The organism is Acidovorax sp. Q11, assembly GCF_054950075.1.
This window is the reverse complement of the sequence record NZ_JBUDZG010000011.1, coordinates 1-112,928: the sequence shown is the minus strand read 5'-3', so window position 1 is coordinate 112,928 and position 112,928 is coordinate 1. Positions and strand designations below refer to the sequence as shown.

100 protein-coding genes (1 of these 100 running past the window's edge) are annotated in these 112,928 nt (G+C 66.6%); 49 read left to right on the top strand and 51 right to left on the bottom strand.

All coding sequences use genetic code 11. The features are described from left to right. The 5 genes in view from ACYZGB_RS11510 to ACYZGB_RS11490 are tightly spaced (at most 1 nt apart) and all read left to right on the top strand, a layout consistent with a single transcriptional unit that may run on beyond the window. Positions 1-95, top strand: partial view of an ATP-binding protein gene (locus ACYZGB_RS11510; protein ID WP_462388374.1) — the final stretch only. Its footprint begins 3,382 nt before the window's first position; the window shows 95 of its 3,477 coding nt (coding positions 3,383-3,477); the start codon falls outside the window, past its left edge; its stop codon occupies positions 93-95. Then, on the top strand, positions 95-1,693 hold the full coding sequence (locus ACYZGB_RS11505; RefSeq protein WP_462388372.1) for a hypothetical protein: 1,599 nt from the start codon (positions 95-97) through the stop codon (positions 1,691-1,693). Before ACYZGB_RS11510 ends, ACYZGB_RS11505 begins: the two co-directional genes overlap by 1 nt. Next, complete coding sequence (locus ACYZGB_RS11500) at positions 1,674-2,408, top strand: hypothetical protein (RefSeq protein WP_462388370.1); 735 nt, start codon at positions 1,674-1,676, stop codon at positions 2,406-2,408. Before ACYZGB_RS11505 ends, ACYZGB_RS11500 begins: the two co-directional genes overlap by 20 nt. A 1-nt stretch (position 2,409) precedes the next feature. Continuing rightward, complete coding sequence (locus ACYZGB_RS11495) at positions 2,410-6,810, top strand: coiled-coil domain-containing protein (protein ID WP_462388368.1); 4,401 nt, start codon at positions 2,410-2,412, stop codon at positions 6,808-6,810. After that, complete coding sequence (locus ACYZGB_RS11490) at positions 6,807-7,823, top strand: Wadjet anti-phage system protein JetD domain-containing protein (RefSeq protein WP_462388367.1); 1,017 nt, start codon at positions 6,807-6,809, stop codon at positions 7,821-7,823. The genes ACYZGB_RS11495 and ACYZGB_RS11490 overlap by 4 nt, the downstream gene beginning before the upstream one ends. 380 nt (positions 7,824-8,203) lie before the next feature. On the opposite strand, the gene ACYZGB_RS11485 is transcribed toward ACYZGB_RS11490, so the two are convergent. Together ACYZGB_RS11485 and ACYZGB_RS11480 are read right to left on the bottom strand one after the other, a co-directional pair. Next, positions 8,204-9,049, bottom strand: a complete 846-nt coding sequence (locus tag ACYZGB_RS11485) for a general secretion pathway protein GspB (RefSeq protein WP_462388365.1) — start codon at positions 9,047-9,049, stop codon at positions 8,204-8,206. Between the two features lie 5 nt (positions 9,050-9,054). After that, the gene (locus ACYZGB_RS11480; RefSeq protein WP_462388364.1) at positions 9,055-10,827 is read right to left on the bottom strand and encodes an ExeA family protein; all 1,773 of its coding nucleotides are present in this window, start codon (positions 10,825-10,827) and stop codon (positions 9,055-9,057) included. A 181-nt stretch (positions 10,828-11,008) separates the two neighbouring features. Here ACYZGB_RS11480 and ACYZGB_RS11475 point away from each other — a divergent pair, with 181 nt between their 5' ends. The 9 genes from ACYZGB_RS11475 to ACYZGB_RS11435 all read left to right on the top strand — a co-directional run bounded on the left by ACYZGB_RS11475 (position 11,009) and on the right by ACYZGB_RS11435 (position 22,566). After that, positions 11,009-12,955 (top strand): AMP-dependent synthetase/ligase, encoded by a 1,947-nt coding sequence (locus ACYZGB_RS11475; RefSeq protein WP_462388362.1) that lies wholly within the window; start codon positions 11,009-11,011, stop codon positions 12,953-12,955. A gap of 35 nt (positions 12,956-12,990) precedes the next feature. Then, entirely contained in the window at positions 12,991-13,776 is a 786-nt protein-coding gene (locus ACYZGB_RS11470) for an ABC transporter ATP-binding protein (protein ID WP_063459424.1), read from the top strand. 28 nt (positions 13,777-13,804) lie between these two features. Then, positions 13,805-14,734: a branched-chain amino acid ABC transporter permease gene (locus ACYZGB_RS11465; protein WP_462388360.1), complete on the top strand. Its 930-nt coding sequence runs from the start codon at positions 13,805-13,807 to the stop codon at positions 14,732-14,734. A gap of 29 nt (positions 14,735-14,763) precedes the next feature. Beyond that, positions 14,764-15,840, top strand: coding sequence for a branched-chain amino acid ABC transporter permease (locus ACYZGB_RS11460; RefSeq protein WP_462388358.1), 1,077 nt, complete (start codon positions 14,764-14,766; stop codon positions 15,838-15,840). 136 nt (positions 15,841-15,976) lie between these two features. Beyond that, positions 15,977-17,302 carry an ABC transporter substrate-binding protein gene (locus ACYZGB_RS11455; protein ID WP_063459350.1) on the top strand — a complete coding sequence of 442 codons (1,326 nt, stop codon included), beginning with the start codon at positions 15,977-15,979 and terminating at the stop codon, positions 17,300-17,302. Positions 17,303-17,541: 239 nt separating this feature from the next. Further along, positions 17,542-18,351 carry an ABC transporter ATP-binding protein gene (locus ACYZGB_RS11450; RefSeq protein WP_462388356.1) on the top strand — a complete coding sequence of 270 codons (810 nt, stop codon included), beginning with the start codon at positions 17,542-17,544 and terminating at the stop codon, positions 18,349-18,351. Positions 18,352-18,579: 228 nt separating this feature from the next. Continuing rightward, positions 18,580-19,827, top strand: coding sequence for a phenylacetate--CoA ligase family protein (locus ACYZGB_RS11445; protein WP_462388354.1), 1,248 nt, complete (start codon positions 18,580-18,582; stop codon positions 19,825-19,827). A 352-nt stretch (positions 19,828-20,179) separates the two neighbouring features. Then, entirely contained in the window at positions 20,180-21,166 is a 987-nt protein-coding gene (locus tag ACYZGB_RS11440; protein WP_462388353.1) for a tripartite tricarboxylate transporter substrate-binding protein, read from the top strand. 281 nt (positions 21,167-21,447) lie between these two features. After that, a complete protein-coding gene (locus ACYZGB_RS11435) occupies positions 21,448-22,566 on the top strand; it encodes a Bug family tripartite tricarboxylate transporter substrate binding protein (protein WP_462388352.1) in 1,119 nt (372 codons plus the stop codon). Positions 22,567-22,603: 37 nt separating this feature from the next. Here the strand turns inward: ACYZGB_RS11435 and ACYZGB_RS11430 are convergent, their stop codons facing one another. Both ACYZGB_RS11430 and ACYZGB_RS11425 read right to left on the bottom strand, forming a co-directional pair. Further along, complete coding sequence (locus tag ACYZGB_RS11430; RefSeq protein ID WP_462388351.1) at positions 22,604-22,990, bottom strand: nuclear transport factor 2 family protein; 387 nt, start codon at positions 22,988-22,990, stop codon at positions 22,604-22,606. A 2-nt stretch (positions 22,991-22,992) separates the two neighbouring features. Beyond that, the gene (locus tag ACYZGB_RS11425; protein ID WP_462388349.1) at positions 22,993-23,310 is read right to left on the bottom strand and encodes a DUF1840 domain-containing protein; all 318 of its coding nucleotides are present in this window, start codon (positions 23,308-23,310) and stop codon (positions 22,993-22,995) included. A gap of 155 nt (positions 23,311-23,465) precedes the next feature. Here ACYZGB_RS11425 and ACYZGB_RS11420 point away from each other — a divergent pair, with 155 nt between their 5' ends. The 6 genes from ACYZGB_RS11420 to ACYZGB_RS11395 are packed head-to-tail and all read left to right on the top strand — an operon-like array spanning position 23,466 to position 30,439. Beyond that, the gene (locus ACYZGB_RS11420) at positions 23,466-25,826 is read left to right on the top strand and encodes a bifunctional salicylyl-CoA 5-hydroxylase/oxidoreductase (RefSeq protein ID WP_462388347.1); all 2,361 of its coding nucleotides are present in this window, start codon (positions 23,466-23,468) and stop codon (positions 25,824-25,826) included. A 2-nt stretch (positions 25,827-25,828) separates the two neighbouring features. After that, positions 25,829-26,320: a MarR family winged helix-turn-helix transcriptional regulator gene (locus ACYZGB_RS11415; RefSeq protein WP_056059723.1), complete on the top strand. Its 492-nt coding sequence runs from the start codon at positions 25,829-25,831 to the stop codon at positions 26,318-26,320. Beyond that, complete coding sequence (locus tag ACYZGB_RS11410) at positions 26,317-27,171, top strand: enoyl-CoA hydratase family protein (RefSeq protein ID WP_462388345.1); 855 nt, start codon at positions 26,317-26,319, stop codon at positions 27,169-27,171. Before ACYZGB_RS11415 ends, ACYZGB_RS11410 begins: the two co-directional genes overlap by 4 nt. Before the next feature lie 4 nt (positions 27,172-27,175). Next, positions 27,176-28,381 (top strand): acyl-CoA dehydrogenase family protein, encoded by a 1,206-nt coding sequence (locus ACYZGB_RS11405; protein WP_462388343.1) that lies wholly within the window; start codon positions 27,176-27,178, stop codon positions 28,379-28,381. A gap of 4 nt (positions 28,382-28,385) precedes the next feature. Next, positions 28,386-30,041 (top strand): AMP-binding protein, encoded by a 1,656-nt coding sequence (locus tag ACYZGB_RS11400; protein ID WP_462388341.1) that lies wholly within the window; start codon positions 28,386-28,388, stop codon positions 30,039-30,041. Continuing rightward, on the top strand, positions 30,041-30,439 hold the full coding sequence (locus tag ACYZGB_RS11395; RefSeq protein WP_055400021.1) for a RidA family protein: 399 nt from the start codon (positions 30,041-30,043) through the stop codon (positions 30,437-30,439). Before ACYZGB_RS11400 ends, ACYZGB_RS11395 begins: the two co-directional genes overlap by 1 nt. On the opposite strand, the gene ACYZGB_RS11390 is transcribed toward ACYZGB_RS11395, so the two are convergent. Beyond that, positions 30,384-31,352, bottom strand: a complete 969-nt coding sequence (locus ACYZGB_RS11390; RefSeq protein ID WP_462388339.1) for an EamA family transporter — start codon at positions 31,350-31,352, stop codon at positions 30,384-30,386. The genes ACYZGB_RS11395 and ACYZGB_RS11390 overlap by 56 nt on opposite strands. Before the next feature lie 97 nt (positions 31,353-31,449). Here ACYZGB_RS11390 and ACYZGB_RS11385 point away from each other — a divergent pair, with 97 nt between their 5' ends. Next, positions 31,450-31,911: an Lrp/AsnC family transcriptional regulator gene (locus tag ACYZGB_RS11385; RefSeq protein WP_056647474.1), complete on the top strand. Its 462-nt coding sequence runs from the start codon at positions 31,450-31,452 to the stop codon at positions 31,909-31,911. A gap of 36 nt (positions 31,912-31,947) precedes the next feature. On the opposite strand, the gene ACYZGB_RS11380 is transcribed toward ACYZGB_RS11385, so the two are convergent. From ACYZGB_RS11380 to phnG, 12 genes are all read right to left on the bottom strand, one after another. Next, a complete protein-coding gene (locus ACYZGB_RS11380; RefSeq protein ID WP_462388336.1) occupies positions 31,948-32,532 on the bottom strand; it encodes a phosphonate degradation HD-domain oxygenase in 585 nt (194 codons plus the stop codon). A gap of 12 nt (positions 32,533-32,544) precedes the next feature. Further along, on the bottom strand, positions 32,545-33,351 hold the full coding sequence (gene phnE, locus ACYZGB_RS11375) for a phosphonate ABC transporter, permease protein PhnE (protein ID WP_462388334.1): 807 nt from the start codon (positions 33,349-33,351) through the stop codon (positions 32,545-32,547). A gap of 34 nt (positions 33,352-33,385) precedes the next feature. Continuing rightward, positions 33,386-34,330 (bottom strand): phosphonate ABC transporter substrate-binding protein, encoded by a 945-nt coding sequence (phnD, locus tag ACYZGB_RS11370; protein ID WP_462388333.1) that lies wholly within the window; start codon positions 34,328-34,330, stop codon positions 33,386-33,388. A 40-nt stretch (positions 34,331-34,370) separates the two neighbouring features. Beyond that, on the bottom strand, positions 34,371-35,231 hold the full coding sequence (phnC, locus tag ACYZGB_RS11365) for a phosphonate ABC transporter ATP-binding protein (RefSeq protein WP_462388331.1): 861 nt from the start codon (positions 35,229-35,231) through the stop codon (positions 34,371-34,373). A 112-nt stretch (positions 35,232-35,343) separates the two neighbouring features. Next, the gene (locus ACYZGB_RS11360; RefSeq protein ID WP_462388330.1) at positions 35,344-36,498 is read right to left on the bottom strand and encodes an alpha-D-ribose 1-methylphosphonate 5-triphosphate diphosphatase; all 1,155 of its coding nucleotides are present in this window, start codon (positions 36,496-36,498) and stop codon (positions 35,344-35,346) included. Next, positions 36,495-37,226, bottom strand: a complete 732-nt coding sequence (gene phnL / locus ACYZGB_RS11355; RefSeq protein ID WP_462388328.1) for a phosphonate C-P lyase system protein PhnL — start codon at positions 37,224-37,226, stop codon at positions 36,495-36,497. Before phnL ends, ACYZGB_RS11360 begins: the two co-directional genes overlap by 4 nt. Further along, positions 37,223-38,011 carry a phosphonate C-P lyase system protein PhnK gene (gene phnK, locus ACYZGB_RS11350; protein WP_462388327.1) on the bottom strand — a complete coding sequence of 263 codons (789 nt, stop codon included), beginning with the start codon at positions 38,009-38,011 and terminating at the stop codon, positions 37,223-37,225. Before phnK ends, phnL begins: the two co-directional genes overlap by 4 nt. Further along, the gene (locus ACYZGB_RS11345) at positions 38,008-38,469 is read right to left on the bottom strand and encodes an N-acetyltransferase family protein (RefSeq protein ID WP_462388326.1); all 462 of its coding nucleotides are present in this window, start codon (positions 38,467-38,469) and stop codon (positions 38,008-38,010) included. The genes phnK and ACYZGB_RS11345 overlap by 4 nt, the downstream gene beginning before the upstream one ends. Continuing rightward, complete coding sequence (locus tag ACYZGB_RS11340; RefSeq protein ID WP_462388324.1) at positions 38,466-39,386, bottom strand: alpha-D-ribose 1-methylphosphonate 5-phosphate C-P-lyase PhnJ; 921 nt, start codon at positions 39,384-39,386, stop codon at positions 38,466-38,468. The genes ACYZGB_RS11345 and ACYZGB_RS11340 overlap by 4 nt, the downstream gene beginning before the upstream one ends. After that, positions 39,383-40,486 (bottom strand): carbon-phosphorus lyase complex subunit, encoded by a 1,104-nt coding sequence (locus ACYZGB_RS11335; RefSeq protein ID WP_462388323.1) that lies wholly within the window; start codon positions 40,484-40,486, stop codon positions 39,383-39,385. Before ACYZGB_RS11335 ends, ACYZGB_RS11340 begins: the two co-directional genes overlap by 4 nt. A 2-nt stretch (positions 40,487-40,488) precedes the next feature. Further along, the gene (gene phnH / locus ACYZGB_RS11330; protein WP_462388321.1) at positions 40,489-41,130 is read right to left on the bottom strand and encodes a phosphonate C-P lyase system protein PhnH; all 642 of its coding nucleotides are present in this window, start codon (positions 41,128-41,130) and stop codon (positions 40,489-40,491) included. Further along, on the bottom strand, positions 41,127-41,639 hold the full coding sequence (phnG, locus tag ACYZGB_RS11325; protein WP_121422099.1) for a phosphonate C-P lyase system protein PhnG: 513 nt from the start codon (positions 41,637-41,639) through the stop codon (positions 41,127-41,129). The genes phnH and phnG overlap by 4 nt, the downstream gene beginning before the upstream one ends. 75 nt (positions 41,640-41,714) lie before the next feature. Between phnG and phnF the strand changes: the two genes are divergently transcribed. From phnF to ACYZGB_RS11300, 5 genes are read left to right on the top strand one after another with little or no spacing between them, the layout of a single operon-like run. After that, entirely contained in the window at positions 41,715-42,497 is a 783-nt protein-coding gene (phnF, locus tag ACYZGB_RS11320; protein WP_462388319.1) for a phosphonate metabolism transcriptional regulator PhnF, read from the top strand. Further along, positions 42,484-43,212 carry a DUF1045 domain-containing protein gene (locus ACYZGB_RS11315; RefSeq protein ID WP_462388318.1) on the top strand — a complete coding sequence of 243 codons (729 nt, stop codon included), beginning with the start codon at positions 42,484-42,486 and terminating at the stop codon, positions 43,210-43,212. The genes phnF and ACYZGB_RS11315 overlap by 14 nt, the downstream gene beginning before the upstream one ends. Further along, positions 43,209-43,823, top strand: coding sequence for a phosphonate metabolism protein/1,5-bisphosphokinase (PRPP-forming) PhnN (gene phnN, locus ACYZGB_RS11310; protein ID WP_462388317.1), 615 nt, complete (start codon positions 43,209-43,211; stop codon positions 43,821-43,823). Before ACYZGB_RS11315 ends, phnN begins: the two co-directional genes overlap by 4 nt. Further along, complete coding sequence (arsC, locus tag ACYZGB_RS11305) at positions 43,820-44,242, top strand: arsenate reductase (glutaredoxin) (RefSeq protein ID WP_462388316.1); 423 nt, start codon at positions 43,820-43,822, stop codon at positions 44,240-44,242. The genes phnN and arsC overlap by 4 nt, the downstream gene beginning before the upstream one ends. Before the next feature lie 39 nt (positions 44,243-44,281). After that, positions 44,282-45,481: an MFS transporter gene (locus ACYZGB_RS11300; protein ID WP_462388315.1), complete on the top strand. Its 1,200-nt coding sequence runs from the start codon at positions 44,282-44,284 to the stop codon at positions 45,479-45,481. A gap of 47 nt (positions 45,482-45,528) precedes the next feature. On the opposite strand, the gene ACYZGB_RS11295 is transcribed toward ACYZGB_RS11300, so the two are convergent. Beyond that, a complete protein-coding gene (locus ACYZGB_RS11295; RefSeq protein ID WP_462388314.1) occupies positions 45,529-45,888 on the bottom strand; it encodes a hypothetical protein in 360 nt (119 codons plus the stop codon). Between the two features lie 55 nt (positions 45,889-45,943). Next, positions 45,944-46,612, bottom strand: coding sequence for a DNA-3-methyladenine glycosylase I (locus ACYZGB_RS11290; protein ID WP_462388313.1), 669 nt, complete (start codon positions 46,610-46,612; stop codon positions 45,944-45,946). 82 nt (positions 46,613-46,694) lie between these two features. Here ACYZGB_RS11290 and ACYZGB_RS11285 point away from each other — a divergent pair, with 82 nt between their 5' ends. The 3 genes from ACYZGB_RS11285 to ACYZGB_RS11275 are packed head-to-tail and all read left to right on the top strand — an operon-like array spanning position 46,695 to position 48,993. After that, the gene (locus ACYZGB_RS11285; RefSeq protein ID WP_462388311.1) at positions 46,695-47,852 is read left to right on the top strand and encodes an aminopeptidase; all 1,158 of its coding nucleotides are present in this window, start codon (positions 46,695-46,697) and stop codon (positions 47,850-47,852) included. Positions 47,853-47,863: 11 nt separating this feature from the next. After that, a complete protein-coding gene (locus ACYZGB_RS11280) occupies positions 47,864-48,271 on the top strand; it encodes a polyhydroxyalkanoic acid system family protein (RefSeq protein ID WP_462388310.1) in 408 nt (135 codons plus the stop codon). A 17-nt stretch (positions 48,272-48,288) separates the two neighbouring features. Further along, the gene (locus tag ACYZGB_RS11275) at positions 48,289-48,993 is read left to right on the top strand and encodes a nitroreductase (RefSeq protein ID WP_462388309.1); all 705 of its coding nucleotides are present in this window, start codon (positions 48,289-48,291) and stop codon (positions 48,991-48,993) included. Positions 48,994-49,284: 291 nt separating this feature from the next. Here ACYZGB_RS11275 and ACYZGB_RS11270 read toward each other — a convergent pair whose 3' ends face one another. Next, positions 49,285-50,370: an ornithine cyclodeaminase gene (locus ACYZGB_RS11270; RefSeq protein WP_462388307.1), complete on the bottom strand. Its 1,086-nt coding sequence runs from the start codon at positions 50,368-50,370 to the stop codon at positions 49,285-49,287. Positions 50,371-50,568: 198 nt separating this feature from the next. Here ACYZGB_RS11270 and ACYZGB_RS11265 point away from each other — a divergent pair, with 198 nt between their 5' ends. Beyond that, positions 50,569-51,489 (top strand): hydroxymethylglutaryl-CoA lyase, encoded by a 921-nt coding sequence (locus tag ACYZGB_RS11265; protein ID WP_462388306.1) that lies wholly within the window; start codon positions 50,569-50,571, stop codon positions 51,487-51,489. Positions 51,490-51,551: 62 nt separating this feature from the next. Here the strand turns inward: ACYZGB_RS11265 and ACYZGB_RS11260 are convergent, their stop codons facing one another. Continuing rightward, entirely contained in the window at positions 51,552-51,806 is a 255-nt protein-coding gene (locus ACYZGB_RS11260) for an acyl-CoA-binding protein (RefSeq protein WP_462388305.1), read from the bottom strand. A 150-nt stretch (positions 51,807-51,956) separates the two neighbouring features. On the opposite strand from ACYZGB_RS11260, the gene ACYZGB_RS11255 reads away from it, so the two are divergent. Next, positions 51,957-53,594, top strand: coding sequence for a wax ester/triacylglycerol synthase family O-acyltransferase (locus ACYZGB_RS11255; RefSeq protein ID WP_462388304.1), 1,638 nt, complete (start codon positions 51,957-51,959; stop codon positions 53,592-53,594). 129 nt (positions 53,595-53,723) lie between these two features. On the opposite strand, the gene ACYZGB_RS11250 is transcribed toward ACYZGB_RS11255, so the two are convergent. Then, positions 53,724-54,581 (bottom strand): LysR family transcriptional regulator, encoded by an 858-nt coding sequence (locus ACYZGB_RS11250; RefSeq protein ID WP_462388303.1) that lies wholly within the window; start codon positions 54,579-54,581, stop codon positions 53,724-53,726. A gap of 98 nt (positions 54,582-54,679) precedes the next feature. Here ACYZGB_RS11250 and ACYZGB_RS11245 point away from each other — a divergent pair, with 98 nt between their 5' ends. After that, a complete protein-coding gene (locus ACYZGB_RS11245) occupies positions 54,680-55,069 on the top strand; it encodes a tautomerase family protein (RefSeq protein WP_462388301.1) in 390 nt (129 codons plus the stop codon). A gap of 21 nt (positions 55,070-55,090) precedes the next feature. On the opposite strand, the gene ACYZGB_RS11240 is transcribed toward ACYZGB_RS11245, so the two are convergent. Continuing rightward, complete coding sequence (locus ACYZGB_RS11240; RefSeq protein ID WP_462388299.1) at positions 55,091-56,041, bottom strand: LysR family transcriptional regulator; 951 nt, start codon at positions 56,039-56,041, stop codon at positions 55,091-55,093. A gap of 115 nt (positions 56,042-56,156) precedes the next feature. On the opposite strand from ACYZGB_RS11240, the gene ACYZGB_RS11235 reads away from it, so the two are divergent. From ACYZGB_RS11235 to ACYZGB_RS11220, 4 genes are all read left to right on the top strand, one after another. Continuing rightward, the gene (locus tag ACYZGB_RS11235; RefSeq protein ID WP_462388298.1) at positions 56,157-57,095 is read left to right on the top strand and encodes a dihydrodipicolinate synthase family protein; all 939 of its coding nucleotides are present in this window, start codon (positions 56,157-56,159) and stop codon (positions 57,093-57,095) included. A 76-nt stretch (positions 57,096-57,171) separates the two neighbouring features. Next, positions 57,172-58,146, top strand: a complete 975-nt coding sequence (locus ACYZGB_RS11230) for a Bug family tripartite tricarboxylate transporter substrate binding protein (RefSeq protein ID WP_462388297.1) — start codon at positions 57,172-57,174, stop codon at positions 58,144-58,146. Beyond that, positions 58,136-58,834 carry an SDR family NAD(P)-dependent oxidoreductase gene (locus tag ACYZGB_RS11225; RefSeq protein ID WP_462388296.1) on the top strand — a complete coding sequence of 233 codons (699 nt, stop codon included), beginning with the start codon at positions 58,136-58,138 and terminating at the stop codon, positions 58,832-58,834. The genes ACYZGB_RS11230 and ACYZGB_RS11225 overlap by 11 nt, the downstream gene beginning before the upstream one ends. A gap of 47 nt (positions 58,835-58,881) precedes the next feature. Continuing rightward, positions 58,882-60,048: a mandelate racemase/muconate lactonizing enzyme family protein gene (locus ACYZGB_RS11220; RefSeq protein ID WP_462388295.1), complete on the top strand. Its 1,167-nt coding sequence runs from the start codon at positions 58,882-58,884 to the stop codon at positions 60,046-60,048. Positions 60,049-60,103: 55 nt separating this feature from the next. Here ACYZGB_RS11220 and ACYZGB_RS11215 read toward each other — a convergent pair whose 3' ends face one another. The 4 genes from ACYZGB_RS11215 to ACYZGB_RS11200 form a co-directional block, all read right to left on the bottom strand. After that, a complete protein-coding gene (locus ACYZGB_RS11215) occupies positions 60,104-61,744 on the bottom strand; it encodes a tannase/feruloyl esterase family alpha/beta hydrolase (RefSeq protein WP_462388294.1) in 1,641 nt (546 codons plus the stop codon). Between the two features lie 172 nt (positions 61,745-61,916). Next, positions 61,917-62,948, bottom strand: coding sequence for a helix-turn-helix transcriptional regulator (locus ACYZGB_RS11210; protein WP_462388293.1), 1,032 nt, complete (start codon positions 62,946-62,948; stop codon positions 61,917-61,919). A gap of 229 nt (positions 62,949-63,177) precedes the next feature. Next, positions 63,178-64,275, bottom strand: a complete 1,098-nt coding sequence (locus ACYZGB_RS11205; protein ID WP_462388292.1) for a M14 family metallopeptidase — start codon at positions 64,273-64,275, stop codon at positions 63,178-63,180. Between the two features lie 99 nt (positions 64,276-64,374). Beyond that, on the bottom strand, positions 64,375-65,586 hold the full coding sequence (locus ACYZGB_RS11200; RefSeq protein ID WP_462388291.1) for a M20 aminoacylase family protein: 1,212 nt from the start codon (positions 65,584-65,586) through the stop codon (positions 64,375-64,377). Between the two features lie 77 nt (positions 65,587-65,663). On the opposite strand from ACYZGB_RS11200, the gene argE reads away from it, so the two are divergent. Next, on the top strand, positions 65,664-66,824 hold the full coding sequence (gene argE / locus ACYZGB_RS11195; protein ID WP_462388290.1) for an acetylornithine deacetylase: 1,161 nt from the start codon (positions 65,664-65,666) through the stop codon (positions 66,822-66,824). A gap of 142 nt (positions 66,825-66,966) precedes the next feature. Here the strand turns inward: argE and ACYZGB_RS11190 are convergent, their stop codons facing one another. Further along, positions 66,967-68,115 (bottom strand): ABC transporter substrate-binding protein, encoded by a 1,149-nt coding sequence (locus ACYZGB_RS11190; RefSeq protein WP_462388289.1) that lies wholly within the window; start codon positions 68,113-68,115, stop codon positions 66,967-66,969. A gap of 134 nt (positions 68,116-68,249) precedes the next feature. On the opposite strand from ACYZGB_RS11190, the gene ACYZGB_RS11185 reads away from it, so the two are divergent. Continuing rightward, entirely contained in the window at positions 68,250-70,343 is a 2,094-nt protein-coding gene (locus ACYZGB_RS11185) for a molybdopterin-containing oxidoreductase family protein (protein ID WP_462388288.1), read from the top strand. A 96-nt stretch (positions 70,344-70,439) separates the two neighbouring features. Here the strand turns inward: ACYZGB_RS11185 and ACYZGB_RS11180 are convergent, their stop codons facing one another. From ACYZGB_RS11180 to ACYZGB_RS11165, 4 genes are all read right to left on the bottom strand, one after another. Continuing rightward, positions 70,440-71,504 (bottom strand): alpha/beta hydrolase family protein, encoded by a 1,065-nt coding sequence (locus tag ACYZGB_RS11180; protein WP_462388287.1) that lies wholly within the window; start codon positions 71,502-71,504, stop codon positions 70,440-70,442. 158 nt (positions 71,505-71,662) lie between these two features. Further along, entirely contained in the window at positions 71,663-72,826 is a 1,164-nt protein-coding gene (locus tag ACYZGB_RS11175) for an iron-containing alcohol dehydrogenase (protein WP_462388286.1), read from the bottom strand. A 122-nt stretch (positions 72,827-72,948) separates the two neighbouring features. Beyond that, the gene (locus tag ACYZGB_RS11170; RefSeq protein ID WP_462388285.1) at positions 72,949-73,620 is read right to left on the bottom strand and encodes an alpha/beta fold hydrolase; all 672 of its coding nucleotides are present in this window, start codon (positions 73,618-73,620) and stop codon (positions 72,949-72,951) included. A gap of 251 nt (positions 73,621-73,871) precedes the next feature. Further along, complete coding sequence (locus ACYZGB_RS11165; protein ID WP_462388284.1) at positions 73,872-74,795, bottom strand: LysR family transcriptional regulator; 924 nt, start codon at positions 74,793-74,795, stop codon at positions 73,872-73,874. 132 nt (positions 74,796-74,927) lie between these two features. On the opposite strand from ACYZGB_RS11165, the gene ACYZGB_RS11160 reads away from it, so the two are divergent. From ACYZGB_RS11160 to ACYZGB_RS11150, 3 genes are all read left to right on the top strand, one after another. Further along, positions 74,928-76,067, top strand: a complete 1,140-nt coding sequence (locus ACYZGB_RS11160) for an alkene reductase (RefSeq protein ID WP_462388283.1) — start codon at positions 74,928-74,930, stop codon at positions 76,065-76,067. A 58-nt stretch (positions 76,068-76,125) separates the two neighbouring features. Next, the gene (locus ACYZGB_RS11155; protein WP_462388282.1) at positions 76,126-77,148 is read left to right on the top strand and encodes a zinc-binding alcohol dehydrogenase family protein; all 1,023 of its coding nucleotides are present in this window, start codon (positions 76,126-76,128) and stop codon (positions 77,146-77,148) included. 131 nt (positions 77,149-77,279) lie between these two features. Next, a complete protein-coding gene (locus ACYZGB_RS11150) occupies positions 77,280-77,693 on the top strand; it encodes a VOC family protein (RefSeq protein WP_462388281.1) in 414 nt (137 codons plus the stop codon). A 188-nt stretch (positions 77,694-77,881) separates the two neighbouring features. Here the strand turns inward: ACYZGB_RS11150 and ACYZGB_RS11145 are convergent, their stop codons facing one another. Both ACYZGB_RS11145 and ACYZGB_RS11140 read right to left on the bottom strand, forming a co-directional pair. Then, complete coding sequence (locus ACYZGB_RS11145; protein ID WP_462388280.1) at positions 77,882-78,862, bottom strand: Bug family tripartite tricarboxylate transporter substrate binding protein; 981 nt, start codon at positions 78,860-78,862, stop codon at positions 77,882-77,884. Positions 78,863-79,061: 199 nt separating this feature from the next. After that, on the bottom strand, positions 79,062-80,069 hold the full coding sequence (locus ACYZGB_RS11140) for a fumarylacetoacetate hydrolase family protein (RefSeq protein ID WP_462388279.1): 1,008 nt from the start codon (positions 80,067-80,069) through the stop codon (positions 79,062-79,064). Positions 80,070-80,172: 103 nt separating this feature from the next. On the opposite strand from ACYZGB_RS11140, the gene ACYZGB_RS11135 reads away from it, so the two are divergent. From ACYZGB_RS11135 to ACYZGB_RS11125, 3 genes are all read left to right on the top strand, one after another. Then, entirely contained in the window at positions 80,173-80,955 is a 783-nt protein-coding gene (locus ACYZGB_RS11135; protein ID WP_462388278.1) for an IclR family transcriptional regulator, read from the top strand. 20 nt (positions 80,956-80,975) lie between these two features. Beyond that, the gene (locus ACYZGB_RS11130) at positions 80,976-82,124 is read left to right on the top strand and encodes a DUF3108 domain-containing protein (protein ID WP_462388277.1); all 1,149 of its coding nucleotides are present in this window, start codon (positions 80,976-80,978) and stop codon (positions 82,122-82,124) included. A 264-nt stretch (positions 82,125-82,388) separates the two neighbouring features. Further along, entirely contained in the window at positions 82,389-82,688 is a 300-nt protein-coding gene (locus tag ACYZGB_RS11125) for a BTH_I0359 family protein (protein ID WP_063459254.1), read from the top strand. Positions 82,689-82,836: 148 nt separating this feature from the next. On the opposite strand, the gene ACYZGB_RS11120 is transcribed toward ACYZGB_RS11125, so the two are convergent. The 16 genes from ACYZGB_RS11120 to ACYZGB_RS11045 all read right to left on the bottom strand — a co-directional run bounded on the left by ACYZGB_RS11120 (position 82,837) and on the right by ACYZGB_RS11045 (position 105,473). Further along, on the bottom strand, positions 82,837-83,919 hold the full coding sequence (locus ACYZGB_RS11120) for an AbrB family transcriptional regulator (RefSeq protein ID WP_462388276.1): 1,083 nt from the start codon (positions 83,917-83,919) through the stop codon (positions 82,837-82,839). Between the two features lie 309 nt (positions 83,920-84,228). Next, positions 84,229-84,705 (bottom strand): hemerythrin domain-containing protein, encoded by a 477-nt coding sequence (locus ACYZGB_RS11115; RefSeq protein WP_462388394.1) that lies wholly within the window; start codon positions 84,703-84,705, stop codon positions 84,229-84,231. An 85-nt stretch (positions 84,706-84,790) separates the two neighbouring features. Continuing rightward, positions 84,791-85,204 carry a ribonucleotide reductase subunit alpha gene (locus ACYZGB_RS11110; protein ID WP_462388275.1) on the bottom strand — a complete coding sequence of 138 codons (414 nt, stop codon included), beginning with the start codon at positions 85,202-85,204 and terminating at the stop codon, positions 84,791-84,793. Between the two features lie 28 nt (positions 85,205-85,232). Next, a complete protein-coding gene (locus ACYZGB_RS11105; RefSeq protein ID WP_462388274.1) occupies positions 85,233-85,910 on the bottom strand; it encodes a nitroreductase family protein in 678 nt (225 codons plus the stop codon). Positions 85,911-85,948: 38 nt separating this feature from the next. After that, the gene (locus ACYZGB_RS11100) at positions 85,949-87,283 is read right to left on the bottom strand and encodes an NnrS family protein (protein WP_462388273.1); all 1,335 of its coding nucleotides are present in this window, start codon (positions 87,281-87,283) and stop codon (positions 85,949-85,951) included. Continuing rightward, positions 87,280-90,879 carry an LAGLIDADG family homing endonuclease gene (locus ACYZGB_RS11095; RefSeq protein ID WP_462388272.1) on the bottom strand — a complete coding sequence of 1,200 codons (3,600 nt, stop codon included), beginning with the start codon at positions 90,877-90,879 and terminating at the stop codon, positions 87,280-87,282. The genes ACYZGB_RS11100 and ACYZGB_RS11095 overlap by 4 nt, the downstream gene beginning before the upstream one ends. A 262-nt stretch (positions 90,880-91,141) precedes the next feature. Then, positions 91,142-91,819, bottom strand: a complete 678-nt coding sequence (locus ACYZGB_RS11090; RefSeq protein ID WP_462388271.1) for a carbonic anhydrase — start codon at positions 91,817-91,819, stop codon at positions 91,142-91,144. Between the two features lie 29 nt (positions 91,820-91,848). After that, complete coding sequence (locus tag ACYZGB_RS11085) at positions 91,849-92,682, bottom strand: peptidylprolyl isomerase (protein WP_462388392.1); 834 nt, start codon at positions 92,680-92,682, stop codon at positions 91,849-91,851. Positions 92,683-92,827: 145 nt separating this feature from the next. Then, positions 92,828-93,559 carry a respiratory nitrate reductase subunit gamma gene (narI, locus tag ACYZGB_RS11080; protein WP_462388270.1) on the bottom strand — a complete coding sequence of 244 codons (732 nt, stop codon included), beginning with the start codon at positions 93,557-93,559 and terminating at the stop codon, positions 92,828-92,830. Beyond that, entirely contained in the window at positions 93,556-94,257 is a 702-nt protein-coding gene (gene narJ, locus ACYZGB_RS11075) for a nitrate reductase molybdenum cofactor assembly chaperone (protein ID WP_462388269.1), read from the bottom strand. Before narJ ends, narI begins: the two co-directional genes overlap by 4 nt. A 22-nt stretch (positions 94,258-94,279) precedes the next feature. Next, positions 94,280-95,803, bottom strand: coding sequence for a nitrate reductase subunit beta (gene narH / locus ACYZGB_RS11070; protein WP_462388268.1), 1,524 nt, complete (start codon positions 95,801-95,803; stop codon positions 94,280-94,282). A gap of 17 nt (positions 95,804-95,820) precedes the next feature. Beyond that, on the bottom strand, positions 95,821-99,624 hold the full coding sequence (locus ACYZGB_RS11065; protein WP_462388267.1) for a nitrate reductase subunit alpha: 3,804 nt from the start codon (positions 99,622-99,624) through the stop codon (positions 95,821-95,823). Positions 99,625-99,670: 46 nt separating this feature from the next. Beyond that, the gene (locus tag ACYZGB_RS11060) at positions 99,671-101,080 is read right to left on the bottom strand and encodes a NarK family nitrate/nitrite MFS transporter (RefSeq protein WP_462388266.1); all 1,410 of its coding nucleotides are present in this window, start codon (positions 101,078-101,080) and stop codon (positions 99,671-99,673) included. 21 nt (positions 101,081-101,101) lie between these two features. Continuing rightward, positions 101,102-102,394, bottom strand: coding sequence for an MFS transporter (locus ACYZGB_RS11055; protein ID WP_462388265.1), 1,293 nt, complete (start codon positions 102,392-102,394; stop codon positions 101,102-101,104). Positions 102,395-102,727: 333 nt separating this feature from the next. Next, positions 102,728-103,474 (bottom strand): response regulator, encoded by a 747-nt coding sequence (locus tag ACYZGB_RS11050; protein WP_462388264.1) that lies wholly within the window; start codon positions 103,472-103,474, stop codon positions 102,728-102,730. A gap of 22 nt (positions 103,475-103,496) precedes the next feature. Beyond that, a complete protein-coding gene (locus ACYZGB_RS11045; protein WP_462388263.1) occupies positions 103,497-105,473 on the bottom strand; it encodes a type IV pili methyl-accepting chemotaxis transducer N-terminal domain-containing protein in 1,977 nt (658 codons plus the stop codon). Positions 105,474-105,545: 72 nt separating this feature from the next. Between ACYZGB_RS11045 and ACYZGB_RS11040 the strand changes: the two genes are divergently transcribed. Continuing rightward, positions 105,546-106,466: a ChaN family lipoprotein gene (locus ACYZGB_RS11040; RefSeq protein WP_462388262.1), complete on the top strand. Its 921-nt coding sequence runs from the start codon at positions 105,546-105,548 to the stop codon at positions 106,464-106,466. 15 nt (positions 106,467-106,481) lie between these two features. On the opposite strand, the gene ACYZGB_RS11035 is transcribed toward ACYZGB_RS11040, so the two are convergent. Beyond that, entirely contained in the window at positions 106,482-108,782 is a 2,301-nt protein-coding gene (locus tag ACYZGB_RS11035) for a putative bifunctional diguanylate cyclase/phosphodiesterase (RefSeq protein ID WP_462388261.1), read from the bottom strand. A gap of 112 nt (positions 108,783-108,894) precedes the next feature. Between ACYZGB_RS11035 and purU the strand changes: the two genes are divergently transcribed. From purU to ACYZGB_RS11015, 4 genes are all read left to right on the top strand, one after another. Beyond that, entirely contained in the window at positions 108,895-109,746 is an 852-nt protein-coding gene (gene purU, locus ACYZGB_RS11030) for a formyltetrahydrofolate deformylase (RefSeq protein ID WP_462388260.1), read from the top strand. A gap of 20 nt (positions 109,747-109,766) precedes the next feature. After that, positions 109,767-110,672: a LysR substrate-binding domain-containing protein gene (locus ACYZGB_RS11025; protein ID WP_462388259.1), complete on the top strand. Its 906-nt coding sequence runs from the start codon at positions 109,767-109,769 to the stop codon at positions 110,670-110,672. A 155-nt stretch (positions 110,673-110,827) separates the two neighbouring features. Beyond that, entirely contained in the window at positions 110,828-112,333 is a 1,506-nt protein-coding gene (locus ACYZGB_RS11020) for an FAD-linked oxidase C-terminal domain-containing protein (RefSeq protein ID WP_462388258.1), read from the top strand. Between the two features lie 214 nt (positions 112,334-112,547). Next, a partial coding sequence (locus tag ACYZGB_RS11015) for a winged helix-turn-helix transcriptional regulator (protein WP_462388257.1) occupies positions 112,548-112,928 on the top strand: 381 nt, incomplete at its 3' end.

Here is a 112,928-nt window from a genome sequence, read left to right as displayed (position 1 = left end):
CGCAGGTGGTGTTTCTTAGCCACCACGACCACCTTATGCCCCGCGTTCAAAAAGTCTTTGGTTCAGGGGTCAATGTTGTGCAGTTGCAGCGATGATGCAAAGCACGCCTGAGGCGGCCAAAGAGACGCTTAAACCTGGGAGTTCATCGGTGCAATGGGAGACTGGCCTGCCTTCGACTGCTGATGTCGGTTCTGTTGAGGTTGCCAGCCCCGGCGTGCAGCCGTTAATAACAGAGCCTATTGGCTTCACGCAGCTTCCGTCGTCGGGGCTGTTGGACCTGTCCCGCCAGCAGCGCAACCTCCTGCTTTTGCGTCCCGTCTTTCAGCTAGAGCGGGACAAGATGTTGGGGGGAGACGAGGCCTACCGTAACGCTGTGCAAGGCATCGATACCCACTACCTGGCGCTGTCAGCACTGGACCTGATGATGGAAGCTACTACGGTTGCAAGTGGCAGCACATCCAGCGAAATCCTTATGCACCTGGCCGAGGTTGCGCTCCGCATCAAGCCCGAGCTCACTACTCCGCACGCGCGCCGCATCGGTGAGGCGGTGCTGGACGCGCTAGACAACAAGGCCAACAACCACCGTGAGTTCAGCTTCGACTACTTCGACGCACCTTCGATGACCACGCGGGCCTTCCGCTTCAGGCTCGTGCGCTTCGAGCCGGATTTGGACGACGTCTATCGGTACCGGCCCACCGAAGAAGGCTATCTTGTTTACCTCGGCATGCTGGACCTGTCCCCCGAGGACGCACAGGAACTCATGGAGAAGATGCTCGAGCTGCTCGTGCAGCGCGGTAGCTTCAAGGCGGCGCTGGACATTGCTCAGAGGGCCCGTAAGCTATCACTCGAGTATCGGCAACTCATCCGCGACCGGCTCTACCAGGCTTATCGTGCGCCGGGCAGCGTGAACTGGTCGCGCGATATGACAGGACGGTTGGACTCGGCACGCGACCATGTCCGCAAGCGTCAGGCCGAAGATGCGCGCATGGAAGATGCCGTGCTGGGGGCTCTGCTCGAGGCCAGCGACCTCCAGACTCGCGAAAGCCTGGTCGCGCTGCGGGACACGCTTCGTGGAGCCGCGTTGATCCGGATGCAACTTGTCACCGACATCAACGTTGCACCAGAACTCTTCATCGAGGCTCAGCGGGCTGTCTTCCGGGCGCGCCGGCCCACCGGGCTGCCTGACCTGGAGTCGCAACTGCTACCTCAGCTGCTGAACCTTTCGGCAACGACCCTGGCGGACCAGGCCAACAACCTCATCAGCGCGCTGTACCCACCCAGCATGCCCCGGATTTACGACCTCAACTCGGTGTTCGCGTTGTTGCTCGAACAGCGCTCCGACGACGTCGTAGCCGAAGAAGACGATGGCGAACTGGAAAGGTTTGTACCGCTGCCGGACCAGTTTCCACAGGCGCTGATACAGCAGGCCAACGATTGGCTGGCCACCATGTTTGCGCGTGGAGCGAGCTGGCGACTCGACCAGTTGCTGGAGGCCGCAGAAGACGCAGGCATGAGCAAGACGCTGCGACGCTGCTTGGTCTTGATCCTGTACCGCACGTTCGCCCCCTCTGAATCCGAATACAAGACGGTCAGTGTTCGGCTGATGGGCGAAACCTTCCAACTCGACGTGGCGCAAGGATGCAACCTCGAGTTCACGCCCAAGGGAGAACCAGATGACGTCGCCCGAACCTAGTGTGCGCAACGCTGCGCGCTTGGCCTACAAGGCCCTGCACACGGCGCTGTCCCCGATAAATGACGCGGAGTATCGTGAGCTGCTTGCGCTGTACCGCGCCGACCCCGCCTTCCATCGGCAGGTCGAAGACGTCGTCACGGGCTTGGAGCTGCAAATCTTGGATGCCACAGAGAGCCGTGGGCTGGTGGTCGTTCCGGCCTCGCGTGAAAGTCGCTTCAGCGTGCGACTGGCAGACATCCGTGCCGGCATGTCACCCGACCAGAAAGCCGCACTCGTGCTCGCGCACGTGGCTATAGCTGCCGTCTTTTTCCCGACGACAGATGTGCTGGACGACGACAACTATTCGCCGCCGCCCTCGTCCTTGGCGTCCTGCCGCGACACCTTGTACGCCCTCGCCCGGCGTCTGAAGGAGACTACAGACCTGCCTGCGGACATTCCGCCTGAACTCGCTCCGGGATGGGATGCCATCGCGGCCCTGCCGATGGCGATCCCGGCTGGCCAGCGGGCGTCTGCAGCCTCCGTGGTAGGGGTGGTGAAGATTGCGCTCAATCACATGCTGCAGAACGGCCTGGTACGGTTGGACCGCGAGGCCGTCGACGACACAGCAGCGACGTACACGCCGACCCACCGACTGCGCGTGCAGCTGCGCGAACTCGCACTGCGTCGCCTGTACGAGATGGCCCAGCTCGTGACTCCCATGGCGAAGGTCGACTGATATGCAGAAAATCACCCGAGTCCACCTGGCGAACTGTGGCTATCGAACCGCCTGGTACGAAGGCCTGACCTTCGACCTCACCGCCCCAAACACTGGCGAGCCCACCGATACCGTCATCAACCTCGAGAACGGCGGCGGCAAGACGACCCTGCTCGGGCTCATCTTTTCGTGCTTCGAGACCTCTCAGGAGCGCTTCCTCAAGCACCTTCAAGCCAAGACCGCCAGCTTTTCGCAGTATTTCACCCACGACGGAGTTCCGGGCTTCATCGTTGTCGAGTGGCTTATGCCCTCGCGTACGGCCGGAGGCCAGCCATACAGGCTCATCACCGGTCAAGCGGTAGCGATACGCACGACCTCAGACCCGCCAGACGTCGACCGCATGTTCTTCAGCTTCGAGGAACGAGCGGACCTCTCTTTCAATGATGTCCCTGCGCCCGGGCTGACCGCGACCCCACCGAGTTCGATGGCGGACTTCTCGCGCTGGCTACACGCCCTTCAGAAGCAGTATCCTGGCAACGTCTACCTGAGCCACAACCGTCAGGCCGAGTGGCAGCGCCACCTCAAGGACGAGCGGCTCATAGACCTGGACATGCTGCGCATCCAATTGAACTTTTCTGCCCAGGAAGGCGGCTTTGACGCTGGCTTCCTTGACTTCAAGACTGAGCCCGAGTTCCTGCGCAAGTTCTTGCATCTCACCAGCGATTCGGAAAAGGCTGACAAGGCACGCGCCATGATCGTCGCCGTTTGTGAGAAGCATCGCCGCAAGCCCCAGCTCGAAAAGCGCCGTGATGAACTCACCAAGTTCAGAGCTTCTCTCAACGCGTTCGCCGACGCGGCGCGACAGTACATTGAGGCCTTCGTCAACCAACGCGGACTGACCATCCAGGGCGCGCAGCTTGTGCTGGCGCTGCAGGCACGGGCCTTGGTCCGACATGCCCAGCGCGAGACGGAGCTTGAATTCGAGCGCACCCAGACTAGTCTGGCAGGCGCCGCGGCCAAGGAGGCCGCGATGCACACCAATGAGCTAATGGCTGTCACCTGGGCCTGGCACCAGAAATCAGTAGCTGTCGCCAAGACACGCCGGGATATTGCCAACACGGCGGTCGAGACCCTAGGGCACCAAGAACACCACCTGAAGGCAGGTCGCCTTCAGAAGGAGATCCTGGGCATCGACCAGCAGATTCGGGAGCAGGAGGCGCTGGCCGAGGCTCATCGCGCCGACCTCAAGCCTGCGCGCGACCATGTGGACATCCAGGGCGCACTGTTGCGCCGTGCGCTTCGCACGGAAGAAACCAGGTTAGAGGGCGAGCTTCGGACTCTGGACGGGCGCGCATCGGCGCGCCAAGAGCGACGCACAACCTTGAAATCTCAGAAGAGCACGGCCGAGGGTACCGAGCTGCGGCTGACGCAGGAGCAGTCCAGACTGCAGACGGCGGAGGAGGCCTGCACTCGGCAACGAGGAGCCCTTGCGCAAGAAGGCTTGTTGCAGGATGCGCAGGAGCCCACCGACGAAGCAGTGGCACGCCACGACACCCAGGCTACTGAGCACGCTGCCGAGCGCGACGCGCTTCGCCTGTCCCGAAACAACCGCCGCACCCAGGCCAAGGAACAACGCGAAGCTGCTTCACGCGAGCGTGTCGCTGCCACTGCGGCCCGCGAACAGGCCAAGTCGCTCTCGGCCTACATCGCCTCTGGTGAGGTTGATTTCGAGCGTCTGTCCCAACTCCCCGCGTTACTCAGTGCTGTCGAATCCGACAGGGTCGACCCGCTTTCGCCAGTCCTAGAGCATCGACTCGCCGAGGTCGTAGCCGACTCGGCCCGGCAGATTTCGCACGCCGATGTGCGACTGGCCGGTCTGCATGCGACGCGCCAAGCCATCGAAACCACGGGCGTAGCGGGGCACGACCCCGACGTGGCCCTGGTGGTCCAGCATCTCCACCAGGCTGGCTTGCGCTCTGCTCGGGCGTTCAACGAGTACATCGCGCGCACCCTGCCGGACGCTGAGCGTGCCCGCGCCCTGGTGCTAAGCGACCCGGCACGTTACGCCGGCGTGTGCGTGGCGCAAGGTGAGCTCGAAAAGGCGCGAGGGGTCGTCTGGGGTGACCGTCGCCCAACTCAGCCAGTCACAATTTCGGTCGCCGCACTGGATGTCGTTGCAGGCAAGGATGACATGGTCGTCGTTCCCGCAGAGGACGACTCTGCATTCAACGTGGAAGCTGCCACCCGCCTCGGCGTATCACTCGGCGTTCGCCTCGAGGCCGAACAGCAGCGCCGTGCGGCCTATGAGGCCCGCTACGAGAGCACGCTCAAGGCTGGCCAGGAGTTGCAGACCTTCGGCAAGACCTACGGCAACGGGCAGCTCGCTGAGGCAGCAGCCAAGCGCGACGCCCTGCTAGAGGACGAGGCTGTAGCTAGCGCGCGGGCGGACAACCTTGAACTCGAGGCAGGTACGCTCGACGAACGGGCTGCAGAAGACGACCGGCTTGCCGGCCTGGCAGATGGTCGGTACAACCAGTCACGCCAAGCCGTGAAGGCTGTTCGCACCTTTCAGGCCGAGCACGAGGCGGGCCGACCAGACCGCCTTCGTCGACTTGTGCAGTTGGACGCGGACCTCGCACAGGCTCGAGCGAGCAAGGCTGAAGCCGAAGCGGGCCTCGACGCCGTTCAGGACGAACATGACGCTGACCACGCGCGCTCGGTTGCCGTTAATCACGAGCGCGGCGTTCTCGCAGACGAGCTTTCGAAAATCGCCTACTACGACAAGGAGTACCCGGCGCAGGAGCAACTCGCGCAGAACCCACGCCCCCTGCCGACCCTGCGCGACATGTACAAGGACGCACTCGATTTCTATCTGACGGAAGAGCAGAACAAGCTGGGGCTCCTGAGTGAACGCATGCAGAGCACGCAAGCCCTGCGCGCATCCAAGAATGCCGAGCTGGTGCGCGACTTCCCAACGGTCCAGGCTATCGACCTCGAGCCTTATATCAATGTCAACCACACAGCCGAGCTGGAGGGTGTGGCTCTGCAGCTGGTGGCCGCCAAAACCGAGCAACTGGACGCTGCTGCCCAGTTCAAGGTGACCAACGATGCCGCATCGAAATGGCAGTCAGCGAACAAAGCCCGCATCCCGCCACAGGTGCCAGGTCATGACGCCCTTGAGGTTTCAGCCCTGGCCGAGTTGATGGAGCAGGCCGAGCGCAACGTCGATGAGGCACACGACCGGATGCGTGCGGCCAACGAAGAAGCCACTCGAGCAGGCGGCCGAGCCTCCGTGAAGCTCACTGAGGCCAAGCAGGATGAGAGCACGGAGTCCATGCTCCGCGCTGGGCTGGACCTGCCTGAAAAGCCGGACCCGTTGCTCGTCGCGGCGCAGATTGGCGCACTCATCGGCACCACACCAGACGTGCCAGACCTGGAAACCCTGGTGCTTGAGCTCGACGCTTCCGCACAAGCTAAGGCCTTGCTGACCGATCACAGCACCCGCAACAAGGGAGTTACTCGGCTCCAAACAGCGGCTCGCAACAGCTTCGAAGCACTGAAGTCTGCCGCTGCGGAGCCCGCGTTCCGCGAAGTCGATGAGCCCGTCGCTCAGCAAATGCTGCAGAACGACTTCAACTCAGCCTGCACAGATGCCGAGCGCCTGCTCATGCATCTGGACGACCGCATCGCGACCACTCAGTCGACGCTGGACTCGATGAAGAAGGACTTCGACGCGTGCACCGAGGAACTTCTCGGGGTGGTGCGCAACGCCATCTCGACGCTCACCCGCGCCGTGAGCGCCGACAAGAGCGTGCCTGCAGCAGCTCCCTACGTCGGCGGCAAGCCGGTACTGAAGATGCGCGCCAACTTCGGCTCGGTCTCTGTGGACAGCCGGCGCCAGGCGTTGGACCACTACCTGAACGTGCTGACCGACACGAATGTCTTCCCGGCCCGCGGTACCGATCTTGTCGCCGATGCGGTGTTGAGGGTCTACGGTAAGCCATTGGGCCTGCAGGTGCTGAAGATGTCCGTCGAGGAGACTGAGCAGTATGTGTCGGTCGACCGCATCTCCAACTCCGGTGGCGAAGGCGTGGTCATGGCCATGTTCCTGTTCCTGCTCATCAACCAGTTGCGCGCGGAGAACCATGCGCATGTTCAGCGCATCGCCGGCGGCCCGCTCATCCTGGACAACCCATTCGCCAAGGCCACATCGCCAGCTATGTGGCGTGCGCAGCGACTGCTTGCCGCTGCCATGAATGTGCAACTGATCTTCGCGACCGCCGTTCAGGACTACAACGCCATCGGCGAGTTTCAGCGGTTCATCCGGCTTCGCAAGGCGGGGCAAAACACAAAGACGCGCCGCTGGCACCTGGAAATCGCGAGCTTCCTTCTTAACGAAACGCCCGACGAGGTAGAAGCTTGAGCGACTTTCTGGCTGCACTGCAGGCATACCCTAGAAAGCGGGTTCCTCTCGAGGACCTCCGACACCGATACTTCGCGCTCTACCCGGACGTGCAAAACAGTCCGGAGCGCGGCGCACTGCTTCTCGCCGAACTGCAGTCCTTAGCAACCCAAGGCATCCTGATCTTGCCCGCCGCCGACAGCTGGGAAAAGGTTGGCGTGCCGCCGTTGCCGAAGTGGGTCACGCTAATCCGAGAGCGGCTACCTCAAGACCTGCCTGACTTGGCCAATGTGGTCTGGGCCCCCGAGCTCGGTTTCTGGATCGAGCTCAAGACAACGCAACTTGCGGCGCTTCTGCCCATCAACCAGTTCCTGCTGAGTCGGCGCAGTTCGTTCATGCGGGTGCCAATCAAGGAGCGCTCTCTCGAAATCTACGGCGACGAGAAACGGCTGGACGCGATGTGTACCGGGGACACGCTGTTCTCGGGGCGGCTGCCGCTGGAGAGGATCGGCTGCTTTCGGGTGCCGCAGCCATTGCCCTACCGAGCTGCTGATGCGCCAGGGCGTCCCGTCCTGGTGGTCGAGAACCACAACACGTACTGGAGTTTCGGCGAGTGGAACCATACGGCGCGGCGATACGCTGCCGTCATATATGGGGGCGGGCAAAACTTCCGACTCACTGGCCGTGCACTCGACCAGGCAATTCGTGAGACGCAGGCTGTTGGAGCCGAATATTTCGGTGATCTGGACCCAAAGGGCGTCTCGATTCCGTTGGACTTCAATCGCAAGGTCGAGGCGGGTTTTACCGAGGTCACACCAGCCATTTCGCTTTACCGGTGGCTATTGACCAACGGCGTTCACCGGGAGAAGTCGGAGTGCCGTTCTTTCGCTACATGCCTGGCGCCGCAATGGCTAGATGCAGCGATGGCCATCGAACTGGAGTCGCTTTGGTCAGCGGGCCTTTGGCTCCCCCAAGAAGCGCTGGGCATCGAACAACTGCAGAGCTTCTACAGCCCCAACGAGGACCACGTCTGACTGGCGGTGGCCGAAACGCGAGCCGGAGTGGTGCGATTGGCTGGAATACGAATCCCACGTACTGCTACGCCTCAAAAAGTCCTCCCAATTCAACCCGTTTTGACACTATGTTTTGCCATGAGCCTTTTCCTGCAAACACAGTTTTGAAACTATGTTTTGAATTTTGAAACTTTGTTATCCGATACCCACGCCTCGCGTTTTGTGGAGCTGACGCTGGTGGGGCGCGACGGGCGTTTTATCCGCTGACCTGGCGGGCGCTGGCGCAGCGCCCCGCTGGGGTGGACAAAAATGCTATCAAATATATAGCTTAAAAGGCATATCCATCGCGCGCAGAGGCCGTTTTTTCCTCAAACTCCCGGCCCCGCCAGCGCCCCCCCGGGCTACTGCGACGCCAGCCCGTAGCGGTAGCCCCTGAACGACCAGATGGTGCGCCCGGGCTCGATCTTCTCCAGCAACAGCCCCGGGCCGGCCGGGTCGCCCTCGTGCAGCACCTGACCGTTGACGATGGCCATGCGGTACGCCGGGTTGGCCGAGTAGGTGACGCCCGAAATCTTGAGCGAGGGCAGCTGCGCGCGCACGGCCTCGGGCAGGTCGCCCTGGGCGAACACCGTGCCCGTGGCCGTGGTGGGCGCGGGTGCGGCGGCCACGGCGGCGGGCTCGGGCGCCCGGGGCGGAACCACCTCACGCGCAGGCTCTCGGGCCACGTCACGGGCAGGATCGCGGGTGGGCTCGGCACGGGAGCGGGCGGGCGCCGCAGGCGGCTCAGCGCCCCGGGGGGCGGGCGCAGGCGGCGCTGCTTTTTCGCGCGGCGGCGGCGCCGCACTGCGTTTTTCGGCGGGGCGTGGCTCGGGCGCAGGGGCCTCCACCGCAGGTGCGGGGGCCGGGGCCAGCACAGCGGCAGGCGCCACCTGTGCTGTTGGTGCCGCCGGTGCGGGGGCGATGGCCGCCGAGGCAGGCTGGGGCGCTGCAGGCACCACTGCGGGTGCCGGGGCCGCAGCCACCACCACCGACGCAGGGGCCGGGCGCTGCATCACCCACCAGGTGCCCGCCACGGCCACGGCCGCCACCGCCACACCAGCGCTGGCCATGAGCCAGGGCGAGGCGGCGGTCCGCTCGGGCACTGGCACTGCGCCGGGCACCGGCACCGCCTGCGAATGCAGCCCGGGCACGCCGCCCCGCCCCCGTTCGGCTTCTGCGCGCCGCAGCGCATCAAGGATGTAGGACATGGGGATCAGGCTCCTGTGCGCAGACGGGGTTCGCTCACGCCGTTGACGCGGTTGAGCAGCATGAGGGTCAGCGGGCCGGCGCGCCCATCGGGCGTGACCCCCTGGGCCAGCTGAAAACGCTGGATGCGCGCCTGGCGCGCGGCGGGGGTGGTGGCCCGCGCACGTGCACTGGCTCCGGCACCACCCGCAGCCGGCGTGGCCAGTTGTTTGTCGAGCCAGGCGGCACCGGCCGTGCTCTCGGCAATGTCGCCCTTGTCGGGCATGCCGATCGGGGCGCGCCACAGGGTGGCAATGTCGCCGCGCCACACCTGGGCCAGCTCGGCCACAGGCACCTGCAGTGTGCGGCCCGCACCTTCGAGCGTGGCGGTGTCGCCGTCCAGGCTGCGCAACACGGCGGACACGGCGCTGTCGCCATCGTCCGAGGGGAACAGCGTGAGCAACACCGGGCGGTCGATCTGGCGCACCAGGTTCAAGCCCGCGCGGCGGTTGCGGTAGCAGCGCAGCCCCTCGCGCGGCAGCGTGGCGCAGGCATCGGCGCCCTCGGGCACGCTGGCGCCCCAGCGGGTGGCCAGTGCCTGCCAGGCCGGGCCATCGCTGGCGGGCAGTGCCGCCAGAAACTGCTGCAGGTCAGACAAAGGCGCGGCCACCACCGGCGCCACAGACGGGGTGGATGCGGCCGTTGTTGCCGCTGCTGCAGCACCTGCCGCCGAGGCAGCACTGGCGGCTGCGGCCGGGGGCTGTGCACGGCCCCCCGCCACCATCGCCGCGCTGGCAGGCAATGCGGGCGCCGTGGCCGCCACCGGCGCGCCCGCACCGCGCGGGGCCAGCGCGGGCCAGGCACCCAGCGCCCAGCCACCCGCTGCCACCAAGGCTGCACCCGCCACAGCGCCCAGGCCCGCCACCGCCCAGCGGGGCAGCAGGGGCTGGCCCTGGCGCGCGGCGGCGGCCGAGGCGGGGGCATCGAACACCTCGCGCGCGGCCCGGTTGACGATGGAGGCATTCACCTCGCGCGCCCCGGCGGCATAGGCACCCAGCAGGGCCCGGTCGCACAGCAGGTTGATGCGCCTGGGCACACCGCGCGACAGTGCATGCACGCGCGCCATGGCGCGCTGGCTGAACGGCATGGGCCCCTGCAGGCCCGCCACGGCCAGGCGGTGGGCGATGTACTGCTGGGTCTCACGCGGGCTCAGCGCATCCAGGTGAAAACGCGCAATCACGCGCTGCGCGAGCTGCTCCAGCGCGGGGCTGGCCACCATGGTGCGCAGCTCGGGCTGGCCGATCAGGATGATCTGCAGCAGCTTGCGCTCGCTGGTCTCCAGGTTGGTGAGCAGGCGCAGCTGCTCCAGCACATTGGCCGAGAGGTTCTGCGCCTCGTCGATGATGAGCACGGTGTTGCGCCCGGCCCCGTGCGCGGCCAGCAGCGAGGCGTTGAGCGGGTCGATGTAGTCCTTCACCGTCTCCACACCACCCGGCACCATGGGCTTGTGCGGCACGCCGAACTCGTCACAGATGGAGCGCAGCAGCTCCCGCACGGTGAGCTTGGGGTTGAAGATGTAGGCCACGTTGCAGTGCGCGGGGATCTGCTCCAGAAAGCAGCGGCACACCGTGGTCTTGCCCGCCCCCACCTCGCCGGTCAGCAGCACAAAACCGCCGCCTGCATCCAGCCCATACAGCAGATGGGCCAGGGCCTCGCGGTGGCGCTCGCTCATGAACAGGTAGCGCGGGTCCGGGGCGATGGAAAACGGGGGATGCTGGAGACCGAAAAACGGGGCGTACATGGCTTGGAGGATACCGCCCACCCGCAGGCAGGGTTTTACCCACCAAGGAGTTACCCCTAAATTGTCGTCGGCAAGACAAGATGGCGTCAAAGTGGGTCCTAGCATTCCCCCATCGCGCAAACACAAGCCTGCGCTCCCGGCTGTCACCGGGCCGACACCTTCTCACTTTCAGGAACCTGCAATGTTGACCACGTTCCCGCAACTGCTGCTCAAGCATGCCACCGAGCGCCCCACGGCCCCGGCCCTGCGCGAAAAAGAATATGGCATCTGGCAAACCCACAGCTGGGCTGACCTGGTGCGCCTGGTGGAACAGGTGGCCGCAGGCCTGCACCTGGCAGGCCTGCAGCGCCACGAACACATGGTGGTGATTGGCGCCAACCGCCCGCGCCTGTACGCCACCATGCTGGCCGCACAGTCGCTGGGCGCCATCCCCGTGCCGCTGTACCAGGACGCGGTGGCCGCCGAGTGCATCTTCCCGCTCAACAATGCCGAGGTGCGCTTTTGCCTGGTGGAAGACCAGGAGCAGGTGGACAAGCTGCTCGAAATCCGCGAGCAATGCCCGCAGATTTCCAACATTTTCTTTGACGACCCGCGCGGCCTGCGCAACTACGCAGAGCCCGGCCTGGCCTCGCTGGATGCGCTGATCGAAGCCGGTGCCGCCCATGTCGCCAAGCACCCGCAGTGGTTCAAGAGCGAGATGGCCAAGGCCCAGCCGGGCGATGTGGCCGCCATGTTCTTCACCTCGGGCACCACGGGCAACCCCAAGGGCGTGGTGCACACGCACAGCACGCTGCTGGACCGCGCCAGCGCAGGGGCCGAATTCGACAAGCTCACCAGCAGCGAAGAGGTGCTGGCCTACCTGCCCCCGGCATGGATCGGGCAGAACATCTTCAGCTACGCCCAGTGGCTGGCCTGCGGCTACGTGGTCAACTGCCCCGAGTCGGCCAGCACCGTGACCATCGACCTCAAGGAAGTGGGCCCGACGTACTACTTTGCGCCGCCGCGCATTTTTGAAGGCCTGCTCACCAGCGTGATGATCCGCATGGAAGACGCGGGCGCCCTCAAGCGCAAGATGTTCCACGCCTGCATGGCCGTGGCCAAGCGCGTGGGCCCGGCGCTGATGGACGGCGAAGCCGTGGGCTTCATGGACCGCGTCAAGTACGCGCTGGGCAACCTGCTGGTCTACGGCCCGCTGCGCAACAACTTGGGGCTAAGCCGCGTGCGCGTGGCCTACACGGCGGGCGAGGCCATCGGGCCCGACCTGTTCACCTTCTACCGCTCCATCGGCATCAACCTCAAGCAGCTCTACGGCTCTACCGAAACCGCCGTGTTTGTCTGCCTGCAGCCCGACAACCAGGCGCGCGCCGACACGGTGGGCGTGCCCATCCGGGGCGTGCAGATCAAGGTGGCCGACAACGGCGAGATCATGGTCAAGTCGGCCGGGCTGCTGAAGGAGTACTACAAGAACCCCAAGGCCACGGCCGAGGTGCTCACGGCCGATGGCTGGTACCACACCAGCGATGCGGGCTTCCTCGACGCGCATGGCCACCTGAAGATCATCGACCGCGTCAAGGACGTGGGCCGCATCAAGGGCGGCGCCAACGACGGCGCGATGTTTGCCCCCAAGTACGTAGAGAACAAACTCAAGTTCTTCCCGCACATCAAGGAAGTGGTCGCGCTGGGCGACGGCCGCGAGAAGGTGTGCGTGATGGTCAACATCGACTTCGACGCCGTGGGCAACTGGGCCGAGCGCCGCAACCTGCCCTATGCGGGCTACACCGACCTGGCGCAAAAGCCTGATGTGTACGAGCTGATCCGTGAGTGCATCGAGAAGGTGAACGCCGACCTGGCCAGCGACACGCTGCTGGCGGGCAGCCAGGTGAGCCGCTTTCTGGTGCTGCACAAGGAGCTGGACGCCGACGACGGCGAACTCACGCGCACCAACAAGGTCCGCCGGGGCTTCATTGCCGAGAAATACGCGGTGCTGGTGGACGCGCTGTATGCGGGCCGCACCGAGCAATACATCGAAACCCAGGTCAAGTTCGAAGACGGCCGCACGGGCAGCGTGAGCGCCACCCTGAAGCTGTCGGACACCAAGACCTACGCGCCCGTGAAGGCTGCCGCATGAAGCCCGCGCTCTACCCGCTGGAGAAGCCCCCCACCATGACCACCAAGAAGATCGGCGACGTCATCCTCGACGTCAAGAACATCAGCCTCCGGTTTGGCGGGGTGAAGGCACTCACCGACATCTCGTTCAACGTGAAGGAGCACGAGATCCGCGCCATCATCGGCCCCAACGGCGCGGGCAAAAGCTCCATGCTCAACTGCATCAACGGCGTGTACACGCCGCAGGACGGCTCCATCACCTTCCGGGGCAAGACGTTCTCGCACATGAACTCGCGCCAGGTGGCCGAAATGGGCGTGGCGCGCACCTTCCAGAACCTGGCGCTGTTCAAGGGCATGAGCGTGATCGACAACATCATGACCGGCCGCAACCTCAAGATCAAAAGCAACCTGTTCCTGCAGGCGCTGCGCCTGGGCCCCGCCGAGCGCGAGGAGATGGCCCACCGCGAGAAGGTCGAGCACATCATCGACTTCCTGGAGATCCAGGCCTTCCGCAAGACGCCCGTGGGCCAGCTGCCCTATGGCCTGCAAAAGCGCGTGGACCTGGGCCGGGCTCTCGCCATGGAGCCGCAGGTGCTGCTGCTCGATGAACCCATGGCGGGCATGAACGTGGAAGAGAAGCAGGACATGTGCCGCTTCATCCTGGACGTGAACGACGAGTTCGGCACCACCATCGTGCTCATCGAGCACGACATGGGCGTGGTGATGGACATCAGCGACCGCGTGGTGGTGCTGGACTACGGCAAGAAGATCGGCGACGGCACGCCCGACGAGGTGCGCAACAACCAGGACGTGATCAGCGCCTACCTGGGCACATCGCACTGAAGCCCCCGAAAGCGCAGGAGACAACAACATGGGATTTTTTCTTGAAACACTGCTGGGCGGCCTCATGGCCGGCATGCTGTATTCGCTGGTGGCACTGGGCTTTGTGCTGATCTACAAGGCCTCGGGCGTGTTCAACTTTGCGCAGGGCGCGATGGTGCTGTTTGCAGCGCTGGCCATGGCACGCTTTGCCGAATGGGTTCCGAAGTGGACGGGCCTGGACAACCAGATCGCCGCCAACCTGATCGCCTTTGTGCTCGCAGGCGCCGTGATGTTTGTGGTGGCCTGGGTGATCGAGCGCCTGGTGCTGCGCCACCTGGTCAACCAGGAAGGCGCCACGCTGCTCATGGCCACGCTGGGCATTGCCTACTTCATGGAAGGCCTGGGCCAGACCATCTTTGGTGGCGACATCTACAAGATCGACATTGGCATGCCCAAGGACCCAATGTTTGCACTGGAGAAAATGTTCCAGGGCGGCATCCTGATCAACAAGGAAGACGTGATCGCCGCCGCCATTGCCGCCGCGCTGGTGGTGGCCCTGTCGCTGTTCTTCCAGAAGACCTCCACCGGCCGTGCGCTGCGCGCCGTGGCCGACGACCACCAGGCCGCCCAGTCCATCGGCATCCCGCTCAACCGCATCTGGGTGATCGTGTGGTGTGTGGCCGGTGTGGTGGCCCTGGTGGCCGGGATGATCTGGGGCAGCAAGCTGGGCGTGCAGTTCTCGCTGGCCACGGTGGCGCTGCGTGCGCTGCCGGTGGTGATCCTGGGCGGCCTCACCTCGGTGCCGGGCGCCATCATCGGCGGGCTGATCATCGGCGTGGGCGAGAAGCTGTCGGAGGTGTACCTGGGCCCCTACGTGGGCGGGGGCATCGAGATCTGGTTTGCGTATGCACTGGCGCTGGTGTTCCTGCTGTTCCGCCCTCAAGGGTTGTTCGGCGAAAAAATCATTGATCGCGTGTAACCCATCACAAGAACAACAGGAGACACACCATGCTCTACCGCGAAAACGGCCAGTTCAAGACCAGCTACCGCGCCGACCAGCAGATCTTCCCGATCGCACAGGACCGCATCGCCATCGCCCTGCTGCTGGCCGTCGCCTTTGTGGCGGTGCCCATGCTCGCCAGCGACTACTTCTTCCGCGCCATCCTGATCCCGTTCGTGATCATGTCGCTGGCAGCCCTGGGGGTGAACATCCTCGTGGGCTACTGCGGCCAGATCTCGCTGGGCTCGGGCGCCTTCATGGCCGTGGGTGCCTACGGTGCCTACAACTTCTTTGTGCGGCTGCCCGGCCTGCCACTGATCCCCGCACTGATCCTGGGCGGCCTGTGCGCAACGTTCTTCGGCATCCTGTTCGGGCTGCCCAGCCTGCGGGTGAAGGGGCTGTACCTGGCGGTGGCCACGCTGGCCGCGCAGTTCTTCAGCGACTGGATGTTCCTGCGCATTCGCTGGTTCACGCTCGACACCCCCTCGGGCTCGGTGTCGGTGTCCAACCTGCAGGTGTTCGGCATGCCGATCGAAAGCGCCACCTCCAAGTACCTGTTCTGCCTGGCGATCCTGGTGGTCATGGCACTGATGGCCAAGAACCTGGTGCGCGGCGCCATTGGCCGCGAGTGGATGGCCATCCGCGACATGGACGTGGCCGCCTCGGTGATCGGCATCCGCCCCATGTACGCCAAGCTCAGCGCATTTGCCGTCAGCTCCTTCATCATCGGCGTGGCCGGTGGCCTGTGGGCCTTTGTGTACCTGGGCGCCTGGGAGCCCGGCGCGTTCTCGGTGGACATGTCGTTCCGCCTGCTGTTCATGGTGATCATCGGCGGCATGGGCTCCATCATGGGCAGCTTCTTTGGCGCGGCCTTCATCGTGGTGCTGCCCATTGCGCTCAACCAGTTCCTGCCGCTGTTCCTGGGGCTGTTCGGCATCAGCATCTCCACCGCCGGTGTCTCGCACGCCGAGCTGATGATCTTTGGCGGCCTGATCGTGTGGTTCCTCATTGTGGAGCCGCATGGCCTGGCCAAGCTGTGGTCGATGGGCAAGCAGAAGCTGCGCCTGTGGCCCTTCCCCCACTGAGGGGTTGCCCCGACTTTTCCCATATCCACCAAGAGGCTTGCTCGATAACACCGATGCGTTCTGCAGCGATTGTTGTTTGACTGAAGGCCCATGTGATTTCGCAGTGCTTCAACCACTTTATTGACAGGAGACAACCATGAAGCTTCGTACCCTGGTTCTGGCCGTGGCCGCTGTGGCCGCCGGTGCATCGGTCGTATCGACCAGCGCCTTCGCGCAGGCCAAAGAACAGTTCATCCCGGTGCTGTCGTACCGCACGGGCCCCTACGGCCCGAACGGCGCACCCTGGGCCAATGGCTACGTGGATTACCTCAAGCTGGTGAATGCACGGGGCGGCATCAACGGCGTGAAGCTCTCGTTTGAAGAATGTGAGACCGGCTACGACACCGCCCGCAGCGTGGAGTGCTACGAACGCCTCAAGGGCAAGGGCGCGTCGTTCGTGCAACCGCTGTCCACGGGTGCTACGTTTGCCATCACCGAAAAGGCCCCTGCCGACAAGATCCCGGTGGTGACCATCGGCTATGGCCGCTCGGAGAGCGCGGACGGCAGCGTGTTCAAGTGGAATTTCCCGATCGCAGGCACCTACTGGGTGGCGGCCGATGCCATCCTGCAGGCCATCGGCAAGAAGGAAGGCGGCCTGGACAAGCTCAAGGGCAAGAAGATCGCCCTGGTCTACCACGACAGCCCCTATGGCAAGGAGCCCATCCCGCTGATGCAGGAGCGCGCCAAGATGCACGGCTTTGACCTGCAACTGCTGCCCGTGACGGCCCCTGGCGTGGAACAAAAGGCCACCTGGCTGCAGATCCGCCAGGCCCGCCCCGACTACGTGGCGCTGTGGGGCTGGGGCGTGATGAACTCCACCGCCATCAAGGAAGCCCAGGCCACCGGCTACCCGCGCGAGAAGATGTACGGCGTGTGGTGGGCCGGTGCCGAGCCCGACGTGAAGGACGTGGCCGACGGTGCCAAGGGCTACAACGCTGTGACTATGCAGCACGGCGCCGAACCCCAGTCCAAGCTGGTCAAGGACGTGCTGGCCCAGCTGCACGACAAGGGCCAGGGCACAGGCCCCAAGGACGAAGTGGGCCAGGTGCTGTACATGCGCGGCGCCATGAGCGCGATGCTGGGCGTGGAAGGCATCCGCGCCGCCCAGGACCGTTTTGGCAAGGGCAAGGTCATGAGCGGCGAACAAGTGCGCTGGGGCCTGGAGAACCTGAACCTCACTCAGCCGAAGCTGGATGCGCTGGGTTTTGCGGGCGTGATGCGCCCCATCAGCACCTCGTGCACCGACCACATGGGCGCCGCCTGGGCCCGCATCCACACCTGGGACGGCAAGGCCTGGAAGTTCACGTCCGACTGGCTGCAGGCTGACGAGCAGATCATCAAGCCGCTGGTGAAGGCGACGGCGGCGAAGTACGCAGCCGAGAAGAAGCTGACGCCGCGTACGCCGGAAGACTGCCAGTCTTGATTCGGTACATCCCCCTGAGGCGCTGACGCGCCTTCCCCCTTCTCTCGAATCGCTGCGCGATTCGGGAAGGGGGACGCCACCGGTGCGGCGGGGCGGCCCTTGCACGGTGGCCCTGGCATTGGGCGGCGACCGTATCAACGGCCGGTGACGAAGCGGTTGCTCCATTTTTGTGAGCAGCCGCCAATCCAAAGAGTTGCCTATGCAGCAACTTTTTGGATTGGCACAGCGAAGGCAACACCATGGACTCTAAAAACATTGTTCTCAACGTCAACGGCATCGAGGTCATCTACAACCACGTGATCCTGGTGCTCAAGGGCGTGTCACTGCAGGTGCCGCAGGGCGCCATCGTGGCCATCCTGGGGGGCAACGGCGCGGGCAAGACGACCACGCTGCGCGCCATCTCCAACCTGCTGCAGGGCGAGCGGGGCGCGGTCACCAAGGGCTCGATCGAGCTGCGTGGCGAGCGCATCGAAAACCTCTCGCCCGCCGACCTGGTGCAGCGCGGCGTGGTGCAGGTGATGGAGGGGCGGCACTGTTTTGCCCACCTGACCATTGAAGAAAACCTGATGACGGGCAGCTACACCCGCACCAGCAAGGCCGAGATCGCGGCCAACCTGGAGAAGGTCTACAACTACTTCCCGCGCCTGAAGACACGCCGCACCTCGCAGGCGGCGTACACGTCGGGCGGCGAGCAGCAGATGTGCGCCATTGGCCGCGCGCTGATGGCCAACCCCAGCATGGTGCTGCTCGACGAGCCCTCGATGGGCCTTGCGCCGCAGATCGTGGAGGAGGTGTTCAACATCGTGAAGGACCTGAACACCAAGGAGAAGGTCACCTTCCTGCTGGCCGAGCAGAACACCAACATGGCGCTGAAGTATTCGGACTACGGCTACATCATGGAAAGCGGCCGCGTGGTGATGGACGGCGCCGCGAGCGACCTGGCCAACAACGAGGACGTGAAGGAGTTCTACCTGGGCGTGGGCGGCGGCGAGCGCAAGAGCTTCAAGGATGTGAAGAGCTACAAGCGGCGCAAGCGCTGGCTTGCTTGAGAAGCCCCCCTGAGGCGCTGCGCGCCTTCCCCCCAGGGGGACGCACCCGGTGGCCTGGCAAAGCCAGTTCCACGGGTGCGCTGAGACGGGAGCTGTGGCGGTTTTGGCGATAGCGCTACCCAGGTACCTAGAAATACAAAGCAACTCCTATTTTGATAGCTACTCGCGCTTGATGGACAGGCGCACAAGGCTTATTTCATTCATAACCACCGCATAGGAACCCATGGCATGAGCACGTTTTACGACGCCCTGGAAACTCGCAATCCGTCCGAGCGCGAGGCCGCCTTGCTGGCCGCGCTGCCCGCCCAGGTGGCACATGCCCAGAAGGCATCCCCCGCGTTTGCCAGCATCCTGGCCGGGGTGGACGCGTCGGCCGTCACCAGCCGCGCGGCGCTGGCGCGGCTGCCCGTCACGCGCAAGTACGAGCTGCTGGAGCGCCAGCAGGCCGGCCGCGCCACCAATGTGTTTGGCGGCTTCAGCGCGCTGGACTTTGGCCCCGGCATGACGCGCGTATTTGCCAGCCCCGGCACCATCTACGAGCCCGAGGGCACGCGGCCCGACTACTGGCGCATGGCGCGGGCCATCCACGCCGCTGGCTTTCGCGGTGGCGAGTTGATCCACAACAGCTTCAGCTACCACTTCGTGCCTGCGGGCTCGATGATGGAAACCGGCGCGCATGCACTGGGCTGCACCGTGTTCCCGGGCGGCACGGGCCAGACCGAGCAGCAGGTGCAGGCCATGGCTGAGCTCAAGCCTGCGGGCTACATCGGCACGCCGAGCTTTCTGAAAATCATTGTCGAGAAGGCCGCCGAGCTGGGCGTGGTGCTGCCCAGCGTGACCAAGGCCATGGTGTCGGGCGAAGCCTTTCCGCCCAGCCTGCGCGACTGGTTTACCGAGCGGGGCATTGCGGGCTACCAGTGCTACGCCACCGCCGACCTGGGCCTGATTGCCTACGAAACCTCGGCCCGTGAGGGCCTGGTGCTGGACGAAGGCGTGATCGTGGAGATCGTGCGCCCCGGCACCGGCGACCCCGTGCCCGAGGGCGAGGTGGGCGAGCTGGTGGTATCCACGCTCAACCCCGACTACCCGCTGATTCGCTTCGGCACCGGCGACCTCTCGGCCGTGCTGCCTGGCCCTTGCCCCACCGGCCGCACCAACACCCGCATCAAGGGCTGGATGGGCCGGGCCGACCAGACCACCAAGGTGCGCGGCATGTTTGTGCACCCCGGGCAGATCGCCACGATTGCGCGGCGCTTTCCGCAGGTGCTGCGCGCGCGCCTGGTGGTCAGTGGCGAAATGGCCAACGACCAGATGGTGCTGCAGGTCGAAACCACCGAGACCGCCGAGGGCCTGGCCCACCAGCTGGGCGACGCCATCCGCGAAGTGACCAAGCTGCGCGGCGACGTGCAGATGGTGGCACCGGGCACGCTGCCCAACGACGGCAAGGTGATTGAGGACGCACGGAGTTATCGCTAACCCCCTGAGTCGCCTGCGGCGCCTTCCCCGGGGGGGGCGCCACCTGTGGCCTGGCAAAGCCAGTTCCACGGTGGCTCTGGCGTTGGCGGGTGCCGGTTTCAAGGGCCCGCTGCGGGTTTTGGCGCCCGGGGAAGCGGGTTTGCGGCAGCGCAAGACATGCCCATCCGGCGCGCCGGGGAACCGCAGTGTTTACCCTAACAATTGCTACCCTATTGATAGCACACAAGGCAATACAGACAGGCGCAACAGGCCTATTGCGCTTGAAAACCATGTCACCAACGTGCTACGTACTATCCGCAATGTTTCCGCAAATCCCCCTCGCTATCATGGCCCGTCATTTACAGGAGAGACCATGAAAAAGATGCTGAAACTCGCACTGATCGCTGCCGCTGCAGCCGCTGCCTTTGGCGCCAGTGCCCAAGAGTTCCCCGCCAAGGACAAGACCGTCACCATCGTGGTGCCCTTTGCCGCCGGTGGCCCCACCGACCGCGTGGCCCGTGACCTGGCCGAAGCACTGCGCAAGCCCCTGGGCGCCACCGTCGTGGTAGACAACACCGCCGGTGCTGGCAGTTCCATCGGCGCCGCCCGCGTGGCCCGCGCCACCCCCGATGGCTACACGCTGCTGCTCAACCACATTGGCATGTCCACCATGCCTGCGCTGTACCGCAAGCTCTCGTTCAGCGTGCCCAACGACTTTGAATACCTGGGCATGGTCAACGAAGTGCCCATGACGCTGATCGCGCGCCCCACCATGCCCGCGAACAACTTCAAGGAACTCACCGCCTGGATTCAGCAGAACAAGGGCAAGATCAACCTGGGCAATGCCGGCCTGGGCGCTGCGTCGCACCTGTGCGGCCTGATGCTCCAGAGCGCCATGCAGGTGGACATGACCGCCGTGCCCTACAAGGGCACCGCCCCCGCCATCACCGACCTGATCGGCGGCCAGATCGACCTGCTGTGCGACCAAACCACCAACACCACTTCGCAGATCGAAGGCAAGAAGGTCAAGGCCTACGCCGTGACCACCGCCAAGCGCCTGACCACGCCCGCCCTGAAGGACCTGCCCACGCTGGCTGAATCGGGTCTGAAGGACTTCAACGTGAGCATCTGGCACGGCCTGTACGCGCCCAAGGGCACGCCTGCCGATGTGCAGAAGAAGATCAACGAAGCCCTCAAGACCGCTCTGAAGGACCCCGAATTCATCAAGAAGCAGGAAGCCCTGGGCGCCGTGGTCGTGACCGACAAGCGCGTGGACGGCCCTGAGCACAAGAAGTTTGTGGCCGCCGAAATCGACAAGTGGGGCGCAGTGATCAAGGCCGCAGGCACCTACGCCGACTGACCCGGCCGCATCGCTGCCAACCCGGGCGGTGCGGCATCGCATCACCGCCCACACCCAGCCACCGCGCCACACGGCCCGGCGGCTTTCTTTTTTATGCACCGTTGCGCCACCTCGACAGGCCCACTCAGGGCAACAGGCGCGGCAACTTGCCAGGCCGCGCCACCCTCGGGTAATCCCACCTGCCCGGGCCGCACACACCCGCGTAGAACAGAGGGCAGACACGCCGAACAAGTACAGGCAGCGGCGCAGGCTTCCATTGGTTTCAACGAGGAATGGCTTCCATGGCACAAGCACACAACTTTCGCACCCCGGCGCGCTCCAGCGCCCAGATCCAGGCCCGCGCCCATGCACGCAGCCGCCGCAAGGCCGTGGCCCTGGCCTTCACCCTGAGCGCACTGGGCGCACTGGCCGTGGCCGCCGCCAGCGCGCTGCTGGCGCCAGGCACGGCCCATGCCCAACCTGCCACTTCCACAGGTGCGGGGTGGCCGACCAAGCCCGTGCGCATCGTGGTGCCATTCGCCCCTGGCGGCACCACCGACATCCTCGCGCGCGCCATGGCGCCGGAGCTGTCCAAGGCCTTCGGCCAGCAGTTCATCGTGGACAACCGCGCAGGCGCCGGTGGCAATGTGGGCGCCGAAGTGGTGGCCAAGTCACCCGGCGACGGCTACACCCTGCTCATGGGCACGGTGGGCACCCACGGCATCAACCGCGCGCTGTATGCCAAGCTGCCCTATGACCCCATCAAGGACTTTGTGCCCATCACCCTGGTGGCTGCCGTGCCCAATGTGATGGTGATGAACGCGGACAAGGCCAAGGCCCTGGGCGTGACCAATGTGCAGGACTTCATCCGCGTGGCCAAGGCCAGCCCCGGCAAGATGAACATGGCATCGAGCGGCAACGGTACCTCCATCCATCTGGCAGGCGAGCTGTTCAAGAGCATGACGGGCACCTTCATGCTGCACCTGCCCTACCGGGGCTCGGGCCCGGCGCTGCTGGACATGGTGGCGGGCAATGCCGATGTGATGTTCGACAACCTGCCCTCGTCCATGGCGCAGATCAAGGCGGGCAAGCTCACGGCGCTGGCGGTGACCAGCTCCGAGCGCTCCAGCGCCCTGCCCGATGTGCCCACGGTGGAGCAGGCGGGCGGCCCCACGCTCAAGGGCTACGAGGCCAGCTCGTGGTTCGGGCTGCTGGCCCCGGCGGGCACGCCCCCCGACATCGTGAACCGCATCCAGCAGGAGGTGGCCAAGTCACTGGCCACACCGGCCATGAAGGAGCGGCTGCTGGCCCAGGGCGCCATCCCCGGCGGCAACACCCCAGCCGACTTTGCCAAACACATCGACAGCGAACACAGGAAGTGGGCGCAGGTGGTGAAAAACTCGGGCGCCAAGGTGGACTGACACACACAGGGGGCACAGCCCCCGCCGCTGCACCCACTCAGCCTGCAGGCATCGCAGAGGGCCCCAGGCGCTTGGCCCCGGTGGCGAACGATGCCCGCTGGATGCGCCCATCCACCACCTCGTAGACACACAACATCTCCACCGTGCCCAGGCCCTCGGGGAAGTTGCGGGTGATCAGCTCGCAATCCACCACCATGGCACCCACCACGGTGCGCGACAGCAGGCGCGCATGCAGGTCGGGCTCGGCAAACCGGGCCAGAAACCGCTCGCGCATCTGCGCATGGCCTTGCGCCAGGCGTTCGCCGTGCAGCACGTACTGCTCGGCATCGGGCGCATAGGTCGCCAGCAGCGCGTCGATGTCCTTGGCGTTGTAGGCATCCAGCTGCGCCTGCACCACCGCCAGGGGCGGCAACACTGGGGCCATGGCTATACGCCCCAGACCACGTCCACCTGCTCGGCGGCGCTGCGGCGCAACATTTCAATGAGGGGCGCCACGCGCTGGCGCAGGCGCACCGCCTCGGCACGCTCTTGCTCCGTCACCTCTTCGCCCGCCTCGTCTACCGGCGGCAGGGCTTCTTCGGCGGCCACGGCGGCCTCCAGTGCGGCAATGGCACCGGGGATCTGCGCGGCAGTCACGATGCCGCTGGCCCCGGGGGTCTTGCCCATGATGGTCACGATCTGACGCCCCTGGGGCTCCAGCATGATCAGATCGGCGGCAGCGCGGGACTTGAATTTGTAAAGCATGCAGAGGGTCCTTTCCTGGTAATTTCTCATGGTGGCCGCACGGGCTGCGCGGCACCTTCAGAGTGATTGTGCGCCGGGCATGTCGCTTGCGCTACGAGAACCAGAGCGGGAACGCCCCATTGACAGCATTTTGTTTAGGTCTAAACTATTTTGACATGAACATCCTCTGCATTGGCGGCGGGCCCGCCGGTCTCTATTTCGCCCTGCTGATGAAGCAGCAGAACCCCGCACACCGCATCACGGTGGTCGAACGCAACCGGCCGTTCGACACCTTCGGCTGGGGCGTGGTGCTGTCGGACCAGACGCTGGCCAACCTGCAGGCGGCCGACGCGCCCACGGCAGCACTGATCGGCGACGCGTTCAACCACTGGGACGATATCGAGGTGTTCTTCAAGGGCCGCAGCGTGCGCTCCTCGGGCCATGGCTTTTGTGGCATCGGGCGCAAGCGGCTGCTCAACATCCTGCAGGACCGCTGCCTGGCGGTGGGCGTGGAGCTGGTGTTCGAGACCGATGTGGCCGACGACCAGGCGCTGGCTGCACAGTACGGCGCCGACCTGGTGATCGCCAGCGACGGCCTCAACAGCCGCATCCGCACCCGCTACGCTGCCACCTACCAGCCCGACATCGATCTGCGCCAGTGCCGCTTCGTGTGGCTGGGCACGCACAAAAAACTCGACGCTTTTACGTTCGCTTTCGAGCAGACCGAGCACGGCTGGTTCCAGGCGCACGCCTACCAGTTCGATGCCGACACCTCCACCTTCATCATCGAGACCCCCGAAGCGGTGTGGAAGGCACACGGCCTGGACCAGATGGAGCAGCCCGAGGCGATTGCGTTCTGCGAGAAGCTGTTTGCCAAGTACCTCGACGGCAACGCCCTCATCAGCAACGCCACGCACCTGCGCGGCTCGGCCAACTGGATCCGTTTTCCGCGCGTGATCTGCAACACCTGGGTGCACCGCGAGACCATCGGCGGCAAGCGCGTGCCCATCGTGCTGATGGGCGACGCGGCGCACACGGCACATTTCTCGATTGGCAGTGGTACCAAGCTCGCGCTGGAAGACGCGATCGACCTCTCCAACGAGTTTGCGACCGGTCTGCCCATCGACGACGTGCTGCAGCACTACGAGGCGCGCCGCAGCGTCGAGGTGCTCAAGATCCAGAACGCCGCGCGCAACAGCACCGAGTGGTTCGAGAACGTGGGCCGCTACACCGGCATGCCCATCGAGCAATTCGCGTATTCGCTGCTCACGCGCAGCCAGCGCATCAGCCACGAGAACCTGCGGCTGCGCGATGCAGCGTGGCTTGAAGGGTATGAAGCGTGGCTGGCAGGCGGCAAGGCGGCCGTTCCGCCCATGCTCACGCCGTTTGCGTTGAAGGACCTCACGCTCAAAAACCGCATCGTCGTCTCGCCCATGGCCACCTACAGCGCGGTCGATGGCGTGCCGCAGGACTTCCACCTGGTGCACCTGGGCGCGCGGGCCCTCGGCGGCGCGGCGCTGGTGATGGTGGAGATGACCAGCCCCACGCCCGAGGGCCGCATCACCCCCGCCTGCACGGGGCTGTGGAACGATGCGCAGCAAGCCGCCTTCGCGCGCATCGTGAACTTTGTGCACGGCAGCAGCACGGCCAAGATCGGCCTTCAGCTCGGCCACAGCGGCCCCAAGGGCTCGACCCGCGTGGGCTGGGAAGGCACGGACGAGCCACTGCCCCAGGGCAATTGGCCCCTGCTCGCTGCCAGCGCGCTGGCCTATGGCGAACAGAACCAGACACCCGCAGCGATGACCCGCGCCGACATGGACCGGATGACCGCCGCGTTTGTCGAAAGCGCCCAGCGCGCGCTGGCCTGCGGCTTCGACTGGCTGGAGCTGCACTGCGCGCATGGCTACCTGCTGGCCAGCTTCATCAGCCCCATCACCAACCAGCGCGCGGATGAATATGGCGGCAGCCTGGACAACCGCTGCCGGTATCCGCTCGAAGTGTTCACCGCTCTGCGCGCCGTGTGGCCAGAGGACAAGCCGCTGAGCGTGCGCATCTCGGCCCACGACTGGGCGCCCGGCGGCAACACGCCTGACGACGCGGTAGAGATTGCGCGCCTGTTCAAAGCTGCGGGTGCCGACCTGATCGACGTGTCGTCCGGCCAGACCACGCGCGCCGCCAAGCCGGTGTACGGCCGCATGTACCAGACGCCATTCGCCGACCGCATCCGCAACGAAGTGGGCATTGCCACCATGGCGGTGGGCGCGATCACCGAGGCCGACCACGCCAACAGCATCATTGCCGCCGGCCGCGCCGACCTGTGCGCCATCGCCCGCCCCCACCTGGCCGACCCGGCGTGGACGCTGCACGCAGCCGCGCAGCTGAGCCCCGTGGCCGCAGCGCACACCGACTGGCCGGTGCAGTACACCAGCGGCCGCGACCAGATGCTGCGCGAGATATCCAAGCAAAAACAGCTCCTTGCGCAGGTAAATCAAGCGCAAGCAGCTACTAAAAACAGAGCACCCGAGGAAGAAGGCTAGCCATGGACCTCGAAGCCCGCCTGCACGGCGCCGCCCCCAGCGAACATCCCGAGGCCCTGCGCCTGTGGCTGCGCCTGCTCACCTGCACCCAGCTCATCGAAAAGCAGGTGCGCAGCCACCTGCGCGCGCAGTTCGACACCACGCTGCCACGCTTCGACCTGATGGCACAGCTGGAGCGCGCACCGGACGGCATGAAGATGAAAGAGCTCTCGCGCCGCATGATGGTGACGAGCGGCAACATCACCGGCATCACCGACCAGCTCGTGGCCGAAGGGCTGGTGGAGCGCATGGACGTGGAGGGCGACCGTCGTGCGTACCTGGTGCGCCTCACGCCGCAAGGCCGCGAGCAGTTCAACACCATGGCACGCCAGCACGAGCAATGGATCGTCGAGGCCTTCGCCACGCTGGGCGAGCGCGACATCGCCACCTTGTACCGCCTGCTGGGCAAGGTGAAAGAGCACACACAAAACAACTCTTTGGAGACAGCCGAATGAAGCACTACATCGGGGCGAGTAACCCCATGCGCGAGCAGTTCAACCCAGAGGCCCGCTACGTGGCCGAGCATTTCGCGTGGAGCTTTGATGCTGGCGTGGGCACCGTCACGCTCAACCGGCCCGACCGCAAGAACCCGCTCACCTTCCAGAGCTATGCCGAGCTGCGCGACTTCTTCTACGCGCTGCGCTTTGCCACCGATGTGAAGGCCATCGTCGTCACCGGCGCGGGCGGCAACTTCTGCTCGGGCGGCGACGTGCACGAGATCATCGGCCCGCTCACCATCATGACCATGCCCGAACTGCTGGAGTTCACGCGCATGACGGGCGACCTGGTCAAAGCCATGCGCGCCTGCCCGCAGCCCGTGCTGGGCGCCATCGACGGCATCTGTGCCGGTGCGGGCGCGATGATGGCGCTGGCCTGCGACATGCGCTACGGCACCGAGGCCACCAAGACCGCGTTCTTGTTCACCCGCGTGGGCCTGGCCGGCGCCGACATGGGCGCCTGCGCGCTGCTGCCGCGCATGATCGGCCAGGGCCGCGCCAGCGAACTGCTGTTCACCGGCCGCGCGATGACGGCGCACGAAGGCCTGGCCTGGGGCTTCTTCAACGATTTGTACGAAAGTGCCGACCTGCTGGCCAACGTGCAGGCCACCGCGCGCGCGCTGGCCGATGGCCCCACCTTTGCCCACGGCATGACCAAGACCATGCTGAGCCAGGAATGGAGCATGACCATCGAGCAGGCCATCGAAGCCGAAGCGCAGGCCCAGGCCATCTGCATGCAGACCGAAGACTTCCGCCGCGCCTACGAAGCTTTCGCCGCCAAGCAGAAGCCCGTTTTCCAAGGGGACTAACAACATGCACGTAGCCACGCCGCCCGCCCCTTGCCCACCTTCGACGGCGCACCTGGCCCTGCCGTTTTTTGATGACGCCCACCGCGCGCTGGCCGAGGGCCTGGTTCCGTGGGCGGCCACGCAAGAGGTGGATGAAACCGACGACCGCGTTGCTTGTCGCGACTGGGTGCAGCGCCTGGGCACGGGCGGCTGGCTGCGCTACTGCGTGCCCGCCGCCCATGGTGGCGCGCTGCCCGCACTCGACTCGCGGGCGCTGGTGCTGCTGCGCGAGACCCTGGCCTACCACTCGCCGCTAGCCGACTTTGCGTTTGCGATGCAGGGGCTAGGCAGCGGTGCGATCACGCTGGCGGGCAGCCCCGCGCAGCAGGCGCACTACCTGCAGGGCGTGGCACGCGGTGAGCTGATCGCCGCGTTTGCGCTCTCCGAACCTGAGGCGGGCTCGGATGTTGGCGCTATGAAAACAATAGCAAAAAGCGCTTACCCATCAGGCGGTAACGGCCTAAAAGACTCATATTCTTTGACCGGAACCAAGACCTGGATCAGCAACGGCGGCATTGCCGACTTCTACTGCGTGTTCGCCAAGACCGACCCGGCCGGGGGCACGCGCGGTATCAGCGCGTTCATCGTGGATGCGAACACGCCGGGGCTCGACACCTCGCGCCACATCCACGTGATGGCGCCACACCCGCTGGCCACGCTGCAGTTCGACCAATGCGCCGTGCCTGCCACGGCGCTGCTGGGCGAGGAGAACGGCGGCTTCAAGCTGGCCATGCGCACGCTCGACATCTTCCGCGCATCGGTCGCCGCTGCCGCTCTGGGCATGGCCCGCCGCGCGCTGGCCGAGGCCGTGCACCACGCACGCCAGCGCCGCATGTTCGGCCAGACGCTCGCCGACTTCCAGCTCACGCAGGCCAAGATCGGCGAAATGGCCGCGCTGGTGGACAGCGCCGCGCTGCTGACCTACCGCGCGGCCTGGCTGCGCGACACGGGCCAGGCGCGCGTGACTGCCGAAGCGGCGATGGCCAAGATGACCGCCACTGAAAACGCCCAGCGCGTCATCGACATGGCGCTGCAGCTGCACGGCGGGCGCGGCGTGGAAGTGGGCAGCAAGGTCGAATCGCTGTACCGCGACATCCGCTCGCTGCGCATTTACGAAGGCGCCACCGAAGTGCAGCAGCTCATCATCGGTAAGGCCGTTTTGCAGGAGTAATCGCATGAAAGCCCCCTCCGCCCAGCCCGACCATTTCGTGCACGACCGCCTGCCTGCACCCGAGGCCTGGCCCACACTGCGCTACGACCTGCCCGAACTGCAGATCGCCAACCAGGCCAACCTGGTGCAGGCGCTGTTCGACCAGGCCGAACGTGCGGGCCACATCGACCGCCCCCTGTTGCGCGGCCCGCACCGCACGTATACCTACCGCGACGCCCGCACCGAGGCCGCGCGCATTGCCGAGGTGCTGACGCAGGACCACGGCCTCGTGCCCGGCAACCGCGTGCTGCTGCGCGGAGGCAACACGGTGGAGATGGCGCTGGCCTGGCTGGGTACCGTCTACGCGGGGCTGGTGGCGGTGGCCACCATGCCGCTGCTGCGCGCGGTGGAGCTGGGCAGCATCATCGACCGTGCCCAGCCCACGCTGGCACTGTGCGACGGCCGCCTGCTGGCCGAGCTGCAGGCCGCGCAGACGCAGCACCCCGTGCTCGCCACCATCGTGCCCTTCCACACAGCGCCGGATGCAGCCGACCTGCTGCAGCGCGCGCAGGGCAAGCCCGGCACCACGCCGCCCTGCCCCACGTCGGCGGACGACATCGCGTTGATGGCGTTCACCTCGGGCACCACAGGTTCCCCCAAGGCGGCCGTGCACACGCACCGCGATGTGCTGGCAGGCTGCGAGGCCTGGCCGCGCCATGTACTCAAGGCCACGCCCGAGGACATCGTGGCGGGCTCGCCGCCGCTGGCGTTCACCTTCGGGCTGGGTGGATTGCTCGTGTTTCCGATGTGGGCCGGGGCCAGCGTGTACTTCCCCGACCAGCCCTACACGCCCGAAACCATGGTGCGGCTGATGCGCGACGCGGGCGTGACCATCTGCTACACCGCGCCCACCTTCTACCGGCAGATGGCGCCGTTCGCCCAACAGATCGGCCTGCCCCAGCTACGCACCAGCGTGAGCGCGGGCGAGGGCCTGCCGGACGCGACGCGCCAGCTGTGGAAAGACGCGACCGGCCTCGACATGACGGACGGTATCGGCGCCACGGAGATGTTCCACATCTTCATCTCGTCGGCGGGCGGCGAAAGCCGCGCTGGTGCAGTGGGCAAGGTGGTGCCCGGCTACACCGCCAAGGTGGTGGACGACGACGGCCGTGAAGTGCCACGCGGCACCGTGGGCAAGCTCGCGGTGATCGGCCCCACGGGCTGCAAGTACCTCGACGACACGCGCCAGGCCAAGTACGTGAAGGACGGCTGGAACTACCCGGGCGATGCGTTCACGCAAGACGCCGACGGCTACTTCTTCTACCAGGCGCGCGACGACGACATGATCATCACCGCCGGCTACAACGTGGGCGGCCCCGAGGTCGAAGATGCCCTGCTGCGCCACCCCGCCGTGGCCGAGTGCGGCGTGATCGGCGTGCCCGACGAGGAGCGCGGCATGGTGGTCAAGGCCATCTGCGTCTTGAAGCCCGGCTACACAGGCGATGCAGCCATGGTCAAGACCTTGCAGGACCATGTGAAAGCCACCATCGCTCCGTTCAAATACCCGCGCGTGGTGGAGTTCGTCACGGCCCTGCCCCGCACCGAAACCGGCAAGCTGCAGCGTTTCAAGCTGCGCCAGGGCGCGGTGCCGGCACCTTCTTCTTCAACAAAAACAACATGATGAAAAACACCCTTTTGCAGCCCGAAGGCTGGGTCACCCCCAAAGGCTACGCCAACGGCGTGGCCGCACGCGGCACCATGGTCTTCACCGGCGGCCAGATCGGCTGGAATGCGCAGCAACAGTTTGAGAGCGACGACTTCATCGACCAGACGAGGCAGACGCTGCTGAACGTGCGGGCGGTGCTGGAGGCTGGTGGCGCAGGCCCAGAACACTTGGTGCGGCTGACCTGGTACGTGACCGACCGCAACGAATACAACAGCCGCCTGAAGGAGCTGGGCGCGGTCTACCGCGAGGTGCTGGGCAAGAACTTCCCGGCGATGGCATGTGTGCAGGTGGCGGGGCTCATGGAAGAGCGCGCGAAGATCGAGATTGAAGCAACCGCTGTAATCCCGGACTGAGCTTTTCCAGCCACCGCTGCAGCGCTTGCCCGTACAGAATAAACGCCAGCGCCGCCCCAATCAACGGCAGCGCGGCAAACACCCAGCCCGTGAGCATCTCGCCCCCCAGCGCCACGCCCACCAGCAAAGCCACCGCAGGGTTCACGAACGAATAGCTGCCCGCCAGCGCGGCCGACGTGTTCTGCAGCAGCCACAGGTACGCATTGAGCGCTACCAAAGTGCCAAATACCAGCAGGTAGACCCACGCTGCCCACGACTTGGCAGTGACCTGGCCCAGGGCGCTCAACGGCTCAAACCACAACGCCACCACCAGCCCCATGGCGCCCCCCGCAAACCATTGCGCGGCCGATGCCATGGCGGGCGCAGGTAGCGACAGCTTGCGCGATGCATACGAGCCCACGCTCCAGCACAGCGGCGCCCCAAAGGCCAGCAGCGCACCGAGCCAGGTGGCCGAAAAATCGCCCTCCAGCGCCAGCAGCAGCGCGCCCACCACGCCCAGCGCCAGGCCGATCCAGCTGGTGAAGGGCACCCGCTCGCCGCCCCAGCGCGACCAAAGCGCCAACCACATCGGCATGGTGGTGACTACCGTGGCCATCAGGCCCGAGCCAATGCCCAGCTTTTGCGCAAAACCCATCAGGTTCATGGCCAGAAACACCATGCAGCCGCCCACCACCGCCGAGTTGCGCCATTGCACCCACGTGGGCAATGCATGGCCTTGCCACAGCGCAATCAGCAGCATCACCCCCCCTGCACACAGAAAGCGGATCGCATTCATCAGCAGCGGCGGCATGCTCTGCAGCGCAATACCAATGGCGAAATAGGTAGTGCCCCAGACGATGTAGACCAACAGCAGTGCCATGGCCACCGCCCCTTTGCGCTGTGCGCGGGCTTGCGCATTGAAAATTGCCGGCATATTCTTCACCTGACCGAATAATTTATGGAAACCGTAAGGTTTTCGGAATTTTTACCAAAATCGAGCGGCTATGCAAGCAAATATTCAGACAGATGACATGGACGCCAGAATTATTTCGGCATTAGGGGCGGATGGCCGACGTTCCTATGCCGATGTGGGGGCCGAAGTGGGACTGTCCACCGCCGCAGTGCACGAGCGCGTGAAGAAGCTGCTGGACAAGGGCGTGATTCGCCGGTTTTCGATCAGCGTGGACCCGGAACGCGTGGGGCTGAACTTCACCGCATTCGTGGCCATCCGCAACGATGGCGGCATCCACTGCCGCGACGTGGCACCCCGCCTGCGCGCCATGCCCCAGGTCGAAGAGCTGCACAGCGTGGCGGGTGAATACGACTTTCTGGCCAAGATCCGCACCACGCACGCCCGCGCGCTGGAAGACGTGATCTACGAGATCAAGGCCATCGCGGGCGTGGCCCGCACCACCAGCACGGTGGTACTGAACACTGAGTTCGAGGACCGCCCGCTGGACCTGGGCTGGGTGAATGGCGACAAGGGAGGTTGACGCGCAGGGGCGGCCTCGGCTTGGCCGCGCGGCTTTTTACGCTGCCACCGGGGCGAGTTCAGCCGCACCGGCAACAGCTGCCGGAACTGGCACCAGACGCTGCACCAGCGCCATGTAGTAGCCCAGCGGGGGCGTGACCAGCCCCGGCACCTTGGCATGGTCGTCATAGCGGCGCAGGCGGATGGCCTCCTGCGCAAAGGGCTGGGCCGCAAACTGCATCGCCTCTTTGGGCGTGAAGGGCCCGCCCTGCAGCACCAGGCTGTGCTGCGATGCGGGCGACAGTGTCTCCCAGTACCCCGGCTCCATGGTGCACAGGTAGCGCTTGGCATCCACATGCAGGCGGATGGGCTCCAGCACCGCGTCGGGCAGCAGGCCCCGCAAGAACGGGATGGCCATGTACTGGTGCAGGTCGTCCTGCTCGGCCGTGTCGCCCCCGGGCGCCAGCAGGTGGCCCAGGTCGTGCAGCAAGGCCGCCACCACAGTGGCCGGGGTTTCACCCGATTTTTCGGCCCACTGCGCACACTGCAGCGCATGCTCCAGCTGGCTGACCGCCTCGCGGCCGTACTGGTTCACTCCCCGAGTGGAGAGCAGGTGGGCAATGTCTTCAAGGCTCAATGCCATCGTCTTTCCTTACTAGACCAATGCCTTGCGGATGCGGGCCGACACCAGGTCGATCACGCTCACCGTGACCACAATGATGAGCATCACGGCGCAGGTCTCGGCGTACTGGAACCCGCGGATGATTTCCCACAGCACCACGCCAATGCCTCCCGCGCCCACCATGCCCACCACCGAGGCCGAGCGCACGTTGGCCTCGAAGCGGTACAGCGTGTACGAGATCCACAGCGGCATGACCTGCGGAATCACGCCGTAGATGATTTCGTGCAGTGCGCTCGCACCGGTGGAACGGATGCCTTCCACCGGCTGTGGGTCAATCGCCTCCACGGCTTCGGAGAACAGCTTGGCCAAGGTGCCCGAGGTGTGGATCCACAGCGCCAGCACGCCCGCAAAAGGCCCCAGGCCCACGGCCACCACAAACAGCATGGCAAACACCATTTCGTTGATGGCGCGGAACGCATCGAGCACGCGGCGCACCGGCTGGTACACCCACCAGGGCACGATGTTGGACGAAGCCAGCAGCGCCAGCGGCACGGCGGTGACCACGGCCAGTGCCGTGCCCCACAACGCGATCTGCAGCGTGATCAGCATCTCCTGCACGTAGAGCTTCCACTGCGAGAAATTGGGCGGAAAGAACTCCGCAGCATAGCGAGCCATGTTGCCCGAGTCGTTCAGCAGGTCGAGCGGGCGCATGTCGGCGCCCTTCCACGACGACGCCAGCAGCACCAGCAGGATGCCCCACGACAGGTACCAGCCCAGACTGCGCTTTGGCGCCGTAGAACTGGCCAAAGTGGCGAGCGAGGGATTCAGAGCAGAGGACATGCGGGCACCTGGGCAGCAACGACAAACCAGCGGCTTACTTCAGCGACGCCAGCTGCTGGTCGATTTCGGCCAGGCGGGTCTTCTTGTCTGCATCGGCCAGGGTGGCATCGGCCTCGATCTTGTTGCGTTTGCCAAACAGGTCGAGCTGGCGGATGGGCGTGAGCTGCGCATTGCTCGACGGCTTGAAGCCCGAGAGCTTGGAGATCTTCATGACGATCTCTTTCTCGCGGGCATCGGTCTTGGCGTAGTTGTAGAAGAAGTCCTTGATCTTGGTTTTGACGGCTTCGGGCAGCTCTTTGTGCATCAATAGCGGGTCCAGCGCGATCAACGGCGATGTCCAGACGATCTTGATGTCCTTGAACTTCTCGGGCTGACGTTCCTTGAACTTGTCGAGGTTCTCACTGTTGTTGGTGGCCACATCGATCTGCTTGTTGGCCACGGCCAGCGCATTGGTCTCGTGGTTGGCACTGCGCACAATTCGGAAGTGGGTCTTGGCGTCGATCTTGTTCTGGGCGAAGGCGTAGTAGCCAGGCACCAGGAAGCCCGAGGTGGAGTTAGGGTCGCCGTTACCAAAGCTCAGCGACTTTCCGTTCTTGAGCACATCATCCAACGTGGCCAGGGGGCTGTCCTTATGCACGATCAAGTGCGAGTAGTAGCCCTGAGTTCCGTCTGCATTGACCATCTGTGCGAATACTTCTCCGTTGGCGCGGTCCACGGCCTCCATGGCCGACTTGTTACCCAGCCAGGCCGCCTGCACCTTGTTGAAACGCATGCCTTCGATGATGCCGGCGTAGTCAGGCGCAAAGAAGGCGCGGATCTTGAAGCCCGTCTGCTTGGCCATATCGTCCAGCAGCGGCTGCCAGTCGGCTTTGAGGTTTTGCGTGGCTTCGGTCGAGATGATGCCGAAATTGATGTCCTGAGCGTGGGCGCCCGAAAGACCCAGACCCAGTGCGAGCGCAGCAAACAGTTTTTTTAACATAAGAAAACTCCGAAAAGAAAACAGAAGAATCACTGCCCGGTCAGGCCGCCTGGACCATCGCGGGGGACCACTGGGGTGCGGGCATGGGCGCCACCGCAGGTGCTGCAGGAGCCCCTGAGGCCCCCGGCAGGATCTCGTCGGCCTGCACGCCATACAGGCCACGCAGCAGGGCGGGGGTGAGTGCGGCGGAGGGACCGTCGTACACCACCTGGCCGTGGTGCAAGGCCACCACGCGGGGGCAGTATTTGATGGCCACATCCACCTGGTGCAGGGACACGACGACGGTGCAGCGGTCCTCGCGGTTGATGCGCGCCAGGATGTCCATGACCTTGCGCGAGGATTCGGGGTCGAGCGAGGCAATGGGCTCGTCGGCCAGCACCACCTTTGCGCCCTGCACCAACGTGCGGGCAATGGCGGCGCGCTGCTGTTGCCCGCCCGACAGGGTGGAAGCCCGCTGTGCATGGCATTCGGCAATGCCCACGCGGTGGAGCGCTTCGAGCGCCAGCGCACGCTCCTGTGGCTTGAACATGCGCAGCCAGCCACGCCACCAAGGCGTGCGGTGCAGCAGGCCTACCAGCACGTTCATCAACACCGGCAGGCGATCCACAAGGTTGAACTGCTGGAACACAAAACCCACCTGCGAACGCACCTTACGGATCTCGCTGTGGATGTGGCCGCCCCGCTGCACGCAACGGCCATCGATCTCGATCAGCGAATCGCTGGACGCATCGGCCACCACCAGGCCCGCCACATGGCGCAGCAGGGTGGACTTGCCCGAGCCTGAGGCACCGATCAGCGCCACCATCTCTCCGCGCTGCACGGTGAGGTTGATGTCGCGCAGGGCGTGTTTGCCGTTGGCGAAGTGCTTGTTCAGTTGGTGGATATGCAGTGCGGCAGTCATGGCAGCCTCCTGGGGGTTAAGTCGTCTAGACAACTGAAGTGTGATTGCCGGGCGTGACAGCGCTTTGACAGTTGGGAGAAGTTTGGATGTCAGGGAATAACCTGCACGCGCTCTACAGCACGCGCTGGCCTTCGCGCCACACGCCCCGCACCACGGCCTGGCAGCCGCCATCGGGCAACTCAGCCATGTGCACCTGCAGCAGGTCGGCGCGCAGGCCGGGCGCCAGCGCGCCCCGGTCCGCCATGCCCGCAGCTTTGGCCGAGTTTCGCGTGACGGTGGCCACGGCCTGCGGCAAAGACAGGATGTCGTCCTGCACCAGACGCATCACTGCACCAAGCAGGCTGCCGGGCACGTAGTCGGACGAGAGGATGTCCAAGAGCCCCCGGCGGGCCAAATCGGCCGCCGCCACATTGCCCGAGTGCGAACCTCCGCGCACCACGTTGGGCCCGCCCATCACGGTAAGCAGCCCCCGCTCGTGCGCAGCCTGGGCTGCGGCCAGCGTGGTGGGGAACTCCGACATCGCGGCCCCTTCGGCATGGGCCTGCTCCACATGCGCCACCGTCGTGTCATCGTGGCTGGCCAGAGAGATGCCGTGGGTGCGGCAATAGTCCACAAAATACGCACGGTGCGGCTCGGCGTACTGCGCCTGCAGCGTGGCCGCGTGCGCCACCTGGCGCTCGAATTTCTCGGCGCTCCAGCCCTTCTTGCCGGTGTAGTAGGTGCGTGCCTGCTCGATGTTCTCCCACTGGCGCTGGCCCGGGGTATGGTCCATCAGCGAGATCAGCGACAGGCGCGGGTGCCCGTGGAAGGGCTCAAACAGGTCGATGGTGTTGGGCGCAGGCAGCTCGCAGCGCACATGCAGGTGATGGTCCGCACGCAGCAGGTTGAGCTCGGTGCAAGTGTCGATGGTGTCGAGCACGCGGTTCCAGGTACTGCCACGCAGGCTGTCTGAATCAGCCTCGCCCACGCCCAGCGCATCCAGCACCGTGGTGATGCCTGCGGCCGCAATCTCGGCATCGTGCGCCAGCAGTGCAGGCATCTCGGCCCATTGCACCTTGGGGCGCGGCATCAGGTGGCGCTCGAAGTTGTCGGTGTGGATTTCCACCAGCCCGGGCAGCAGGTAGTCACCCCCCAGATCAATGCCCTGCAGGGCCGATGTGCTACCACCGTCCACCGACGCGATGCGCCCACCATCCATGTGCAGGCTGCCCCGCACCACTTCGCCCGGCAGCACCATGCGGGCGTTCTTGAACACGGTCGCGGTCATGCCGATGCTCCCCGGAAGTCGCCCACGTTCACGCGGCGCGTGGCCACGGCAGCACCGACCTGCGCGTCATGAAAAATTCCCACCAGGGCCGCGCCGCGCGCCACGGCTTCGCGGATCATGGTGATCACGGTCTCGGTGTTGGCCGCATCGAGCGATGCGGTGGGCTCGTCCAGCAGCAACAGCGGCTTGGACTTGATCATGTTGCGGGCGATGTTGATGCGCTGCTGCTCGCCGCCGGAGAACGTGGCGGGTGGCAGGTGCCACAGCCGCTCGGGGATGCGCAGGCGGGTCAGCCACTGGCGGGCGGTCTCGCGCGCGGCCTCAATGCCCGCAGGGTCGTCCCCGGCGTCTTCCGCCAGTGGCTCGGCCACCACGTCCAGCGCCGACACGCGTGGGATGACCCGCAGGAACTGGCTCACATAGCCCACGGTGTCGCGCCGCAGCTGCACCAGCGCACGCGGCGTGGCCTGCGTCACATCCACCGCAGTGCCATCGGCCAAGCGCACCGTGATGCGCCCCGCATTGACCCGGTAGTTGGCGTAGATCATCTTGAGCAGCGTGCTCTTGCCCATGCCCGAGGGTCCGTCCAGCACCACACATTCACCGGGCTGCACGGCCAGGTCCACCTGGGCAAGCACTGGCAGTTCGATGCCGTTCTGGTGGTGCAGGGTGAAGCGCTTAGCCACTCCTTGTATCTGGAGAATGGGCGCAATGGAAGGCTGGTTCATGGCTGCAGTACCGAGGAAACGAGGAGCTGGGTGTAGGGGTGTTGCGGGTCGTCGAGCACCTGGTCGGTCAGGCCCGCTTCGACCACGCGGCCGCGCTGCATGACCACCATGCGGTGGGCCAGCAGGCGTGCCACGGCCAAGTCGTGCGTGACCACAATGGCCGCCAACTGCATCTGCCGCGTGAGCTGGCGCAGCAGGTCCAGCAGGCGCGCCTGCACTGATACATCGAGGCCCGAGGTGGGTTCGTCCATGAACACCAGGCGAGGCTGGGTAACGAGGTTGCGCGCAATCTGCAGGCGCTGGCGCATGCCGCCCGAAAACGTGCGCGGTGCATCGTCGATGCGCGCCGCATCGATCTCCACGCGCTGCAACCATTCCGTGGCCGTGGCGCGCAGGCGGCCGTAGTGGCGCTCGCCCAGCCCCATCAGGCGCTCGCCCACGTTGGCACCGGCGGACACATCCATGCGCAGGCCGTCCGCTGCGTTCTGGTGCACAAAGCCCCAGTCGGTGCGCGCCAGCAGACGCTGCTGCGCTTCGGTCATGGCATAGATGTCCTGCAGCTCTCCGCTGCGCTGGCGGAACTGCACCATGCCTTCGTCCGGGGCGCTGCGTGCTGCAATGGCGTTGAGCAGCGTGGACTTGCCGGAGCCCGACTCCCCCACCACGGCCAGCACCTCGCCGGGCCATAGGTCAAAGGACGCGCCTTGCAGCGCCACGCGGTCGCCATAGCGCTTACTGACGTTGCGCACGCTCAGCAGCGGCGCAGAAGGTTCGGGGTGATTCATGTGAGGGTCTCGACAACAAAGCTCAGGCCATGCTGCGCAAAGCCCAGGGATTCATAGAAGGCATGCGCGCCCTTGCGGCGGGCGTTGGACGAGAGCGCGAGCTTGTAGCAGCCCGCATCGCGCGCCTGCTGCATGGCGTGGGCCATCATCTGGCGGCCAATGCCTCGGCCATGCTGGTCCTGTGCCACCACCACGTCTTCCACGATGGCCGAGGGCGTGCCTCGGTGCGCCAGGTTGTGCATGACAAGCAGCGCATAGGTGCCCACCACGGCGCCGTGCTGCGCGGGGTCGCAGGCCACCCACAGGCGGTAGCTGGGGTAGCGGGCGAACTGGGCCCGCACGGCCTGCGCTTCTTCCAGGGTCAGCACGTCGGCCGCGCTGTCTTCAATCGCGGCATACAGCGCCAGCACGCTCTCCAGGTCGGCCTGCCGGGCTTCGCGGATGTGCACGGTGCTCATGCGGTGCCGCCTTGCACCTGCGCAGCTTCGGCTTGCTGCGACTGGCGCTCCTGGCAATAGTCGGAGTCCGAGCACACATGCATGCGGCCGCCCTGGTCGTCGGTAATCACCTCGTCCAGAAAGCTGTCGGTGGCGCCACACAGCGCGCAGGAGGCATCCCAGCGCTGTACTTCAAAAGGGTGGTCCTCAAACCCCAGGCTCTCCACCGGCGTGTAGGGCGGCACGGCGTAGATGCGCTTTTCGCGGCCCGCGCCAAACAGCTGCAGCGCGGGGTTCATGTGCATCTTGGGGTTGTCGAACTTGGGGATGGGCGACGGCGCCATCACATACCGGCCATTGACCAGCACCGGGTAGTCGTAGGTGGTGGCGATGTGGCCGTAGCGTGCGATGTCTTCGTAGAGCTTGACGTGCATGAGCCCGTACTCGGCCAGGCCATGCAGAGTGCGCGTTTCGGTCTCGCGCGGCTCCAGGCGCTGCATGGGCTCGGGCACGGGCACCTGGTAGACGATGACCTGGCCTTCGGTCAGCGGTGTCTCGGGGATGCGGTGGCGCGTCTGGATCAGCGTGGCCGCGCGTGTGCGGGTGGTGGTCTCCACGGCCGTGGTGCGCTCGAAGAAGCGGCGGATATTGACCGCGTTGACCGTGTCGTCCGAGCCCTGGTCGATGACTTTGAGGCAGTCCTGCGGGCCAATGATGGACGCGGTGACCTGGATACCACCGGTGCCCCAGCCATAGGGCAGCGGCATCTCGCGCGAGCCAAACGGCACCTGATAGCCGGGGATGGCCACGGCCTTGAGGATGGCGCGGCGGATCATGCGCTTGGTGCGCTCGTCCAGGTAAGCAAAGTTGAAGTGGCCGTCCACCGGTGCGGCGTCGGCGGGCAGGCCCATCACGGCGGGTTCCATGGGCGCGTTCATGCGGCATCCTCCTCAGCGGGGGTGGTGGGGTGGGCGGCAGCGGCGCGCATCTTGCGCACCAGCTCCAGCTCGGACTGAAAGTCCACGTAGTGCGGCAGCTTCAAGTGCTGCACAAAGCCCGAGGCCTCCAAGCTGTCGCTGTGGCCCAGCACAAACTCCTGCATCTGCGCAGGCGACTCCACCGGCTCGCCCAGCTCATCGGCACGCAGGGCGCGGTCCACCAGGCTCATGGCCATGGCCTTGCGCTCGCTGTGGCCAAAAGCCAGGCCGTAGCCGCGCGTGAACTGCGGGGGCTGGCTCTTGCTGCCTGCAAACTGGTTCACCATTTCGCATTCGGTGATCTCGATGTCGCCAATGTCGATGGCAAAGCCCAGCTCTTCGGGTTCGATCTCCACCGCCACCGTGCCCAAGCGCACCTCACCCACAAACGGGTGCGAGTGCGAGTAGCCGCGCTGCGTGGAATACGCCATGGCGAGCAAGAAGCCCTCGTCCCCGCGCGCAAGGTTTTGCAGGCGTGTGGCGCGGTTGGCGGGGAAGCGCAGTGGCTCGCGGGTCAGGTCCGCTGGCACGGGGTCGCCCGGGGGCACGGGGCGGGTTTCGATCAAGCCTTCCTGGTTGAGCAGGTCCACCACGCGCGGGGTGGGGCCGGGTGGCACAACCGCTGCCGCAGCGGCAGGTGGCGTCACCGTGCCTTCTACCAGCAGCTTGAAGTCGAGCAGGCGCTGCGTGTAGTCGTAGGTGGGGCCCAGCACCTGCCCGCCGGGCAGGTCCTTGAAGGTGGCGGAGATGCGCCGGTCCAGCACCATGCGGCTTGTGTCCAACGGGCAGGTGGTGCCCAGGCGCGGCAGCGTGGCGCGGTAGGCGCGCAGCAAAAAGATGGCTTCCACCAGGTCGCCCGCCGCTTGCTTGATGGCCAGCGCGGCGAGTTCGGGGTCGTAGACCGAACCCTCGGTCATGACGCGGTCCACCGCCAGCTTGAGCTGCTGGCGGATCTGCGCCACCGAGAGTTCGGGCTGCGCGGCATCGCCCCTGCGCTGACGGGCCAGCAGCTGGTAGCTGCTGAGAATGGCGGCTTCTCCGCCTTTGACGGCTACGTACATGCTCAGGCCTCCTGAAGGGCAGTGGCGCCGCGCGTTGCCCGCGTGGTGCGTGGCAGACCCACGATGTGGTCTGCAGTGGCCAGCAGCAGATCCACACCGCGTGGAAACACCCCATGGTTGGCCGCCCACTGGGCCTCGAAGTCGTCGGGCAGGCCATCCACCTGCAAGGCAGCCACCTCCTGGATGCCGGGGCCGCTCAAGTGCCATGCATTACTCGCGTCCGCCGTGGTGGCGGCGGCACGCGATACATCGACCACGCAAGTCGCTGATTGGTCGGGGTAGATGTCGGTGCCCAGGGCCAGACGGTTCAGGGCGGGCAGCGCATCACCCTGCGCCACCCACACAACACGGGCTTGCGCAGCGTCGGCCGCCAAAGTACAGCCTGTGTGAAAGCGCAGCCAGGCACCGACATCGCTGTTTGCCAGTCTGGGCGAGAGCCACAACGTGCAGTCGCTGTCGAGCAGGGCCAGCAGCACGGCAGCCGATGCGGCATGCCCCATGGCAGGAACTCGCGCGTCGTGTTCTACCGCCACCGTGCGGCCGGGGTGCGACAGCGCCTGCAGCACCGCGCGGAACACCGCCTGGCTGCCAAAGGCTTCATTCGAAAATCCGGCACCCAGCGATGCCAAGGGGGTCGTGCTCATTCGGTGTCCTCGTCGTTGTCGGCACCGCTCTCGCGCGCCACGGTAAAGAAGTCCACCTTGGTGCTGGCAGCCCGCGCCTGGCGCTCGGCCTGCGTATTGCGCAGGTGGTTGCGGATGGGTTCGAGCAGTTGTGCGTCCAGCACCGGTTGCTGAACAGGGTCTTGCAGCAGCGCATCGGCCAGGGCCGCCAGCTGCACCTGGCGGTGCGACCGGCCCAGCACGTAGGCCACGCCCACAGTGGCCTCGGCGGCGTCCGATGCGTCGGCCACGCGCAGCGCGCAGCGGGTGACGGTGACCTCGCCCAGGTTGAAGCGCTCGCCCGTGCCACCGGCGCGGCCCTGCACCATCATCAGGCCGGTCTCTGGTGCACGCAGCCAGCGCGCGGGGCGCGTGGCGTGCTCGTGCAACGCAGATTCGAGCAGCCCCAGCGGCGCCCGGGCCAGCAGCGCCATCCACTGCGCGCGGCCCAGGGGGCGGCCCGGTCCCGGGTTGTCAAAGGCTTGAAACATGGAAGTGGTACCCTGAAATTTGTATAGACAAATTGAACAACTGGCGCCAGCTTATAGAGCGCGCATGTAGGTTTCATGACAGCCAGCACCACCTCTCTCACGACCCCGCTACAGGTCCCGCAAGCACCACCACTGCGCCCTGCGCGCGACAGCTTCTGGACGCGCATAGCCGCCGAGCTGACCGAGGCCATCGGCAGCGGCGTCTATCCGCCCGGCCAGCGACTGCCCTCGGAACACGCGCTGGCCGAGCAGTTCGGCGTGAACCGCCACACCATCCGCCGTTCGCTCGCCGGCCTGTGCAGCCAGGGGCTGGTGCGCATCACGCAGGGCAGCGGTACCTATGTGGAAGACTTTGCGGTGGACCTGGTGCTGGGCAAGCGCACGCGCCACCAGCAGGGCCTGGCGCAGGCGGGGCTGCGCGGCAGCCTGGTGGTGCTGCAGGCCCAGACCACGCGCGCCACGGCGGCGCTGGCGAAGGCGCTGCAAGTGCCCGCGCGCAGCCCGCTGCTGGCGCTGCGCGTGCGGGGCGACGCCGAGGGCCAGCCCCTGCACATCAGCGAGCGCTACTTTCCCCTGCCCCGCTTCGAGAACCTGGCGGCCGTGGTGCGCGAAACGGGCTCCATCACCGCAGGCTTCACCGCCCACGGCGTGGCCGACTACACGCGCCGCGAAAGCCGCATCACCGCCGAGCTGCCCAGCGCCGAAGTGGCCGCCCAGTTGCGCCAGCCCACGTCGCGCCCCGTGCTGCAGGTAGAGAGCCTGAACGTGGACCTGGCAGGCACGCCCATCGAATGGGCCCGCGCCTGGTTTGCGGGCGACCGCGTGAAACTGACCATTGACCACGATGAACACGCCTGAAAAGCCACCCATCCACCACCGCTATGCGGTCTATTTCGCACCCAACCCGGGCGGCTTGGGCTGGCTGGCCGGCAGCCATTGGCTGGGGCGCTGCGCCGCGCTGCTGCAGCCGCTGCAGCAGCTCGCCATCGACGGCGTGGCGGCGGACGACCTGCACCGCCTGACGGCGGCGCCCCGCCGCTACGGCTGGCACGCCACGCTCAAGGCGCCGTTTGCACTGGCGCCCGGCACCGACTGGATCGCGCTGCACCAGGCCGTGCAGTCCGTGGCGCGCGGGCTGCAACCCTTTGTGCTTCCGCCCCTGCAGGTGCAACGCATCGACGACTTTCTGGCGCTGGTGCCCCCGGCGTTGCACCCCGCCAATGCGCAGATCCAGGAGACCGCCGCCACCTGCGTGACGGCGCTACAGCCTTTGGCCGCCCCCTTGTCCGACGCCGACATGGCCCGGCGCCGCGCGGCGGGGCTCACTGCCCGGCAGGACGCGCTGCTGGAGCAATGGGGCTACCCGTTTGTGCTGGACGAGTTCCGATTCCACATGTCGCTCACCGGCAGCCTGGCGCAGGTGGACACACAGACGCAGGCGCTGGTGTTCGAGGCCGCGCAGGAGTTCTTCTCGGACCTGCCCATCCTGAAGTTCAACAGCCTGGCCTTGTTCGCAGAGCCCACACCCGGCGCCGACTTTGTGCTGCTGGATCACCTGGAGATGGGCGCATGACCGCGGGCCGGCTGGTCTACTGCATGGGCCCCTCGGGCGCGGGCAAAGACAGCCTGCTGGACTGGTTGCGGGCACACCTGCCCACCCCGTGCCCCGTGCACTGGGCGCAGCGCACCATCAGCCGCTCCGCCATGCCGGGCGGCGAAGCCCATGAAAGTGTTTCGCCCGAAACGTTTGTTGCTTTGCGCCACGAACTGGCCTTTGCCCTGCACTGGGAAGCCAACGGCCTGGGCTACGGCGTGCGGCATGCACAACTGGCGCCGCTGGCCCAAGGCCACTGGGTGCTGCTCAATGGCTCGCGCGCCTACTTGCCCGAGGCCCTGGCGCGGTTCCCGGACCTGGTGGCTGTGCACATCACTGCCAGCCCGCAGGTGCTGCGCGAACGTCTGCTGGCGCGGGGCCGCGAGACGCGCGAAGAGGTGGAGGCCCGGGTCCAGCGTGCGCTGGCCTACAGCCCGCCGCCGGGCGCGGCCAGCCTGGAGGTGCACAACGACGGAGCGCTGGACGATGCGGGCCAGCGGCTGCTGAACGCGTTGGAAAATTTGCCGGGCTGGCCCCAGCGCAGTGGCAAACTTTCGCCCATTGTTTCCATCCTTTCCAGCACGCCATGACCACCATCACGATCTATCACAACCCCAAGTGCGGCACGTCCCGCAACACCCTCGCCATGATCCGCAACAGCGGCGTGGAGCCCGAGGTCATCGAATACCTCAAGACCCCGCCCGACCGCGCCACGCTGGTGGCGCTGATTGCGGCGACCGGCGAGCCGGTGATCAACGCCGTGCGCACCAAGGAAGCGATCTTCACCGAGCTGCAGCTGGACGCACCGGGCGTCACCGACGCGCAGCTCATCGACGCCATGCTGCAGCACCCCATCCTCCTCAACCGCCCCATCGTGGTCACGCCCCTGGGCACGCGGCTGTGCCGCCCGTCCGAGAGGGTGCTGGACATCCTGCCCGCGCCGCAGCAAGGTGCCTTCACCAAGGAGGACGGCGAAGTCGTCAGCAACGCGCAGGGCCAGCGTGTCTGAGGCAACCTCGCGCGCCCCCACCATGGCCCACCGCGCGGCATGAGCGCCGCCTCGCAACGCTGGACCGTGGCGCGCCTGGGCACAGCCCAGACGCTGGCCTGGGCCTCGTCCTACTACCTGCCTGCCATGCTGGCCGCGCCCATGGCGCGCGACCTGGGGGTAGCCACGCCCACGGTGTTCGCCGCGTTTTCCGTGGCGCTCATCGTGTCGGCGCTGCTCGGGCCTTTCGCGGGCCAGGCCATCGACCGCCATGGTGGCCACCCGGTGCTGGTGGGCACCAACCTGTTGTTTGCAGCTGCTCTGGCGGGCATGGCCCTGGCGCAAGGCCCGGTGGGCCTGTTTGCTGCGTGGGTGTTGATGGGCGTGGCCATGGGCTCGGGCCTGTACGAGGCAGCGTTTGCCACGCTGGTGCGGCTGTACGGCCAAGGCGCGCGCAGCGCCATCACCGGCATCACGCTGATCGCGGGGTTTGCCAGCACCGTGGGCTGGCCGCTGTCGGCCTGGATGGAGGCGCAGTGGGGTTGGCGCGGCGCGTGTGCGGGCTGGGCCGCATTGCACTTGCTGGTGGGCGTGCCGCTCAATGGCTGGCTGCCGCGCGCCGACGCCGCAGAAAAGGCCACCGAACCATCGACGGACGCCATCGCAGCGCCCACCACAGAACCGGCCGTATCCGCCCCGCCCACTCCAGCCCACCCGCTGCGCACCACCGTGCTGCTGTCCTTTGTGTTTGCGGTCACCTGGTTCACCAGCACCGCCATGGCAGCCCACCTGCCCCGCCTGCTGCAGGCCAGCGGTACGTCGCTGCAGGCGGCAGTGGCAATGGCCGCGCTGGTAGGCCCTGCGCAGGTGGCGGCACGCCTGCTGGAGTTTGGTTTTCTGCGCCGCCTGCACCCGCTGCTGTCGGCCCAGCTGGCTGCCGCCGCACACCCCGTGGGCGCGGGCTTGCTGATGGTGCTGGGCGGGCCTGCGGCAGCGGTGTTCACCGTGCTGCACGGGGCAGGCAACGGGATACTGACCATTGCCAAGGGCACGCTGCCGCTGGTGCTGTTTGGGCCTGCGGGCTACGGCGCCCGCCAGGGGCTGATGATGGTGCCCGCCCGTGTCGCACAGGCGTTTGCACCGGTGCTGTTTGGCATTTTGCTCGATGAAGTGGGCGCTGCCGCCTTGTGGGCCACCACACTGCTGGGGCTGGCAGCGCTGGGGGCGTTATGGGTGTTGCGGCCCACGGCGCGGCAATAGCCAGAAGCGTGCCGGTGGTATTGCGCTGACCTGCACGTCAGCGCCGATCAGCCCAAGAACGTGATCACCACCGAAAAAATCGCCGCCGCCCAGCCCACACGATTCGCCATCTGCGCGGCCTTTCTCTCCGTCGGAAACAACTCGCACCGGCGCCACTTCCATATGTTGCCCACGCCCACAACCAGCACGCCCGCCACTGCGATGCCAATGGAACGAAGCACGACACCCAGCCCCAAGCAACCGATCAGTGTTAGCCATGTGAACACGCCAATGCCGCTGGACGTGCTGGCCAGCACATGCGACAGCCCTCCGCAATAGCAACATTGCGCAGGACTCTCTCGTGTGGACCAGCGACGTGCGGCATTGCTGACACCGGGTTGCTGGCAATCAGGGCAGGCGTGTTTCATGCAGTCAGGGCGAGTTGTTGGCGATCCCTGCCAGACCAGGCGTGCAGCGCGCCCGTCATGGCACCACAAACTCCGCACGTGCCCTGAGCGCTGGAGCACGCGAATGGCAGCCTTCGAGGTGGTCGTTGACCAGCCCCATCGCCTGCATGAAAGCGTACACCGTGGTGGGGCCCACAAAACTCCAGCCCCGCTTTTTCAGGTCCTTGGACATGGCAATCGACGCGGGCGACGTGGACAGGGTGCGCGCCACTTCGCGCGTGATGCGCTCGGGCCGGTCGGTGGCAGCGGGCTCGTAGCGCCAGGCGTAGTGCGCGAGCGAACCAAACTCGCGCCGCAGCTCCAGCACACGGTGGGCATTATTGATGGTGGACTCGATCTTGCCCCGGTGGCGCACGATGGCCGCTTCCTGCACCAGGCGCTCGACCTCGGCCGGGCCGAAGGCCGCGACCTGCTCGGCGTCGAAGTTCGCGAACGCGGCGCGAAAGCCCTCGCGCTTGTTCAGGATGGTGAGCCAGCTCAGGCCCGATTGAAAACCCTCCAGGCAGATCTTCTCGAACAGCCTGCGGTCGTCGGCCACCGGAAAGCCCCACTCGGTGTCGTGGTAGTGGCGGTACAGCGGCGTGGACTGGCACCAGGTGCAACGCGGGCAACCGGCCTCGTCGGCAAACAGGCCGTCGGCCAGCGCGAGTTGGCGAGCAGTATCGGGAGCGGTCAAAGGGGTCATGCGCGGCATTCTAGAAAGCACAACAGCCAGGCTGCTGACAGGGCGAGCGCAAAGGGTTCGAACTGCCCATAAACTGCGCTGCATGCGCCAGCCACTTTCCCGCCTGCGGGCCACTTTCAGCCTGATGTTTTGCCTGGTGCTGGCCGGCTGCGCCAGCACCACGGGTCCTTCCAACGCGCTGGGCTACTACTGGCAGTCGCTGCGCGGGCACATGCAGATCATGCATGCCGCAGAACCGATTGACGACTGGGTGGCGCGCAAGGACATCTCGCCCGCCCTGCGCGAGCGGCTGCAGCTGGCGCAACGTGCGCGTGCCTTTGCGGTGGCAGAACTCGGCCTGCCCGACAACGCCAGCTACCGCCGCTATGCCGACCTGAAGCGCCCCGCCGCCGTGTGGAATGTGGTCGCCGCGCCGCCCTATTCGCTGACGCTCCACACATGGTGTTTTCCTGTCACGGGCTGCATCGGGTACCGGGGCTACTTCACCGAGGCTGCGGCACAGGCCGAGGCCGCCGAGCTGTCCGCACAGGGCCTGGAGGTGGAGGTGTACGGCGTGCCCGCCTACTCCACGCTGGGCTACATGAACTGGGCGGGCGGCGACCCGCTGCTGTCCACCTTCATCGCCTGGCCCGAGGGCGACTTTGTGCGCCTGCTGTTCCACGAGCTGGCGCACCAGGTGGTGTATGCCAAGGACGACACCCTCTTCAACGAATCCTTTGCCACGGCGGTCGAGCGCATCGGCGTGGCGCAGTGGCTGGCCACGCAGTCCACCCCCGCCACGCGCGAGGCCTATGCCACCAGCGAGGCGCGGCGCGGCGCCTTTCGCACCCTGACACGCACCACACGCGCCCATCTGGCTACCATTTATGAAAAAAAAGAGGCCTCTGCGCGCGATGAAAAAGCGTTAGCAGCTATGAAAAGTGAAGCAATGCAGCGTTTTCGGACGGACTACGCCGCGCTGCGTGCGCGCTGGCTGCAACCACAGAGCGGCGCCACACCCCAGGCCACTACAGCCCAGGTGGCAGGCTACGACCGCTGGGTAGCCCAGGCCAACAACGCCAGCTTTGCCGCCCAGGCCGCGTACGACGAACTGGTGCCTGCATTCGAAGCCCTGTTCGACCGCGAGGGCCGCAACTGGCCCCGGTTTTATGATGCCGTACGACAACTGACGCAGCAGCCCCAGCCACAACGCCACGAGGCCTTGCGCGCACTGCAGCCATCCCGGACAACGCCCTCATAAGGAGACGCCCCATGCCAGACATCCACATCCACCGCGACCACCACCTGGGCTTCAAGGAGGCCCGCAAAGTGGCCTTCTCCTGGGCCGAAAAAGCCGAAGAGAAGTTCGACATGGAATGCACCTACGAAGAAGGTGACACCGAAGACCTGCTGACCTTCACCCGCACGGGCGTCAAAGGCACACTGCTGGTGGATGCCCACCAGTTCGAGATGAAGGCCCATTTGGGCTTTTTGCTGGGCGCCTTCAAGGACCGCATCGAAGCCGAGATTGGCGAACAGCTGGACGCGCTGCTCAACGCACCTCACCCAGGCGCCAAGAAGCCCGCAGCCGACAAGAAGAAACACGCGGCAGACGCGAACGCAAGCCAACCAACGGCCAAGGCAGCGGCCAAGCCTGCCGCCAAGGCCAAGAAGGCCTAGCCGGCCGGGCCACCGCCATGACATCCCCCACGAACGAGGCTACCGCCTACAGCCCGGCGTTTGACACCCTCTCCACACTGCTCCACACCCGCTACAGCTGCCGCGCCTTTGTGCCCGCGCCGCTGCCACGCAGCACCATCCAAGCCATCCTGGCCACCGCGCAGCGCACGGCCTCGTGGTGCAACGCGCAGCCCTGGCAGCTCACCATTGCCAGCGGCGCCTCACTCGAGCGCCTGCGCAGTGCCCTTCAAGCCCAGATGGCCACAGCCGCCCCTGCGCCCGACCTGCCCTGGCCCCGCGAATACCGGGGCGTGTACCGGGAGCGGCGGCGCGAATGCGGCTGGGGCCTGTACGAAGCCCTGGGCATTGCCAAGGGCGACCGCGAAGCCTCGGCCCGCCAGGCGGCGCAGAACTTCACCATGTTTGGCGCACCGCATGCGGCCATCGTCACCAGCGACGAGGCGCTGGGGGTGTATGGCGCGGTGGACTGCGGCGCCTATGTAAGCAACTTCATGCTGGCCGCGCACAGCCTGGGCGTGGGCTCCATTGCACAGGCTGCGCTCGCGTCCTACCCCGGCGTGCTGCGCGAGGTGCTGGGCATTGGCGAGGACCGCAGCATCGTCTGCGGCATCTCCTTTGGCAGGGCAGACCCGGCCCACCCGGCCAACCATTTCCGCACCACCCGAGCCGACCCGGGGAGCAGCGTGGTGTGGAGGGAGTGAATGAGCGCTTCATACGAGCCAGGTGCGCGCGTGGCGCTGCAAACCTTTCTCGGGACGACCTACGCTCCCGCAGATTGCCGACCCGCCGATAACTATTGGCTGCTGCTGGGGGCTACCGGCACGGTGCTCACACCGCCAAACGCCGAGAGGCGAGTTCTGGTGCGCTGGGATGTTGACGTAGCAGGGCATGGCCTCGCTTGCCACAACCCAGAGCCCAACAGCTTGCTCATCGCCGAAGCCGATCTAGTGGCGTTGCGTCGGGGCTGAACATGCCCAGCCCCAACACATTTGTCAAGCGACGGCTTTGAGCCGGGGGGCGAAGGAGGTGTCCGCTGCGAAGCCCGTTGGTTGCAACAGACCAAACAGGTTCTTGGGGTCTGACAGCTGGGGGATGAGTTCGATGGGCTGTCCCATGCCCAGCTCGGTGGCGGCATCGCGCAAGAACCGCAGCGCAGAAAAGTCCTCCAGCGCAAAGCCCACGGAGTCGAACACCGTCACCGCCGCATCACTGGCCCGGCCCGCGCACTGGCCCGCCAGCACCTCCCACAGCTCGGTCACGGCAAAGTCGGTCGGCAGCTGCTGAATGTCGCCTTCGATGCGCGTCTGCGGCGCGTATTCCACAAACACCTGCGCCTGCCGCAGAACGTCGGCATGCAGCTCGGTCTTGCCGGGGCAATCGCCGCCCACGGCGTTGATGTGCATACCGGGCGCCAGCATGCCGGGCGTGAGGATGGTGGCGCTGGTCTTGTCGGCCGTGACCGTGGTCACAACGTCAGCACCGCGCACGGCCTCGGCCGTGTTGATGCAGGCCACGGTGCGCAGGCCCGTGCCTTGCAGGTTGGCCTGCAGCTTGGCGGTGGCGGCCGGGTCGGTATCAAACAACCGCAGCGTGGTGATGCCCAGCAAGTGGTGAAACGCCAGCGCCTGGAACTCGCTTTGTGCGCCGTTGCCGATCAGCGCCATGGTGCGCGCGCCGGGGCGCGCCAGAGCTCGGGCGGCCACGGCCGACATGGCAGCGGTGCGCAGGGCTGTGGTGAGGGTAAGTTCGCTCAGCAGCAGCGGTGCGCCCGTGGCCACATCGGCCAGCACGCCAAACGCCATCACGGTGGGCAGGCCCCAGCGCGTGTTCTTGGGGTGGCCGTTGACGTACTTGAACGCATAAGTCTGGCCATCGGCAATGGGCATGAGTTCGATCACCCCATCGCGCGAGTGGCTGGCCACCCGTGCTGATTTGTCGAACGAGCCCCAGCGCAGAAAGTCGGCCTGGATGTAGTCGGCAATGCCGCGCAGGCAGGCCTCGACGCCTTTGCGCTGCACCAAGGCAATCACATCAGGGGCGCTGAGGTACAGGGTGGAAAAGTGGTTGCGAGAAGCCATGGTGTGTGTCTCCGGATAGGAATGGATGCAGCTCAAAGCAGTGTCCCGGAGCGCAAAAACAATAGGAATCGCCCAAACTGCCGCTAATTGCAGACCCGTTTGCCGGTATGGCAGCCCAAATTGCCACTTTGTTCAAAACCCCCAACCCCTCCAGCCACACCACCGCGCTATCCTCGGCGCGTTCATCCGCCCAGCACCATGACGCTCCCCGAAATACTCATCAGCGAAGTCGGCCCACGCGACGGCCTGCAGTCCGTGAAAGCCACCATGCCCACGGCAGACAAGCTGCGCTGGATCGACGCTCTGGTAAGTGCCGGGCTGCGCGAGATCGAAGTGGGCTCGTTCGTGCCCGCACGCCTGCTGCCCCAGATGGCCGACGTGGCCGAGGTGGTGCGCCACGCACTCACCCACCCCGGCATCACCGTGATGGCGCTGGCGCCCAACCTGCACGGGGCCGAGGCGGCCCTCGCGGCCGGGGTGCACAAGGTCACGCTGCCGGTATCAGCCAGTGCCGCCCATTCGCTGGCCAATGTGCGCAAGACACGCGAGGCCATGGTCGAAGAGGTGCGCGCCGTGGCACAACTGCGCGACGCGCAGGCGCCCGGCGTGCTGGTGGAGGTGGGACTGTCCACCGCCTTTGGCTGCACGCTGCAGGGCATGGTGCCCGAGGACGATGTGATCTGGCTCGCAGGCCTGTGCGCCGAGGCCGGGGCCGACGAGGTGGGCCTGTCCGACACCACCGGCATGGCCAACCCGGCGCAGGTGCGCCGCCTGTTCACACGCCTGCGCGCCGAGCTGGGTGCCAAGGCCGGGGCCGCTCACATGCACAACACCCGGGGCCTGGGCCTGGCCAATTGCCTGGCGGCCTACGGCGTGGGGGTGCGAACCTTTGATGCCTCACTGGGCGGGCTGGGCGGCTGCCCCTATGCGCCGGGCGCCTCAGGCAATGTGGTGACGGAAGACCTGGTATTCATGTTCGAGGCCATGGGGATTGCCACAGGAGTGGACCTGGACCTGCTCATGGCTGCACGCGCGCCACTGCAGACGGGGCTGCCGGGCGAACCGGTCTATGGCATGACACCGGAGGCGGGACTACCCAAGGGATGGACCAAGGCATAGCCCCGGGGCAGCCAAAGAAAAAGGCGACCGAGGTCGCCTTTTTCTTTGGAAGGAGCGCCGTATCAGCTCAGCGACGTGATCAGGTCCACATACTGCTGCTTGGCGTCATCGGCGCCCGTGCCCTTGAGCTTTTCCCAGGCGTCCCACTTGGCCCGGCCCACCATGTCGGAGAAGCTGGGCTTCTTCTCGCTGTTGTCGCCAGCGGTGGCTTGCTTGTACAGGGCGTAGATCTTGAGCAGCGTGGCGTTGTCGGGACGCTCGCTCAGGTTCTTGGAATTGGCCACAGCGGCTTCGAAGGTGGCGTTGAGGTCGGCCATGTCAGTGTGCTCCTGGGAATGTTTTGGGGGGAGGGAAAAAACGGTATCGGCAAGGGTTTGCTGCGTTGTATCTTACGGGCTGAGCACGGCCCGGGGCCGCTCAATCCATAGAGGCAAGCCCCCAAAAATCAAACAATAGGTGTACATCTGATGGTGACCCGTATTCCTGCACCCAGCAAAGCCGCGCCCGGCAATGGCCAGAACCCCTTGCGCACGATGCGCGACCAAGCCCCTGAGGTGGCGCGCAAGGCAGCCCAGGCCTTGCCCCCCGCAGCCCGCAAAGCCGCCACCGTGGTTCAGAAGAACGTGCGCCGCGCGGCCACCGGCATGCTGGGCCTGTCGGGCGAGCGCATGAGCAAGGTCGATACCGCTTGGCTGCGCATGGATTCAAGCGGCAACCTGATGATGATCAACGGCGTGTGGACCCTCTCGCCCGGCATCACCTGGGATGCACTGTGCGAGCGTGTGCAGCAGCGCCTGCTGCAGTACCCGCGCTTTCGCCAGCGCGTGGTGGAAGACGCAGCCGGCGCCACCTGGGTGGAGGACCGCAACTTCGACATCGCGGCCCATGTGCTGCGCGAGAAGCTCCCGGTCAAAAAAGGCGAGAAGAGCATGCAGCGCGCGCTGCAGGACCGCGTGGGTGAGCTGTCCATGCAGCCGCTGGATGCGCGCCGCCCCCTGTGGCAGATGCACCTGATCGAAAACTTTGTGGGCGACGACGGCCAGCCGGGCAGTGCGCTCATCGTGCGCATCCACCACTGCATTGCCGACGGCATCGCGCTGATCTCGGTCACCATGTCGCTGGTCGATGGCGGCTCCGAGCCCCCCAAGCGCAAACCCCGTGCCGACAAAGACGGCGCAACCGCCGAGGACTGGATTGCCGACGCGCTCATCAAACCCTTCACCGGCCTCACCGTGAAGGCGCTGGACCTGGCGGGCGACAGCGCGGCCAAGTCGCTGCAGATGCTGGGCGACCCCGAAAAAGCCATGCACAACGGTTTGGCAGGCACTGTGGACATGGCGCGCGTTGCCTACCAGCTCGTCAGTGATGCGGCGGCATTGGCGCTGATGCCCGACGACTCGCCCACGCGCCTCAAGGGCCAGCCCGGCAGCGCCAAGCGCGTGGCCTGGTGCCCGCCGATTCCGCTGGAAGAGGTCAAGGCCATTGGCAAGGCACTCAACTGCTCCATCAACGATGTGCTGCTGTCGTGTGTGGCGGGCGCCATCGGCGGCTATCTGCGCAGCCAGGGGGACGACCCCACGGGCCAGGAGATCCGCGCGATGATCCCCGTCAACCTGCGCCCCATGGAAGAGGCGTGGAAGCTGGGCAACCGATTCGGCCTGGTGCCGCTGGTGCTGCCCATCGGCGTGGCCAACCCCATCGAGCGGGTGTACGAGGTACGCAAGCGCATGAACGCGCTCAAGGGCAGCACCCAACCCATCCTGGCGTTTGCGATGCTGGCCGTGGCAGGCTTGATGATCAAACCCGCGCAGGATGCGCTGCTCAACCTGTTTGGCCGCAAGACCACGGCGGTGATGACCAACGTGCCCGGCCCCAAAGAGCAGCTCACGCTGTGCGGATCGCGCGTCACACAGTGCATGTTCTGGGTGCCGCAATCGGGCGACATCGGCCTGGGCGTTTCCATCCTGAGCTATGGCGGCGGCGTGCAGTTTGGCGTGATCACCGACACCACCCTGTGCCCCGAGCCGCAGCGGATCATCGACGCCTTTGCGCCAGAGTTTGACCAGCTGTCGCTGCTCACGCTGATGCTGCCCTGGGGCGAGTGAGCGGGACGCCACGGCAGGGATGTGCACGCGCTGGCATCGCCTGCCGCGCCAATTCGCCGAACACTTCGAACGCCGGAAAAAACGCGACTGCGCCCCTCGGTTCGCCGCCCATTTCTCGGGTTCGGTGGACTACCCTCGTACCGCACTGCGAAAAGCCGCCGACAGCGCTGTCAGCGCATCGCGCGGGCGGCCATCCTGGGTGCGTGTGTGCAGCAGCACCGGCAGGCGCGGCAGCGCAGGCAGCCCCAGGCGAGCACCCACATCTACCGCCCCCAGCGGCAGCATGCGCGGCGCTAGCGCCGCCACGCCCAGCCCGGCCATCACGGCCGCCGCCACAGCAGCAACGCCTCCACCCACAAACACCTCGGCCCAGGCCATGCCCGCAGCGTCCAGCGCCTGCCCCGCCATCGCCCGCACACCGCAGGGCTCGGCCAGCGTGGCCAGGGACAGGGGCTCGCCCGCACGGTGCTGCCAGCCGGGAGCGGCGAACCAGCCGAAGGACTCTTCGGCCAGCAGTTCGCCATCGCTGCGGCCCACGTGCATGCGGGCCAGCACGGCATCCAGCTCACGCCGGTCGTAGCTTTGCAGCAGGTCGCCCGACGAGCCGATGCGGATCTCGATGAGCAGCTGTGGGTCTTGCTGGTTCATGCGGGCGATCAGCGCGGGCAGCTCCGGCCCGGCCACATGGTCGCTGATGCCGATGGTCAGGCGCTGGCGGGCCTGGGCGAACGTGGCAAGGGCGCGGTCGTGCACGGCCAGGAGTTCGCGGGCATGCCCCAGAAAGGCCGCGCCCCGGGCCGACAGCTGCACGTGCCGCGGCGTGCGCTCAATGAGCCGGCAGCCCAGGCGGGCCTCCAGCCGCTGCAGCTTGAGGCTCATCGCCGCCTGCGCCGTGCCCATGGCCTCGGCTGCGCGCGTGAAGCTGCCCAGCTCGGCAATGCGCACAAAGGCCTCGACGGCATCCAGATCCAGGGATCGCTCAACCATTTAAATTTGATATTTCTGAAATAGATATCCATAGCATATTCATATGGATAGGATTTCGCCAGCTTCTTCTTTTTTGTCTTTTAAAAAAGGACCCTGTCATGCCCTTGATCCACATCGCCATGCGCGCCGGAAAGCCCGAGGCCTACCGCCAGGCCATTTTCGACACGCTGTACCGCGCCATGCGCGAGACCTTCAACGTGCCCGAGGACGATCAGTTCATGACCATCACCGAGCACGAGGCCGCGAACTTCCGCTACAGCCCCACCTACCTGGGCGTGGCACGCAGCGACGACGTGGTGTTCATCCAGATCACCGCCAACAACACGCGCGGCCTGGAGCAGAAAAAGGCGCTGTTTGCGCGCACCGCGCAGCTGCTGGGCGAGAGCCCGGGCCTGCGGCCCGAGGACGTGTTCATCAACATCGTCGAGGTGGCCAAGGAGAACTGGTCCTTCGGCCACGGCCTGGCGCAGTACGCGCAGCCCACCTGACGCACATTGGCGTCGCGGCACCTACTGCGCAACCAGCGACGCGGACAGCTCCCACACCGCCTCGGCCATGGGCGACATCTCGGCGCGCTGGCGGTACAGGCGGATCTGCACCGGCAGGCTCCAGTCGCTGTCGCCCGCAGCGACCAGGGTGCCGGCCCGAAGCTCTTCGGCGATCAGGCTCTCGGGCAGCCAGGCCACGCCACGGCCTTCGAGCGCCATGGTCTTGAGCAGTACTGCATGGTGGGCAGTGAACACCACCGACACGCCCTGCGGCATGGCGGCGTCCGGCCCTTCGCTGAACAAGTGGCGCATGCGCGACCGCATGATGCGGCCCAGGCCCGAAGCCTCGCTGTAGGTCAGCACGGGCACCGCGTCCTGCTGCACGATGGCGTGCAACGGCTGGCCGGGCGACGCCGGGGCGGGCGCGCTCACCGGCAGCAGCACATCGTCCGACAGGCGCAGCACCGGGTACTGCGCCTCGTCCAGCCGGCCCGGCACGTCCGGGTGGCCGTGGCACAGCACGAACTGCACGCGGCGCTGCAGCATCAGGTCCTCGCAGGCATGCGAGCTGTCGGACATGGTCTGGATGGGGCCCATCTGCAGCCGGGTTTCGATGCCCACCAGCCAGCGCGGAAAGAAGGTGAGCGACAGCACGTGCGTGGCCGCAAACCGCAGGCTGGCGGCGGCCACGTCGTGCGCGGCGCGGGCCTTGATGCGGGCGGCCTCCAGGTTGGCCAGGATGGCCTCGAGCAACGGCAAAAACCGCTGGCCGGCCGGCGTGAGCGCCGCGGGGTGCGCGCTGCGGTCGAACAGCTCGACGCCGACCCAGTCCTCCAGCGCCCGGATGTGGCGGCTGAACGCGGGCTGGGCGATGGAGCGCGCCTCGGCCGCGCGCGAGAAATTGCCGGTCTCGGCCAGGGCCAGAAAGTCCTCCAGCAACTCCAGATCCAGCGGTCGGTTGCCAGGGCCCATGGGTGCGTTCCCGCCTTGCGATAGTTGTATGCGATTGAAGTATTGGACCGCGGGCACGGGGTGGGAAATGATCCACCCCGTCGTTCACCAGCATCCAACACGGAGACAAAAAAGCATGCCTGCCATCTCGAATTATCGCGGGATCATCCCCGCCATCTCGTGCCCCTTTACCCCCGACCACCGCATCGACGAGCCCGCGCTGCGCAAGCTCGCGGCCTGGCTGGCGGGCCACGAAGGCGTGGTCGCCATCATGACCAACGGCCACACGGGCGAAGTCTTTTCGCTGACGCCGGCCGAGCGCGCCGAAGTCACCCGCATCGTGGCCGACGAGCTCAAGGGGCGCTGCCCTGTGATCTCCTCCATCGTCTGCGAAGGCCAGAAGGATGCGGCCGACCATGCCCGCGCCGCCGTCGAGGCAGGCGCCGTGGCGCTCGACGTGATGCCCCCGCACCACTGGCTGCGCTTTGGCTTCACGCCCGGCCATGCGCTGCAGTACTTCGAGGCCATCCACCAGGCCGCGCCCAGCGCCGACCTGGTCTGCCACGTCTACCCCGCCTGGACGCGCGCCTCGTACTCGTCGCAGCTGCTGGCCGACCTGGCCCGGCTGCCCTATCTGCAGGCCTTCAAGGTGGGCCAGCGCGACATGAACAAGTACGCCCGCGACATCCAGGCGATCCGCGAGGCCGATGCGTCCAAGGCCATCCTGACCTGCCACGACGAGTACCTGCTGGCCTCGATGGTGCAGGGCGTGGACGGCGCGCTGGTGGGCTTTGCCACCTTCATCCCGCAGCTCATCATCGATTTGTGGAACGCCGTGAAGGCCGGTGATTTGAAGAAGGCCATGGCCGTGCAGGCCGTCATCACGCCGCTGAAGGATGCCGTGTACGGCGGCGGCGAGCCCACCGGCGAAGCCCACGCCCGCATGAAGGGCGGCATGTACCTGGCCGGCGTGCTGGACGACGCCACCGTGCGCCCACCGACCGAGGCGCCCAACGCGAAGGAAGTCGAAGCCCTGCGCGCTGGAGTGAAGCAGGCGGGTTTGCTCAAGCGCTGAGTGATGGATGTGGGCGGGGGATTTTGAGTCCCCCGCGTTGGTAGTTCTCGAACAAAAAGACCGGAGACAAGACACCATGCGACGCAATCAATTTCTCAGCATCACCCTGCGCACAGCCCTGGGCACCGCCGCGCTTGCCATGGCAGTCAGCAGCTTTGCGCAGGCCTACCCCACCAAGCCGGTGCGGGTGGTCATCCCCTTCCCGCCCGGCGGCACGCTCGACACCGTGGGCCGCCAGCTGGCGCAAAAGCTGGGCGAACAGATGGGCCAGAACTTCATCGTCGAGAACAAGCCCGGCGGCAACGGCGTGATCGGCGGAGACGTGGTGGCCAAGGCGCCGGCCGACGGCTACACGCTGCTGTTCAACGCGTCCACCTTCACCACCGCGCCCATGACCATGAAGTCCGTGCCCTACGGCGTGGTCAAGGACTTCACGCCCGTGGCGCTGGTGGCCAAGGCGCCGCTGTCGGTGGCCATCAACAAGAACCTGCCGGTCACCGATATCAAGTCGCTGATGGCCTATGCCAAGGCCAACCCCGGCAAGATGACCTTTGCCGTGGGCTCCATCGGATCGGCCGGGCACCTGTCGACCGAGCTGCTCAAACGCGCCGGCCAGCTCGACTACCTGATCGTGCCCTACAAGGGCACGGCGCCTGCGTTCCAGGACCTGATCGGCGGGCAGATCGACGGCTTCATCGACCCCATCCTCGGCTCGCTGCAGTACCACAAGAGCGGCATGCTGCGCGTGGTGGCCGTCACCTCCGCGCAGCGCGCAGCCAGCCTGCCCGACGTGCCCACGGTGGGCGAGACGATTCCGGGCTACGAGTTCTACAGCTGGTATGGCCTGTGGGGCCCGGCCAAGCTGCCGGCCGACATCACCCAACGGCTGAACACCGAGGTGAACAAGGCACTGGCCGAAATGACGCCCAAGCTGCGCGAGCAGGGGCTGCTCACCACGCCGGGCAGCATCGAGGACTTCGCCAAGTTCCAGCGTAGCGACATGGAGCGGTCGCAAAAAATCGTGACCGAAGGGAACATCCGTGTCGAGTAACACCCGCCACGCCCTCGTCACCGGCGCCAGCAGCGGCATAGGCCGCAGCATCGCCGAATCGCTGCTAGCAGACGGCTGGCGCGTGACAGGCCTTGACGTGGCCCAGGCGACGGTCGTCCATCCGTCGTTCACCCACACGCCCGTCAACCTGGCCGATGGCGCCGACATCGCCCGCGTGGCCGCCACACTGCCTGAAGTAGACGCGCTGGTCCATGCGGCCGGCGTGCTGCGCGTGGGGCCGCTGGGTCAGCTCGATCATGCGGGCGGCGAACTGATGTGGCGCCTGCATGTGGATGCCGCCACCCGTCTGGCCGATGCCATCGTGCCCGCGATGGCAAGGCGCGGCCGGGGGCGCGTGGTGTTCATCGGCAGCCGCGTGGCGCAGGGCATGGCCGGGCGCGGGCAGTACGCCGCGACCAAGGCCGCGCTGATCGCGCTGGCGCGCAGTTGGGCGGCCGAGGTGGCCGCGCAGGGCGTGACGGTGAACGTGGTCTCCCCCGCGGCTACGGCCACCGGCATGTTGAACGACCCGGCGCGCGCCGGGAGTGCGCCGCGCCTGCCGCCCATCGGCCGGCTGATCGAGCCGGCCGAGATCGCCGCGCTGGTGGGCTTTCTTCTTTCCGACCCTGCCGCCGCCATCACGGGGCAGGACATCGCGATCTGCGGGGGCTCGTCGCTCGCCCGCTGATCGCTTCGACTCCGTTCTTTTTTGTTTCATCCACCACCACGACCACCATGAAGATCGTCAACATCCTCGAATCGACCCGTCCCATCAAGTCGGACATCCGCAACGCCTACATCGACTTCTCGAAGATGACGCTCAGCCTGGTGGCCGTGGTCACCGACGTGATCCGCGACGGCAAGCCGGTGATCGGCTACGGCTTCAACTCCAACGGCCGCTATGGCCAGGGCGCGCTGATGCGCGACCGCTTCATCCCGCGTGTGCTGGAGGCCGAGCCCGCCAGCCTGCTCGACGCCACCGGCGAGAACATCGACCCGCACAAGGTCTGGGCGCAGATGATGATCAACGAGAAGCCCGGCGGCCACGGCGAGCGTTCGGTGGCTGTGGGCACCATCGACATGGCCGTGTGGGACGCCACGGCCAAGATTGCAGGCAAGCCGCTGTACCAGTTGCTGGCCGAGCGCTACGGCAACGGCACGCCCAACCCGCGCGTATTCGTCTACGCGGCCGGTGGCTACTACTACCCCGGCAAGGGGCTCGAAGCACTGCAGCGCGAAATGGAAAGCTACCTGGCGCGCGGCTACTCGGTGGTCAAGATGAAGATCGGCGGGGCCTCGCTGGCCGAGGACTGCGAGCGCATCGAATCGGTGCTCAAGATCCTCGGCCCGGGCCAGCAGCTGGCGGTGGACGCCAACGGCCGTTTCGACCTGCCCACGGCCATTGCCTATGGCAAGGCGCTCTCGCAGTACCCGCTGTTCTGGTACGAGGAAGCTGGCGACCCGCTGGACTACGAGCTGCAGGCCAAGCTGGGCGAGGTCTACAAGGGCCCGATGGCCACGGGCGAGAACCTGTTCTCGATGCAGGACGCGCGCAACCTGATCCGCCACGGCGGCATGCACAAGGACCGCGACTGGCTGCAGTTCGACTGCGCACTGAGCTACGGCCTGGTGGAGTACCTGCGCACGCTCGACATGCTCAAGGAGCACGGCTGGTCCCCCAGCCGCTGCATCCCGCACGGCGGCCACCAGATGTCGCTGGCGATTGCCGCGGGCCTGGGCCTAGGCGGCAACGAGAGCTACCCTGACCTGTTCCAGCCCTACGGCGGCTTCCCCGACGGCGTGAAGGTGGACAACGGCTACGTCACACTGCCGCCGCTGCCGGGCATCGGCTTCGAGGGCAAGTCGGACCTGATCGCGGAGATGCGGGCACTGGCATCCTGAAAACCGCAACTGCAGGGGCTCGCACCGCTGGTGGGCCCCTGCCGACGCGCGAAGCTCAGGCCGCCGAACAGGCAAAGCTCTCCGCCTTGCTCGCGTCACCCGTGCCGTTGTAGCGCGGGAACTTCGGAAACTCGCACACCGGGCGCTGGGCCGTGGGCGTGCGGGTGCCGGGCGCAAACTGGGTGGCCACCAGCTTGTCGGGCGCATTGCCTTTTTCCACCCAGGCGTCCAGCGCGGCCAGCAGATCCATCGACAGCGGGTCGGTGCCAGGGCCATCCAGGTTGTGGCCCACCGAGGGCGAGGTGAGCATGCGCGCAAAGCCCTGCACCTTGCTCGCGCCCAGGCGCAGCTTCACCGAATCAAGGTATTCGGCCGTGCGGTACAGCGACACGCAGGTGTCCGACAGGCCGTACCAGATCAGCAGCTTGCCGCCCTTGTCGGCAAAGGCCGAGATGTCGGGGTCGGTGCCGTCGATCATCTGCGCCAGGCGCAGGTACTGCGCGGCGTATTGCGTGGGGTCGTGGCGCAGGATGTCGGCCGTGGGGTTGCCTTCGACCACGCGCGCCGCCTCTGTCACCGCCATGTGGTTGAAGGACTCGCGCGCCTCGAAGCTCGGGCCGAACATGTACGACTCCCAGTCGGACGTGGCCGCGCCGCCCCGGCCAAAGCGCGGGTAGCCCACGGCGCCGCGCGAGAGGGTCACGGGCGTCTTGTGGTCGCTGTAGATGCTGCGGATGGTCTCGATCTGGCCTGCGGTCAGACAGGTGTCGCTGTCGACGCCTTTGCACAGCAGGTCGGTGGGCACATAGTTGCAGGCCAGGGCGTTGCCGATGATGCCGTCCTTCAGGCCGTCGAGCCCGTCACACGCAGCCGTCTCGGCCTTGGCATACAAAGCCACCTTGGCGGGACTGAGCCAGTTTTCGCGGTTCTTGAAGATGTGCTGGATCACGTTGGGGCCCAGGTTGACCTGGTGCGCCTGCTGGCTGATGGCGGGCTCCATGGCCACCACGCCGTCATAGTCCTGCGGGTATTTTTGCGTGGAGATGAGGCCCGAGCGCCCGCCGTTGGAATGACCCATGTGGTAGCGCCGCACGGGGCGCTTGCCGTAGAACTCGGTGGCAATCGCCGTCCCCACCTCCAGCACGAAGTGGTTGGCATCGAATGCGTGGTTGCGCAGCGCCACATCGTCCTTGGCCCACTCGAAACCCCGGCTCTGGTGGCCGGAGTCGGAGCTGATCTTGACGTACGGGTTGGCCGAGGGCCCGACGAGCTGCTGGTACCAAGGGTCGTCGGTGGGAATAAAGCCATCGAGCCCGCCGCCACCAATGGTCAGGGTCTTGCCGTTCCACTGCGCCATCGTCGGCAGCTCCACCGCCCACTGGATGGTGGACCCGGGCGACGAGACGATCTGCCCGCGCACGATGCACACATCGGGCAGAGTGCCTTCGGCCTTGCGCAGCTCGGTGCGCGCGACCTTTGCGCCATGGGGCAAGGTGGCCGAGGTGTAGGCGGCGCAGGCCTCGGCCAGCGGCTTGCTGGCCAGGGGTGCGGGGGCATCGTTGCCGCCGCCGCATGCGGTCAGCGCGAGGGCGGCGATGGTGCCCAGGCCACTCAGGGTGCGGGTGGCCCATCGCCCGGTGGGGTGCGCGGCGCGATCGGTCGGCGCCACGGCGGCGCGGGTGGGGTTCGGGAACATGCGGAAAGTCTCCTGTGGTGTGTTTTTCTCAGGAGCCCAGCTTGTGGCGGCAGCGCCACCGCAGTCTCTGGGACTCCGGTGCGGACGATAGAAAAAGAAGTTGCCGCTGCGGCCTCTGCAAATGCAGAGGGAGCGGGAAACTACCGAGCCCGCACAGCGGCGGGCCACCGCCCTACGCGTTGCGCAGCGCCGCCACCAGCTCCAGCTTGTTGCGCACGCCCAGCGCTGCATAGGCGGTGCGCAGATAAGTGCGCACCGTGGCGGGTGTGAGGCCCAGCGTGGCGGCAATGTTCTTGTGCGATTGCCCCTGGGCGTAGAGCATGGCCACACTCAGCTCGCGCGGGGCCAGCACCTGCTTGTGCTGGCGCGAGGCAATGCTGAGCGCCACCAGCGGGCCGCAGGGCTCCAACCGCAGGCGGCAGGCCTTGCCCAGCACCAGGTTGCAGGGCGCACCCGGCAGAGCCTGCACCACGGCCGGGGGCAGGCGGGTGCCGGCCCATTCCGGGCAGGCCACTTGCAACGCCTGGCTGATGCGCAGGCCTGCAAACAGCAGCTCTCCCGTGGGCTGGGCGAGCGCAAAGCTGTCCCAGGGGCGGCGGGGTGAATCGTTCTGCAGCCGCTGCAACCGGTGGTGCCAGTGCTGCATCAGGTGCACCACAAACTCGCCGAACAGCACGGTTTCGGCATCGGTGAATTCGGTGCGTGTCTGCGGGCGGTAGACCGAGACAAAGAACATCAACCCGCTGTGTGGCAGCTCGGCCGTGAGGGCCATGCAGTGGTACAGGCCATGGCGCTCGGCGAAGGCCATTACCTGCGGGTCTTCGGGCAACGCACCCACCACGTCGCGCTCGCGGATCACCTCGCCCAACCGGCGCATGGACTGCTGCGCAAAGTCATCCACCGCCGCCAGGGCATTCCATTCGTCGGCAAAACCCCGGGCCAGGCCGATGCTGCCGTGCAGCCAGTTGCGCGGCGCGGCCTGCGCACTCGCGCCATCCGCAGCGCCGCCCTTCGAACCACCCGCCGACACCTCACCCCACCAGGCCGAATCAAAAGGCACCAGGCTGCGCAGCGTTTGCAGCGCCTGGTGCAGCAGGTCTTGTGGTGGTGCCTGCTGGGCCTGTTCGGAAAGCAGGAGCAGGCTGCGGCTGAGCGCACGCAGCGGGTCGGCAGGCGGTACCTGCAGGGCGGTGCGCGGGCTCATGGGCTAGCGCGCTTGGAGGCCGCCCGGGGGGCGCTGAGGCCGGTGGCGGCGTGGAATGCAAGGGCCATGGTGTCTCCTGGTTTTTTGGGCGATGGTAGCCGCCACCGGGGCACCGCCCAACCGCCACCCCAGCATGTGCTGCCCAGAAGACAATTACTATACTTTTAGGAGCAAAAAACCCTTTGCAGAAGCGCGGAGAAGGCCATTTTTACGCCCATTCCGCAGTCATTCAACCGGCCAGGCCATCCACCGCCTGGAACATCGACTGCCGCGCCTGGCTCACGATCTGGCCCTTCCACACATCGGTGTCGGTGTAGAAGGCGGCGAGCATCTGGGCCTTGATCTGCGCATGCTGCTCGGCGGGCGCGCCGGGGTGCAGGTTGAGCCATTGCTCCGCGCGGATGGCGTTCATCACGTCGAACACGGGCACGGTGCCGTACTCCATGGCAATGCCGGTGTATTCGGCATGGGGGCATTCGTCGTAGATGGCGGTCCACATCAGCCCGGTGAGGAAGGCCGAGGTGGACGAGCCGTCGTAGATCGACGTGACTGGCGTGGCGCCGCCGCCGTCCCACCAGGCGCGCGCTCGGGCCACGGCCACATCGTTGTCATTGCCCGCATAGATGCGTTCGCCATGGCCGCTGGGCCCCAGGCCCGTGTGCAGATCGATCCAGGCCACGTGCGAAGCAGCCGCACCGTGCTGGCGCAGCACCTGGCGCAGGGTGCGGTTGCTCCAGGTGGGCTCGGTGCCGCCAAAGAAGATGCCTTGCGGAAACTCGTGCTGGCCCTGCGAGATGGCGGCCTGCCAGGCGGCCTCGCCCTTGGTGTCGATGTACTGCTGCACAGCGGCCAGGTTGTCGGGGCCGGGCGGCCACTGCTCGGGCAGCAGCAGGGGCTGCACCTCGCGGTAGGCAGTGTTCAAAGGCAGGGGCTTGCTGAAGTCCTGGAAGTTGCGGTTCAGGTCCACGTTCTCGTGCGTGAAGCGGCGCACATGCGAGAAGCCGTAGGGGTTGAGCGCATGGATGTAGAGCGTGGCCACGCCCGCCGCATGCGCCTTGTCGCGCCACTCCTGGTCGTGCAGTGCAAACACCTGCACGCCGCTGCCGCAGTAGCCTTCGGCGCCATGGCAGGCGCTGCTCACAACGAGCAGCTTTTTTGCATCCACCGGGCCGTCGCGCACCACGTCCATTGCCAGGTCTTCACCGTCACGGCCCTTGAGCGGGTGGGCGTGCGATTCGATGGGCAGGCCGGCGGCTGCAGCGGCCTCCAGAAACTTCTTGCGCGCCTCGGCGTAGCTGGGCGAGAAGGCTTCAACGATTCCGATCATGGACGTGGCTTTCAGGGGTCAGTGGGAAAGACAAAGAGAACCCGGGCACGCGCGTTGCGTGCGCCCGGGTGGAGGGAGATCGACGGGTATCGAGGGGTATCAGGCCGCCTTGGCGGGCTGTGCCAGCCAGGCTTCGGCCAGCTTGACCCAGTAGGTCGCGCCCAGCGGGATCAGGTCGTCGTTGAAGTCGTAGCTGGGGTTGTGCAGCGTGCAGGGGCCGCCGCCATGGCCCATCTCGCGGTGTGCGCCGTCGCCGTTGGCGATGAAGCAGTAAGCACCGGGCTTGGCCTGCAGCATGAAGGCGAAGTCTTCGGCGCCCATGGTGGGCTCCTGCGCCAGCACGTTGGACTCGCCCACGATGCTGGCCATGACCTCACGCGCAAACTCGGCCTCAGGGGCCGAGTTGACGGTGGGCGGGTAGTTGCGCACGAACTCGAATTCGCACACGGCGTCATGCGCGGCGCAGGTGTGTTCGGCAATCTGCTGCATGCGCTTTTCGATCAGGTCCAGCACCTCCAGCGTGAAGGTGCGCACCGTGCCCTGCAGCTCGCAGCTGTCGGGCACCACGTTGGTGGCCTCGCCCGCGTGGATCATGGTGACCGAAATCACGCCCGCGTCCACCGGCTTCTTGTTGCGGGTGATGATGGTCTGGAAGGCTTGCACCATCTGGCAGGCAATCGGCACCGGGTCGATGCCGTTGTGCGGCAGCGCGGCATGGCTGCCCTTGCCCCGGATGGTGATCTTGAACTCGTTGCTCGACGCCATCACCGGGCCGGGGCTCACGGCGAACTGGCCCACGGGCATGCCGGGCCAGTTGTGCATGCCGTACACGGCCTCCATGGGGAACTGCTCGAACAGGCCGTCCTTGATCATCTCGCGCGCACCACCGCCGCCTTCTTCGGCGGGCTGGAAGATCAGGTACACGGTGCCGTCAAAGTTGCGGTGCTTGGCAAAGTGCTGCGCGGCTGCGAGCAGCATGGCCACATGGCCGTCATGGCCGCAGGCGTGCATCTTGCCCTGGTGTTTGCTGGCATGGGTGAAGGTGTTGAACTCCTGCATGGGCAGTGCGTCCATGTCGGCGCGCAGGCCAATCGCACGGCCATTGGCGCCCCCATCGCGCCCCTTCACGATGCCCACCACGCCCGTGGTGCCCATGCCGCGGTGGATGGGAATGCCCCATTCGGTGAGCTTGCCCGCCACCACATCGGCGGTGCGCACCTCTTCAAAGCACAGCTCGGGGTGGGCGTGAATGTCCCGGCGCACCGCTGCAATACTGGCCGCCTGGGTGACGATGGAGTCAATAACGTTCATGATATGTGTCCTTACGGTCTCACAGTCTAGCCCGCTGGCCGCCCCTTGCGCCACCCCGGGTTTATTTGCACTGCAACATGACACTCTCCCCGCACGCCCTCGAACTCGCGCAAACCCTGGTGCGCATAAACACTGTCAGCCACCACTCCAACCTGGAGCTGATTCATTTCATCCGCGACCACCTGGCCAAGCTGGGGGTGAAAAGCCGCCTCACCTTCAACGAAGACAAGACCAAGGCCAACCTGTTCGCCACGCTGGGCGAGGGCAAGCCCGCAGGGGTCATCCTCTCGGGCCATACCGACACCGTGCCCTGGGACGGCCAGGACTGGACCATGGACCCGTTGAGCGCACTGGTGAAAGACGGCCGACTCTACGGGCGCGGCAGCGCCGACATGAAGGCCTTCATCGGCATTGCGGTCTCGCACGCCGAGCAATTCCTGCACAGCGATGCGCCATTTGCCATCCACCTGGCGTTCAGCTACGAGGAAGAGATCGGCTGCTTTGGCGTCAAGGAGCTGATCGCCGACCTGCGTGACGCGAACATCCAACCCCTGGCCTGCATCGTGGGCGAGCCCACCAGCATGGTGCCCGCCATCGCGCACAAGGGGGTGTACCGCTACAAATGCTGCGTGCGCGGAAAAGAGGCGCATTCCTCGCTCACGCCCCACTCGGTCAATGCCATCGAGATGGCCGCGCGCGTGGTGGGCCGGGTGCGCGACATGGCGGAAGACTTTGAAAAGAACGAGCCCCGCTTTGAAGGCTTCGACGTGCCGTTTTCGACCAGCAGCGTGGGCCAGTTCCACGGCGGCATTGCCGACAACGTGGTACCGCGCGACGCAGAATTTCGCTACGAATTCCGCGACCTGCCCACGGCCAACGCCGCGCAGATGCAGTCCGACGTGGTGGCCTACGCCAAGTCGCTGGAGCCCGCGATGAAGAGGGTGGCGCCCGCAGCGGGCTTCGAGTTCGAGACCATCTGCGAGATTCCGAGCTTCTTGGGCAGCAAGGACGACCCGGTCACGCGCCTGGCGCAGGAGCTGAGCGGCGAAAAAAGTACCACCCTGGTGGCCTTTGGCACCGAGGCGGGGCTGTTCAAGAACGCGGGCATCTCCACCGTGGTGTGTGGCCCCGGCAGCATTCAGCAAGCCCACCAGCCGGATGAATATGTGAGCCTGGAGCAGCTCGCGCGCTGCGAGGCGTTCATGCAGGGGCTGGCGCGCACCAAGTCGTTCGGCTGACGCGCGGCAAGCGGGTCAGGGCCACGCAAGGCGCGCGAGGACTGCTCTGGGCGCGGCCCCGATCAGCGCTACCGTGGAACTGGCTTTGCCAGGCCACCGGTGGCGTCCCCCTGAGGGGGAAGACGCGAAGCGGCGCAGGGGGCTACGTCCGCACCCGGCCGTCCCCGGTCAGCATCGACATTTCCACAAACTTCGACGCCGCGTGGCTGGTGGAGCTGAACGACACCGGAAAGCCCGAGATCACCTGGCTGCCGATGGACTCGGTGCCGGTGATGAAGCTCTCGCGCGTGATCTTGCCGCTGGCCTGGGCCTGGCGCAGGCCCTCGGTGAACACGCGGGCGGCCACGTAGCCCTCCATGCTGGAGTAGTTGGCCTGTACCTTGTCGCCACCTTTTTTGATGGCCTCCAGAAACTCGCGCGTGATCTGGCGCGAGGGCTGGTAGGGCGAGGGCACCACCTGCGACACCACCACGCCGGCGCCGTCCTTGCCCAGCTCGTCGGCCAGAGCCTGCGTGCCCACAAACGACACGTTGTAGAACGTGCCGCCAAACCCCGCCTTGCGCGCCGCACGCACAAACGCGGCGGCCGAGGCATAGGCCGTGATCTGCACGATGGCATCGGGCATGGCGGGCACGAGCTTGTCCACGGCCGCCTTCACGTCCACCGAGTTGCGCTCCACCGTGGCCGTGGCCACGGGGGTGAGCTTGAGTTCGGTGAGGGCCCGGGTCACCCCGTCCAGCCCGGCCTTGCCATAGGCATCGTTCTGGTAGAACACCGCAATCTTCTTGAGCCCCAGGTTGGTGAGCTGGCGCACGATGAGCGCGGTTTCGTCGTAGTACGAGGCACGCACATGGAAGATGAGCCGGTTGAACGGCTGGCGCAGCGCCTCGGCACCGGTAAAGGGGCCAAAAAACGGCACCTTCTCCTTGGTGAACAATGGCAGCGCCGCCAGGCTGGTGGGGGTGCCGATGTAGCCAAACAGCGCAAACACATCGTCGGCGATCAGCTTCCTGGTGTTCTCGGCGCAGCGGTCGGGCTCGTAGCCGTCGTCCAGCGTGCGAATCTCGACCATGCGTTTGCCCACACCGCCCTGGGCGTTGAGCTGGTCGAAAAACAGCTTGGCGCCCTGGTTGAACTGCACGCCCAGCTGGGCGGCCGGGCCGGTGAAGGCCGCCGACTGGCCCAGCACGATGCGGCCCTCGCCCTGCGCCTGGGCCAGATGGAAGCCCCCCAGCGCAGCCGCCCCCAGGCCCACGGAAAACTGTCTGCGCCCCAGTGCCATTTGCTTCATGGTGAAATCCTGCTCTCTCTGCTGTGAATCGAGGGCAACCCCTCTGCGCTGCCGGTAAGCAGCCTCTTTGGCCCAGCCGCAAGGGTATGCACGCCGGTTCCAACCCCGATGGCAGTTTAACGATCAGCCCGCATATGTCCACGCCCTCCGCCGCCAATCCCATTCAAACCACACCGATTCAGGTGCGCGGCGCCTGCCCGCACGACTGCCCCGACACCTGCGCGCTGCTGACCACGGTGGACGAACATGGCGTGGCCACCCGCGTGCAGGGCAACCCCGAGCACCGCCACACCGATGGCGCACTGTGCGCCAAGGTGAGCAAGTACACCGAGCGCACTTACCACCCCGAGCGTGTGCTCACCCCGCTCAAGCGCAGCGGCCCCAAGGGCAGCGGCCAGTTCACCCCCGTCAGCTGGGACGAAGCCTTGAGCGACATCGCCCTGCGCCTGCAGTCCATCGCCGCCCGCGCGCCCGAGGCCGTCCTGCCCTACAGCTACGCGGGCACCATGGGCATGGTGCAGGGCGAGAGCATGGACCGGCGCTTCTTCCACAAGCTCGGCGCTTCGCAGCTCGACCGCACCATCTGCGCATCGGCCGGGGCCGAGGCGCTGATCCAGACGCTGGGCGGCAAGGTGGGCATGAAGGTGGAGTTCTTCGCCGAATCGCAGCTCATCCTCATCTGGGGCAGCAACTCCATCGGCAGCAACCTGCATTTCTGGCGCTATGCGCAGCAGGCCAAGAGGAGCGGCGCCAAGCTGGTGTGCATCGACCCGCGCAAGAGCGAGACGGCCGACAAGTGCCACGAGCACATCCAGCTGCGCCCCGGCACCGACGCCGCGCTGGCCCTGGCGCTGATGCACGAGTTGATCGTGAACGACTGGCTGGACCACGACTATATCGAGCGCCACACGCTGGGCTGGGAGCCATTGCGCGAGCGCGCACTGCAGTGGCCGCCCGAACGCGCGGCCGAGGTGTGCGGCATTCCGGAGGAACAGATCCGCCAGCTGGCCAAGGACTACGGCACGACGAAGCCCGCCGCCATCCGCCTGAACTACGGCATGCAGCGCGTGCGTGGCGGCGGCAATGCAGTGCGCGCCGTGGCCTGCCTGCCTGCGCTCACAGGCGCCTGGCGCCACCGCGCGGGCGGCGTGCTGCTGTCCAGCTCGGGCCAGTTTCCAGCGCAGCGCGGCGTGCTGCAGATGCCCGAACTGATGCCCGCGAAGGCACCGCGCACCATCAACATGTCCACCATCGGCGACGACCTGCTGCGCGAGGCCTCGCCCGCGTTTGGCCCGAAGGTGGAGGCCATCGTGGTCTACAACAGCAACCCCGTGGCCGTTGCGCCGGAGTCGGGCAAGGTGGTGCAGGGCTTCGCGCGCGAGGACCTGTTCACCGTGGTGCTGGAGCACTTCCGCACCGACACGGCCGACTACGCGGACTACATCCTGCCCGCTACCACGCAGCTCGAACACTGGGACGTGCATCTGAGCTACGGCCACACCGATGTGCTGCTCAACCGGCCCGCCATCGCCCCGCAGGGCGAAGCCCGCAGCAACGCCCAGATCTTCCGCGACCTGGCTGCGCGCATGGGCTTCAACGAGCCGTGTTTTGTCGACAGCGACGAGGCACTGTGCCGCCAGGCCTTTGGCGATGCCGTGGACTACGCCTTGCTCGAAAACCAGGGCTTTGCCACGCTGGCCATCCCCGATGCCCCGTTTGCCGAGGGGCACTTCCCCACGCCGTCTGGCAAATGCGAGTTCTACAGCGCCCGCCTGGCCGCACAGGGCCTGGACGGCCTGCCCGACCACCTGCCCAACTACGAACTGCAGGGCACGGACGCCCGCTACCCGCTGGCCATGATCTCGCCGCCGGCGCGCAACTTCCTGAACTCCACCTTCGTGAACGTGCAGAGCCTGCGCAACATCGAAGGCCGCCCGGTGCTGGAGATCCACCCCGACGATGCCGAGGCGCGCGGCATCGCCAACGATGCAGTGGTGCGCGTGTTCAACGACCGGGGCAGCTACCTGTGCCACGCCACGGTGTCGCGCCGCGCCCGGCCCGGCGTGGTCAACGGCCTGGGCATCTGGTGGCGCAAGATGGGGCTCGATGGCACCAACGTGAACGAGGTCACCAGCCAGGCGCTGACGGACCTGGGGCGCGCGCCCACGTTTTATGACTGCCTGGTGCAGGTGGAGGCCAGCCCCGCCGAGGTGGAGCTCCCCGCCTGAGCGGCTGCAGCAGCCCTCAAACCGCTATTATTTGAATAGCACAAAAGGCATATCCATTGCGCGCAGGCGGCCGTTTTTTCTCAAAATCCGCCGCACTCACCGCCACTGCCGCCCCAGAAACTCCGCCACCTGGTTCTCCAGTGTGGCGTGGTAGGCCACCCGGTCGAAGCCCTCGGGGTTGGCGGCTGCGTCGCCTGCGTCCGATGGCAGGGGCCAGGCGGATTGGGCCATGAAGGCAAAGTGCCCGGCACCCGGCACGGTGCTCGCGTCCACCCCGGGCAGGTGGGCCGCCACATGCTGGCCGTGGTACTTGCCCTGCAGCACCACGTCGCGCTCGGCCATGAGCACCTTCACCGGCACGGTGATGGCGGCCAGGCTCTGGGGCGTCAAAACCACGGCCATGGGCGCGAGGGCCACCACGGCGCGGATGCGGGGGTCGGCCACCGAGACCAGCGGGCCATCCTGCGCGCCGACCGCAGAAGCTGCCGGTGTCACGGGACTGCTGGCACCCTGGGCCGAGGAAAGCTTGCCCAGGCTGCAAAAGCCCGGATCGTCCGCCACGCTGCGGCAATGCTGGGCGGCGCGGGTGGGCTCGGCCTGTGCTCCGGCCAGTGCCAGCACGGTGTAGCCGCCTGCCGAGTGCCCCACGGCGCCGATGCGCGCGGCGGGAATGCGGGGGCCCCATTCGGGGTGGGCCAGCAACGCGTCCAGCACACGGCTCAGCTGGCGCGGGCGTTCGCTGAAGTAGCGGCCCGAGGTGATCATCGACCGGTCTTCCCAGTTGTCGCCCGGGTGGCGCGGCGCGGCCACCAGGTAGCCATCGGCCGCCAGGCGCGTGGCCAGGTTGTGGTGGCCCAGCTCATGGCCGCCCGTACCGTGCGAGATGAGGATCAGGCCCTTGAGCGGCGCGGCGGCCAGCGGCGCGCCCGGCGTGACCACCGGCCGCCACGGGCCCATGGGCAGGGTGCGCGCCACGGCGGGGGTGGGGTAGTACAAGGCCACGGTCACGGGCTCGGCACCCGGGACCACCAGGGTGCGCAGCCCGGCATACTGCGCTGATGCCGGGGTGGCCCAGGCCAGCATCGCTACAAAAGCAGCCAGCAGCGGGGCACGGACAACCCGCCATGTGGTGCGGAGGGCCAGGAAGAGGATGAGGATCACGGTGCGCCTTTCGTCAATGGCCGCCCGGGGTGGCGGCTTGACGGCACTGTAGGCAGCTCCCGCAGCGGGCTCCAGCGCCGTGCGACGAAACGCCGCTGCGCGGCGCGAAATGTAGAACGGAAGGCGCGAGCGTCTACCCGGCCTCCCTGCCCGACGGATTACAGCGCGGTTTCGAGGATGCGGCGGCTCACGGCGGGCGTGATCTCGCGCTGCTCGCCCAGGGTCACCATGCCATGCGCTTCGAGCTGCGCCACCACGGCGCCCACGGTGTCGGCGCCCAGGCCGTAGCCCGACAGGCGGGTGGCGATGCCCATGCTTTCAAAGAAGTCGCGCGTGCGCTCAATGGCGGCGGTGATGCGCTCGTCATCCATGCCGGTGGTGATGCCCCACACGCGCTCGCCGTACTGCAGCAGCTTGGCGCGTTTGGCGCCACGCCGCTCGTGCAGCAGCGCGGGCAGCACGATGGCCAGCGTGCGCGCATGGTCGATGCCGTGCAGAGCAGTCAGCTCGTGGCCGATCATGTGGGTGGCCCAGTCCTGCGGCACGCCCGCGCCGATCAGGCCGTTGAGCGCCATGGTGGCGGCCCACATGAGGTTGGCACGGTCGTCGTACACAGGCTCGGGGGCAGTCAGCAGGCGCGGGCCGATCTCGATCAGCGTCTGCAGGATGCCTTCGGCAAAGCGGTCCTGCACGGGTGCGTTGACCGGGTAGGTGAGGTACTGTTCCACCGTGTGCACAAACGCATCGACCACACCGTTGGCCAGCTGCTGGGGTGGCAGGGTGTAGGTCTTGGTGGGGTCGAGCACCGAAAACACCGGGTAGGTGTGATTGCTGCCAAACGCCAGCTTGGCGCCCTTCGCGCGGTGGGTGATGACGCCGCCATTGTTCATCTCTGAGCCCGTGGCGGGCAGCGTGAGCACGGCGCCAAACGGCAGGGCGCCCTTCACGTTGCGGCCATGTTTTTCGAGGATCGCCCAGGGGTCATCGCCCTCGAAGCGCACCGCTGCGGCAATGAATTTGACGGCATCGATCACCGAGCCGCCGCCCACGGCCAGCAGAAAGTCAAACTCGCCTTCGCGGATCTGCGCCACGGCCTTCATGGAGGTCTCATAGCTCGGGTTGGGCTCGATGCCGCTGAAGGTGGCGTGCGGGCGCTCGCCCAGCGCGGCGCGCACCTCGGCCAGCGTGCCGGTCTTCTCGGCACTGGCGCCGCCCACCAGGATCAGCACCTTGGCGGCAGCGGGCACGAGCTTGGCCAGGTCGGCAATGCGGCCCTGGCCGAAGGCGATGTGGGTGGGGTTGTGGAAGTCGAAGTTCAGCATGGGGGTCTTTCTGGGCGAGGCCGGCGCATGCGCCGTTGGGGGTCGCATTGTGCGACGCACCCGCGCCCCGGCGGCGTCGCGTGGGCGATAGCCCTGCGGCCGCCGCGCTCATCCCGGGCCCGTCAGCGAAAACCGGCAATCTGGTGCACGGTGTCCGCCAGCCGCTGGGGTTGCGAGAAATACGCAGAGTGGCTCGCCTCGATGGACGACACCGTGGCGCAGGGCGAGGCCGCGATCATCTTGCGCTGCAGCTCGATGGTCACGGCCCGGTCCTGCGTCAGCTCGATGTAGTGTCGGGGCACGCTGCCGTAACGCGGCGCCGTCAGCGCAAGCCGGGTGAGTGCGGGCAGCGAGGGCTCGGGCGTGAGCAGCGCCTGGGCCAGCGCCACGTCGGCGTCCGAGCAATCGGCGTACAGCGCGGGGCGGTAGGCCTCGGGCGCCAGGTGGTCGGTCAAGGTGCTGCGGCTGACATGGATGTGGCGTGCCACCAGCGAGGCCTTGTCCTGGCGGAAGAAGTCCGTCACCCGCTCGCCATGGCGCAGCATGTAGGCGGCCAGATAGGTCACGCCCACCAGCTTGTGGTGCCGCAACTCGGCCACTGTGGACGCCACAATGCCGCCCCGGCTGTGCGCCACGATGAGCGCCGGGCCATCCAGCGCATCGAGCACCCGGCACACATGCGCCGCCATGGCCGAGAGCGTGGTGCGCCCCCGCGCCACCCGCCAGTGGCGGCCATGGGCGGGCAGGTTGGGCACATGCACCTGGTGCCCCCGGGCCTGCAGAAGCGGGACCACTTTGTGCCAGCACTAGGCGCCGTGCCAGCTGCCGTGCAAAAGAACGATATTCATGAAAATGCCTTTGGGTCTTGGGGAGAAATGCCGGGCGCCAGATGCGCCACCAGCCGGGCGAGCGATGGCTTGGCGCCCCACTCCGACCGGAGCGTAAAACCGCCCCGCCCCAGGCGCTCGCTGAATCCGGACCACCGATTGGCGGCCGACGGCACGCCCCCCCCGCCCTCTCCTCCCTCGCTCGCGAAACGCAAAGATCAGGAGGCGACCTCTTGCTGCTGCAGCAGCGCCTGCAGCCGCGTGGCCATGAAGTCACGCAGCGCACGCACCAGCGGCGTGAGCTGCCTGCGGCTGGGGGCCACCAGAAACAGCGGGACCGCCTCGGTGGTCCAGTCGGTGCACAGTGGCACCAGACGGCCGGCGGCCAGGTCGTGCGCCACGTCAAAGTACGACTTGCAGGCAATGCCGCGCCCCAGCACGGCCCAGCGGCGCACGGCATCGCCGTCATTGGCCACGTTGTGGCTGCGCACGCGCACCTGCGCCTCCTGGCCCGCCGCATCCCAGAACCGCCAGCGGTCGTGCACATCCTCGCCCAGCATGAAGCACAGGCAGTCATGGTCCACCAGCGCATGTGGGGTGGGGGGCGCGCCGTGGGCCGCCAGGTAGGCCGGGGCCGCACACAGCACGCGCCGGTGCTCGGCCGCCAGCGGCAGCGCCACCAGGCCCGAATCCTGGGGCTTGCCATAGCGAAAGGCGGCGTCCACCGGCTCGCTGTACACATTCGCCATGCGGTCCGACAGTTGCAAACGCACGGTGATGCCGGGGTGCTGGGTCTGGAACGCATCCAGCCAGGGCAGCAGCACATTGCGCCCCAGGTCCGACGGCGCAGCCAGCTGCAGCGTGCCGCTCAGCGCACCCGCCCGGCCGCTGGCCAGTTGCCCCTGCACCTGCTGCAGCGCGGCCAGCGCGGGGCGGCAGTGCTCCAGAAACAACGTGCCCTCGGGCGTGAGCCGCAGGCTGCGCGTGGAGCGCACAAACAGCAGCACGCCCAGCTCGGCCTCCAGCCGCTTGAGCGCCGCGCTGGCCGCTGCCGGGGTCAGGTCCAGCGCCCGGGCCGTGGCCGACAGGCTACCGCTGTCCACAGTGCGCACAAAGATGTCCAGGTCTTGCAGGCTTTTCATGTCTTGGGCGTGGCGTTGAGCTGGCAATTTTCAAATTTTCTCTGAATATTCATTCAATCTTCAGCCCATTTAAAAACAAACAAGACAAAACGACCATACAAGCCTGTCCAGCCCACTCCACACGCTTCGACCATGACCCGCACTGCCACATCTCCTCTTTTTGCCCCTTTGGCGCTTGGCCCCCTCACCTTGTCCAACCGCATGGTGATGGCCCCCATGACCCGCGCTCGCAGCACCCAGCCCGGTGACGTGCCCAACGCGATGATGGCCACCTACTATGCCCAGCGGGCCAGCGCCGGGCTCATCGTGAGCGAGGCCAGCCAGGTTTCGCGCCAGGGCCAGGGCTACAGCTTTACGCCAGGCATCTATACCGAAGCCCAGGTGCAAGGCTGGCGCCAGGTGACCGACTCCGTACACGCCGCTGGCGGCCGCATGGTGCTGCAGTTGTGGCACGTGGGCCGCATGTCGCACCCCAGCTTCCACGGCGACGGCCTGCCCGTGGCGCCGTCCGCCTTGTCGCCCGAGGCCAAAGTGTGGGTGGTGGGCGACGACGGCGTGGGCCGCATGGTCGATTGCCCGGTGCCGAGGGCGCTGGGCACCGCGGAGATCGCGGGTGTGATCGACGACTTTCGGCGCGCCGCTGCCAACGCCATGCGGGCAGGCTTTGACGGGGTGGAAATCCACGGGGCCAACGGTTACCTCATCGACCAGTTCCTGCGCACCACGTCCAACCACCGCACAGATGCCTACGGCGGCACCATGGACAACCGCACCCGCTTCGCCCGCGAAGTGGCCGCCGCCGTGGCCAGCGAGGCGGGCGCCGAGCGCACCGGCATGCGCCTGGCCCCGTTCATCACCCAGCGCAACATGAACTGCCCCGAGATCATTCCGACCATGCTGCACCTTGCGCGCCAGCTGGACACGCTGGGCCTGGCCTACATCCACCTGGCTGAGGCCGACTGGGACGATGCCCCCAGCATCCCCGAGGACTTCCGCCAAGCCTTGCGCAATGCCTACAGCGGCCGCGTGATCGTGGCGGGCAAATACACGCCCGAGCGCGCGCAGCAGATCCTGTCATCCGGCATGGCAGACCTCGTGGCGTTTGGCCGCCCCTTCATTGCCAACCCCGACCTGCCGGCGCGTTACGCCGCCGGGCTGCCGCTGGCCGCATTTGACCCTGCGACCTTGTTCGGAGGCGCCGAGCAGGGCTACAGCGACTACGCCCCTGCCCACGCAGCCGCTGAGGATGCGGCAACCGCTGCTCTGGCGTAGCACCTCCGCCATCGCACTTTTTCCCGATCACCAATTCACCGACACACAAGGACCCGCCATGAAAGCCATCGGCTACCAAACAGCCCATCCCATCGACCACCCCGAGTCGCTGCTCGACATCATCCAAGCCGACCCCGTGGCCACCGGCCACGATCTGCTGGTGGAGGTGCATGCCGTCTCGGTGAACCCCGTGGACACCAAGGTGCGCAAAAGCAGCTCGCGCAGCGGTGACGGCCCCGACTACAAGGTGCTGGGCTGGGACGCCAGCGGCATCGTGCGCGCTGTGGGCCCGGAGGTGACGCTGTTCCAGCCCGGCGACCGCGTCTGGTATGCAGGCTCCATCGCGCGCCCCGGCACCAACAGCGAGCTGCACCTGGTGGACGAGCGCATCGTGGGCCACGCGCCGAAGTCGCTGGACTTTGCGGAAGCCGCCGCACTGCCGCTGACCACCATCACTGCGTGGGAACTGCTGTTTGACCGTCTGGGTGTGGCCCCTGGCAAGCAGCCCACCAACAAGACCCTGCTCATCATTGGCGCGAGCGGCGGCGTGGGCTCCATCCTCACGCAGCTGGCGGCGCGGCTCACCAGCCTCACGATCATCGGCACCGCATCGCGCCCCGAAACGCAGCAGTGGGTGCGCGACCTGGGCGCCCACCACGTCATCGACCACAGCCAGCCGCTCACGCAGGAGCTGGCGCGCATCGGCCACCCCACGGTGGACATCGTCGTGAGCCTCACGCAGACCGACGCGCACTTCGACCAGATCGTCGAGGCCATCGCGCCGCAGGGCCAGTTCGCGCTGATCGATGACCCGGTGTCGCTCGACGTGACGAAGTTCAAGCGCAAGTCGGTGTCGGTGCACTGGGAGCTGATGTTCACGCGTGCGCTGTTTGGCACGGACGACATGATCGGCCAGCACCGGCTGCTGTCCGAGGTGGCGCAGCTGGTGGATGCGGGGCTGATCCGCACCACGCTGGACCAGCGGTTGGGCAGCATTAACGCGGCGAATCTGAAACGCGCCCATGCGCTCATCGAGAGCGGCAAGGCGCGGGGCAAGCTGGTGCTGGAGGGGTGGAACTGAAGGGCGCCGGGGCCGTCGGGGCGGAACCGCTCAGAAGGCGCGAGGGATTCTGTATCCGGTTGAAATATACTGTGTTTAATATCAGCATTTCAAGTATAAAACCGGACACAACCACCCCAGGAGCCCCTCCCATGCTGGACCACATGACTTTCCGCGTCACCGACATCGCCCGCGCCAAGGCGTTCTACACCGCAGCCCTCGCGCCGCTGGGCTACAGCCTGTGTTTTGAAGGCAACTACGGCTCGAACATGCTGGGCTTTGCCTACCCGGACCCGGCCGAACCTGATGGAAAGAAGGCCGACGTGTGGTTCATCGACGGCCCCTCGCCCTACGGTGGCCCTCCCGCCACCACGGGCTGCCACCTGGCCTGGCGCGCCCAGAACCGGGCGCAGGTAGATGCTTTTTATGCCGCCGCCCTTGCGGCGGGCGGCAAGGACAACGGCGCCCCGGGCCTCCGGCCCGACTACCACGCGTACTACTACGGCGCTTTCGTGATCGACCCGGAAGGGAACAACATCGAGGCCGTGTGCCACCAGCCTGCGTAGGCGAAGCAGCACTGCACGCCAGGGCACGCCGCCAGCGAGTGCCCCCGTGGAACTGGCTTTGCCAGGCCACCGGGTGCATCCCCTCGGGGCTGAGGCCTGCGGCTCCAAGCCTGACTGCGCAGGCTTGGACAGGCCAAAGAGGCAGCACCTCTGGCGCATGCCACCGAGCGGCGCAGCCGCTCAGGGGGTCAATCCAGCTTCACCCCCGCCGCCTTGATGATCTCGCCCCAGCGCTTGGACTCGGCCCGCGCCATGGTGCGGAACTGCTCGGGCGTGCCGGGCAGGGCTTCCATGCCGAAGTCGTTCATGCGCTTGACCACGGCGGGGTTCAGCAAGGCCTTGTTCAGCTCGGCATTCAGGCGCGTGGTGATAGCGGCAGGCAAACCGGCGGGCGCCAGAATGCCCTGGAAAGCGAACACTTCGGTGTTGGGCACACCGGCTTCGGCCAGGGTGGGCACGTCCGGCAGTGCGGCCACGCGCTTGGCCGAGCCGATGGCCAGCGCGCGCACCTTGCCCGAGGTGATCACGGGCAGGCCAGCGGCGAGGTCCAGGAACATGCAGGGCACCTGGCCGCCCATCACATCCTGCAGCGCGGGTGCGGCGCCGCGATAGGGGATGTGGGTGATGAAGCTCTTGGTGCGGTGCTTGAACATCTCCATCGCCAGGTGGTGCGGCGAGCCGTTGCCGGGCGATGCGTAGTTGAGCTTGCCGGGGTTGGCACGCACGTAGTCCAGAAATTCCTTCACCGTCTTGGCTTCAAACGACGGGTGCACCACCAGCGCCAGCGGGAAGCGGCTGATGCCGCCCACGTAGCTGAAGTCCTTCTCGGGGCTGAACGGCAGCTTGGTGAACAGGTGTTCGTTGTAGGCCAGGATGGCGTTGTCGGCCGACATGAAGGTGTAGCCGTCGGGCTTGGCCGTGGCCACGGCCTGGCCGCCGATGTTGGTGGAGGCGCCGGGGCGGTTGTCCACAACGATCTGCTGGCCAAGCGTCTGGCGCATGGCTTCGGCCACAGTGCGCGCCAGCACGTCGGTGCCGCCGCCGGCCGGGTAGGGCACGACCCAGCGCAGGGGCTGATCGGGCCAGTTGGCAGACTGGGCCGCTGCCCAAGGCGCGGCGGTGGTGGCGCCTGCGGCGGCCAGGGCGGACAAGAGGGTGCGGCGTTGCATGGGGCTGTCTCCTTGTTGATACTATTAATTTGATAGCTACAAGCGCTTTCCTATCAGGCGGAAGCACTATCTTTTCTTATATTTTTGGCTGTGCGCACGGCGTTTGAAACCGGCGCACGCCAAGGCCAGTGCCACCGTGGAACTGGCTCAGCCAGGCCACGGGTGGCGTCCCCCTGAGGGGGAAGACGCCGAAAGCGGCTCAGGGGGCTGCAATCGCCTGGTCGATGGCACCAAAGATGCTGGCGCCGTCCTTGCCCTTGACCTCGATGCGGATGGTGTCGCCGAACTTCATGAATTCGGTGCTGGGCCTGCCGTCCTGGATGGTTTCGATGCAGCGCTTTTCGGCGATGCAGCTGTAGCCCTTGGGCCATTCGGTGCGGCCGTTGGCATCGGTCACGCCCTTGTTGCTCACGGTGCCGCTGCCGATGATGGAGCCCGCGCGCAGGTTGCGCGTCTTGGCCACGTGGGCAATCAGCTGGCCGAAGTGGAAAGTCATTTCGGGGCCGGCGTCGCACATGCCGACCTTGCGGCCGTTCCAGGTGGACTGCACGGTGAGGTTCACGCGGCCATGGTCCCAGGCATCGCCCAGCTCGTCCAGCGTAACGGCCACGGGGCCGAAGGCAGTGGCGGGCTTGGACTGGAAAAAGCCAAAGCCCTTGGCCAGCTCGGCCGGGATCAGGTTGCGCAGGCTCACGTCGTTGGCAATCATCACCAGGCGGATGCCGTCCAGCGCCTGGTCGGCGTTCGTGCCCATCTTTACGTCGCCGGTGATGACGGCGATCTCGGCCTCGAAGTCGATGCCCATGGCCTCACTGGGCACCACCACGTCGTCGCAGGGGCCAATGAAGTCGTCGCTGCCGCCCTGGTACATCAGCGGGTCGGTGTAGAAGCTCTCCGGCACTTCGGAGTTGCGCGCTTTTCGGACCAGTTCGACGTGGTTGATGTAGGCCGAGCCGTCGGCCCACTGGTAGGCGCGAGGCAGCGGGGCCATGCACTGGGCGGGGTCGAACGGGAACGCGTGGCGCGCCCGGCCACTGTTGAGCTGGTCGTACAGGTCCTGCAGCTGGGGCGAGATGAAGCCCCAGTCGTCCAGCGCCTGCTGGAGCTTGCTGGCGATGCCGGTCGCATAATGGGCTGTGCCCAGGTCGCGGGAGACGACAACCAGTTGGCCGTCGCGCGAGCCGTCTTTGTAGGTAGCGAGTTTCATGGTGGCAGGACCTTTGTCTCAGAAGGGTTGATGGGCACCGCTAGCGAAAATTACGCTTGGGTAAATTGATTTAACTAAACAAAACTCGCAAATTTTAGTGCACATGGACAAAGAACGTGCAGGAATTCAATCGGTCGAGGTGGGTTTTGCCCTGCTGGAGGGGCTGACACGCTCGCGCGGACCGCTGATGCTCAAGGATGTGGCGGCCTCGGCCGGCATGAGCGCGGCCAAGGCGCACCGGTATCTGGTGAGCTTTCAGCGCCTGGGCCTGGTCACGCAGGACCCGCGCAACGCGCGCTACGACCTGGGCCCCGCCGCCCTCAAGCTGGGGCTGGCCTCGCTGGCCCGGCTCGATGCCGTGCGCCTGGCGCGCGAGCGCATGCCCGAGCTCATGGAAAGCATCGGCCACACCTTGGCGCTGGCCGTGTGGGGCAACCACGGCCCGACCATCGTGCACTGGGAGGAATCGCCCCAGGCCGTGACTGCTAACCTGCGCCTGGGCGACGTGATGCCGCTGCTGTCGTCGGCCACGGGGCGGTGTTTTGCGGCCTTCATGTCGCCCGAAGTGGTGGCGCCGCTGCTGAAAGAGGAACTGGCCCGCGCCGTGAAGATGCGCCGCACCGACCTGCCCGCCACCATGGCCGAGGTGAAAACCCTGCTGGCCGAGGTGCGCGAACGCGGCGCCGCGCGGGTGGTCGATACCTTGCTGCCCGGCATCGTGGCCTTCTGCGCGCCCGTGTTCGACTCGGACGGCCACCTGGAGCTGGGTATTACCACGCTGGGCTCCATCGCCACCTTCGACCCCGAGTGGGGCGGCGCCATCGACGCGCCGCTGCGCGCTGCGGCCGGCCAGCTCTCGCGCGACCTGGGCGCGGGCAGCGCCTGACCCGGCCGCCCGCCGCGCCCATGCCCCGCCGCGCGCTGCTTGCCATCACCGCCCTGGTGCTTGCCCTGCACTGGTTGGTGCTGAGCGGGGTGCCACTGAGCTGGGACAGCCCGGCGCAGCCCACAGGGCGGGCGTTCAGCACCCGCAGCATTGCCGCACAGCCGCCCGCCGCCCTGCCCGCAGCGGCCACAGCACCGGCAGCCAAGGCCGCCCCGGCAGCGGCGCCTCAACCCGCCGCCCGAAAAAAACCACCGGCCCGCACCACGCCTGCCCCCTCCTCCACCGCAGCGCCCGCTCCCCCGCAACTGCCTGCCGACGCCGTGGCCACGGGCGCCGAAGTGGGCACTGACACAGCGCCAACCACCGCCGCCGATTCACCAGCGCCCCCCGCCGAAGTAGCGGCGGTCGCCCCCGAAGCCCCGGCATCTACCGCTGCGCCCGCAGCCCCCCCGACCGAAACCACCACGGGGGTGGACATCACCCCGCCGGGCGCAGGCACCGATCAGGCACCCCAGAAGACACCGCCCCCCGCCCGCCTGCCGCCGCCCACGCGGCTGGCGTTTGACGTGAGCGGGCAGGCCAAAAAGTTCGCCTACAACGCCCGCGCCGAGCTGCTGTGGCAACACGATGGCAACCGCTACGAGGCACGGCAGGAGATCAGCGCCTTCCTGGTGGGCACCCGCACGCAGCGCAGCGTGGGCGCCATCACGGCCCAAGGGCTGTTGCCCGAGAAATTTTCAGACAAGTCCCGCAGCGAACAGGCCGCGCATTTCGACTACGCCCAGGGCCGCATCACCTTCAGCGCCAACACCCCGCAGGCCCCGGCCAGCCCCGGCGTGCAGGACCGCCTGAGCGTGTTCATCCAGCTCGGCGCGCTGCTGGCGGCCGACCCGGGGCGGTTTGTGCCCGGCACCCAGATCACCCTCACCACCGTGAGCGCCCGCAGCGCCGACCGCTGGACCTTCACCATCGAAGGCCCCGAGACGCTGGACCTGCCCACGGGCGCCACCCCGGCCCTCAAGCTGCAGCGCCTGCCCCGCAAGGACCATGACCAGAAGGCCGAGCTGTGGGTGGCCCCGGCGCTGGGCTACCTGCCGGTGCGCATCAAGCTCACCCAGGCCAATGGCGACTTTGCCGACCTGCTGCTGCGCGAGAGCGGCGCGCCCTGAGCCGCGCCAGACCGGATCCCGCGCCAAGTGTTGCGGCCGCACACCACCGGGGCAAAAAAGCCCCGCGAGCCCGGCGCACTGCGGTTTTCGTGAAATACTGGTTGCAACAGGGTTGATGCGGTGCGGCAGGTGTTCTGGTCGGCGGGCCTTCTCAGGGCCCGACAAGACACCACCCCACCGCCGGGATACCCCGCAAGCCGCCCCCGGGGCTTGAACTCTGCGTGACTGGTGTCATCTGAATTTCAAATCAATCAGGGGAACACGATGCACATGCTATACGACTCAGAATCCTTCGTGGTGGTCCACATGCTGCCCGACGCCGTGGAGAAAAAGAGCGCCCAGGCACTCAACGACACCGCCCCCGCCATTCCCCAGCTCGCCCGCCACGGCTTCGAAATTGTGGACAAGCGTTCGGGCAAAGAGGTGTATCTGGACGGCTCCTGGGCCGAAATGTTCCAGGAGCAGATCCTGGCTTGGCAACGCGACACCCCCACACAGGAAGAAGTGGAAGACGCGCTGGACCGCTATGCGGGGCTGGCGCAGAACCCGGTGGTGGTGCACTAAGACACCCCCCTGAGCCGCTGCGCGGCTTCCCCCCGCTCTCGCTACGCTGCGCTTCGCGGGCAGGGGGACGATGCCCTCGCTGCGGGGCGGCCCTTGCTTGGCATCCCTGGCCCTGGGGCGCGCCAGTTTTGTCGTGCAGTTCTTCTTTTCAAACCTTTAGTGCCTGGTGTTCGTCCCTGGGATAAATCCGCCGGTACAGCGGGTCCACCAGCATCAGCACCGCAATCAGTCGGCACACCTGAAACGCCGTGACCACCGGCACGCCCAGCTGCAGCACCTTGGCCGTGATGGCCATTTCGGTGATGCCACCGGGGGAAGTGCCCAGCAGCAGCGTGACCCAGGGCAGGCCCGTGGCCCAGGCCAGCGCCCCGGCGAACAGCGCACACACCCCCATCAGCCCCAGAGTGCCCACGGCCACCGTGGCCAGCCAGCGCGGCGCGGTGTGCAAGAACTCCCGGCGAAAGCGCACGCCCAGGCTCACACCAATCACCAGCTGCGCGGCATTCACCAGTCCCTGCGGCACGGCCGACAGGCCCAGGCCCACCATGGTGAGCCCCATGGACACCAGCATCGCGCCCATGAACCAGGGGTTGGCGCGGCCCAGCCGGTCCATCACCACCGCGCCCGCGCCGGTCATCAGCGCCATCAAGGCGAGCCCGGGCCAGCTCACCACCCGCAGCGTGGGCGGCAGGATGTCGAGGCCGTGCAAACCGCTCCACTGCAGTGCAAACGGAATGGTCACGGTGACGATGAGCAGGCGCAGGCTGTGGCTGGCTGCCACCAGATCGGTGCGCGCGTTTTCACGTTCGGACAGCAACGTCATCTCGGACGCCGCCCCAATAGCCCCGGCAAAGTAGCTGGTGGCGCGCAGCATGGGCGCGGGCACGCCATGCATGCGCGGCGCATGCACGCGGTACAGCCAGGCGCCAAACAGCCAGCCCAGGACCAGCGCCCACACAATGCCCAGCACGATGGCCCACCACAGGCCGCCGATCAGCGCCACCACATCGGGTGTGAAGTACAGGCCCAACGCCGCGCCGATGGTCCACTGCCCGGCGTTGCGCAGCGGGCCCCAGCTTTCGGTGGGCCCGCCCGCCATCGACACCAGCGAAGTGGCCAGCAGCGGGCCGATCATCCAGGGCAGCGGGGTGTGGAGTGCGACGCAGGCGGCAGCGGCGGCCCAGGCCAGGGCCAGTGTGGCGAGAACACGGGCAGCAAAAGGGAAGCGCATACAAACAGAACGGAGAACGGCGGGCCGGGGGTGGAAAGCAGGCGTTGGGCCAGACGCCGTGCGACGATCCGCCGAGCCCCTGACGGGGCCGATGGTGTTCGCATGCGCGTCCACAACCCATGACACCGCCAAGTATCACGCCACCGTCCAGGCGCCGCTGCGACCAGGCCCTGCCCAGGCAGCATGGCAGGCATCGCCAGAAGGAAACCGTTGCGGTGCCTTCTTTTCAGGTGACTATTTCAAGCAAAAACAGGCCTTTGCGCGCGACCAGCATATCGAAACAGCTATCCAATCTATAGCAAACAAGCATCAGGCACCGCGCCGCACTGCCATCTCCTGCCCCATGGCCACCAGCGTGGCGGGGGCCAGCAGCGCCACCGCTGCGGGGTAGGCCGTACCTTCTTCCGCCGTGATATGGCCCACGTAGCGCTGGGCAAACCGGTCCAGTGCCGCGTCGTCCTCGGGCGTGAAGGCGGCAGCGGCTGCATCGGCCAGCGCCCGCAGGGGCACACGCGCAGCGGCCCAGTCGGTCGTCATCGCCACATGGTCCTGCTGCAGCCGCTGCACCAGCGCCCGCACTTCGGGGCCGGCCTGGGCCAGCAGCAGCGGGAACACATGCATTTCCTCGTCCTGGTGGTGCAGCGGCGCAGCGATGTCGAAGTAGCGCAGCACATCGCGCGCTGCCTGGCGGGCGTCTGCGTCGGCCCCGTGCTGGTGCACATGGGCACGCAGCCGGTCCAGCAGGGCCAGGGTGCGCAACACGCGCTCGTGGCAGGCCTCCAGCATGGCGAAGGGTTGCTCAAACCCCACCGCCGGTGCGCTGAAGCCGGGCAGGTGGCGGGCTGTGCCCGAGGGGGTCGCAGACACCGTCTCAGCCCAGGCGCACAGGCTGGCCCTGGCGGTTGAACGGGATGTAGGCGCCGTGCGCGCCGCCCTTGATCGCGTCCACCATGCGCTGCAGGGGCGCCTCGGCGTCGGCGCTGGTGGGTGCCTGGTTCAAAGTGCCGGGCAGCGCCGCCGCAAACACCATGGCCCAGTCGTGGCCGGGGGCTGTGAACTGCTGTGCCTCTTCCACCAGGGCGCTGAACGACGCCAGCTCCTGCGGCGTCTTGTCCACACACATCAGTGGCACCAGGGCGCCCCCCTGCCCCGCTTCAAAACGGGCGCGCTGCGCGGGGGTCGCGTCATCGGGCAATTCGGCGGCGGCAAACACAAACAGCAGGCGCTGGGGCTCGGGTTGCATGCGCGCGGCATGCAGCAGGTCGTCGAAGCTGGCAATTTCCATCACAAAGTCTCGCAATCAAAAAAACAGATCAAAAGCCGGGCACCACACCCCGGTCGGCGTCCAGCGTGCTCACATAGGCATGGGCCACGGGCCGCGCGCGCACGGCCTTGCGCGACAACACGGTGCCGATGCTGACAAAACACAGGGCCAACTCGGACGGCGCCAGCTGGAACAGAGCACGCAGGCTGTCGGCCTTGAGCGCCTTGCCACTAGTGAGCGCCGAGCCATAGCCCTGCGCCGTGGCCATGAGCAGCATGTTCTGCACGGCACAACCGGCCGAGACGGTGCGCTCGGCCAGGTCAATGTCGGCATCGCCGCGTTCGGCATCCACCACGGCCAGCAGCAGCACGGGCGAGCGGTAGGCCTTCTCGCGCGCCTGCTCGGCCTGCTCGGGCGTAGCGGCGGGGTCGCGCTCCAGCAGGGCCTGAGCAAACACGTCGGCCAGGGGTTTGCGCGACGCCTCGGGCACCAGCACAAAACGCCAGGGCACCAGCTGGCCATGGTCGGGCGCATGGGCAGCGGCGCTCAGGATCTGTGCCAGCTCCGCCGCACTGGGCCCCGGCGTGCCCAGGCGCTTGGGCAGGATGGTCTGGCGCGACTGGATCAGTGCTGCCGCCGTACCCGCCACATCGTCGGCCACGGGCGCTCGCGCGGCGGAGGTTGCGGATTTGGGCGAAGGGCTCAAAGGCCAGGGGATGACAGCCATGACAAAAATCCTTGAAAGGGCGCATTGCACCTTTTTGCTCAGCCCGGGCGGCCATCGGCCCGCAGGCAGCCATACCAAAGGCCCAGGCGCACGCCCCATGCCCCCATGGTGCTAGCCCACAGGCCTCCAGCCAACAGCAGCAGCCAAGGCAGCGCAACCCCCGGTACACCCGGCACTGCAGCCGCGATGCGCAGCAGCGTGGCCGCCTGCAGCAGCCAGAACAGCGTCCAGGCAATGCGGTCGGCCACCAGCGCGCGGCCACTGTGGCCACAGGACACGCGTGTGACCATGGCCAACATCAGCGAGGCCAGGCAGCCCATGGTGAGCGCATGCAGCGCCCCCAGCCCCAGTGCCCCCATGCCCAGCCCCCAGGCCAGCCATTGCGACACCCCTCCGATCAGGAAGGCCAGGCCCAGCCACAGAAAGCCGATGTGCAGCATCGCGAGCAAGCGGTTCTTGAGGCTTTGCACCAGCCCCCACACCCATGCCAGCCAGACCAGCACCCCACCCACCACCAGCTGCAGCGTGCCCCACACCAGGCCCCAGGCAGGGCCGGCAGCGCTGGCGGCCACACCGGCCCAGTCCAGCCATACCGCCAACACCTGCAACAACGCAGCGCCCAGCATGAGCCACAGCACCCAGAACGGTCGCCAGGCCTGCACCATGGGCAGGGCACTGGAGGTGAAAAACGGAATCATGCGGTGTGCCACCGTCACGTAGACCACGACCACAAAGCCCCACAGGCCGGAGAACACCCAGGCCCGCGCCACGGCCGGTGCACCCAGCACCAGGCTGAGCCAGGCCCCCGCCACGCAAATGCACCCGAACGCACAGGCCCCCGCAATCACCCGCGCATGGAGCTGGTCTTGTGCCTGGCTCAAGCGCACACGGCCCCAGAACTGCACCGTCATTGCCACCAGCCCGCCCCAGGCCAGTGCCAGCCCGGCCAGCGCGACCACAAAATCCAGATGCGCCCCGGCCAGCCACAGCAACCAACCCGCCGCCTGCGCCAGCAAGGGGTTGCGCAGCGCCTGCGGCGGCAGCGGTTCCACCCCCAGCCACTTGGGGCCCGCAGTGAACAGGAAACCCGAAAAAAACAGTGGAATAAAACCAAACACCATCACCGCCGCGTGCACCAGCGGGGGCGGCAGCGCCCATGGCAGACCTAGCCAACCGGTGGAGCGGTCCACCAGCACCAGCGCCCACCATGCCCCCGAAGCCACCAGCACCACCATGGCCAGCAAAAAACCCAGCCGGTGGGGCGCCAGCATCACATGGCGCCAGCGCCAGTGCTTGTCCAGCTGCGCCAGCGCCTCGGCCGAGGGCTTGCCAGAGACTACCCCCAAGGGAATGGTGGGGCGGGAGGGCGTCACCCGCAGCTCCCCAGGTGGCCGCACTGCGTGCAGTAGTCGCAGCCGTCCTTGCGGATCACCGCGTGGGCACCGCATTCGCTGCACTTCTTGCCGGCCATGGCCTGCGGCACGGCCACGGGCGGCGGCGCGGGCTCATCGAGTGGCAGCTGCTGCTGCACCGGATCGGCCACGCGGCGCGCCAGGATGTTCTGGATGGCATAGGCCATGGCCGCCACCTCGGAGTCGTGCCACATGGGCACCAGCGTGCCGTCGTCCTTGCGGTGCTGGCCCAGGCGCACCGGCCCCCGGTCCCAGGCCACCTTGCGCATGTCGCTGAGGGCCCGCTCCAGAAAGCCGCCGCGTGCGGCCAGCGAGAGCATGCGCATGCTGGAGGTGATCCACTGCTGCGACTCGCCGCTCTGCCCCACGGGCATGAAGAACTCGATGGCGCGGTCCACCGTGCCACCCTTGCCCGATGAGCCCACGCCCGTGGGCACGGGCAGGAAGGAGACGATGAGGTACAGCGTCTTGTGCCCCTCCTGCGTCCAGTATTCGAGCTTTTCGGCCACGGCCGAGAGGCCCCCTTGCGGGCGGCTTTCGATCACCGTGCGCATCGGGTCCACGGGTGGCGCGGCAGGCGCCGGTTTGGCGGCGGCAGCGGGCTCTGGCGCAGGCTCTGCATGGGTTTCGAGCACCGAGCCCAGGATGCTGTTGGGCCGGTAGGTGGCCAGGCCCTTGAGCCGCGCACGCCAGGCCTGCAGGTACAGGTCCTTGAAGCCCTCGTACGGGTAGTCCGCCGGGATGTTCACGGTCTTGGAGATGGCCGTGTCCACAAAGGGCTGCACGGCCTCCATCATCGCGATGTGGTCCTGCGCCGACATGGCCAGCGCCGAGACGAAGTAGTCGGGCAGCGCATTCACGTCGCCGCCCAGATCGCGGTACAGCCGCCAGGCGTGGTCTTCCACCGCGTACTCGGTGGTGCTGCCATCGGACTCGCGCTTTTTGCGCTTGTACATCCACGAGAACGGCGGCTCGATGCCGTTGGAGGCGTTGTCGGCAAAGGCCAGACTCACCGTGCCCGTGGGCGCGATGGACAGCAGGTGGCTGTTGCGGATGCCATGCTCACGGATCAAGGCCTTGAGCGACTCAGGCAAGCGGCTCGCAAAAGTGCCCTCTGCCAGGTAGCCCCGGGCATCGAATTTCGGGAACGCCCCTTTCTCGCGCGCCAGCGCCACCGACGCCGCATAGGCCGCATCGCGCATGCATTCGGCGATACGCGCCGCCATGGTGCGCCCTTCGGGCAGGTCATAGCGCAGGCACAGCATGGCCAGCGTGTTGCCCATGCCCGTAAAGCCAACACCGATGCGCCGCTTGGCCATGGCCTCGTCGCGTTGTTGCGGCAGCGGCCAGAAGGTCACATCCAGCACGTTGTCGAGCGCGCGCACCTGCAGCGCCACGGCCTGGGTGAAGGAGTCAAAGTCAAACGCTGCCACGCCGCCGAACCCGAAGGGGTGGCGCACGAAGCGGGTGAGGATGATGGGACCGAGGTCGCAGCAGCCATACGACGGAAGTGGCTGCTCGCCGCAGTTGTGGACCACGAGCCCGTTCGCGTCGAACGCATGGACGTCGGCCACGGTGACGTCATAAACATCTTCCACGCCCGCATCGACCAGCGACTGCACGCAGGCCGTGAAGCGCTCGCGGTTAAGGGCGCGGCGATAGTGCGCCAGGCCATCATCGAGTCGCGCGGCCTTGTCGGTGTCGCAAAAGCCCACGCGCTCGGCGAACAACGCGAGGTTGTCTCCACTGATGACCAACTCGTGCTGCGCCCGGGTGGCGTAGGGCTGCATGCCCCCTTTTCCGTCGGGCAACTCACGCGCTCCCGCAGGGCGGCGGTTACGGTACAGCGTAGACACAATCCCCATGCGCAACAGCATGCGCTGCACGGTCCGCAGCAAGGCCTCGTCGCTTTGCGACAAGCGCACACTCAGCCCCTTTTCCTGCGCACCTTGCACCGAGCCATCGGCATCAAACAACCCCGACAGCAGACCCTGCGCAAAGGCAGAGGATTGCCGCTCCATGGCAGACGTGATGGTCTTGTGGCCCGGCGCCATGCCCATGGCGTGTGCCAGCCTCCAGAGCGCCGCACTGGCCAGACGGGCCTCGCCGCGCCCCGCCACAGGCCGCTGAAAGCCTTGAAAATCTCTGCGGTGCGGCAACGTCGTCGCCGCTGCTGTGGCGGCCCGGATGATGCCGTCCGCACCGGTGGCCGCAAAGGCCACCGCGCCCTGGCCCACGGCCTTGAGTTCAGGAGCCCATACCGAAATCACGGCCTTGTCGGCTTTGAGGGTTCCATCACCAATCAACAGGCCCAGCAGATAGCCCTCTTCCTGCGTGCCCGCACCGCCCCAGCCCGCGAAAGCCCGGTGGTCGTGCAGCACCACCTCGTCACCAGGCAGCAACTGTGCTGCCTCGACCCATTCCACCTCCAGGCAGTAGCGGGTCTTGCGCGCCACGCGGCGCACCCGGTGGTCCGCCGTCAGGCGCAGGGCATGCCCCTCCCGGGTTTGCAGCTCCAGCACGGGCTTGGTGCCAGTCTTGAAGAAGCCCTGGCTTTCCACGCGGTAAGCGCACCCATCCACCACGGCGGCGAAAGACCTGCCCACCAGATCCCCCACCTGCTGCGGGCCGTCAGCGGTCATCACCCAGGTGTCGGCGGTCACGCAGGGGTTGGTCGCCGCGATGTTCTCGCAGTAATGCAGGTTGTTGTCTTCGTTGATGCGCCCCAGGAACAGGATGCCCGGCTCCGCGAAGTCGTAGGCAGACTTCATGATCGTGTCCCACAGCTCGCGCGCCTGCACAGTGGCATAGACCCACTGGCCGTCGGCGCGCTGGTGGGCACCCTGTGCCAGCAGCGCCGCACCGGGCGCCGCCTTGTGCACCAGCTCCCAGGGGGCGTTGTTCTGCACGGCCTCGATGAAGGCGTCCGACACGCCCACGGACACGTTGAAGTTGTTCCAGCGGCCCGGTGTGCGCTTGGCGGTGATGAATTCCTGCACATCGGGGTGGTCGATGCGCAGCACGCCCATCTGCGCGCCCCGGCGTGCGCCCGCGCTCTCCACCGTGGAGCAGGACTGGTCGAACACGTTCATGTAGCTGCAGGGCCCCGAGGCCATGGAGGCCGTGCCCTTGACATGCGCGCCCTTGGGGCGGATGCGCGAGAAGTCGTAGCCCACGCCGCCACCGCGCCGCATGGTTTCGGCGGCTTCGCGCAGCGCTTCGTAGATGCCCGGAAAGCCTTCGTCGTCCACGCCCTGGATGCAGTCGCCCACGGGCTGCACGAAGCAATTGATCAGCGTGGCCTGGATGTCGGTTCCTGCCGCGCTCATGATGCGGCCCGCGCCGATGGCGCCGGCCTTGAGGTTGGCCAGGAACAGGGCTTCGTACTTTTCGCGCAGCTCCGGCTTTTCGACAGATGCCAGGGCCCGCGCCACGCGCTGGTACAGCTCGTCGGCCGTGGTCTCGCCCGGCTTGAGGTATTTCTCGCGCAGCACATCCAGACTGATGGGCTGCAGGGCGGATGGGGTGCTGAGGGGGGGCTGAGGTTCGCGTTTCATGGGGGCCGATGATTTGGGTTTCACACTGAAACGGTGTTGCGTTCCGTCAAGGAGCGCTCATTCCACTCCGAATGCCGCCCTGTGGCAAGTCGGTGGCCGGTCAGAGGCTGAGGGTTTTTTGGCCGAGCCCGAAAGGCGCGCGAAAACGCTTCGGTTCTAGGCGCAAAGCACAGCCATAGCTCGGGCTATGGCGAGCATTTGCAACGACGTACCGGAGTGTTTTGGCGTGCATAGCGGGTTGGGACAAAGGATTCTCAGCCTCTTAGTCATCCACCAACACCTGGCCGTCGTGTTCCACGTAGGGCTGGTAGGGGCCCGTGCCGCTGTTGTCCGCGCGCGATGCGGGCACAAAACCTCCGGTGCTGACATCGAACACATGGACCTCGCCCTCCTCGATCACGTAATGCCAGCCATGCAGGCTGATCTGGCCTGACTGCACGCGGCTGCGCACCATGGGGTATTCCATGAGCCGCTCCAGTTGCAGCACCACGGCGCGCTGCTCGGTGCGGCGCAGCACCTCGGGGCCCGGCGACATGGGCAGCAGGGCCTCACGCCCCAGGTCCAGCCAGCGGTTCAGGTTGGGGGCTTCGGGCGAGACCTCACCATACATCGCCTTGATAGCCCCACAGTGGCTGTGGCCGCACACCACGATGCGGCGCACCTGGAGGTTAAGCACAGCAAACTCGATGGCCGCCGTGGTGCCATGGTGGCCATGCGATCCGTCATAGGGCGGGATGAACGCCCCCACATTGCGCACCAGGAACAGCTCGCCCGGCCCCGCCCCGGTCAGCAGGTAGGGCACCAGGCGCGAGTCGGAGCAGCCGATGAACAAGGTCGTGGGGTGCTGCCCCTCGTCCACCAGCGTCTGGAACTGCTCGCGGTACTGGGGGAAGGCGTCGTCGTGAAAACGGCGCAGTCGGTCCAGCAGTTCGTCAGGCATGGTTGTGCAGCCGAAAACAGCGCATGCAGCTACTGCACCAGCGGCGATTCGGCCGCGTCGAGCGCCACCCCTTCAACCTGGGCGGCGCCTGCCAACAGTTGCAGGTACTGGCGCAGCGCGTTCACCCAGGCCTGTTGGCGCAGGGTGAGCGCAATGGCCTGGCGCACTTCCTCGAACGCGGGTTGCCGCCCCGGGTCGCGGGCCACCACCTCCACCACATGCAGACCAAAGCGGCTGTGCACCAGGCGTGCCAGCACACCGATCTCTGCACCGCCAAACACCTCGCGGGCGAACTCGGGGGCGCAGTCGGCGCGGGTCAGCCAGCCCAGGTCGCCACCCTGCTGGCCACTGGGGCAGTTGGACCACTGGGCGGCGGCCTTGGCGAACTGCGCACCGCCATCGTCGGCGCAGCGCAGTTCAATCAGCAAGGCCTCGGCCCGCAGACGCAGCTGATTCACATCCACGCCCGGCGTCACCGCAAACAGCACATGGCGCAGTTGCGCACGCTCCCCCTGGGCATGGGCCGCAGGGTGGGCGTCGTGGTAGCGGCGGCAGGCTTCTTCCGAAGGATCGGGGAGGTCCAACTCGCGCTCCAGCAACTGCTCAATGGCATCGGAGGCCTGGACGCTGATGGCGCCCAGGGCGCCCGGCACATCGCTCGCGGGCAGCAGACCCGCCTGTTGCGCCGCCTGGCGCAGCAGCTCGGTACACGCACGCTGGCGCAGGGCCTCTTCGTCCAGCAACTCGTGCGGGGCGTTGAGGGCCACGCCATTGATGCGTGCCACCTCGGCCACCACCGAGCCCATGCCCCCCATGGCGCCAGCTTGTGGTGCCAGGGTGGCTTGCAAGGGCACATCGTCCATCGTTGCCACCAGGGCCTCGTAGGCCGCAGCCTGCGTCGGGGTCAGCGTGCTGGCAGGTGCTGCCGCCACGCCGCTGTCAGTGGAGCCACATCCGCAGCTCCCGGTTCCACATCCGCTCATGGTGTGTTCCTTGGGTCAGTGGGTTTCAGGCGCGGCGGTCTTGCGACTGCATGTGGCCGGGCGGCAGGTTCAGACGGCGCGCACGCACCACCTGGTAGGGGCGCAGCACATAGGCCAGCGTGCCAAAGCCGCTCCATACATGCACCAGGCGGGTAAACGGAAAGACCAGGAAGATGCTCATGCCCAGGAACATATGGGCCTTGAAGATCCAGCCGGCTTCGGCGAGCAGCTCCACGCCGCCACTGCGGAAGGTGACGATGCGCTGGCCCCATTCGGCCAGCTTCATCATCATGGAGCCGTCCAGGTGTTGCGCCGACAGCGGAATGGTCGCCAAGCCCAGCGCCAGTTGCAGCCACAGCAGCACCAGGATCAGGATATCGCTGGTCTTGGAGGTGGCGCGGATGCGAGGATCCGACAGGCGGCGGTGCAGCAGGATCGACAGGCCGATGAAGGCGAGCACACCCGCGATACCGCCCGTCACCATGGCCATGATCTGCTTGGCGCCTGCAGTGATGAAGGCCTCGTACAGGAAGTGCGGCGTGAGCATGCCCACGGTGTGGCCGAAGAACAGGAACAGCACTCCGATGTGGAACAGGTTGCTGCCCCAGCGCAGGCTTCCAGTGCGCAGCAGCTGCGACGAGTCACTCTTCCAGGTGTACTGGTCACGGTCAAACCGCGCCCAACTGCCGATGAAGAACACGGCCAGGCAAATGTAGGGATAGATGCCAAACAGCAGGGTGTCAAGCCAGATGGTCATGCTGAGACTCCTTCGGGTGCCCGCTCGGCGCGGGGGGTACGAACAAAATGCAGGGGCTGCGGCTGGTCGGGCTTGGACTGGCCCTGGGTGCTGCAACCGCCAAACGCTTCGGGCTCGGCCCAGACCTCGTCCATGGGCGGCTCGGGCGTGAGCGCCACCGACTGCACACGCTGGCCCGAGACTTCGAGCACGGCGGCAATCACACTGGCGTAGGGGCTGTTGCGCGCCACGAGGGCGCTGAACAGCGCATTGAGGATGTGGGCCATTTCGCCCAGAAACTCCCTGGCCACTTCGGGCGGCTGGGTAGAGGCGAACTCCAGCACCACCGGCAGGTGGTCGGGCAGCTCCTCAGCCTGGAACTGCAAGCCAGCCTTCTCGTAGGTCTGCAACAGGTCGATGAGCGCCGGGCCCCGGTCACGCGAGTCGCCGTGCACATGCTCGAACAGGTGCAGCGAGGTCTGGCGGCCCCGGTCGAAGTTGTCCACGTAGCGGGCTTCGGCTTCCAGCGGGTCGAGCGCAGCCAGGTGCTCGCACACCGCCTTCAGTTCATTCATGCGATCGGCCGGAAGGGCCTGCTCCGCCTGCAGGGCGTCGATCAGCGGCGGCATCACGCTGCGCAACTGCGCATCGGGGTAGCTCAGCAGGTAGCCCAGGGCGCGCAGGGTCAGGCGCACAGAGGTCGGGTTCTTCTTGAACATGGTGATTCCTTCCTGTGTGCAATCAGACCGTGGCCTTGATCGGGATCGTGCGGGGCCTCTTGCCACCGAACATGCTGGTCTCGGTGGCGCCATCCGAGCACCCGTTGCCAAACGAGAAGCCGCAGCCGCCCCGGATGTCGAACGCGTTTTCGGCGTATTCGCGGTGGGCCGATGGGATGACGAAGCGGTCCTCGTAATTGGCAATCGCCATCACGTGGTACATCTCCTCGACCTCGGCCATCGACAGGCCGGCCTGCTTGAGCACGGCCAAGTTCTGGCGCTGCTCCACATGCTTGTCGCGCTGGTAGGTGCGCATGGCCAGCATGCGCTCCAGCGCCCGCACTACAGGGCCGGTATCACCGGCGGTGAGCAGGTTGGCCAGGTACTGCACGGGGATGCGCAGCTGCGATACATCGGGGATGTCGCCATTCACGCCCACATGGCCCGCGTTGGCGGCGGCCGTGATGGGCGAGAGCGGTGGCACATACCAGACCATGGGCAGCGTGCGGTATTCGGGGTGCAGCGGCAGGGCCACCTTCCATTGCACGGCCATCTTGTAGACCGGGCTGTTGCGGGCGGCGTCCATCCAGCTATCAGGGATGCCGTCGATGCGGGCCTGCTTGATCACGTCCGGGTCGTTCGGGTCCAGGAAGATGTCGAGCTGCGCCTGGTACAGGTCGCGGTCGCGCTCCACGCTGGCGGCTTCCTGGATGCGGTCTGCGTCATACAGCAGCACGCCCAGGTAACGGATACGGCCCACGCAGGTCTCGGAGCACACGGTGGGCTGGCCCGCTTCGATGCGGGGGTAGCAGAAGATGCACTTCTCGGCCTTGCCCGACTGCCAGTTGTAGTAAATCTTCTTGTAAGGGCAACCGCTGACGCACATGCGCCAGCCACGGCACTTGTCCTGGTCGATCAGCACGATGCCGTCTTCCTCGCGCTTGTAGATCGAGCCGCTGGGGCACGATGCCACACACGCCGGGTTCAGGCAGTGCTCGCACAGGCGCGGCAGGTACATCATGAAGGTGTTTTCGAACTGGCCGTAGATGTCCTTTTGCACATCGTCGAAGTTCTTGTCCTTGCTGCGCTTGCTGAACTCGCCGCCCAGGATTTCTTCCCAGTTCGGGCCCCACTCGATCTTCTCCATGCGCTTGCCGGTGATCAGGCTGCGCGGGCGGGCCGTGGGTGCGGCCTTGCTTTCAGGTGCCGACTGCAGGTGGTCGTAGTCGAACGTGAAGGGCTCGTAGTAGTCGTCGATCTGCGGCAGGTTGGGGTTGGCAAAGATGCGCATGAGCAGCTTCCACTTGCCGCCCTGGCGGGGCGCGATGGAGCCGTCGGGGCTGCGCACCCAGCCGCCATTCCACTTATCCTGGTTTTCCCATTCCTTGGGGTAGCCGATGCCGGGCTTGGTCTCGACGTTGTTGAACCAGGCGTATTCCACCCCGGGGCGGCTGGTCCAGACGTTCTTGCAGGTGACGGAACAGGTGTGGCAACCAATGCACTTGTCCAGGTTCAGCACCATGCCGATTTGTGCGCGAATTTTCATCGTGTTTCTCCTTGGCTTCAGGCGTGGGCTGCGGTACCGGACACAGGCTCATCGTCGAGCCAGTCCACGCGGTCCATCTTGCGCACCAGCACGAACTCGTCGCGGTTGGTGCCGATGGTTCCGTAGTAGTTGAAGCCGTAGCTGTACTGTGCGTAGCCGCCAATCATGTGGGTGGGCTTGAGCACGATGCGCGTGACCGAGTTGTGGATACCGCCACGGGTGCCGGTGATCTCGGAGCCGGGCGTGTTGATGATCTTCTCTTGCGAGTGGTACATCATCACCATGCCGGGGTTCACGCGCTGGCTCACCACCGCGCGGGCCGCAATGGCGCCGTTGGCGTTGAAGAGCTCGACCCAGTCGTTGTCCACGATGCCAGCGACCTTGGCGTCGTCTTCGCTCAGCCACACCACCGAGCCACCCCGGTTCAGCGTGAGCATCATCAGGTTGTCGCTGTACGTGCTGTGGATGCCCCACTTCTGGTGCGGCGTGATGAAGTTCAGCTGGATCTCTTTGTTGCCGTTGGGCTTCTTGCCTTCGACTTCGTGCAGCGTCTTCAGGTGCACCGGTGGGCGGTAGCTCACAAAGCCTTCGCCGAAGTCACGCATCCAGGGGTGGTCCTGGTAGAACTGCTGGCGGCCCGTGAGGGTGCGCCATGGGATGTACTCGTGCACATTGGTGTAGCCCGCATTGTAGCTGACCTTCTCGCTTTCCAGGCCCGACCAGGTGGGCGAGCTGATGATCTTGCGCGGTTGCGCCTGGATGTCGCGGAAGCGGATCTTCTCGTCCTCGCGGTGCAGTGCCAGGTGCACGTGGTCGCGCCCGGTCTGCTTGCCCAGGGCTTCCCAGGCCTTGCAGGCCACGTGGCCGTTGGTCTCAGGCGCCAGCATCATCACCACTTCGGTGGCGTCGATGTCGGTCACGATGCGGGGCATGCCCTGCGTCACGCCCTCTTCCTTCACGCGGCCGTTCAGGTCACCGAGCTGGCCCACTTCGGTCTGCGTGTTCCAGCCAATGCCCTTGCCGCCGTTGCCCGCCTTGTCCATCAAGGGGCCCAGGGCGGTGAAGCGCTTGTACAGGTTGGGGTAGTCGCGCTCAACCACGGTGACCTGGGGTGCGGTCTTGCCGGGGATGAGTTCGCACTCGCCCTTCTTCCAGTCGCGCACGCCATAAGGCTGAGCCATTTCACCGGGGGTGTCGTGCATGATGGGCGTGAGCACCACGTCCTTCTCGACGCCCAGATGGCCCACGCTGACCTCGCTCACGGCCTTGGCGAAACCCTTGTAGATCTCCCAGTCGCTCTTGGCCTGCCATGCAGGGTCCACTGCCGTGGACAGCGGGTGGATGAAGGGGTGCATGTCGCTGGTATTGAGGTCGTTCTTCTCATACCAGGTGGCCGTGGGCAGCACGATGTCGGAGTACAGGCAGGTGGTGCTCATGCGGAAGTCGAGCGTGACCAGCAGGTCCAGCTTGCCTTCGGGCGCGTTGGCGTGCCACTGCACTTCCTCGGGCTTGGCTTCGTCCTTGCCCAGGTCCTTGCCCTGCACGCCGTGGGTGGTGCCCAGCAGGTGCTTGAGGAAGTATTCATGCCCCTTGCCCGACGAGCCCAGGATGTTGGAGCGCCACACGAACATGTTGCGCGGCCAGTTGTCGGGATGGTCCGGGTCCTCGCAGCTCATCGTGAGGCTGCCGTTCTTGAGCGACTGCACCACGTAGTCCTTGGCGTCCATGCCCTTGGCGGCGGCATCCTTGGCCACCTGCATCGGGTTGGTCTTGAGCTGGGGCGCCGAAGGCAGCCAGCCCATGCGCTCGGCGCGCACGTTGTAGTCGATCTGGGCGCCGTGGTAGGCGCTGGCATCGGCCAGGGGCGAGAGGATTTCCTCCATGCCCAGCTTCTCGTAGCGCCACTGGTCGGTGTGGGCGTAGAAAAAGCTCGTGCTGTTCATCTGGCGGGGGGGACGGATCCAGTCCAGCGCGAAGGCCAGCGCGGTCCAGCCGGTCTGGGGCCGCAGCTTTTCCTGGCCCACATAGTGGGCCCAGCCGCCACCGCTCTGGCCAATACAGCCACACAGCATCAGCATGTTGATGATGCCCCGGTAATTCATGTCGCAGTGGTACCAGTGGTTCATGGCCGCGCCGATGATCACCATGGACTTGCCGTGCGTCTTGTCCGCGTTGTCGGCGAACTGGCGCGCCACGGTGATGATCTGCTCGCGCGGCACGCCGGTGATGGCCTCCTGCCAGGCGGGGGTGTAGGGGCGGTCGGCGTCGTAGCTGCCGCCGGGCTCTTCACCGGGTAGACCCCGGTCGATGCCGTAATTGGCGGCCAGCAGGTCGAACACCGTCGCGACCATCACCTTGCCCTGGGCCTCATGGCCGGACAACTCCAGGTGCGTCACGGGCACGGGGCGCACCATCACGTCGCTGCCTTGTTCGTTGGCCGTGAAGTTGGGCGACTGCACGCCGCCGAAGTACGGGAAGGCCACGGTGGCCACGTCGTGGGCCTGTGCGCCGTCTTCGATCACCGACAGCTTGAGCTTGACGGCGTTGCCCGTGCGGGCTTCCTTGTTCTCCAGGTTCCACAGGCCCTGGTCGGCGCGGCCATCGGCACCCCAGCGGAAACCAATGGAGCCGTTGGGCAGCGTGACCTGGCCCAGTTCGTCGTAGCCCACGGTCTTCCAGTCGGGGTTGTTCGACTGGTCAAGCTGGCCCGGGAAATCGCTGGCGCGCACATAGCGGTCGGGCACCATCACGGTGCGGCCATCGGGCAGCGTCTTTTCCTTCAGCACCACCAAGAGAGGCAGGTCGGTGTAGCGGCGGGCATAGTCGTCAAAGTACGCGCTGCGGCCCTTGCCACCGTCCTTGAAGTAAAACTCCTTGAGGATCACGTGCCCCATGGCCATGGCCACGGCGGCGTCTGTACCCTGCTTGGGGTGCATCCACAAATCGCCCAGCTTGGCGACTTCGGAATAGTCGGGCGTGATGGAAACGACCTTGGTGCCCTTGTAGCGCACCTCGGTCAAAAAGTGCGCATCTGGCGTGCGCGTCTGGGGCACGTTGGAGCCCCAGGCAATGATGTACGAGCTGTTGTACCAGTCGGCCGACTCGGGCACGTCGGTCTGCTCGCCCCAGGTCTGCGGGCTGCTGGGGGGCAGGTCGCAGTACCAGTCGTAGAAGCTCATGCACACGCCGCCGATGAGGCTGAGGTAGCGCGAACCCGCTGCATACGAAATCATCGACATCGCCGGGATGGGCGAGAAGCCGATGATGCGGTCAGGGCCGTGCTTCTTAATCGTGTAGACGTTGGCCGCAGCGATCATCTGGTTGACTTCGTCCCAGGTGCTGCGCACGAAGCCGCCCAAGCCGCGCTGCTTTTGCCATTCGCGCTTGGAGGCATCGTTTTCGACGATGCTGGCCCAGGCGTCCACCGGGCTCTTGGCGAGGGCAATGGCGGCGCGCCAGTGCTTGAGCAGACGGCCACGCACCATGGGGTACTTCACGCGGTTGGCGCTGTACAGGTACCAGCTGTAGCTGGCGCCACGCGCGCAGCCACGGGGCTCGTGGTTGGGCAGGTCGGGACGGGTGCGGGGGTAGTCGGTCTGCTGGGTTTCCCAGGTGACGATGCCGCCCTTGACGTAGATCTTCCAGCTGCAGCTGCCAGTGCAGTTCACACCGTGCGTGCTGCGCACGATCTTGTCGTGCGCCCAGCGGTCGCGGTAGGCGTCTTCCCAGGTGCGGTCTTCACCGTTGGTTTCGCCATGGCCTTGGGCAAAGGTCTCGCGGGGCTGCGAGAAGTAGGTGAGGCGATCGAGGAAATGGCTCATCGGGGACTCCTTTTCTTGTCTTTTCTGTGCGGTTCTGTGGGGCAGCTCAGCAAGGCATCTCGGCGTTCTTGCGGCCGTAGTACCACCAGGTGATCACAATGCAGACGAGGTAGAACGAGAAGAACGTCCACAGCGCGGCGTGGGGGCTGCCGGTGAGGGCGATAGAGCTGCCATAGCTCTTGGGGATGAAGAAGCCGCCGTAGGCCGCCATGGCGGCCGTGAAGCCCAGCGTGGCAGCGCCCAGGGTGTTGCCTTCCTTGTTGGCGTTGGCCACGGCGGCGGCGTCGTTCTTGTCCACACCGCGCATGGCTTCGGTGAGGAAGATCACGGGAATCATGCGGAAGGTCGAACCATTGCCAATGCCGGTGGTGAGGAACAGCACCAGGAAGCACACGAAGAAGCCCGCAAACTGGCCCTCGTTGCCTGCCGAGGGCAGGAACACCGTGACGCCCATCACGGCAATGGCCATGACGATGAAGTTCCACAGCGTGACGCGCGCGCCGCCGAGCTTGTCGGACAGCCAGCCGCCAAACGGCCGGATCACTGCGCCCACCAGCGGGCCCAGCCAGGCATAGGCCAGCGGGTTCACGCCGGGGAACTGGCTCTTGATGAGCAGCGGGAAACCTGCGGCGTAGCCGATGAACGAGCCGAAGGTGCCCAGGTACAGCACACACATCAGCCAGTTGTGCTTGCGGCGGAAGATGGCGGCCTGTGCGGCGAACGAGGCGCGTGCGTCGGCGATGTCGTTCATGCCGAACCAAGCGACCAGCGCGGTGATCGCGATCCAGGGCACCCAGATGAAGGCAGCGTTTTGCGTCCACACCTGCATCGTCTGGCCGTTCTTGACGATGGTCTGCGCCTCGCCGCCAAAGATGCCAAAGATGCCGGCCGTGACGACCAGCGGGCTCAAGAACTGCACGACCGACACACCCAGGTTGCCCAGGCCCGCGTTCACGCCCAGCGCCGATCCCTTGCGCTCCTTCGGGAAGAAAAAGCTGATATTGGCCATGCTGGAGCTGAAGTTGCCGCCGCCCAGGCCACACAGCAGCGCCAGGATGAGCATGGTGGGGTAGGCCGTGGTGTTGTCCTGCACCGCAAAGCCGATGCCGATGGCCGGGATCAGCAATGAGGCGGTGGAGATCGCCGTCCAGCGGCGGCCACCGACCAGCGGCACCATGAACGAGTAGAAGATGCGCAGCGTGGCGCCCGAGAGCGCGGGCGCTGCGGCCAGCCAGAACAGCTGATTGGTCGAGTACTTGAAGCCCAGGCCCGGCAGGCTCACGGCGACCACGCTCCAGACCTGCCAGATGGCAAAGGCCAGGAACAGCGCAGGCACCGAGATCCACAGGTTGAGCTTGGCGACGGCTTCGCCTTCGCGCTCCCAGAAATTCTTGTCCTCTGGCGTCCAGAGGGTGAGCAGGCGCCCCTGGCGCCCGCTGGTGGTGGTGGCAGACATGGTGAGGTCCTTGGAGAAAAATCAGCGGGCGCCCGCTTGTGCGGCGGCGTCCTGCGGGCCCATGACGGGCGTGCGGCGCACTTCGGTGAAGTACATCCAGATGAGCGAGACCCAGACCACGCCATACATCAGCATGAAGGCGCTGGAACGGATGCCCGTGAGGTCCATCAGCGCGCCGAACAGGATGGGCAGGATGAAGCCGCCCATGCCACCGGCCAGGCCCACGATGCCGCTGATGGCGCCGATGTTCTTGGGGTAGTCGTCACTGATGTACTTGAAGACGCTGGCCTTGCCGAAAGCCCAGGCGATGCCCAGCAGGAACATGAGGCCGGTGAACACATACACGTTCAGGCCGATGTGGAAGGTCTGCGGGCCGTTGACGGTGAGGATGGTGAAGTCGGTCTGTGGATAGCTCAGCAGGAACAGGCAGATCCAGCTCACCCACATCACCCACCAGGTCACGCTGTGGGCGCCGTACTTGTCACTCAGCATGCCCCCGATGGCGCGCAGCACGCCGCCGGGCAGCGAGAAGCAGGCCGCCAGCAGCGCGGCCACGCGGATGTCCAGCCCGTACTCGCCCACGTAGTACTGCACCATCCACAGCGACAGCGCCACGTAGCCTCCGAACACGATGCTGTAGTACTGGCAGTACTTGAGCACCTTGGGGTCCTTCAGCGCCTTGAGCTGGTCGGTGAACTTGACATTGCTGGCCACCAGGTGGGCCGGGTCGCTGTAGCTGAACAGCCAGAACAGCACCAGCGTGCCGAGCATGATGGCGGCGTACACCTGCGGCACCATGGTCCAGCCAAAGGCCACCAGCAGCACCGGGGCCACAAACTTGTTCACGGCAGCGCCGGAATTGCCCGCGCCATACACGCCCATGGCCGTGCCCTGGCGGTGCTTGGGGAACCAGCGCGCCACGTAGGGCGTGCCCACCGAGAACGAACCGCCCGCCAGTCCCACGAACAGGCCGATGGTGAGGAAGTGCCAGTATTCGGTGGCGTAGCCCATCATCCAGATGGCAGGCACGGTGGTGGCCATCACGGCGGCCATCACGATGCGGCCGCCGAACTTGTCGGTCCAGATGCCCAGGGGCACCCGCACCAGCGAACCCGTGAGCACGGGCATGGACATGAGCAGCCCGAACTGCGTGGAGTTCAGGTTGAGCATCTTCTTGATGGGGATGCCGATGACGCCGAACATCATCCAGACCATGAAGCAGACGGTGAAGGCAAAGGTGCTGACGATGAGCACCGACCAGGCCTGGCGGGTGCGCTGTGGGCTTTCGCCCGGGGGCAATGTGGTGTGTGCCATTGCGCGGTTCCTCTTCTTCTCTTGGGGTATGGCGCTATGGTCGGTTTTCAGCCCCGCGCTGAACATCCTTCACAAGCACAGCCCGGCCACGGCAAAAGGAGTAGTCCCCCGGCCCGGCATATACGGGGGCATCGTTCGAAAGGAGTAGGTGGGGAAACCGCAGCGGGCCCGCCCCGGGACGCAAACGCGGACCCACACACCGGCGGGCGGTGTGAAATACAAGCAAAAACAGGCCTTACCGCGCTATGGGAAAACCTTAATAGCTACATATTTAATAGCAGAAAGACAAGACAGCACGCATGCTGGCTTGTTGTGCAGCGCAGCGCGGGCGCCCTACTCCGCGCGCTGGCGGTCGGAGGCATAGACCGCCGCCTGCACGCGCGAGCTGAGGCCCAGTTTGCGCAGAATGTGCTGCACGTGGATCTTCACCGTGGTCTCGGCAATGTCGAGCGTGCGGGCGATTTCCTTGTTGCTGGCGCCGCGTGCAATCTCGCGCAGCACGTCTTCCTCGCGCGGGGACAGCTGCACCACGGCGGCCGAGGCATCGGGCGGGGGTGGCGTCTGCGCCACGGTGGCCAGCACGGGCTCCGGAGCCCCCTGCGACTGGAACGCAGCCACCAGCTTGCCCATGAGTTCGGGGCTGACCACGGGCTCGCCCCGGGCGGCGCGGCGGATGGCCTCGGCCAGCAGGTCGCCTTCGATGGTCTTGAGCAGATAGCCCTGCGCGCCGTTGCGCAACGCGGCGGCCAGGTCCTGCCCGTCCTCGCTCACGGTGAGCATCAGCACACGCGATGCGGGCGCCACTTCGCGCAGGCCCCGGATGGCGTCCACCCCCATCACGCCGGGCAGGTGGTTGTCGAGCAGGATCACCTGGGGCAACAGCTGCGGCGCCAGGCGCAGGGCCTCGGCCGCATCACCGGCCTCGCCCACCACCAGCAGGCCCGGGTCCTGCCCCAGCAGGGCGATCAGACCCCGGCGGAACAGGGTGTGGTCGTCCACCACCAGCAGCGTCACCGGGGGCTGCGGCGCCAGGGCCTGCGGGGGCGTTGCCAGGGGCGCGGGGGCGGTAGAAAAGGACATGGGCGGCGGGTACGGAAAGAAATTAGAGCGCGGGCGCAGCCACGGGGGCGGCGCCGGGCATGGTGGGTGAAGGCAGGTTGCCCGTGGGCGCGGGCATCCAGGCGGCGGGCGATGCTGCTGGCAGGTCGGCCACCGTGGCCGCCCCGGTGGGCAGCTCGATGCACACGCGTGTGCCCTGGCCCGGGGTGGACTCGACCTGCAGCACGGCCCCCACGCGGTGGGCGCGCTCGCGCATGATGCCCAGGCCCACGTGCAGCGAATCGGGCGGCACATCGGCGATGTCAAAGCCCTTGCCGTTGTCCTGCACCTCAAAGCGCCAGCGGGGGTGGCGGTGCACGAGCAGGTCCACCCGCGTGGCGCCTGCATGTTTGCGCACGTTCGACAGCGCCTCCTGCACCATGTGCAGTACCTGGATCTGCACGTCCTGCGCCAGTGGCAGGCCGTGGCCCACCATGCCCAGCGTGGTGAGGGTACCGGTCTGGTGCTCGAACTTGGACAGCGTGGCGCGCAGGGCGGATTCGATGTCTTCCTCACTGGTCCGGGTGCGGAAATGCACCAGCAGCTCGCGCACATCGGCATAACACTCGCGCACGCCCACATCCAGCTCGCTGATGCTGCGGTCGCGCTTGGCCTCGTCGCCGCGCGCCACGGCATCGCGCAGCAGCTGGGTCTGGATCTTGAGGAAGGCCAGCGACTGGGCGATGGAGTCGTGCAGCTCACGCGCCAGCAGGCTGCGCTCTTCGGCCACGGCGGCTTCGCGCTCCAGCGCCGTGGCGCGCAGGCCTTCCATGGCGCTGGCCAGGTGGCGCGTCAGGGCTTCAAGCAGCTCGCGCACCTCGTCCGTCATCTCGATCGGGGCGCGGAAGAACAGGTTCACCTCGCCCAGCAGGCGCTGCTGCATCTGCACGGGGATGGTGACCATGGTTTCAAAGCCCGCTTCGCGGCAGTGTGGCAAGGCGACTTGGGTGGACGGCGTGATGGGGATGACGCGCGTGCGCGCCTGCGCCTGCGGCTGGCCACACAGGCAGCTGCCGGTGTGCAGGCAATGTTCGCCCTCGGCCATGGCTTCGGGCAGGCCATCCCCCGCCAGCAGCACATAGCGCTCATTGGCCTCGTTGGACCAGCGCACGGCGGCGGCGTCGGCCCCTGCCACGCGGCGGATCTGCTGCACAAAGCCTTGCGCCAGCAGCTCCAGGCTGCCCGCCGTGCTGGCCAGCGCGCTCACCTCATACAGCGCAGCCAGGCGCTGGTTCTGCACGGCAATGCTGGCGGTTTTCTCCACCACCTTGTGCTCCAGCTCGTCGTGCGAGGCCTGCAGCGCATGCGCCATGAGGTTGAAGCCGGCCGAGAGCTGGCCGAATTCGTCGTCCGTATCCACCGGCAGGCGCGTGCCCAGCTCGCCCTGGCGCAGGCGGGCCTGGGCCTGCTGCAGGCGTGCCACGGGGTTGATGACCAGCAGGTAGCTCACGGCCATGAAGGTCACGGCCGCCACAATGGCCAGCGCCATCATGAACAGCTGGAACAGGTGCAGTGCGGCCGTCCAGCCCGCGATCTGCACCTCGATGGCGTCCACAAAACCATCCACCTGCTGCACAAAGGCGTCGGCCTGGGCCAGCGTCAGCGCACGGTCTGGCGGCAGCGGGGCCACCCAGCCGCTGCGGGCCTGGGCCCATTGGCTGCGGATGGACTCAAAGCGGGTGCGGGTCTCTTCGCTCCAGGGCACAAACAGCGGGCGCGAGGGGTCGCCCGTGCGCAGCAGCTCCAGGCTGGCGTCGAACAGGCGGGCGCGCTCTTGCACGGCCTCGGCGGGTTCGGTCTGCAGCACCAGCACCATGCGCAGCATGTTCATGCGCAGGCGGCCCGCTTCGTTCACGGCGGCAGCGCCGCCTTCAAGTTTCCAGGTCACCCACAGCGTGAGGCTGATGGACGCCAGCGCCACCATCAGAAAACCCGCGCCCAGGGCCAGGAGCTTGGTGGTGAGCGTGGGCTTGGACCGCATGGGCGCAGTGTAGGCAGGGGGTGCTCGGTGTTTCTTGACCTACGTCAAGCGCGGCCCGCGTAGCATCGCCGCATGCAAAGACCCCTCCCTTCTTTCTTGCGCACCCGGCTGACCCGAGGTGCACGCGCCGCCGCCCTGGGCTGCGCCCTGCTGGTGCTGGCGGGTTGCGGGGGCACCCTGCCGCTCGCCGCCCCCCAGGCCGCGCCCTGGCCCGAACGCCTGCACAGCCTGCTGCCCGCCGATGTGCTGCTACTGGGCGAGCAGCACGACGCGCCCGACCACCAGCGCCTGCAGCGCGAGGCCGTGTTGTGGCTGGCGGCGCGCGGCCAGCTGGCGGCCCTGGTGATGGAGATGGCCGAGAGCGGGCACAGCACCCACGCGCTGCCGCCGGGCGCCACCGAGGCCCAGGTGCAGGCCGCCCTGCAGTGGAACGACACCGCCTGGCCCTGGAAGGCCTATGGCCCGGTGGTGATGGCCGCCGTGGCGGCGGGGGTGCCCGTGCTGGGTGGCAACCTGCCCCGCGCCCAGATGCGCGCCGCCATGCAGGAGCCCGCCTGGGACCGGCATCTGCCCCCCGCCGCGCTGGCGCGCCAGATCACCGCCCTGCGCGACGGCCACTGCGGCCTGCTGCCCGAATCACAGCTCGCGCCCATGGCGCGCATCCAGATCGCCCGCGACGCGAGCATGGCCCGCACCGCGCAGCAGGCGCTGCGCCCCGGCCAGACCGTGCTGCTGGTGGCAGGGGGCGGCCATGTGCTGCGCAGCCTGGGCGTGCCCACACACTGGCCTGAAAATTTGAGGTCAAAAGTGGCCCTTGCGCGCGTCCAGCAAGCCCCATCAACTATCAAAACAGAAGCATCACAAGCTGCAGGCACGGGCGCCCATGCCCCGGCCGACGCTGACGCGGTGATCGACACCCCGGCCCTGCCGCCCCGCGATGCCTGCGCCGAGCTGCGCGAGCAGTGGCGCGCGGCGCCACGCGGCCAGCGCTGAGCGTCGGCTCAAGGCCTACGGCACTGCGGGCGCAGGTGTTGGCAGCGCAGGCTGCGATGGCTGAGGCGGCTGCGCCCGCAGCAGCGCGGCAAAACCTTCCGCGGGCAGCGGGCGGCTGCACAGGTAACCCTGGTAGGTGTCACAGCCCCGCTCGCGCAAGAAGGCCAGCTGGCCCTCGGTCTCCACCCCTTCGGCCAGCACCGACAGGCCCATGCTGTGCCCCATGGCGATGATGGCGGCGCTGATGGCCATGTCGTCCTCGCTCTGCGGGATGTCGCGGATGAAGCCCTGGTCGATCTTGAGCACGTCGATGGGGAAGCGCTTGAGCTGCGCCAGCGACGAATAACCCGTGCCGAAGTCGTCCACCGCGATGCGCAGCCCCAGCTCGCGCAGGCGCACCAGCACCAGGCGGGCCTCTTCGGTGCGTTCGGCCAGCGCGGTTTCGGTGATCTCCAGCTCCAGCAGCCGGGCCGGGAAGCCCGAGTCGGCCAGCGCCGCTGACGCACATCCCGCCAGATCGGTGAGGTGGAACTGGCGCGGCGACACGTTCACCGCCAGCATCAGCTCGGGCAGGCCCGCATCGCGCCACTCCTGGCCCTGGCGGCAGACCTCGCGCAGCACCCATTCGCCCAGCGGGCCGATCACACCCGAGGTCTCGGCCACGGGGATGAAACGCGCGGGCGAGATCAGCCCTTCCTGCGGGTCGTTCCAGCGCACCAGCGCCTCGGCGCCCAGGATGCGGCCGGTGGCAATGTCCACCTGCGGCTGGTAATACATCTGCAAATGGCCCTGCATCAGCGCCAGACGCAGGCGCGACTCCAGCTCCAGCCGCTCGCGCGCAGCCTGGGTCATGGCCTCGTGGAAGAAGCACCAGGCACCCCGCCCCCGCGCCTTGGCGCCATACACGGCCGCGTGGGCGCCCTGCAGCAGCAGCTCGGTGGTGTGGGCATGGTCGGGGAACATGCAGATGCCCACACTCACCCCGGCCACCACCTCCAGCCCGTCGGGCGAGCGCCAGGGCTCGGCCACGGCCTGGATCAGGTGGCGCGCCATGACGGCCGCGCCGTCAGCATGGCGCAGGTGGCGCGCCACCACGGCCAGCTCGTCGCCCGCCATGCGGCCCAGCACATCGCCCGGGCGCAGGGCCGACTGAACCTGCCGCGCGATGTGCTTGAGCACTTCGTCGCCAATGGTGTGGCCGTAGCTGTCGTTCACGTCCTTGAAGCGGTCCAGGTTGAGCAGCAGCACGGCGATGAATTCGCCACTGGCGCGCGCCTCCTGCACGGCCTGCTCTAGCTGGTGCCCGAACCAGGTGCGGTTGGACAAGCCAGTGAGCGCGTCGTTGTGGGCCAGAAACTCCAGGCGCCGCTGCTGGGCCTTTTCTTCGGAGATGTCGGTGAACATGCACACGTAGTGCGTGATCTCGCCCGCCGGGTCGCGCACGGCCGACAGGGACATGTGCTCGGGGAAGATCTCGCCATTTTTGCGGCGGTTCCAGATCTCGCCCTGCCAGTGGCCGGTGTCGAGCAGCGCTGCCCACATGGCCTCATAAAACGCCTGGTCGTGGCGGCCCGACTTGAAGACACGCGGGGTCTTGCCCAGCAACTCGTCCTCGGTGTAACCGAGCAGCCGCGTGAAGGCGGCGTTCACGGACAGGATGCGGCTGTGGGCATCGGTCACCACCACGCCCTCCATGGTGTTGTCCACCACGGTGGCCGCCAGCCGCTGGCGGGCCTCGCTGCGCTGCAACGCGGCGCGGGCCGCCTTGATCTCGTCCAGGTCCTGCACCACACACACCAGGTGCGCGGGCTCGTCGCTGTCCACCGGCACCAGGGTCACGGTGCACAACACAGGCACCATGCGGCCATCATCCAGGCGCTGGCACTGGCGTTCGCCAACGTAGTGGTCGATCTCGCCCGCCATCAGGCGCTCCAGCTGGCGAATGGCCCAGTCACGGTCCTGGGCCACCATCACGTCGCGGAAATTGAGGCTGAGCACCTGCGCCAGCGTGCCCCCCAGCATCTCGACCAGGCGGTGGTTGGCCCACAGAAACTGCCCGTCCGGCGCCACGCGCGCGATGCCTGCGGGGGCGTGGCGCACGATCTGCGTCAGCTCGCGCGCCATGGCCATGCGCACCTTCTCGGCGCGGCGTATGCGCCGCAGCAGCCACCAGGCCAGGCCGCTGGTCAGCGCCACATAGCCCCAGCCCTTCCAGGTCTGGAAACGGGTCAGCAGGTCCGGGTCGGTGACCCAGTGGGCCAGCAGGGCGTCGCCCACGAACACCCAGGCCACACCCAGCACCAGGTACAGCAGCATGCCCCGCCAGGGGACCAGTGGTGGGGCTTGCCCATCTTCGCCCATCGAACTCCTTGGCTTGTGTCTACACGGTTCCACGGCGCCGGGCCCTTGCTGCGACAATTGCACAGCTATGACGACCAACGCCTACATCCTTACCCTGTCCTGCCCCGACCGCCTGGGGCTGGTGCACGCTGTCTCCGGCTTCCTGCTGGAGCACGGCGGCAACATCGAAGAAGCCGCGCAGTACAACGACCACGCCACCGGCCTGTTCTTCATGCGGGTGCAGTTTGCCTGCGACCAGCACGACCACGCCACCCTCAAGTCGCGCCTGACGGCCTTTGCCGAGCCCCACCAGATGCGCTGGACGCTGCACGCCACGGCCGCGCCCATGAAAACCGTGCTCATGGTCAGCAAGGAAGGCCATTGCCTCAACGACCTGCTGTTCCGCTGGAAATCTGGCCTGCTGCCCATCGACATCCGCGCCATCATCAGCAACCACCGCGACTTTTACCAGCTCGCGGCCAGCTACAACGTGCCGTTCCACCACATCCCGCTCACCGGCACCACCAAGGCCCAGGCCGAGGCAAAACAGTTCGAGATTATCGAGGCCGAAGGGGCCGAACTGGTGGTGTTGGCGCGTTACATGCAGATACTTTCTCTTGACCTATGTCAAAAGTTGGCCGGTCGGGCGATCAACATCCACCACAGCTTCCTGCCCAGCTTCAAGGGCGCCAAGCCTTATTACCAGGCGCATGACCGGGGCGTGAAGCTGATCGGCGCCACCGCCCACTACGTCACAGCCGACCTGGACGAAGGCCCCATCATCGAACAGGACGTGGCGCGCGCCGACCACACCGACGCGGTGGAAGACCTCACCGCCCGGGGCCGCGACACCGAAAGCCAGGTGCTGGCCCGCGCCGTGAAGTGGCACAGCGAGCACCGCGTGATCCTGAACGGCCACAAGACCGTCATCTTTCGTTAGCACTCACTCTGCGCAGCCCCATGGCCACGGCACTCCCGTCGTCCTTCCTCAGCAGCGCGGCGCGGCGCATCCCGCCCATCCAGTGCCTGCTGACGTTTGAGGCGCTGGCCCGCCTGCGCAGCGTGACGCAAACAGCCGACGAGCTGTGCGTCACGCCCAGCGCCGTGAGCCACCGCGTCAAGCAGCTCGAACAGATCCTGGGCGTGCAGCTGTTTGGCCGGGCGGATTTTTCGCTCACCACCGAAGGCAGCGCCTACCTCGCCCATGTGCGCGAGGGGCTCACCGCGCTGCAGCGCTTTCCGGGCCAGGCGGCCGCGCCCGGGCGGCGGCGGCTCAAGCTGGCCGTGACGCCCACGTTTGCGCGCACCATCCTCATCCCGCGCCTGCGCCAGTTCACCGAGGCCTACCCCGAGATCGACCTCGCGCTGCAGGTCTCCATCCCGCTCTTGGACGTGGTGGCCGAAGACGCCGACCTGATGGTGCGCTTTGGCCCCGGCCACTATGCCGATGTGGAACATGTGGAGCTGGCCCGAGACGTGGTCACGCCCCTGGCCTCGCCCGCGTTCGTGCGCGAGCACGGCCCGTTTGACCGCCCCGAGGACCTGGAGGGCGTGCAGCTGCTGCGCAGCCCCCTGGAGCCCTGGCGCACCTGGTTCGCCGCCACCGGCCTGGACTGGGCCGAGCCCAGCGAGGGCTCGCAGTTCAATGACATCGGCCTGATGTGCGACGCCGCCGCCGCCGGCATGGGCGTGGCGCTGGTGCGCCTGAAGCTGGGCGCGCCCTGGCTGGAAAACGGCACCCTGGTGCGCCTGTTTGCCACCGACACCGCCAGCCCCCACGCGCACTACCTGTGCTGGCGCACGGGCACGATGGACCGGTGGGAATGCGCGGCGTTTGCCGAGTGGCTGCGCAAAACCATGGCATAAGCCAAAACCACAAGCAAAAATCGGCCCTTGCGCGCTATGGATAAGCCTTTAAAGCTATACTATTGATAGCAATCATCGGCAACTGCAGTGTTTTTCACGGCGGTGCGGAAAAAAGCTCAAGCCCGGGCGCCCGGCCATCCCCTACAGTGGCGGCCATGAACACCGCCTCTTCCGCCCCTGCGGGCCCCACCCCGGCCGAGCGCGCCGCGCGCCAGGCCGAAGTTGTCCAGGCCCTGGGCCAGGCCGTGCCCGCACATGCCCTGCTCTGGCACAGCGAAGACACCACGCCCTACGAATGCGACGGCCTCACCGCCTACCGCCAGCGCCCGCTGGTGGTGTGTCTGCCCGAGACCTATGAAGAAGTGCAGGCCGTGCTGCGCGCCTGCCACCGGCTGCAGGTGCCCGTGGTGGCACGGGGCGCGGGCACAGGCCTGTCGGGCGGCGCCATGCCGCACGCGATGGGCGTCACGCTGTCGCTGGCCAAGTTCAACCGCATCCTGCGCCTGAGCCCCGAAAGCCGCACGGCCGTGGTGCAGTGTGGCGTGCGCAACCTGGCCATCAGCGAGGCGGCAGCGCCCTGCAACCTGTACTACGCCCCCGACCCCAGCAGCCAGATCGCCTGCACCATCGGCGGCAACGTGGCCGAGAACTCGGGCGGTGTGCACTGCCTGAAGTACGGTCTCACCGTGCACAACGTGCTCAAGGTCAAAGGCTTCACGGTGGAAGGCGAGCCCGTGGAGTTTGGCAGCGAGGCGCTGGACAGCCCCGGCTACGACCTGCTGGCCGCCGTGATCGGCAGCGAGGGCATGCTGGCCGTGATCACCGAAGTAACGGTGCGCCTGATCCCCAAGCCCCAGCTGGCGCGCTGCATCATGGCCAGCTTTGACGACGTGCGCAAAGCGGGCGACGCCGTGGCCGCCGTGATCGCGGCGGGCATCATCCCCGCCGGGCTGGAGATGATGGACAAGCCCATGACCGCCGCCGTGGAAGACTTTGTGCACGCGGGCTACGACCTCACGGCAGAGGCGATCCTGCTGTGCGAAAGCGACGGCACGCCCGAAGAGGTGGAAGAAGAAATCGGCCGCATGAGCGAGGTGCTGCGCGCGGCCGGCGCCACCGCCATCAGCGTGAGCCGCGACGAGGCCGAACGCCTGCGCTTCTGGAGCGGCCGCAAAAACGCCTTCCCCGCCAGCGGCCGCATCAGTCCCGACTACATGTGCATGGACTCCACCATCCCGCGCAAGCGCCTGGCCGACATCCTGCTGGCCATCCAGGAGATGGAAAAGAAGTACCAGCTACGCTGCGCCAACGTGTTCCATGCGGGCGACGGCAACCTGCATCCGCTGATCCTGTTCGACGCGAACGACGCCGACCAGCTGCACCGCTGCGAGCTGTTTGGCGCGGACATCCTGGAAACCAGCGTGGCCATGGGCGGCACGGTGACGGGCGAGCATGGCGTGGGCGTGGAGAAGCTCAACAGCATGTGTGTGCAGTTCACGGCCGAGGAAAACGCGCAGATGTTTGGGCTCAAGCACGCGTTCGACCCGGCGGGGTTGTTGAACCCGGGGAAGGTGATTCCAACGCTGAATCGGTGTGCGGAGTACGGGAAGATGTTGGTGCGAGGGGGGCAGATCAAGCATCCGGATTTGCCGAGGTTTTGAGTAATGCAGCGCTCGGCAAATTCAGAAGAGGTCAGTGGCCAAAATATCTAAGGAAAATCAGCGTGAAGAAAGGGCCTGTCCGAATTTCCGTGTGTGAGGCTAATTGTGTTGATTTCCACGCAGAAGTGACCCACTAACCCCCAGGATTTCCATCCAAACCTGACCCACGTACTAACCCTAACCTGCTGCTTTGTTGAGCAGCAGGAGACCAGGAGTGATAGACGTGGCAACACTGAGTGTCATCAGGCGCTGGGCCCTGCGAGAGCAGCTGTCCATCAGGGAGATCGCCCGCCGCACGGGCCTCTCGCGCAACACCATCCGCAAGTACCTGCGCGCAGGCGAGGTCGAGCCCCACTACGCCAAGCGGGTCAGCCCTTCCAAGCTCGACCCCTTCGCATCGAAGCTCTCGGGCTGGCTCAAGACGGAAGCTGGCCGATCCCGCAAGCAGCGGCGCACCGTCAAGCAGATGTACGTGGATCTGCAGGCGCTCGGTTACGGCGGCTCCTACAACCGGGTAGCGGCCTTTGCCCGGATCTGGCACGAGCAGCGCCTGGTGGCCCTGCAGACCACCGGCCGCGGCACCTTCGTTCCGCTG

What these genes read in the sequence shown, in the direction of transcription:
- ACYZGB_RS11505 (WP_462388372.1), top strand. Translation starts at nt 95, where the DNA reads ATGCAAAGCACGCCTGAGGCGGCCAAAGAGACGCTTAAACCTGGGAGT.
- ACYZGB_RS11500 (WP_462388370.1), top strand. Translation starts at nt 1,674, where the DNA reads ATGACGTCGCCCGAACCTAGTGTGCGCAACGCTGCGCGCTTGGCCTAC.
- ACYZGB_RS11495 (WP_462388368.1), top strand. Translation starts at nt 2,410, where the DNA reads ATGCAGAAAATCACCCGAGTCCACCTGGCGAACTGTGGCTATCGAACC.
- ACYZGB_RS11485 (WP_462388365.1), bottom strand. Translation starts at nt 9,049, where the DNA reads ATGTCCTACATCCTTGATGCGCTGCGGCGCGCAGAAGCCGAACGGGGG.
- ACYZGB_RS11480 (WP_462388364.1), bottom strand. Translation starts at nt 10,827, where the DNA reads ATGTACGCCCCGTTTTTCGGTCTCCAGCATCCCCCGTTTTCCATCGCC.
- ACYZGB_RS11475 (WP_462388362.1), top strand. Translation starts at nt 11,009, where the DNA reads ATGTTGACCACGTTCCCGCAACTGCTGCTCAAGCATGCCACCGAGCGC.
- ACYZGB_RS11470 (WP_063459424.1), top strand. Translation starts at nt 12,991, where the DNA reads ATGACCACCAAGAAGATCGGCGACGTCATCCTCGACGTCAAGAACATC.
- ACYZGB_RS11465 (WP_462388360.1), top strand. Translation starts at nt 13,805, where the DNA reads ATGGGATTTTTTCTTGAAACACTGCTGGGCGGCCTCATGGCCGGCATG.
- ACYZGB_RS11460 (WP_462388358.1), top strand. Translation starts at nt 14,764, where the DNA reads ATGCTCTACCGCGAAAACGGCCAGTTCAAGACCAGCTACCGCGCCGAC.
- ACYZGB_RS11455 (WP_063459350.1), top strand. Translation starts at nt 15,977, where the DNA reads ATGAAGCTTCGTACCCTGGTTCTGGCCGTGGCCGCTGTGGCCGCCGGT.
- ACYZGB_RS11450 (WP_462388356.1), top strand. Translation starts at nt 17,542, where the DNA reads ATGGACTCTAAAAACATTGTTCTCAACGTCAACGGCATCGAGGTCATC.
- ACYZGB_RS11445 (WP_462388354.1), top strand. Translation starts at nt 18,580, where the DNA reads ATGAGCACGTTTTACGACGCCCTGGAAACTCGCAATCCGTCCGAGCGC.
- ACYZGB_RS11440 (WP_462388353.1), top strand. Translation starts at nt 20,180, where the DNA reads ATGAAAAAGATGCTGAAACTCGCACTGATCGCTGCCGCTGCAGCCGCT.
- ACYZGB_RS11435 (WP_462388352.1), top strand. Translation starts at nt 21,448, where the DNA reads ATGGCACAAGCACACAACTTTCGCACCCCGGCGCGCTCCAGCGCCCAG.
- ACYZGB_RS11430 (WP_462388351.1), bottom strand. Translation starts at nt 22,990, where the DNA reads ATGGCCCCAGTGTTGCCGCCCCTGGCGGTGGTGCAGGCGCAGCTGGAT.
- ACYZGB_RS11425 (WP_462388349.1), bottom strand. Translation starts at nt 23,310, where the DNA reads ATGCTTTACAAATTCAAGTCCCGCGCTGCCGCCGATCTGATCATGCTG.
- ACYZGB_RS11420 (WP_462388347.1), top strand. Translation starts at nt 23,466, where the DNA reads ATGAACATCCTCTGCATTGGCGGCGGGCCCGCCGGTCTCTATTTCGCC.
- ACYZGB_RS11415 (WP_056059723.1), top strand. Translation starts at nt 25,829, where the DNA reads ATGGACCTCGAAGCCCGCCTGCACGGCGCCGCCCCCAGCGAACATCCC.
- ACYZGB_RS11410 (WP_462388345.1), top strand. Translation starts at nt 26,317, where the DNA reads ATGAAGCACTACATCGGGGCGAGTAACCCCATGCGCGAGCAGTTCAAC.
- ACYZGB_RS11405 (WP_462388343.1), top strand. Translation starts at nt 27,176, where the DNA reads ATGCACGTAGCCACGCCGCCCGCCCCTTGCCCACCTTCGACGGCGCAC.
- ACYZGB_RS11400 (WP_462388341.1), top strand. Translation starts at nt 28,386, where the DNA reads ATGAAAGCCCCCTCCGCCCAGCCCGACCATTTCGTGCACGACCGCCTG.
- ACYZGB_RS11395 (WP_055400021.1), top strand. Translation starts at nt 30,041, where the DNA reads ATGAAAAACACCCTTTTGCAGCCCGAAGGCTGGGTCACCCCCAAAGGC.
- ACYZGB_RS11390 (WP_462388339.1), bottom strand. Translation starts at nt 31,352, where the DNA reads ATGCCGGCAATTTTCAATGCGCAAGCCCGCGCACAGCGCAAAGGGGCG.
- ACYZGB_RS11385 (WP_056647474.1), top strand. Translation starts at nt 31,450, where the DNA reads ATGGACGCCAGAATTATTTCGGCATTAGGGGCGGATGGCCGACGTTCC.
- ACYZGB_RS11380 (WP_462388336.1), bottom strand. Translation starts at nt 32,532, where the DNA reads ATGGCATTGAGCCTTGAAGACATTGCCCACCTGCTCTCCACTCGGGGA.
- phnE (WP_462388334.1), bottom strand. Translation starts at nt 33,351, where the DNA reads ATGTCCTCTGCTCTGAATCCCTCGCTCGCCACTTTGGCCAGTTCTACG.
- phnD (WP_462388333.1), bottom strand. Translation starts at nt 34,330, where the DNA reads ATGTTAAAAAAACTGTTTGCTGCGCTCGCACTGGGTCTGGGTCTTTCG.
- phnC (WP_462388331.1), bottom strand. Translation starts at nt 35,231, where the DNA reads ATGACTGCCGCACTGCATATCCACCAACTGAACAAGCACTTCGCCAAC.
- ACYZGB_RS11360 (WP_462388330.1), bottom strand. Translation starts at nt 36,498, where the DNA reads ATGACCGCGACCGTGTTCAAGAACGCCCGCATGGTGCTGCCGGGCGAA.
- phnL (WP_462388328.1), bottom strand. Translation starts at nt 37,226, where the DNA reads ATGAACCAGCCTTCCATTGCGCCCATTCTCCAGATACAAGGAGTGGCT.
- phnK (WP_462388327.1), bottom strand. Translation starts at nt 38,011, where the DNA reads ATGAATCACCCCGAACCTTCTGCGCCGCTGCTGAGCGTGCGCAACGTC.
- ACYZGB_RS11345 (WP_462388326.1), bottom strand. Translation starts at nt 38,469, where the DNA reads ATGAGCACCGTGCACATCCGCGAAGCCCGGCAGGCCGACCTGGAGAGC.
- ACYZGB_RS11340 (WP_462388324.1), bottom strand. Translation starts at nt 39,386, where the DNA reads ATGAACGCGCCCATGGAACCCGCCGTGATGGGCCTGCCCGCCGACGCC.
- ACYZGB_RS11335 (WP_462388323.1), bottom strand. Translation starts at nt 40,486, where the DNA reads ATGTACGTAGCCGTCAAAGGCGGAGAAGCCGCCATTCTCAGCAGCTAC.
- phnH (WP_462388321.1), bottom strand. Translation starts at nt 41,130, where the DNA reads ATGAGCACGACCCCCTTGGCATCGCTGGGTGCCGGATTTTCGAATGAA.
- phnG (WP_121422099.1), bottom strand. Translation starts at nt 41,639, where the DNA reads ATGTTTCAAGCCTTTGACAACCCGGGACCGGGCCGCCCCCTGGGCCGC.
- phnF (WP_462388319.1), top strand. Translation starts at nt 41,715, where the DNA reads ATGACAGCCAGCACCACCTCTCTCACGACCCCGCTACAGGTCCCGCAA.
- ACYZGB_RS11315 (WP_462388318.1), top strand. Translation starts at nt 42,484, where the DNA reads ATGAACACGCCTGAAAAGCCACCCATCCACCACCGCTATGCGGTCTAT.
- phnN (WP_462388317.1), top strand. Translation starts at nt 43,209, where the DNA reads ATGACCGCGGGCCGGCTGGTCTACTGCATGGGCCCCTCGGGCGCGGGC.
- arsC (WP_462388316.1), top strand. Translation starts at nt 43,820, where the DNA reads ATGACCACCATCACGATCTATCACAACCCCAAGTGCGGCACGTCCCGC.
- ACYZGB_RS11300 (WP_462388315.1), top strand. Translation starts at nt 44,282, where the DNA reads ATGAGCGCCGCCTCGCAACGCTGGACCGTGGCGCGCCTGGGCACAGCC.
- ACYZGB_RS11295 (WP_462388314.1), bottom strand. Translation starts at nt 45,888, where the DNA reads ATGAAACACGCCTGCCCTGATTGCCAGCAACCCGGTGTCAGCAATGCC.
- ACYZGB_RS11290 (WP_462388313.1), bottom strand. Translation starts at nt 46,612, where the DNA reads ATGACCCCTTTGACCGCTCCCGATACTGCTCGCCAACTCGCGCTGGCC.
- ACYZGB_RS11285 (WP_462388311.1), top strand. Translation starts at nt 46,695, where the DNA reads ATGCGCCAGCCACTTTCCCGCCTGCGGGCCACTTTCAGCCTGATGTTT.
- ACYZGB_RS11280 (WP_462388310.1), top strand. Translation starts at nt 47,864, where the DNA reads ATGCCAGACATCCACATCCACCGCGACCACCACCTGGGCTTCAAGGAG.
- ACYZGB_RS11275 (WP_462388309.1), top strand. Translation starts at nt 48,289, where the DNA reads ATGACATCCCCCACGAACGAGGCTACCGCCTACAGCCCGGCGTTTGAC.
- ACYZGB_RS11270 (WP_462388307.1), bottom strand. Translation starts at nt 50,370, where the DNA reads ATGGCTTCTCGCAACCACTTTTCCACCCTGTACCTCAGCGCCCCTGAT.
- ACYZGB_RS11265 (WP_462388306.1), top strand. Translation starts at nt 50,569, where the DNA reads ATGACGCTCCCCGAAATACTCATCAGCGAAGTCGGCCCACGCGACGGC.
- ACYZGB_RS11260 (WP_462388305.1), bottom strand. Translation starts at nt 51,806, where the DNA reads ATGGCCGACCTCAACGCCACCTTCGAAGCCGCTGTGGCCAATTCCAAG.
- ACYZGB_RS11255 (WP_462388304.1), top strand. Translation starts at nt 51,957, where the DNA reads ATGGTGACCCGTATTCCTGCACCCAGCAAAGCCGCGCCCGGCAATGGC.
- ACYZGB_RS11250 (WP_462388303.1), bottom strand. Translation starts at nt 54,581, where the DNA reads ATGGTTGAGCGATCCCTGGATCTGGATGCCGTCGAGGCCTTTGTGCGC.
- ACYZGB_RS11245 (WP_462388301.1), top strand. Translation starts at nt 54,680, where the DNA reads ATGCCCTTGATCCACATCGCCATGCGCGCCGGAAAGCCCGAGGCCTAC.
- ACYZGB_RS11240 (WP_462388299.1), bottom strand. Translation starts at nt 56,041, where the DNA reads ATGGGCCCTGGCAACCGACCGCTGGATCTGGAGTTGCTGGAGGACTTT.
- ACYZGB_RS11235 (WP_462388298.1), top strand. Translation starts at nt 56,157, where the DNA reads ATGCCTGCCATCTCGAATTATCGCGGGATCATCCCCGCCATCTCGTGC.
- ACYZGB_RS11230 (WP_462388297.1), top strand. Translation starts at nt 57,172, where the DNA reads ATGCGACGCAATCAATTTCTCAGCATCACCCTGCGCACAGCCCTGGGC.
- ACYZGB_RS11220 (WP_462388295.1), top strand. Translation starts at nt 58,882, where the DNA reads ATGAAGATCGTCAACATCCTCGAATCGACCCGTCCCATCAAGTCGGAC.
- ACYZGB_RS11215 (WP_462388294.1), bottom strand. Translation starts at nt 61,744, where the DNA reads ATGTTCCCGAACCCCACCCGCGCCGCCGTGGCGCCGACCGATCGCGCC.
- ACYZGB_RS11210 (WP_462388293.1), bottom strand. Translation starts at nt 62,948, where the DNA reads ATGAGCCCGCGCACCGCCCTGCAGGTACCGCCTGCCGACCCGCTGCGT.
- ACYZGB_RS11205 (WP_462388292.1), bottom strand. Translation starts at nt 64,275, where the DNA reads ATGATCGGAATCGTTGAAGCCTTCTCGCCCAGCTACGCCGAGGCGCGC.
- ACYZGB_RS11200 (WP_462388291.1), bottom strand. Translation starts at nt 65,586, where the DNA reads ATGAACGTTATTGACTCCATCGTCACCCAGGCGGCCAGTATTGCAGCG.
- argE (WP_462388290.1), top strand. Translation starts at nt 65,664, where the DNA reads ATGACACTCTCCCCGCACGCCCTCGAACTCGCGCAAACCCTGGTGCGC.
- ACYZGB_RS11190 (WP_462388289.1), bottom strand. Translation starts at nt 68,115, where the DNA reads ATGAAGCAAATGGCACTGGGGCGCAGACAGTTTTCCGTGGGCCTGGGG.
- ACYZGB_RS11185 (WP_462388288.1), top strand. Translation starts at nt 68,250, where the DNA reads ATGTCCACGCCCTCCGCCGCCAATCCCATTCAAACCACACCGATTCAG.
- ACYZGB_RS11175 (WP_462388286.1), bottom strand. Translation starts at nt 72,826, where the DNA reads ATGCTGAACTTCGACTTCCACAACCCCACCCACATCGCCTTCGGCCAG.
- ACYZGB_RS11165 (WP_462388284.1), bottom strand. Translation starts at nt 74,795, where the DNA reads ATGAAAAGCCTGCAAGACCTGGACATCTTTGTGCGCACTGTGGACAGC.
- ACYZGB_RS11160 (WP_462388283.1), top strand. Translation starts at nt 74,928, where the DNA reads ATGACCCGCACTGCCACATCTCCTCTTTTTGCCCCTTTGGCGCTTGGC.
- ACYZGB_RS11155 (WP_462388282.1), top strand. Translation starts at nt 76,126, where the DNA reads ATGAAAGCCATCGGCTACCAAACAGCCCATCCCATCGACCACCCCGAG.
- ACYZGB_RS11150 (WP_462388281.1), top strand. Translation starts at nt 77,280, where the DNA reads ATGCTGGACCACATGACTTTCCGCGTCACCGACATCGCCCGCGCCAAG.
- ACYZGB_RS11145 (WP_462388280.1), bottom strand. Translation starts at nt 78,862, where the DNA reads ATGCAACGCCGCACCCTCTTGTCCGCCCTGGCCGCCGCAGGCGCCACC.
- ACYZGB_RS11140 (WP_462388279.1), bottom strand. Translation starts at nt 80,069, where the DNA reads ATGAAACTCGCTACCTACAAAGACGGCTCGCGCGACGGCCAACTGGTT.
- ACYZGB_RS11135 (WP_462388278.1), top strand. Translation starts at nt 80,173, where the DNA reads ATGGACAAAGAACGTGCAGGAATTCAATCGGTCGAGGTGGGTTTTGCC.
- ACYZGB_RS11130 (WP_462388277.1), top strand. Translation starts at nt 80,976, where the DNA reads ATGCCCCGCCGCGCGCTGCTTGCCATCACCGCCCTGGTGCTTGCCCTG.
- ACYZGB_RS11125 (WP_063459254.1), top strand. Translation starts at nt 82,389, where the DNA reads ATGCACATGCTATACGACTCAGAATCCTTCGTGGTGGTCCACATGCTG.
- ACYZGB_RS11120 (WP_462388276.1), bottom strand. Translation starts at nt 83,919, where the DNA reads ATGCGCTTCCCTTTTGCTGCCCGTGTTCTCGCCACACTGGCCCTGGCC.
- ACYZGB_RS11115 (WP_462388394.1), bottom strand. Translation starts at nt 84,705, where the DNA reads ATGCTGGAGGCCTGCCACGAGCGCGTGTTGCGCACCCTGGCCCTGCTG.
- ACYZGB_RS11110 (WP_462388275.1), bottom strand. Translation starts at nt 85,204, where the DNA reads ATGGAAATTGCCAGCTTCGACGACCTGCTGCATGCCGCGCGCATGCAA.
- ACYZGB_RS11105 (WP_462388274.1), bottom strand. Translation starts at nt 85,910, where the DNA reads ATGGCTGTCATCCCCTGGCCTTTGAGCCCTTCGCCCAAATCCGCAACC.
- ACYZGB_RS11095 (WP_462388272.1), bottom strand. Translation starts at nt 90,879, where the DNA reads ATGAAACGCGAACCTCAGCCCCCCCTCAGCACCCCATCCGCCCTGCAG.
- ACYZGB_RS11090 (WP_462388271.1), bottom strand. Translation starts at nt 91,819, where the DNA reads ATGCCTGACGAACTGCTGGACCGACTGCGCCGTTTTCACGACGACGCC.
- ACYZGB_RS11085 (WP_462388392.1), bottom strand. Translation starts at nt 92,682, where the DNA reads ATGGACGATGTGCCCTTGCAAGCCACCCTGGCACCACAAGCTGGCGCC.
- narI (WP_462388270.1), bottom strand. Translation starts at nt 93,559, where the DNA reads ATGACCATCTGGCTTGACACCCTGCTGTTTGGCATCTATCCCTACATT.
- narJ (WP_462388269.1), bottom strand. Translation starts at nt 94,257, where the DNA reads ATGTTCAAGAAGAACCCGACCTCTGTGCGCCTGACCCTGCGCGCCCTG.
- narH (WP_462388268.1), bottom strand. Translation starts at nt 95,803, where the DNA reads ATGAAAATTCGCGCACAAATCGGCATGGTGCTGAACCTGGACAAGTGC.
- ACYZGB_RS11065 (WP_462388267.1), bottom strand. Translation starts at nt 99,624, where the DNA reads ATGAGCCATTTCCTCGATCGCCTCACCTACTTCTCGCAGCCCCGCGAG.
- ACYZGB_RS11060 (WP_462388266.1), bottom strand. Translation starts at nt 101,080, where the DNA reads ATGTCTGCCACCACCACCAGCGGGCGCCAGGGGCGCCTGCTCACCCTC.
- ACYZGB_RS11055 (WP_462388265.1), bottom strand. Translation starts at nt 102,394, where the DNA reads ATGGCACACACCACATTGCCCCCGGGCGAAAGCCCACAGCGCACCCGC.
- ACYZGB_RS11050 (WP_462388264.1), bottom strand. Translation starts at nt 103,474, where the DNA reads ATGTCCTTTTCTACCGCCCCCGCGCCCCTGGCAACGCCCCCGCAGGCC.
- ACYZGB_RS11045 (WP_462388263.1), bottom strand. Translation starts at nt 105,473, where the DNA reads ATGCGGTCCAAGCCCACGCTCACCACCAAGCTCCTGGCCCTGGGCGCG.
- ACYZGB_RS11040 (WP_462388262.1), top strand. Translation starts at nt 105,546, where the DNA reads ATGCAAAGACCCCTCCCTTCTTTCTTGCGCACCCGGCTGACCCGAGGT.
- ACYZGB_RS11035 (WP_462388261.1), bottom strand. Translation starts at nt 108,782, where the DNA reads ATGCTGCTGTACCTGGTGCTGGGTGTGGCCTGGGTGTTCGTGGGCGAC.
- purU (WP_462388260.1), top strand. Translation starts at nt 108,895, where the DNA reads ATGACGACCAACGCCTACATCCTTACCCTGTCCTGCCCCGACCGCCTG.
- ACYZGB_RS11025 (WP_462388259.1), top strand. Translation starts at nt 109,767, where the DNA reads ATGGCCACGGCACTCCCGTCGTCCTTCCTCAGCAGCGCGGCGCGGCGC.
- ACYZGB_RS11020 (WP_462388258.1), top strand. Translation starts at nt 110,828, where the DNA reads ATGAACACCGCCTCTTCCGCCCCTGCGGGCCCCACCCCGGCCGAGCGC.